Genomic DNA, 95,801 nt, shown 5'->3' on the forward strand with positions numbered 1-95,801 from the left:
AGCATCGCCGCCTCGCCCTCACGGTCGCCCGCAAGGCTGGGCAGGATGGGCTTGCGCCATGGAGCCATGACGGCGCAGCGCTGCGCGACGACCAGCGTGTTGTCGATCGCTTCCGGAAGATCGGCGAAGAGCTGCTTCATCACCTCGGCAGGCTTCAGCCAAGCCTCGGGCGAGCTTTTGGGGCGGTCGTCCATTTCGACATAGGTCGAATTGGCGATGCACAGCATGGCGTCATGCGCATCGCGGAACCCGCTATCGGCGAAGCAGCAGGGGTTGGTCGCGACCAGGGGCAGATCGCGGTCATAGGCCAGATCGATCAGATCCTGCTCGGCGGCGATCTCCGTGGGATCGTCGCGTCGGGCGAGCTCGATATAGAGCCGGTCGCCGAACATCGCCTGAAGCCGGTCGCAATAGGCCTTTGCCCGGTCGGGCTGCCCCTCGGCGAACAGGCGGGCGATGCCCCCCTCGCCGCCCGCCGTCAGCGCGATCAGGCCGGTGCTGAATTTACCCAGCGTGTCGAAACCGACATGCGCGGCCAGTTCGATCGGCCGCTCCAGATGCGCCGCCGAGACGAGTGCGCAGAGATTGTCATAGCCGGTCATGTCCTGCGCATAGAGCGCGATCCAGTCGACCACTGGCGTCACGCTATCGGGCATGTCGGGCCGCGCGACGCCCAGCATCGTGCCGATGATCGGCTGTACGCCGGCCTTCTTCGCGGCGTCCGAAAAGGCCATCGCGGCATAAAGGCCGTTGCGATCGGTCAGGCCGGCGGCGGGAAAAGCGTTCGCCTTGGCCTGCGCCGCGATCGCCTTGGGATCGATCGCGCCGTCCAGCATCGTGAAGGAGGAAAAGATGCGAAGCGGCACATATCCGGAATGCATACCCCCCCCTACCCGACGCCGCGTGATTCGACCAGCACGGAACCGGGAGGAAGGCGAACCGTTACGGTGACAGAAGGATTAATCCAGATTGGAGGATTAATCCAGATTGGGACGAGAGACGATGACCGACACCGACCGTTCCTTTGCGACCTCGCTCCGCCCCGGGGCGGGATGGGGCTGGATTCTGGCCTATGGCGTGCTGTCGGCACTGCTCGGCTTCGCGGCCTTCCTGTTCCCGGTGCCAGCGACCCTGGCGGCGACCCTGGTGATCGGCGCGTTCTTCATCGCCTCGGGAATCGTATCTATCGGTGCCGGAATTTTCGGCAAAGGGCATGAGGGGCGCGGCTATGCCATCGGCTTCGGATTGGTGTCGTTGATCATCGGCCTGATCATGGCCTTTGAGCCGGCAACGGGAGCGATCTCGATCACCTTGCTGGTCGCGGTGTGGCTGGGCCTGCGCGGCGGATTGGAAATCGGCTTGGGCGCGCGGATGCGGCGGCGGCGCGGGTGGATGATCGCCATGGGGGTGCTGAACATCATTCTGGCGTTGTTCGTGCTCGCCACCCTGCCCTGGAGCGCGATGACGTTGCCCGGTTATATTCTGGGTCTTAGCTTCCTGTTCGGTGGGATCACCGCCATCGCGTCCGCGCTGGATCACAAGAAGGGAACGAGCGCGTTCGCCCTTTGACGAGATGGGAGCCGAAGCCTAGTATCGCTCAGGCTCCGATTTCGGCGTTTTCGGCGTTTAAAGGACGGAATAGGGCAGCTTGTGAGCGCGCCCTTACGACACTCGCTCGGGCTGAACGGAGGCAGTCTTACAGAACGGCCTCGATATCCTTTGACAAATCTTCGGGTTTGGTTGTCGGGGCATAGCGGCCCACAACCTCACCATCGCGGTTGACCAGGAACTTCGTGAAGTTCCACTTGATCCTCTTCGTCCCCAACAGCCCAGGCGCCTCCGCCTTCAGCCACTGGAACAGCGGATCGGCCCCGTCACCATTGACTTCCACCTTGGCGAGCACGGGGAAGGTCACGTCATAGGTCGTCGAACAGAAATTCGCGATCTCGGTCGCATCGCCCGGCTCCTGCCCACCAAACTGGTTGCAGGGAAATCCCAGCACCGTCAGCCCCTGCGCCTCATAACGACGATGCAGCGCCTCCAGCCCTTCATATTGTGGGGTGAAGCCGCATTGGGACGCCGTGTTGACGATCAAGAGCACGCGGCCGGCATAGGCGGACATGTCGACGGCCCGGCCATCCGCCGCCGTGACGGTGAATTTGCCGATGTCGCTCATTCGTGCTTCCCCAGCAGATAATCTAGATTGGCGCGGACGCCCGGCCATTCGCGGTCGATGATCGAATAGACGACACTATCCCGGATGCGGCCATCGGCCATCACCTGGTGGCCGCGCAATACGCCATCCTTCTTCGCGCCCAATCGCTCGATCGCGGCCTGGCTGCGCTTGTTGAGCGAGTCGGTGCGGATCTGGATCGCCTGGACTTCCATGACCTCGAACGCATGCGCCAGCAGCATCCGCTTCGCCTCGGTATTCGCGCCCGTACGCTGGACCCGGGTGGCGTAGAAGGTGCCGCCAATCTCCAGCCGCCGATGCTGCGGCGCCATCCGCATATAGCGGGTCGTGCCGACCACCTCGCCATCCGGCGTTTCGACCGTGAAGAGCAGCGCCCGGCCAACGTCACGCTCCTTCAGCGCCGCCGCCAGCCAGCGTTCAGGTGTCTTCATCATCGAGACATTGGCGTAGAAGATGTTCCAAAGCCCACCCTCGCGCGCCGCCTCGACCAGCGCGGGCAGATCATCCTCGACAAAAGGGCGCAATGTCACGTGACGGCCTTTCAGTGTCGGCGTCTCTGCCCAGACATTCATTGCAACCGCCCCTCATGCAAGCGGACCACCCGGTCCATCTTCAGCGCCAGCCGTTCGTTATGCGTCGCGATCAGCGCTGCCGAGCCCTCACCGCGCACCAGCCGCAGGAACTCGGCCAACACCACTTCGGACGTATGCTCGTCGAGATTACCGGTCGGCTCGTCCGCCAGCACCAGCGGCGGCTGGTTCGCAAGCGCACGCGCCACGGCGACACGCTGCTGCTCGCCGCCCGACAATTGGCTGGGCCGATGGGTCAGGCGATGGCCAAGGCCCAGCGCGGTCAGCAAGCCCTTGGCGCGCGTATCAGCGGCGACAGGCAACTTGCCCTGTACCAGTTGCGGCAACACGACATTCTCGATCGCGGTGAAATCGGGCAGCAAATGGTGGAACTGATAGACGAAGCCCAGATAATCGCGCCGCGCGACCGTGCGGCCATGCGAGTCGAGCTTCGACACTTCCTCGCCGGCGATGCGGATCGATCCCGAAAAACCGCCTTCGAGCAGCCCGACGGCCTGCAACAGCGTCGACTTGCCCGATCCCGAGGGGCCGAGCAGCGCGACGATCTCACCCGGCGCGATGGCCAGATCGACGCCGCGCAGCACTTCGATCGTCTGGCCGCCTTGGGTGAAGCTGCGCGAGAGGCCGACCGTCTCCAGGACCGGCTCGGCGGCGCGGGGCGCGATGGCGGTCCCCATGCGGATGATCGGGTCATTCATAGCGCAACACCTGAACCGGGTCCGTGCTCGCCGCCTTCCAGGCGGGGTAGAGCGTGGCAAGGAAGGAGAAGACCAGCGCCATCGCCGCGATCACCACGATCTCGATCGGATCGGGCTTGGAGGGCAACTCGGTCAGATAGCGGATCGAGGGGTCCCACAAATTCTGACCCGTGACGAACTGGACGAAATTCACCACCGCTTGGCGATAGAAGAGGAAGACCGCGCCCAGTACCAGCCCGGCGACGGTACCGAGCGCGCCGATCGTCGTGCCGACCGTCATGAAGATGCGCATCAAGCCACCCCGCGTCGCGCCCATGGTGCGCAGGATGGCGATATCACGCGTCTTGGCACGGACCAGCATGATCAGCGAGGACAGGATGTTGAACACCGCGACCAGGATGATGATCGACAACACGGTGAACATCGCCACCCGCTCGACCGCCAGCGCCTCGAACAATTGCGCGTTCATCGTCCGCCAGTCGGCGATGACCGCGCGCCCGCCCAGCTTGTCGGCGAGCGGCGCCAATATCTGGCCCACCCGGTCGGCATCGGTGGTTTGTACTTCGACCATACCGACCGTGTCGCCCATCAGCAGCAAGGTCTGCGCATCCTCGATCGGCATGATCACATAGGCTTTGTCGTAATCATACACGCCGATCTCGAAGATCGCGCCAACCGTATAGCTGACGATACGCGGCACCGTGCCGAAAGGCGTCGTCTGCCCCTGCGGACTGATCAACGAAATCTCCGAGCCGACCTGTGCGCCCAGCGCCTCCGCCAGGCGACTGCCGATCGCGATCCGGTTGCTGCCGGGGGTCACGCTCATCAGATTGCCCATGATGACCTTGGACCGGATCGCCGAGTTGCCGCGAATGTCGCCGACGCGCATGCCGCGCACCAGCACCGCCTCGACCCGGCCATTATAGGTCGCCATCAGCGGCTGCTCGATCATCGGTACCGCGCTAGTCACACCGGGCGTCGCCTTGGCCTCGCGCACGATATCACGCCAGTCGGGCAGACGGCCGCCCGTGCCCTGCACCACCGCATGACCGTTGAGACCGACGATCTTGTCGAACAGCTCGGCGCGAAAGCCGTTCATCACGCTCATGACGATGACGAGCGCGGCGACACCCAGCATGACCGCCACCAGACTGATCGATGCGACGAGGAAGATGAACGCCTCCCCCTTGCCCGGCAGCAGATAGCGCCGGGCGATCATCCGTTCATAGCGAGACAGGATCATGCAAGTCCGATCGATCCATGGGAAAACCTAAAGCGAATGCGGCTGTAGGGGCGGCTCCCCATGCTGGCAATGCCACCGCTGGCGACCGGGCAGAAACCGGTCAGCACGGACATTGTTGCGTGCCGGACACACTTCCACCTCAATCGTAGCGCGGATGCCGCAAGGGTATGGCAAAAGCCGTGAGGCTCACGTACCACAATCTCACTGAGACACAGGCAGCAACGGCCGTGGTTCGGGGATTGCTCCAACGCTCACCCAAAGAGGTTGATGCGGGAGTGGGAAAAGGGGGCTGACGAGCGATCGTCACGCAGGCGCCCGGATCGGAAACGGTCCGGGCGTTTGTCATTCGGGCATCGGCTCTCACTCACCATCCGACGAAAAGCCGCCGAGACCGGCGAGGGAACGGGGAGCTTCCAGACTGCCGTTCCCAGGTGCCGGCCCGGCGCCCGTACGGGATCTTCGCTATAACAGATCAAGATGAACCGAATCTGGACGGATTATGAGATTCGCGGATCGGAGGTTCTCTTGGTGAAGCGCTGCTGCTTCAACGCCGGGTCCGTCCGGCGGCACCCCCATCTCCAATGAAGGTGCCGCTCAGCTCTGCCCATAGTCGGGTCGCCGATTGCTCCGATCAGAACGATTTGGAAATCGTGAACCCATATGTCCGGGGATCACCTGGCTGCCCGACGATCAGGCCCGTCGAACCCGACTGGGTCGCCAGCAGCTCGTAGTAATTATGGTCGAACAGATTGCGGACCCAGGCAAAGGCGTTCCAGCTCCCCGGCGCCTTGAACCCCGCACGGACGTTGGACAAGCTGTACCCGTTGATATCGGTATAGGCCGAGCGTGACGGGTTGGACGAGAATTTGGACCGATAGCTGCCATCATAGCCGAGGTAGAACTGCCCCTCGGTCCCCGCCACCGTCGCGGGCAGGTCATATTCCGCGCCATAGGAGAACGCCCAGCGCGAGACGCCGGGCAGCCACTGCCCCGAGATATCGCAATAGGGCAGCGAATTGCCCGGCGTGCCCGCCGGTGCCGGCGTCCCGACGATCTGGCCATTCACCACGGGCAGCGCAGTGCCACCCGACAGTTCAGGCGGGCACGGCGCGTTGGTGAAACGGGTATAGCGCGCGTCGGTAAAGGCACCATTGGCGTAGACATTGAATCGACTGGTCGGGCGGAAGGCCGAATCGATCTCGATCCCGCGCGTTCGCACCCGGCCGGCATTCGCCAGATAGCCACGCAGGACATTGACCTGCAGATTGTTCACCGTCGCCTGATAATCCGCGATCTCGGTCCAGAAACCGGCGATGTTCACCGTCGCGCGGCGATCGGCAAATTGGGTCTTCAGCCCCAGTTCGAAGTGATTGACCTTTTCGGGCCGCACGGTCTGCGTCGCCAGGATCGGATTGGCGTTCCGGTCGAGCGGCAGGCCCGACAGGTTGATCCCCCCGGACTTATAGCTGCGCGCATAGGTCGCATAATAATGGACGTTGGGATTGAACGTATAGGCGACGGTCAGATCGCCGGACAGATTCCAGTTGGTGAAGGACGGGGCGTAGCTTTGCGGCGACAGCACGCCGCGCTGGTCGCTCGTCAGGTTGCCCGAACCGGCGCCATTGGTGACGGTCGACACATAGGAGCCGTCCTTGCGATCATAGTTGAGCCGCAGGCCGGGTGCGATCGACAGTTGCTCGGTCGGGTGCCAGGTCAGCTTGCCGAACAGCGCCGCCGAGGTGTTGGTGAAGCCGATCGTGTTCCGCGCGGTTAGCCCGTTGAGCGTCGCGGGATTGCGCCCCGCCGCGCTGGTCGGGTTGAGCAGGAAGGCGCTCGCCGCCGGCCCCTGAACTTGGAGCCCCTGGGTGTCGATCGACTGCCAGAAGTAAAAGGCGCCCAGCACATAATCGAGCATCCGCTTGCCGTTGGACGCGATCCGGATCTCCTGCGTCACTTGGCTCTGCTGCGAGGGGTTGGCGGAGACGGTGGTGATGGGCAGACCGATGAAATCGCGGTCGTTGGATGGGTCCCAATGCCAGAAGCGCCACGCCGACACGCTCGTCAGCGTCGCATCGCCGATATCCCAATTGGCGAGGAGCGACAGGCCACCCAATTCCTGCTTGGCGCGCAGATCGGTATCGACATCGGTCAACCGGTCGAAGGCGTTGGTCGAGGGGACGCTATAGCCCTGCGCGGCGGCCAGCGCGGCATATTGCCGGTTGAGCGGCCGCTGCGTCGCGCCGACGCGGGCATAATATTGGACGCAGCAATTGGGGTTCTGCCGCGCATAATCGCCCGACAGGGTCAGGTCGAGCGTCGGGGTCGCGTGCCATAGAAATTGGCTGCGCAGCGACAGATTGTCCTGGCTGTTCTGCCATTCCTGCTGCCGGGTGTTGTAGACGGTGCCGCGCCGCGTGGTGATCGAGGTCGACAGCCGCACCGCGACCTTATCGTCGACCAGCGGGCCCGACACCGACGCCTTGCCCTGGAAGAAATCGTAATTACCAGCGCTCAGCTCGACGCGCCCCTCGGGCGTGAAGCTGGGCGGGCGAGTGATGATGTTGATCGCGCCAGCCGTGGTGTTCTTGCCATAGAGCGTGCCCTGCGGCCCGCGCAGCACCTCGATCCGCTCGGTATCGGTGAAGTCGAACGTCGCCGAGGCGATGCGGCTGTAATAGACCTGATCGACATAGATGCCGACGCCCTGTTCGATCCCGTCATTGGTAAGGCCGAACGGAGCGCCCAAGCCACGGATATTGGCCGCCGAATTGCGCGGGTTGGTCGAATAGAATTGCAGCGTCGGCTGTATCTGCGTCAGCCGGTTGACATTGTACGTCCCCGTCTCGGCCAGCGCGGTGCCGCCGATCACCGATATGGCGATGGGCACCGTCTGGATGGTCTCGGCCCGACGGCGGGCGGTAACGACCACATCCCCCCCACCCTGCTGCGCGGTGCCCAACCGCCCTTCGTCGCGACGGGCTTGGGTGGTCGGAGCCTGGGGGCTCGCGTCTTGCGGGTCGGCGGCGGCTGGCGCGCCGCTTTGCGCGGCCAGGATCAAGGCCAGGGTCAAGGACATGGAAGCTCCCCTTTTGATTTCACCTCCTATTCACACATCGTTTTAGTAGGCGTTCAAGCCGTCGGTGCCTTGGGGCCAGCGAAGATTTGCTTTTCGATCCGAAACGGCCCTTGAATGCATCTCATTACGAACCATATCGGTTCGCGTGTGGTGCCGATAGCGGGCCGCACGGATGGGTCGAGACCCCCGTGCCGGGGCGCACCGGCCGATCCCGTTTCAATTCGCTTCTGATGGAGGTTTTGACATGCGTATCGATCTGACCCCGTATCGCCGTTCGACCATCGGCTTCGACCGGCTATTCGATCTGCTGGAGGCCAATTCGCGTGGCGCTTCAGCGGAGAATTACCCCCCCTTCAACCTCGAGCGTCTGGCGGACGACCGTTACCGCATCACCCTGGCGGTGGCCGGCTTTGCCCGCGACGAGATCGAGATCACCGCGCAGCAGAATATGCTGCTCGTCACCGGCAAGAAGGATGACAAGGCGAATTCGCCCAACTTCCTGCATGTCGGGATCGCCAATCGCTCGTTCGAACGGCGCTTCGAACTGGCGGACTTCGTGTTCGTCGAGGATGCGCGCCTGAACGACGGTCTGCTCGTCATCGACCTCGTCCGCGAGGTGCCCGAAGCGATGAAGCCCAAGACGATCGCGATCAAGACGGGCCAGCCGCTCGCGGCAGTGGAACATCACGCCGATCAGGCCGACGAGGCCAAGGCGGCCTAATCCACTCGGCGTCTTTCACTCCCTGAAGACGTCGCGGGGCGTCCGGACCGACGGGTCCGGGCGCCTTATGTTTGTGTCTGGACGAGTCCGGACCACCGTTCAGGCTGAGCGTAGTCGAAGCCCATGCCTTGCCACCCCCAGGTGGACAGGCTTTCCCTTGGCCTTGACCTTCCACTTCGCTCAGGCTGAACGGAGGATAGGATTGCCCCAAAGGAAAACCCCGCCTCCATCTGGGAGGCGGGGTTCCAAAATCATACCAACCGGCTCTGCTTCACCGCCGCTTCGACGAAGCTGGCGAAAAGCGGATGCGGGTCGAAGGGCTTGGACTTGAGTTCCGGGTGGAACTGCACGCCGACGAACCAGGGATGGTCGGGCCGCTCGACGATCTCGGGCAGCGTGCCGTCGGGCGACATGCCGCTAAAAACCAGGCCGCCCTTCTCCAGCGCTTCCTTGTAGGCGGTGTTCACCTCATAGCGGTGACGATGCCGCTCGGAGATGTCTTCGCCGCCATAGATGGAGGCGACGACGCTGTTGCCCGCCAGCTTGGCCTGATAGGCGCCCAGCCGCATCGTGCCGCCCAGGTCGCCGCTCGCCTCGCGCTTCTCCAGGCCGTCACGGCCCATCCATTCGGTGATCAGGCCGACCACCGGCTCGGAGGTCGGGCCGAACTCGGTCGACGACGCATCAGCGATCCCGGCGAGATCGCGCGCGCCCTCGACGCACGCCATCTGCATGCCGAAGCAGATGCCGAAATAGGGAACGCGACGTTCGCGCGCGAAGCGCACCGCCGCGATCTTGCCCTGCGCGCCGCGCTCGCCGAACGCGCCGGGGACGAGGATGGCGTGGCACGGCTCGAGCTGCTGCGCGATCTCACTCTCGTCGCCCTCGAACAGCTCGGCGTCGATCCAGCGGATATGGACCTTCACCTTGTTGGCGATGCCGCCATGGACCAGCGCTTCGTTGAGCGACTTGTACGCGTCCTGCAGACCGACATATTTGCCGACCACGCCGATCGTCACTTCGCCTTCCGGATTGGTCAGGCGGTCGACGATCTCGGTCCAGCGCGACAGGTTGGGCGCGCCTTCCGGCTCGATACCGAACGCGCGGAGTACTTCCGAATCGAGACCCTCGGCATGGTACTGGAGCGGCACCGCATAGATGCTCGACGCGTCGAGTGCTGGGATGACGGCGGACGGCGGCACGTTGCAGAACAGCGCGATCTTGGCGCGGTCGGACGCGGGCAGCGGATGCTCGCAGCGGCAGACCAGCACATCGGGCGACACGCCGAGTGCCGCGATCTCGCGCACCGAATGCTGGGTCGGCTTGGTCTTCAGTTCGCCCGCCGCCGCGATATAGGGCACCAGCGTGACGTGGATGCTGATCGACTGGCCACGGCCCAGCTCGTTCTTGAGCTGGCGGATCGCCTCGATGAAGGGGAGCGATTCGATATCGCCCACGGTGCCGCCGATCTCGCACAGGACGAAATCGAGATCCTCGCCATTCTCATCGACCGTATCGGCCCGCGCGAACGCTTTGATCGCGTCGGTGACGTGCGGGATCACCTGGACAGTCGCGCCCAGATAGTCGCCGCGCCGCTCGCGCTCGATGATCGTTTTGTAGATGCGGCCCGAGGTGACATTGTCCGACTGGCGCGAGGCCACGCCGGTGAAGCGTTCATAGTGACCCAGGTCGAGATCGGTCTCGGCCCCGTCGTCGGTCACATAGACCTCGCCATGCTGATACGGGCTCATCGTGCCCGGGTCGACGTTAAGATAGGGGTCGAACTTGCGGATGCGCACGCGGTAACCGCGCGCCTGCAAAAGAGCCGCAAGAGAGGCCGCCATGAGGCCTTTGCCGAGCGACGAGACCACGCCGCCGGTGATGAAGATATACCGCGCCATGGGAAGAATCGCCTAGCTTGGATGGGGTGGAAACGACAACAGCAAAGATGCGCGCCGCCGGAAATTGTCGGCGGCACGTTGGCCTATGCTGCGATGGAAACGAGACTTAGCGGGCGAGCGGAACCGCCGAATTGTCCGCCGGCTGGGTCGCGGGGGCCGCGCCGGTGGGAACCGGTGCCGGGGCCGGCTGGGTGATCGGCGCCTGAGTCGCGGGCGTGCGGGCCAGCGAGGTGTCGATCGTCGGCGCGCTGCGCGTCGCGGCGAGGACCGCGAGCAGGATCGAGAAGCCGACAAAGGCGGTCGCCAGGACCGCCGTCGCGCGGCTCAGGAAATCCGCGGCACCCCGCGCCGACATCAGGCCCGACGGGCTGCCGCCCATGCCCAGACCGCCGCCCTCCGACCGCTGCATGAGGATCACCGTGACGAGCGTCGCAGCGATGATGGCGTGGATGACGAGCAGGAAAGCGAACATGAGGCGCGTATGATCCCGATGAAAGGGTGTGCGAAAGCGCGCACATAGGCGAGGCAACGCTTGCGATCAACCATGCGCGGGGTCCCAGCGCATTCACGAGCCACCAAATGGTTCCGCCGCGCGCCGATTTTAAGATGTTACGGATGGCGGAACATGAGTGGAAACCACCGCGAACAAGGGGCGTTATGACATCGAAACAACGTCCGGCAAAGGCCGGCACAGCCATTGGAATCGCTATCGTGTCCCACCCACACGAACCGCAGTCGCTGTTGGCCTGGATGAGCGCCTTGGTCGATTATGTCCGTTCCGGTGAACCTGATCTGACCAATCGACAGATGGCCTTGCTACTCGTCGTCTATCTCCGTCCCGGCCCCCATACGGTGCGCGGTTTGGCGCGCGCCTTGAACGTCTCGAAACCTGTCGTTACCCGCGCCTTGAATAGACTGGGAACGCTGGGCTATCTGCGCCGCCAACGCGATGATAGCGACAAGCGGAACATCTTTGTCGCCAGGACACCTGAAGGGGCGGACTTTCTTGAAGAATTCGGACATTTCATCGGCGCTGGCGACGCCCCCACCCTCCAACGGGCCAGCGCGTAAGAGCTTTTCCCTGCAGGGGCGCACGGTCAGCCTCGACCCGCGCACCCATGCGGTGCGGCCCGACCTGGCCGATGTGCGGCTCGCCGAATATGTATTCGCGCCGCATTATGCGGCTCCCCTCTCCTATCGCACCAACGCCCCGGCTACCCTGCGCGAGGGGCGGCGCGCGGACTCGGCGGTGCTGGCCGAACTGAAGGCTGGCGAAGCCTTTGAGGTGCTGGAGCTGGCGGGTGGCCATGCCTGGGGCATCGCGCCGCTGCTCGGGCTGGTCGGCTATTGCGATGCGACGCTGCTGGAGCCGGTGCAATGACCAAGACGGTATTCATCGATGGCGGCGCCGGCACCACGGGCCTGGAGATCGCCGACCGGCTGGCTGGCCGGCCCGACCTGTCGATCCTCACCCTGCCCGATGATCGCCGCAAGGACGCCGGGGCGCGGCGCGAGGCGATCAACGACGCCGACTTCGTCATTCTCTGCCTGCCCGACGATGCGGCGCGCGAAGCGGTGTCGCTGATCGCCAACGACCGTACCCGCGTCGTCGATGCCTCGACCGCGCACCGCACGGCCGAAGACTGGGTCTATGGTCTCGCCGAGCTGGAGCCCGATCAAGCCGAGCGGATCGCGGCGGCGCGTTTCGTGTCCAATCCCGGCTGTTACCCCACCGGCTTTCTCGCGCTCGTCCGTCCGCTGGTGCGCGCAGGGATTATCCCCGCCGACTGGCCGGTCTCGGTCAACGCCGCCTCGGGCTATTCGGGCGGGGGCAAGGCGATGATCGCCGAATATGAAAGTGCGACCAACCGCGCCTTCCGCCCTTACGGCCTGACGCTCGCGCACAAGCACGCACCGGAGATGCAGCGCCATTCCGGCCTGACCCACGCGCCGATCTTCGCGCCAGCCGTGGTCGACACCTATCGCGGCATGGTCGTAGAGGTGCCCCTGCCCCTCCACGCGCTGCCCGGCACGCCGTCGCTCGACAACGTCGTTCAGGTGCTAGCGGAGGCCTATGCCGACAGTCGCATCGTGCGCTTCGCCCCGGATGACGTAGCGGCGGTGAATATCGAGGAAAATGCCGGAACCGACCGGATGACCTTGCGCGTGTGCGGCAATGCGGCCACGGGTCAGGCTCGACTGATCGCCACGCTCGACAATCTGGGCAAGGGTGCCGGTGGTGCGGCGGTCCAGAATTTGAACATCATGGCCGGGCTCGATCCGACCGCCGGCCTCGTCCTCTAAGGAGACGTCATGACGCGCAATCCCGTAGGCAAGCTGCTGCTGTTCGGCGCGACCGGCGACCTGTCGCAGCGGATGCTGCTGCCGTCGCTGTTCAATCTTCACTCGGACGGATTGCTGCCCGACGGGCTGACCATCACCGGTACCGCGCGATCGGATCATGACGATGCCAGCTTCCGCGAGTTCGCCTCGCACGCGCTCGACACCTTCCTGCCCGAGGACCGCAAGGATGCGGACAAGATCGAGAGCTTCCTGAGCCGCCTGCAATATCAGTCGCTCGATGCCTCGAAGACCGACGGCTTTCCGGCCCTGGCGGAGAAGGTCGGCGACGTCTCGAACGGCCTCGCCATCTATCTGTCGACCGCGCCCAGCCTCTTCGAGTCCACCATCAAGGGCCTCGAATCGGTTGGTCTGGCGGGCGAGACGGTGCGGATCGGCCTGGAAAAGCCGCTCGGCTACGATCTCGCTTCGTCCAAGGAGATCAACGACGCGGTCGCGTTCGGCTTTCCCGAGGAGCGGACCTTCCGCATCGACCATTATCTGGGCAAGGAAACCGTCCAGAACATCCTGGCGCTACGCTTCGGCAATTTCTTCTTCGAGCCGATCTGGAATGCCCACGGCATCGACAATGTGCAGATCACCATCGCCGAAACCGTCGGGCTGGAGGATCGCGCGGGCTATTATGAAGGCGCCGGCGCGCTGCGCGACATGGTGCAGAACCATATCCTGCAACTGCTCGCGCTGATCGCGATGGAACCGCCCGCCCGTTATGACGGCACCGCGATCCGCGACGAAAAGGCCAAGGTCTTCCGCTCGCTGCGCCAGATGACGCCGGAGGAGGTGCCGCACAACACCGTCACCGGCCAATATGTGGACGGCGCGGTCGGCGGCAAGATCGTTGGCTCCTATGCCGACGAACTGGGCAAACCGTCCAAGACCGAGACCTTCGTCGCGATCAAGGCGCATGTCGACAATTGGCGCTGGCAGGGCGTGCCCTTCTACCTGCGCACCGGCAAGCGCATGGCGACCCGCCGCTCGGAAATTGCGATCCAGTTCAAGCCGGTGCCGCACTCGATGTTCGCGGGCCGCGGCGGTATCCTTCAGCCCAACACGCTGGTCATCCGCCTGCAGCCGGAAGAATATATCCAGCTATTGGTGATGGCCAAGGAACCGGGCCTCGACCGCGAAGGCCTGCGCCTGCGCGAGGTGCCGCTGAACCTGTCGCTCGATGCCGAGTTCGCCGGGACCCGCCGCCGCATCGCCTATGAACGGCTGCTGCTTGACCTGATCGAAGGCGACCAGACGCTGTTCGTCCGCCGCGACGAGGTGGAGGCCCAATGGGCCTGGATCGACGCGATCCGCGCCGGTTGGGACGCCAACGACGTCAAGCCCAAACATTATCCCAGCGGCAGTTGGGGTCCGTCCGCCGCGATCGCGCTGACCGAGCGTGACGGCGTGACCTGGCAGGACGACTGACACACCCCATTTCTGATCGAAGTTGGGACGACTTTGGCGCTTGCGTGGCTTGCCCGATCGGCGGGACACGCTTCGCGCCCGCAATATCAGGACAGGATGACATGACCGACGAAATCGAATGGTGGGATTATGAAGACACCACCGAAATGGCGAACGCGCTGGCCGGCGACATCCAGTTCATCATCGAAAGCGCGATCGAGGCGCGCGGCGCGGCGGTGATCGCGCTGTCAGGCGGCAAGACGCCGGTTCCGGTCTATGAGAAACTGGCCCAGGCCAAGCTCGACTGGAAGCGTGTGACCATCGTCCCCGCCGATGAGCGCATCGTGCCGCTGGGCGATCCGCTATCCAACGTCACCATGATCGGTAAGACCTTCCTGCCCAAGGGTGCGCGGGTGATGCCGATCGTGCCGCAGGCGACCCCGGATTATAAGGCTGCCGGTCGTTCGGCCGATGCGCTGATGCAGGAGCTTCACTGGCCGCTCGACCTGGTGCTGCTGGGCATGGGCGCGGACGGGCATACCGCTTCGATCTTCCCCGGCCCCGATTATGACGAGGCGCTCAACGGGCCGAAGGAACGTCGCGCGCTGGGCCTGATGCCCGATCCCCTGCCCCCCGAAGCGCCGGTCGCACGCGTAACGCTCAGCCGCGCCGGGATCGTCTCGGCCCGTGCGATCATGATCGCCATTTCGGGGCCCAAGAAGAAGAAAGTGCTGGAAGACGCCATCAAGGAAGGCGCATCGTCGCCCTATCCGATCGGTCGAGTCCTGGCCGAGGTGGAACTGCCGATCGATATCCACTGGAGCGAGCAATGAGCCTGAACGCCGCCGTCTCCGCCGTCACCGACCGGGTCATCGAACGCTCGAAGCCAGGGCGCCAGGCCTATCTCGACCTGATCGCGCACGAGGCCGAGACGGCGGTGCGCCGCCCCAATCTGGGCTGCGCCAACCTCGCCCATGCCTATGCCGGGACCGAGGAAGACCGCGACGCCATGAAGGCCGATCGCGGCATGAATATCGGCATTGTGTCGGCCTATAACGACATGCTGTCGGCGCACGCGGTCTACTACCGCTATCCCGAACTCATGAAGGTCTGGGCGCGCGAAGTGGGCGCAACCGCGCAGGTGGCGGGTGGCGTACCCGCCATGTGCGACGGCGTGACGCAGGGCTATGCGGGCATGGAGCTGTCGCTGTTCAGCCGCGACACCATCGCGCTGTCCACCGCTGTCGCCCTGTCCCACGGCACCTTTGAAGGCGCGGCGCTGCTCGGCATCTGCGACAAGATCGTGCCCGGCCTGCTGATGGGTGCGCTGCGCTTCGGCCATCTGCCGATGATCTTAGTCCCCGGCGGCCCGATGCCGACGGGCCTGCCCAACAAGCAGAAGGCCGCCGTCCGCGAAGCCTATGCCGAGGGCAAGGCGGGGCGCGGCGAACTGCTCGACGCCGAGATCGCCGCCTATCATTCCAAGGGCACCTGCACTTTCTACGGCACCGCCAACACCAATCAGATGATGATGGAGGTGATGGGTCTGCACATGCCGGGCGCCGCCTTCGTCAATCCGGGCACGAAACTGCGCCAGGAACTCAGCCGCGCCGCCGTGCACCGTCTGGCCAAGATCGGGCAGCAGGGCGAGGATTACCGGCCATTGGGCCGATGCGTCGATGAAAAGGCGATCGTCAACGCGGCGGTCGGCCTGCTGGCGACCGGCGGCTCGACCAACCATCTGATCCACCTGCCCGCCATCGCGCGGGCGGCGGGGATCATCATCGACTGGGAGGATATGGACCGCCTCTCGGCCGCCGTGCCGCTGATCGCGCGGGTCTATCCCAACGGGTCGGCGGACGTGAACGGATTCGAGGCGGCAGGCGGCATGCCCTATGTCATCCGCGAACTGCTCTCGGCAGGGCTGCTCCACCGCGACATCCTGACGGTGGCGGGCAAGGACCTGTCCGATTATGGCCAGACGGCCGTGATCGCGGACGACAAGCTCTCTTGGACCCCGGTCGGCGACAGCGGCGACGAGACGATCCTGCGGCCTGCCTCTGCACCCTTCTCGCCCGATGGCGGCATGCGCATCCTGTCGGGCAATCTGGGTCGCGCCTGTATCAAGGTGTCGGCGGTCGAACGCGAGCGTTGGATCATCGAGGCACCCGCCCGCGTCTTCTCCGATCAGTCGGAAGTGCAAGCCGCGTTCAAGGCGGGCGAGCTGGAGCGCGACGTCGTCGTCGTGGTCCGCTTCCAAGGGCCCAAGGCCAATGGCATGCCCGAGTTGCACAAGCTGACCCCGCCGCTGGGCGTGCTCCAGAACCGGGGCTTCAAGGTCGCGCTTGTCACCGATGGCCGCATGTCGGGCGCCAGCGGCAAGGTCCCTTGCGCCATCCACCTCAGCCCCGAGGCGATCGGCGGCGGCGCGATCGGCCTGATCCGCGATGGCGACATCGTCCGCCTCGACGCGGTCGCGGGCACGCTGAACGCGCTGGTCGACCCAGCCGAATGGGCCACCCGCAAACAGGCGGAAACGCCCGCACCGGTCCAGGGCATGGGCCGCGAGCTGTTCGCGCTGTTCCGCCAGGCCGCCGACGAGGCTGAGAGGGGCGCATCGCCCATCCTCGCCGGCGCGGGCCTGTAAGAGACAAGGGGGAGAGGATCATGGAAATCGTTGCCGTCGACATCGGGGGCACCCATGCGCGCTTCGCGATCGCCGAGGTCGAGAATGGCCGCGTCGTCAAGCTGGGCGAGCCGTGCACGCAGAAGACCGCCGAGCATGCCTCGCTCCAGACCGCGTGGCAGGCGTTCGAGGCGCATGTCGGCCGCCCCCTGCCCAAGGCCGCCTCGCTCGCCATCGCCTCGCCGATCACCGGCGACGTGATCCGCATGACCAACAACCCTTGGGTCATCCGCCCCTCGCTGATCCCCGAGCGGCTGGGCGCGGACGTCTATACGGTCATCAACGATTTCGGCGCGGTCGGCCATGCGGTCGCGCAGGTGCCGCAGGAGGACTTCCTACACATCTGCGGCCCCGAGGAGCCGATGCCCGAGCACGGCGTCGTCACCGTCTGCGGCCCCGGCACGGGCCTGGGCGTCGCGCAGGTGCTCATGACGCCCAACCGCTATCACGTCATCGAGACCGAGGGCGGGCATATGGACTATGCCCCCCTCGACGGGATCGAGGACGCGATTCTCAAGCGCCTGCGCCGCACCTATACCCGCGTGTCGTGCGAGCGGATCTGCTCGGGACCGGGCATCGTCGCGATCTATGAGACGCTGGCGTCGCTGGAAGGTCGCGCGGTGCCCAGCCGCGACGACCGCGAGATCTGGACCGAAGCGCTGGAGGGCACCGATTCGATCGCGCTCGCCGCGCTTGACCGTTTCTGCCTCGCGCTCGGGGCCGTCGCGGGCGACTTTGCGCTGGCGCAGGGCGCGAAGACCGTCGTGATCGCCGGTGGCCTGGGCTTCCGGATCAAGGACAAGCTGTTACGATCGGGCTTCGACCAGCGCTTCGTCGCTAAGGGACGGTTCCAGTCGCTGATGGCCCGCATCCCCGTCAAGCTCATCACCCATCCCCAGCCCGGCCTGTTCGGCGCAGCCGCGGCCTTTGCCCAGGAGCATACATGACCGACATCGCCACCATCATGCGCACCAGCGCGGTCATCCCCGTGCTGGTCATTGACGACGCCGCCACCGCCAAGCCGCTGGCCGAGGCGCTGGTCGCAGGGGGCCTGAAGGTGCTGGAGGTGACGCTGCGCACCCCCGCCGCGCTGGAAGCCATGGCCGAGATGAAGAAGGTGCCCGGCGCGATCGTCGGTGCCGGCACCGTCGTCAACGAGCAGCAACTGCGCGACGTGGCCGATGCGGGCGCGGAATTCATCGTCTCGCCGGGCCTGACCGATCGTCTGGGTGCCGCGGTGATCGACAGCGGCATCCCCTATCTGCCGGGCATCGCCAATGCGGGCGACATCATGCGCGGGCTTGACCTGGGCCTGACCCATTTCAAATTCTTCCCGGCGGAGACCAGCGGCGGGCTGAAGGCGCTGAAGGCGCTCGCCGCCCCCTTCTATCAGGCCCGCTTCTGCCCCACCGGCGGCATCACCGAGGCGAGCGCGCCGGACTGGCTCGCCTTCGACCGTGTGCTCTGCGTCGGTGGTAGCTGGGTGACCGGCGGATCGATGGCCGATGTCGAGGCCAAGGCGCGCGCCGCCTCGGTCCTGCGCACGCCCGTGGCCCGCTGAGGCGGACGGCAGCAAAACTCATTTCGGCGACGGCCAGCCTATTACTGCGATAGGCTGGCCGTCATCAATTCTGCTCCCCCAGCAGCGCCGATGCGCCGGGCGGAGGAACGCCTTGTCCGGTCAGCTCGACCAGTGCCGCGTCCAGCCAGAGCGCGACGTTTGACGCGCCCAGTTCGTCCGCCAGCAGCAACGCTTTCAGGGTCAGGTCACGCAGAGATTGAAATTGCTCCCTCGTCACCAACCCTGATTAAGCGAGGTCCATGGCGAAACCTAGCCCTGTACGGCAACCGCCAAGGCGGAACGAGTGTCTCGCGCCCAATCGAGAATCCGCCACCAACTGGCGTCGCTCAAGGCGAGAAAGCTCCGACGCCGATCGGAAGGATCGCAAATCCGGGTCACCAGGCCATCGTCCACCAGCCGATTGATCCAACGCAAGCCGGTCGTCGGCGCCGCTCGCGTTGCAGCGGAGGCGCTGGTCACGGACAGTCGCTTGCCCTTGGCTTCGGTGACGAACATGTCGATCATCAGATCCCAGGCGGGGTCGCTGAGCAAGCCGGCGGGAAATTGAGACCGACGGGCATCCTGAGCCTTCAGATACGCCTCGAGCCATGCGATCAGTTGATGACCTTCCCGGATCTCCGATCGAGCGCGATCCCGAGCACCATCGCCCCCAGGCACGGAATCGCCCATACCGTACTGAGCGCATAATAGATTTTCGGCACGAACTGGGGAACGAACGCGACGGCGCAGTGACTGATCGTCGTCAGCATCTGCGCGCTGGCCATCCAGATCGGCCAATAGGACCGACTGAGCAGCATCAACACCATAAGCGCGCCCAGCAAGGCCACATCGATCGCCACCGCCACCGGATGGACGGTCACGTAGGAGGGACGAAGCAGGTCGTCCACCATGGTCAGAACGACCGCCAACACTATGAATCCCGCGGCCCATCGGCCATCCCTTCCGCCAAAAAGGCCCGCATAGATCAGGCTGAAAATCGTCAGGATGAGAAAGGTGACCTGCACCATAAGCTATCGATCACCTTCTCATTCCATCATCGCGCCCGATCAGGCGACGATGCGCAGGGGCTGCTTTTCCTGGGCATAATCCAGCGGATTATTGGGGCCGGGACAACCAAAGCCGGTTTCGGCGATATTGCTGCGCCGCTGAATGCCCGTCATCATCGCGGTCGCGTCGGTCATGCCGCCCCGCGCCGCCACGAGGTCGCCCTGGCTCTTGTGGAAGACCGACAGGATGCGCTGGCTTTCCTTGGCCGTCACGCCGCTGTCCGAGACCGCATTCAGGAAGGAAATGGTCAGCGTCGCTGCGCTTCGAAGGGCATCGTCCATCTGGCGGAAGGTGGACTGAGTATCGCGAGCAACGGCAGCGGCATCGTTCGGATCGATCGTAATCATGGGGCCTCCACAATGGGGCCTCAGCGTAGAACGCGCAAAGCCCCGATGAATATGAGCGTCAGACTGGCCACGACGACCACCATCAGACAGGCGGCGCGCAGCATTTCGCGGATACGGTCGGCATAGGTCAGGTCATTCAGAACACCGCCGACCGGCGGCGGCCTGAGCAATCCAGCGATCGTCAGGCCGAACCGCCGAGGCCCGTTTTTGCGATCGGGATCAGATTTGGGAAGGTGTTCCGATCCAGATACGAATTGTTCGGATAGCGCTGAAGGGTCGGAAATCGACCCAGCACCTGGGTCTTTCGGGGCCATGTCGGCATCTACCCTCACTTGAGGGGTAGGCCGATCAACGCTTTCAAACTGAACAAGAATTCTGGCTGCCTCACGACGATCGCTCGTGCCGAGCTGGACCATCGCCAACCGGATATAAGTGTCGATCGACGCGGGCGCCAAATGGACGATCGGCGCGATTTCCTTGGTCCGCAGCCCTTGATGGACGAGGCGCAAGCAAGCCTTTTGCCGCTCACTCAATCCCAAGATCTTGTCCAATGGCACTCCCTCACTTGCGCTTGCAATATCATTGTTTGAGCAAGGTTAAACGACCTGACGCGGATTTATCTACTTGGGTCGATCAACACGGAGAAGCAGTATCCGATTCGCTGCTTCAGCCGCCATCATGGCATGGGGAGCTAGAACCATGTTCGCCAGATTCGCCACCCTTCCGCTGGCCACCCTTGCCGCCAGCCCCACGACGCCGCCCGCCCCGCTGACCCGCCCGATCGTCACCAATCGGACGGCGGAATGGCTTGCGGCACGTCCGTCGGCTCGGGTGTTCGGCAACGCCGATCTGGTGGGCTTTGGCGGCCTGAACGTCGCGCTGATCAACACGGACCGTGGCCTCATCCTGATCGATGGCGCTCTACCCCAGGGGGCGCCCGCGATCCTGGCCAATGTCATGAAACTCGGTTTCCGGCCGCATGACATCAAATATATCCTGAACACCGAGCCACATTTCGACCATGCCGGCGGCATCGCCGCGCTGGCCCGCGACACCGGTGCGACGGTCATCGCCAGCGCGCGGGGGGCAGAGGGATCGCGTACCGGGCGGCTGGCGGCGGACGATCCGCAGCGTGGCTATGACAGACGTTTTCCCGCCGTGGGCGCGGTCCGGGTGATCCGCGACGGTGAGCAGCTAGCGCTGGGCAACACGATCGTCACCGCCCGGGCGCCCCCCGGACATACGATGGGCAGCATGAGCTGGAGCTGGCGTGCCTGTGAGAGTACGTGGCGCAAAGCGGTCGTCTTCGCCGCCAGTCTCAACCCGGTATCGACCGACGATTATCGCTTCTCCGCTGCCTCGAACAAGGCGGTCATCGCGGCCTTTGCTCGGGGCCAGGCGGCGATGCGCGAGCTGCCCCGCGACATCCTGATCACCGCCCATGCCGATCAGGACGGTGCGACCGGTCGCTTCCTGACGGCACCTGGCGCCTGCCGCCCCTATGCCTTGTCATCGCAGCGGAAGCTCGCCCAGCGCCTAAACAGCGAGCCGCGCTAAAGCTCACATCTCTCCGCGTTGGCGGCGGATCGCATACCATTTCTGCACATTGGCGTTATGCTCGGCCAGCGTGTCGGCAAAGACATGGCCGCCCGATCCGTCCGCCACGAAATACAGCGCCTTGCTGTCTGCGGGGTTCAACACCGCATCGATCGAGGCACGCCCGGGATTGGCGATCGGCCCGACCGGCAGGCCAGGGCTGGCATAGGTGTTATAGCCGTTCTTGGCATGAAGTTCGGACCGCAGGATACGCCGGCCGAGCGGGCGCCCCTTGGTGATGGGATAGATGACGGTCGGATCGGCCTGAAGCGGCATGCCAATGCGCAGCCGGTTGCCATAGACCGCCGCGACCGTCCGCCGCTCGGATGGCTTGCCAGTCTCCTTCTCGACGATCGAGGCGAGGATGATCGCCTCTTGGGGCGACTTGACCGCTATGCCGGGCTTGCGGTTCGCCCAGGCCTTGGCGAGGTAATCCGTCATCGCCTTCTGCATCCGCGCCACCACCGAGGCGCGGGTGTCGCCCTTCTGATAGGCATAGCTGTCGGGCAGGATCGAGCCTTCCTTGGGAACCGCCACGTCGCCGGTCAGCCCGTCCGCACGCATCAGCGCATCATGGACCAGCACCGAGGGATATCCTTCCGGCACCGGCACCAGCCGCTGGCGGACCTTGCCTTCCTGCAACAGCGCCAGCACATCGGACGCGCTGGCCTTTTCGGGAATCGCATATTCGCCTGCCTTGATTGCCCCGCCGTCGCCGAACAACCGGGCATAAAGACGGAAGCGGCTCGCCGAGCGAATCGCGCCCGCCTTTTCGAGCTCATTGGCCGCTCGGGCGAGACTGGCGCCTTCGGGCACGACCACCGCCAGCGGCTTCTGCGCCGGACCGCTACCGGCCCAGTCATGCGCGACCCAGGCGAATACGGCGATGCCGATCAGCCCCAGCAGCAACCCGATACAGCCGACCTTGCGCATATCTCACCCGGTTTGGTGGGGCGATGCCCCGGACATAGAACAACCCCGGCCCCGATCCGGGTCCGGCTGCGATCAGGCCGATGGCGCGGCTTGATCCAGATTGCAACCGGACCCGGTCGTAGCCGGGGTTGAATTTAATACCACGCGCCGTTCGCACTGAGCGAAGTCGAAGTGCGCGCCTTGAACCCACCCCGCATGCCGTGGCCTTCGACTTCGCACAGGCTGAACGGGGATTTAGGGTGGTACGAAAGCTCAGATCGCCTTCATTACCAGCGAAGCATTGGTGCCGCCGAAGCCGAACGAGTTGTTCAGCACCGCCTTCACTTCACGCTTCTTTGCCGTGTGCGGAACGAGGTCGACACCCTCGGTCCCCTCGTCCGGATTGTCGAGGTTCAGCGTCGGCGGCACGATCTGGTCGCGTAGCGCCAGGATGCAGAAGATGCTCTCCACCGCACCGGCGCCGCCCAGCAGATGGCCGATCGCCGACTTGGTGCTCGACATCGACGCACCCGACAGGTCGTCGCCGAACACGCGCTTGGCCGCGGCCAACTCGATCGTGTCGGCCATGGTCGAGGTGCCATGCGCGTTGATATAGTCGATATCCGACGGCTCCATGCCCGCCTTGCGCAGCGCCATGCGCATCGCATTCTCCGCGCCCTTGCCCTCGGGATGCGGCGCGGTGACGTGATAGGCATCGCCCGACAGGCCATAGCCGACGACCTCGGCATAGATCTTCGCGCCGCGCGCCTTGGCGTGCTCATATTCCTCGAGCACGATGACGCCCGCGCCCTCGCCCATCACGAAGCCGTCGCGGCCCTTGTCATAGGGGCGGCTCGCCTCGGTCGGACGGTCGTTCATGCTCATGTTGAGCGCGCGCGCCTGGGCGAAGCCGGCGACGCCCAGCGGGTTGATGGTGCTTTCCGCACCACCGGCCAGCATGATGTCGGCATCGTCGTCGCGGATCATCCGCGCGGCGTCGCCGATCGAGTGCGCGCCGGTCGAACAGGCGGTGACGACCGCATGGTTCGGCCCCATCAGGCCATATTTGATGCTGACCTGACCCGAGATCAGGTTGATCAGGCGGCCGTGGACGAAGTGCGGGCTGACCCGGCCGGGACCGCGCTCATGCAGGTTGACCGATTCGATCTCGATACCCGGCAGGCCGCCGATGCCCGAGCCGATCGACACGCCGGCGCGCAGCTTCGTCGCCTCGTCCATCTCAGTGAGACCGGCGTCTTCCAGTGCCTGACCGGCGGCGTCGATGCCATAGACGATGAAGGGATCGACCTGACGCTGGACCTTGTGGTCGACGCGCTTATCGGGATCGAAGCCATATTCATGGTCCTTGGGCTTCACCTCGCACGCGATGGTGCATTTCTGCCCCGTGGTATCGAACCGCGTGATCGGACCGGCGCCGGACTTGCCAGCGATCAGGTTGGCCCAGGCGGTTTCCACGTCCGCGCCCAGAGGCGTGACAAGACCCAATCCGGTTACGACGACGCGCCGCATATTCCACTCCATTCCACAACGAAAACGGCTCCCCGCCCGCTATGTCGGGGTCGGGGAGCCGTTTGAAACCTGGCCTTGTCGGCCCGTTCGGCCCGCATGATCCGCGGGCCGAGTGGCCCCGGACTTAGGCCTTGTTCTCGTCGATATACGTGATCGCGTCCTTGACGGTCGTGATCTTCTCGGCGGCATCGTCCGGGATTTCGACACCGAACTCTTCCTCGAACGCCATGACGAGCTCGACAATGTCGAGGCTGTCGGCACCGAGGTCGTCGATGAAGCTCGCGTCCTCGGTCACCTTATCGGCTTCGACGCCGAGATGCTCGACGACGATCTTCTTCACGCGGTCGGCGGTCTCGCTCATGGTAATCCCTTCTCGTATCTAATCGGGGGTTGGTAATTCCTGAACGCACGTAGAACGCGCGTCCTTTTCTGGCAAGCCCGTCCAGCGACGGAGTTGGACCAGGATACGCTCATTCGTGGCGATTATGCCCCTCAGAGCATCGCCATGCCGCCATTGACGTGCAGCGTCTGGCCGGTGACGTAGCCCGCTTCCTTCGACGCCAGATACACGACGGCGGCGCCGATGTCCTCGCCCTTGCCCAGATCGCCCGCCGGAATCTTGCCGAGCAGCGCGGCCTTTTGCGCGTCGGGCAGCACATCGGTCATCGCCGAACGCATGAAGCCGGGGGCGACGCAGTTCACGGTGACGTTACGGCTGGCCAATTCCTGCGCCACCGCCTTCGACATGCCGACGATGCCCGCCTTGGACGCGGCATAGTTCGCCTGCCCCGGGTTGCCCGTCGCGCCGACGATGGAGGTGATCGAGATGATCCGGCCGAAACGCGCCTTCATCATCGGCTTGGCGGCCGCGCGGATCAGGCGGAAGGTCGCCTCCAGATTCACGCTGATGACCTGATTCCACTCCTCGTCCTTCATCCGCATGGTCAGATTGTCGCGGGTGACGCCGGCGTTGTTGACCAGGATGTCGAGCTTGCCGCCCAGCGCTTCCACCGCCTGCGGGATCAACGCATCGACGGCGGCAGGGTCGGACAGGTTGCACGGCACCGCGACATGATCACCGCCCAGCTCGGCACGAAACGCCTCCAGCTTGTCGATATTGGAGCCTGAGAGCGCGAGCTTGGCCCCCTGCGCCGCCAGCGCCTTCGCCACCGCCGAACCGAGGCCACCGGACGCACCGGTCACGAGGGCGGTCATTCCTGTCAGGTCGAACATATGCAATTCCTTCTTATGCCGGGTCGCGCACCGGGCGCGTAATTCAGAGCTTGGCGAGAAGCCCCTCGATATCGTCCATCGTCACGACGCTGACCGCATCGGCGTCGGGCGCGATGCGCTTGACCATGGGGCCTAGCACCTTGCCACCAAACTCGACGAACTGGGCCACGCCTGCATCCTGCATGGCCAGCACCGATTCGCGCCAGCGGACCATGCCCGTCACCTGCGCCACCAGCAGCGCGCGGATCGCGCCCGGATCGGCAACGGCAGCCGCTTCGACATTGGCATAGACCGGCACCAGCGGCGCGCGGATCGTCGCTTCGGCCAGCGCGGCATCCATCGCGTCGGCGGCGGGCTGCATCAGCGGGCAGTGGAAGGGCGCCGACACCGGCAGCAGGACGGCGCGCTTGGCGCCCAGATCCTTGGCGAGCGTCACCGCCTTCTCGATCGCCGCGCGGTGGCCGGAAATCACGACCTGGCTCGGATCATTGTCGTTGGCGACCGTGCAGACCAGTTCCTCGCCACCCTCGGCCAGGATCGAATCGACCGCCGCGCCCGCGATGGTCTTCGCCTTCTCCAGGTCCGCGCCGAGCAGGGCGGCCATCGCCCCCTCGCCCACCGGCACCGCCGCCTGCATCGCCCGGCCGCGCAGCTTCAGCAGGCGCGCCGTCGTCGCCAGATCGAGCGCATCGGCGGCACACAGCGCCGTATATTCACCCAGCGAATGCCCCGCGACGAAATCGGCCTTCTCCGACAGGCGGACGCCGCCTTCCTTCTCCAGCACCCGCAGCGTCGCGATGGCGTTCGCCATGATCGCCGGTTGCGCATTCTCGGTCAGGGTCAGTTCGTCGGCGGGTCCCTCAACCATCAGGCGATAGAGATGCTGACCCAGCGCCTCGTCGACCTCCTGGAACACCTCGCGAGCAACGGGGCTCGCTTCGGCCAGCGCCTTGCCCATGCCGACGGCCTGGCTGCCCTGGCCCGGAAAGATGAATGCACGCATATGTCTTATCTGCCATCAAAGCGTTAAGTGGATGGCCCGCGCGGTAGAAAGGTCGCCCGCCGCTGGCAAGTCCGCCCCCTTCCCCGCTTGCCTTTTGCGGCCAAATCGCTATGAGCCAGCGCACCATTGGGCGGGAAGCACCTGCTTCACCCGCCCTCATGCCATTTTGGCGTGACGGTATTGAAGTATGGAAGACAGCCGGAGGGGCGTGCCACATGGGGTGGGCGTCAGCGATCGGCCAACATAAGGTAAGCTGCATGGCTCTTTACGAGCACGTGTTCCTTGCGCGCCAGGATCTGGCACAGGCGCAGGTGGACGCGCTGGCGGAAGCCGCCACGAAGATCGTCGAGGACAATCAGGGCAAGGTCGTGAAGACCGAGACCTGGGGCCTGCGTTCGCTGGCGTACAAGATCGCCAAGAACCGCAAGGCGCATTACGTCATGCTCGAAATCGACGCCCCCGCCGGTGTCGTCGCCGAGCTGGAGCGCCAGACCCAGATCAACGAAGACGTGATCCGCTACATGACCGTCAAGGTGGACGGCCATGAAGAAGGTCCCTCGGTGATGATGCGCAAGCAGGAGCGCGACCGCGAGCGTCGTGCCGATCGTGGCGAACGCCCCGACCGCGCTGACCGCCCCCGTCGTGATCGTGAAGAGGAAGCCGCATAATGGCCCGCCCGTTTTTCCGTCGCCGCAAGAGCTGCCCCTTCTCCGCGAAGGACGCGCCCCGGATCGACTATAAGGACGTCCGTCTGCTCCAGGGCTTCGTGTCCGAGCGCGGCAAGATCGTGCCTTCGCGCATCACCAGCGTGTCGGCCAAGAAGCAGCGTGAGCTCGCCCAGGCGATCAAGCGCGCCCGCCACCTGGGCCTCCTGCCCTACGTCGTGAAGTAAGGAGTCCTAGAGATGGACGTTATTCTGCTTGAGCGCGTCGAAAAGCTCGGCGCCATCGGCGACGTGGTCACGGTGAAGGACGGCTTCGCCCGTAACTTCCTGCTGCCGCGCAAGAAGGCGCTGCGCGCCAACGAAGCCAACAAGAAGGTGTTCGAGGCCAACCGCGCCCGCATCGAAGCCGAGAACGCGAACCGTCGCGCCGAGGCCGAGGTCGAATCGAAGACTTTCGACAACACCACCGTCACCCTGATCCGTCAGGCGTCGAACGTCGGCCAGCTCTATGGCTCGGTCGCGGTGCGTGACCTGGTCGAGGCGCTGGTCGCCGACGGCCACAAGGTCAACAAGAGCCAGATCGTGCTCGACCGTCCGATCAAGGCGATCGGCCTGTACGACGTGCGCGTCGCGCTTCACCCGGAAGTGGCCGTGACCGTCAAGGTCAACGTCGCCCGCTCGCCGGAAGAAGCCGAAATGCAGGCGCAGGGCGTCGACGTCATGGCCTCGATGTTCGAGCGTGACGAAGCCGGATTCACCGAGGATTACGATCCCAACGCAGAGCCCGGCGCCACTGCCGAGGTTCAGCCGGAGCAGGAAGAAGCGCAGGGCTGATCCCCGACGCTTTACCTTGTCCGCCGATAAAAGAAGGGCCGCCCGGCATGCCGGGCGGCCCTTTTTGCGTCTTGGGAGACGGCAACATGGTGCGCGACCGACGGCCGCGCGAATGGGCTATGGGCAGGCCACGCAGGCTCCAACAACAGCGGCCAGCGGAATGAGCGCGAAGACGATGGCCATAAGGTGCTTCATGATCTCGACTGCCTACCTATCCAATAGCCTATTAATACACGGCCAAGTGCAAAAGTTTCGTTACGGTGAACGCTGAAACGTGAAATTTCTCGACTCATCGCTCTATGATATCGGTTCAACGCGTGTTCAAGCGCCGAACTAGCCTAAATCAAGCAGAATTTGCCCTGATCGGTGACTTTTTAGCGTTTCATCGGGAGGGCTTGCTGTCCATGGGTCGGCGGAACCGTTCGTGAGGTATTGAAGGCTACGAAAACGCCGACTGCGGCCAGAAATCCCAGACAGGCCTGGAATACCGCCTTGAAGATTTGAAAGCCCCGTTCGCCCGCCTTCACCCGTTCCCAGTGCCGTTTCAACGGCACCCGACCTGCGCTTTCGATCACCGCCGTCGCTTCACGCAGCACCGCTCGATCGATCCGCCGCGCGGCGAGCATCGCTCCGATCCGGTCGAGCGCGGCCAGCACCTCGCGCCATTCCTCACCGCCCGGCCGCTCCCGCAGCGCGATCCGCGTACGTGCCGCATGGAACTCTGCCAGCCACCGCCCGCGCTCTTCGGCCTCCAGCGTTGCGCAAAAGCCCTGCGCCGCCGCAATCGCGGCCGCTAGATCGGCGCGCTGGCCATCGATCCAGGACTGACGAAATTCGCTGATCTTGTTTTCCTTCGTCGCGATCAGCGTGACTGCGGTGATGATCGCGGTGACAAGACCAAGAATGAGGGTGACGATAGGAGCCTGCTGCATGATCGCCTTTCCGCTCGGTTGAAGGGGGGCAGCCTAGCGACTTCACAGCGGGGCGCGAAATGGGAATGGACCAACCCCACCCGCTCGCCCTTCACTTCCGCCCGAACAGCTTCTCGATATCGCCGTGCTGCAATTTCACCCAGGTCGGGCGACCATGGTTGCACTGGCCCGAGTGCGGCGTGACCTCCATTTCGCGGAGCAGTGCATTCATCTCGGCGACTGACAGGATGCGACCCGCGCGGACCGAGCCGTGGCAAGCCATTGTCGCGGCAACATGATCCAGCCGTTCGCGCAAGGATAGTGCCTGATCGAACGCGGCCAGCTCATCGGCCAGATCGCTCACCAGCCCCTTGGGATCGCTCTGCCCCAGCAGCGCAGGCGTGGAACGGACCAGCATCGCGGTCGGGCCGAAGCGTTCGAGGTCGAGGCCGAATTCCGCGAGTTCCTCTGCACGTGCTTCCAGCCGGTCACAGGCGGGTTCATCCAGTTCGACGACTTCGGGGATCAGCATCGCCTGCGACGCGACCCGTCCTCCAGTCAGCGCGGCGCGCATCCGCTCCAGCACCAGCCGCTCATGCGCGGCATGCTGATCGACCAGAACCAAGCCGTCCTCGGCCTCTGCGACGATATAGGTCTTGGCAACCTGCCCGCGCGCCACGCCCATCGGAAATTGGCGGACCTCGGGCGGCGGCGCATGGGCGGCCTCGGCGCGCGCCAGCGGCGGGGGCGCCATGAAGCCTGGACGGGGCGCGAAGAGCGACTGCCGCTCCATGACCCGCGTCTCGGGCGCGGCGGGGCCCCAGCCATCCCTGGGCAGAGGCGCTGCGGGGGCCGGCGGGAACGCCCCGGCCTCACCCACGGCTTCGGTCTGCCACATCGCCAAGGCCGAGTCCGGCGGCCGCTGGACACTGCGATGCCCGGCTTCATCCAGCGCGCGGCGCAGGCCCGAGACGATCATGCCACGAATCAGCGCAGGGTCACGAAAGCGCACCTCGGTCTTGGCGGGGTGGACATTCACATCGACCTCGGACGGCGGCATGTCGAGGAAGAGCGCCACGACCGCATGACGATCGCGTGGCAACATCTCGGCATAAGCCCCTCGAATTGCACCCATAAGCAATCGGTCGCGTACCGGGCGGCCGTTGACGAACAGATATTGATGGTCGGCGATTCCCCGGTTGAAGGTCGGCAATCCCGCGACGCCGCCCAGGCTGACCATGTCCCGCACCCAGTCAATCGCCACCGAATTCTCAGCAAGCGCCCGGTCGGTCAGTCCGGCGACTCGCCCCGGTCGCTCCTCGCCCCCCGGCACCGTCAGGACACGCCGGCCATCATGCTCCAGCGTGAAGGCGATGTCAGGCCGTGCCATGGCCAGGCGGCGGACCATATCCAGGCAGGCGGCATATTCGGACCGTGGCGAGCGCAAGAATTTGCGCCGCGCAGGAACGCGCGCGAACAGGTCCTCCACCACGATGCGGGTCCCCGGCGGCACGGCGGCGGGGCCGTCGCGCAGCACCTCGCCATTGTCGACGACGCGGCTCCAGCCGTCGCTCCCTGCCGGGCGGCTCTCGATCGTCACCCGCGCCACGCTGGCGATCGACGGCAGGGCTTCGCCGCGAAAACCGAGGGTTAGGACGGCTTCGATCGCTTCGTCGGGCAGCTTGGAGGTACAATGCCGCTCCAGCGCCAGCGCCATATCGTCGGCCGACATGCCGCATCCGTCATCGGCCACCTCGATCCGACCGATCCCACCCTGGACAAGGACGATGGCGATCCGGGTGGCGCCGGCGTCGATCGAATTTTCGACCAGTTCCTTCAACGCACTGGCGGGCCTTTCGACCACTTCACCGGCTGCGATACGATTGACGAGATGCGGAGGCAGACGCCGTATTGACATGCGGCAAACCCTAGCCCAAGCGACGGCATCCCGCGACCCCGCAAATGACGGTGCAGGCGCCTGTGACGGCTCTTGGCGGCGGTTCGGGATATGAGTCACGCCCACCCGGTCCACAGACGGAACGAAAGCCTCGATGCCCCTGCCCCGCTTCCTGAAATTCATGTCGCAAGACATGGCGATCGACCTCGGCACCGCCAACACGGTGGTCTATGTCCGCGGACGCGGCATCGTGCTGAACGAGCCGTCCGTCGTCGCGGTCGAAACGATCAACGGCATCAAGAAGGTGAAGGCGGTCGGCGACGACGCCAAGCTGATGATGGGCAAGACGCCCGGCAATATCGAGGCCATCCGCCCGCTCCGCGACGGCGTGATCGCCGACATCGACGTCGCGGAGCAGATGATCAAGCATTTCATTCTGAAGGTGCATGGCCCGCGCAAGTTCGCGCGCTGGCCCGAGATCGTGATCTGCGTGCCGTCGGGTTCGACCAAGGTCGAGCGCCGCGCGATCCGCGACGCCGCGTCGAACGCCGGGGCCAGCCAGGTCTTCCTGATCGAGGAGCCGATGGCCGCCGCGATCGGTGCCGACATGCCCGTCACCGAGCCGATCGGCTCGATGGTTGTCGATATCGGCGGCGGCACGACCGAAGTCGCGGTGCTGTCGCTCCGAGGCCTTGCCTATACGACCTCGGTCCGCGTCGGCGGTGACAAGATGGACGAGTCGATCGTCTCCTATGTCCGCCGCAACCACAATCTGCTGATCGGCGAAGCCACTGCCGAGCGGATCAAGCAGGAAGTCGGCATCGCGCGTCCGCCGGCCGACGGCATCGGCGTGACGATCCAGATCAAGGGTCGCGACCTGGTCAACGGGGTCCCCAAGGAAATCTCGATCAACCAGGGCCAAATTGCCGAAGCGCTGTCCGAACCGGTGGCGACCATCGTTGAGGGCGTCCGTGTCGCGCTCGAGAACACCGCCCCCGAACTGGCGGCCGATATCGTCGACCAGGGCATCGTCCTGACCGGCGGCGGCGCGTTGCTCGAAGGGCTGGACGAGGTGCTGCGCGACGAGACCGGCTTGCCGGTGACGGTCGCGGAGGACCCGCTGACCTGCGTCGCGCTGGGCACCGGCCGCGCGCTGGAAGACCCGATGTACCGCGGCGTCCTGCTGAACGGCTAACCTCCAGCATAAGGGGACCGGCGCATGGCGCCCGCCCGCGACCGTCGCACCGGTTTCTCGCGACGGCGGCAATATGGAGCTTTCCTGGCCTATGTGCTCGCGGTGGCGGGTGCGGTGGTGGGGGCGGTGCTGCTTGTCGCATCAACCTTCAACCCGCCCGCCTTTGGCGCGCTGCGCATGACGCTGGGCAGCGCGACCGCGCCGATCTCGGGCGCGTTCGTCGCGGTCGGCGATGCGGTCAACGACATCCCCGCGACGATCGGCCATTATTTCTTCGTCCATGCCGAGAATGACCGACTGCGCCAGGAACTGGAACAGTCGCGCAAGCTGCTCCAGACGGCGCGCACCATCGCCTATGACAATCGTCGCCTGCGCCGTTTGCTGGCGGTGCGCGACCGGACGCCGGACACCGTCGCGGTCGCTCGGCTGGTCAGTTCGACCGGATCGAGCGGCCGCCGCTTCGCGCTGCTCAACGCCGGTCGTTGGCAGGGCGTCACCCCCGGCATGGCGGTGCGGGGGCCCGAGGGACTGGTCGGCCGCGTGACCGAGGCGGGGCCGGCGGCGGCGCGTGTCCTGTTGCTGACCGATCCGGAAAGCATCGTCCCCGTGCGTCGTACCCGCGACGGTATGCCGGCCATTGCGGTCGGGCGCGGCGACGGCACGCTCGATGTGCGCTCGGTCGCCACCAATGTCCGGCTGGCCAAGGGCGAGTTGTTCGTGACCTCCGGCACCGGCGGCCTTTACGCGCCCAATATTCCTGTCGCCCGCATCGAGACCGCCGGTGGCGACGTCGCCGTCGCGCGGCCGTTCAGCCATCCCGACACGCTCGATTTCGCGATCGTTCAGCGCGCCTTCATGCCGATGCCGCCACCAGCGCCGGCACCTCGGCCGTGACCCTCGACCATTATAACCCCTTCGACCCCGGACTGCCCCCGTCACGCGCCCGCGCGCTGCCCTGGCTGACCGTGATGGCCGGTTCGCTCGTCGCCATCGTGCCGGTGGTGGCGATTGTGCCGTTACAACCGCCGACGGGTTTGCTGATGCTGCTCGCCTGGCGTCTGGTCGCGCGCTTCGCCTTGCGCCTCTGGGCCGCCGCGCCGCTGGGCCTGTTCGACGATCTGCTGTCGGGGCAGCCGCTAGGTTCGGCCATGCTGCTCTGGTCGCTGACCTCGCTCGCCATCGACCTGTTCGAGCATCGGCTGGTCTTTCGCGATTTCTGGCAGGATTGGCTGATCGCCAGCGGCGCCATCGCCTTTTGCCTGATTGCTGGCCGCTTCATCGCGGTGCCGGTGGGCGCGCAGGTCGATGCGCCGCTGATCATCCAGATCGTGATCACCATCCTGCTTTTCCCGATGGCGACCCGCTTGGTCGCGTGGATCGATCGCAAACGCGGGCGAAATGAGGTAGGGGCCTAACATGGATCGCCCCGGGCGGATCATGACCGAGGCCGCGCAGGCCTATAGCTTCTCACGGCGCGCCTTCGTGCTGAGCGCGGCGCAGGGAGCCGTCGGCCTGATGCTGGCCGGCCGCATGGCCTGGCTGTCGATCGCGCAGAACGAGAAGTACAATCTTCTTTCCGAAAGCAACCGGGTCAACACGACGATGATCCCGCCGCGTCGCGGCTGGCTGATCGATCGGCACGGGCTTCCCATCGCCAACAATCGCACCGATTTCCGCGTCGACATCATCCCCGACCGGCTGGAGGACAAGGACCGAGTGCTCGGCCTGCTCCGCCAGATCCTGAAGCTCGATGACGAGGCGATGGAGCGCATCCGGCTCGACCTCGAACATGCCGCCGGGTTCCAGCCGGTGCAGGTCGCCGAGCGGCTGGACTGGGACCGGTTCGCCGCGATCAGCGTGCGGCTGCCCGAATTGCCGGGCGTGCAGCCGACGCGCGGCTTTGCGCGCTTCTATCCCGCTGGACCGGCAGTCGCGCATCTAACCGGCTATGTCGGTACGCCCACCGCCGAGCAGTTCAAGGAAACCCACGACCAGCTGCTCGTCACCCCCGGCTTCAAGCTGGGCAAGGACGGGCTGGAAAAGATGCTAGAGCCGCAATTGCGCGGCAAGCCCGGCGCCAAGCGTGTCGAAGTGACGGCGCGCGGCAAGGTCGTGGCCGAACTCGCCACTCGTCCGGATACCCCGGGCCACAATATCCGCCTGACCATCGATGCGGGGCTACAGGAATATGCCGCGCGCCGGCTCGGCACCAATTCGGGATCGGCGGTGGTGCTCGACTGCCGCACCGGTGAGACGCTCGCGATGGTGTCGATGCCCGCCTATGATCCGAACAGCTTCTCGGACGGGATCAGCCACTTGGAGTGGGCGATGCTGTCGGAAAACGACCATGTGCCCTTGATGAACAAGGTGACGCAGGGGCTGTATCCGCCGGGCTCCACCGTCAAGCCGATGAACGGCTTGGCCCTGCTCGAAGCGGGCGTGGGCGCGGACGACCGGGTGCTCTGCACCGGCGCGATGCGGGTCGGCACCGGCGTCTTCCACTGCCACAAGCGGGGCGGTCACGGCGCGCTCAACCTGAAGGGCGCGATCGAGCAGAGCTGCGACATCTATTTCTACGAGATGATCCGGCGCATGGGCTATGACCAGATCGCGCCGGTCGCGCGGATGCTGGGGCTGGGCCAGAAATTCGACATGCCGCTCAATACGCAACGTTACGGCACAGTGCCCGATTCCGCCTGGAAGCTGAAGAAATATAAGACAAAATGGACCGTGGCCGATGGCTTGAACGCCTCGATCGGTCAAGGCTATGTGCTGGCCAATCCGCTCCAACTGGCGGTGATGGCGGCGCGGATCGCCTCGGGCCGACATTTGCAGCCCAGCCTGCTCGCACATCAGGTTCATCTCGACTCGCCTGCCCTGCCGGTCGCGTCCGAGCATCTGGCGGTGGTGCGCGATGCCATGTTCGGCGTGGTCAATCAGGGGGGCACCGGGGGCGCCGCGCGGATGCTGGTGCCGGGCGTGTCGCTCGCCGCCAAGACCGGCACCGCCCAGGTGCGCCGCATCACCATGGCCGAGCGACGGATAGGCGTTCTGAAGAACGGCCAATTGCCCTTCAAGCTGCGCGACCACGCCCTGCTGGTATGCTTCGCACCGGCGGACAATCCGCGTTATGCCGCCGCGGTGGTGCTGGAGCATAATGGCCACACCGTGCGCAACCTCGACGCGCCACTGATCGGCCGCGACATCATGACCTATCTGTTCGACCGCGACCGTGCGCTGGCCTCGCTGGCGGAAGGTGAGCCGACCTGGGGCGGCGACATCATGACGCGGATGCGGGCGGAAGAAGCCGCCTATCGCGCCGCCCAGTCTCCCAAGCCCGCCTCGGTAGCGACCAAGACCGATGCCGGCGCCGCCACCGACGCACCCGCCGTCGAAGCCGCGACGAACGTCGCCGACGCACAGGCCGAGGCGATGGCGACCAGCCCGAACGAACCCCGCGCCGACACGGCGGAGCCCAATCCATGAGCGGGCCGCGGATCATCCCCGAACCCATTGCCCAACTGCCTTGGCGGGTCATTCTGCTGGTCATGGCGATCGGTTGTTTCGGACTGGTCGTCCTCTATTCGGCCGCCGGCGGTTCGCTGACCCCTTGGGCCAAGCCGCAAGGAGTGCGCTTCTTCGTGCTGCTCGCCGGGTCGCTCGTGCTGTCGCGCCTGCCGCTCGATCTATGGCGGCGGATCGCGATACCGGGCTATCTGATCCTGGTGGTCGCGCTGGTGCTGGTGGAATTGCTCGGCGCGGTGCGCGGGGGCAGCCAGCGATGGCTGGACGTCGGGTTTATCCGGCTCCAGCCGTCCGAACTGATGAAGCTGTTCATCGTCCTGGGGGCCGCGCGCTTCTATGAATTGATGCCACCAGCAGAGACAAGGCGCTTCTCCGGCATATGGCCCGTCGCGGCGATGATCGCCGTGCCCGCCGCGCTGGTGATGAAACAGCCCGATCTGGGAACCGCGCTGATGATCTGTGCGGGCGGCGCGACCGTGATGTTCCTGGCCGGGGTGCCGCTTCGCCTGTTCATCGGCGGAGCGATGGCGCTGGCGGTGCTGGCCCCGCTCGCGGTCAATTTCGTGCTTCACGATTATCAGCGCAACCGCGTTCTGATCTTCCTGGATCCCGAAAGCGATCCGCTCGGCACCGGCTATCATATCAGCCAGTCCAAGATCGCGATCGGATCGGGGGGCATCTTCGGCAAGGGGTTCCTGAACGGCACCCAGAGCCATCTCGATTATCTGCCAGAGGGCCATACCGACTTCGTCTTCGCCACCATGGCGGAGGAATGGGGGCTGGTCGGCGGATGCTTCCTGATCCTCGCCTTCCTGCTGGTCATCCGCTGGGGCCTCAACGTCGCGCAGGCGGCGCCCAATCGCTTCGCCCGGCTGACCGCCGCCGGCCTGTCCACGACCATCTTCATCTACGTCATGGTCAATCTGATGATGGTGATGGGCTTGGCCCCCGTGGTCGGCATTCCGCTGCCGCTGGTCAGCTATGGCGGTTCGTCGCAGATGACCGTGCTGCTATGCCTGGGCATCCTGATGGCGATCGACCGGGAAAATCGTCGCTCCACCCGCTGGTGAAGGAAAAAAGCGGCTTTTCCCCGAAAAAGCATTTGCAAAGCGGGAAGCCAATGCTAAAGGCGCGCCTCCCGATCGCGAAGCGGGTCGCAAGACCCACGCTTCCATCGTGGCAAATGGACGCATAGCTCAGTTGGTAGAGCAGCTGACTCTTAATCAGCGGGTCCTTGGTTCGAGCCCAAGTGCGTCCACCAGTTTCTCCAACGGCTCCGCGAACAATCGCGGGGCCGTTGTGCATTGAGGCCCTCGGGCCCCCTCCAGCGGGATAGATGATTGATGGCAGGCTATAAGGTTCCCGGTTTCTCCGATCGTGCAGCGGCCTCGCGCGAGGCCAAGGCAGCGGCGCTCGAGCGTCTGCGCAACAAGGCCGCGCCCGACCCGGCGGTCGTCGCCGCTCGCGCCGCAGCCCGCGAAGCCAAGGCGGCGGCCGAAGCCGAACGCCGCGCCGCGCACAAGGCGGCGATCGAGCAGGAAAAGGCCGCTCGCGAAGAAGCCCGCGCCAAGGCACAGGCCGAGGCCGAAACCGCCGCAGAGGCTGCCGCTGCCGCCGCACGCCCGCCCGTCGTCCCGACCGCCGCTGAACTGAAGGCGGCGCGCGACGCGCGCTATGCCGCGCGCAAGGCCCGCCAGGGCAAATGACCCCGCGCGAGCTGCTGGGCGTCGCCGAGGTGCCCGGCGGCGAACCGCTGCGACTGTTTCGTCGTGGCGGCGATTTCATGATCGTGCTCGACCGCAACGAGCTGATGAGCACGCGGATGAGCGGCTCGGAAGTCGCACTGGGCACCATGACCTGCGACCGCCTCAGCGACCGCCCTGCCCCGCATCTGCTGATCGGCGGCTATGGCATGGGCTTCACGCTGCGGGCCGTGCTGGCGCGTCTGGGCCCCAGGGCGCAGGTGACGGTGGCGGAACTGGTGCCGGGTATCATCGAATGGGCGCGTGGCCCGATGGCCGCGCTGACCGACGGATGCCTGGACGATCCCCGCGTGACGCTCGCCATGGGGGATGTCGGCAATGCGATCTATGCCGGGCGCGGGCAATATGATGCGATCCTACTCGACGTCGACAATGGCCCGGACGGGCTGACCCGTCCGGCCAATGACGGGCTTTACTCGGCGCGTGGCCTTGATGAGGCGCGTCTCGCACTGCGTCCGGGTGGCGTTCTGGCCATCTGGTCCGCCGCGCCCGATCCCGTCTTCACCAGGCGGCTTGGCCGCGCCGGCTTCGCGGTCGATGAGGTCAAGGTACGGGCGCGCGAGAACGGCAAGGGCGCGACACACACCATCTGGTTCGCCACGGCGCGCTGACATCTCTGCGACGGTAGTCCAGCTACCCTCCCCGCTCACCTGCGGTGAGTGGGTACCTTTCCTTTCCCATCAGGGGAGAGGAGGCGCGAACCGCCGGAAGGGTGAGGGTGTTGATGAGACGTTCTATGTCTCAATTCTCGCGCTTTGCCCCGTCCAGTTCCTTCTGCAAGCGATCCTTCTCCGTCGCATCACGCTGTTTTTCCGCCTTGGTCCGACCGAAGCGTGCCCGGTTCTCGCTGGCCTGTTGCTCGGCGGCCTGCCGGGCCCGCGCCTTGCGGGCTTGGCGGAAATTGACGACGTCGCCCATCAGCGCCGCCGCAATCGCCGGAACAGACCCTTGCGAGCACTGAGCGCCTCGAACATCTCGTCGGGCCCTTCGGGATCGAGCACCTCGTTATCGGCCAGCCATTCCTCGACACTCGACAGGTCCGGCACCTCATAGGGGCGCAGCGTGCGTCCCTCGGTGCCGCGCAATGTTTCCACCGTGGCGATCAGCGATCCGGTCCGCGCGAAAGTCTCGGACACCGTCGCCGGTGCCACTCCTAGATGCTCGGCGAGCAAATCATCCCGAATGGCGGTGATCCGCTGCGCCGCAGCGCTGCCCGCCTCGACCGCCAGCGCAAGGTCGCATTCGGTATCGAGCCGCATCGACCGATTGTTGAGATTGGACGACCCCAGCCGGAACACGCGGTCGTCCGCAATCAGGATCTTGGCATGGCAGTAGATCGCCTCGCCATCCGCCGTGAACGGATGATAGAGCCGCAGCCGGCCATGACGGTCGCGCCGTCGCAAAGCCTCCACCAGCCGCGCGCGCGCCGTGTCCATCGCGATCGGCTCCAGCCAGCCTTGCGCGGTCAGCGGATTGACGATGACGAACTCCGGTCCGTCCTCCTCATCCAGCCGCCGCGCAATCGCCTCCGCCACGCGGCGTGAGGCGAAATACTGGCTCTCGATATAGACGTGCCGCTCGGCCCGCGCGATCTGCGCCAGGAACAGCGCTTCATTCTCATGGACGGGCGCCTGGTCTTCCATCTCGGGCATGGTGCGCGCGATCGCGACGGGCTGGTCGGTGAAGTCCGCCTCCAACCCCTCCGGCCAGCAGCTCGCGCCCGGCACCGCCGGGGCCATATGCTTGCCCCCCGCCGCATGCCAGCGCTGGCGGAACAGCTCGCCCAGCGCATGGGTGACCGGCCCCTCGACCGCGCTGATCGCATCGTGCCAGGGTTTGTAGGGCTGCCCCCCAGGCCGCTTGCGGCCGGGGTCTTTGTCGAGATGCGCGCGCGTGTCCCAGCGATCGCCGGTCATGTCGATGCCGCCGCAAAAGGCGAGTTGGTCGTCGATGATGACGATCTTCTGGTGATGCGAGGCCGCGACCGGATGATGGCCGTCCAGCTTGGTATGGATGCGCTTGTGCGCCATCCACTTCATCACGGTGAAGAAGGTGCGACCGCGGAACATCGATTTGATCGCACCCGTATCCCAACGGAGCAGGAAAATTTCGAGATCAGACTGCCGCTGGACCAGCGAGTAGATGAAATCGCCCAGCGACTCGTTGGGTGCCTCGTCATGGTCGAGCACGATCCGCGCGTCGAAATCCCAACCGATCAGCAGGATCTGCCGCCGCGCGTTCAGCATCGCGCGGCGCGCCATCCGGAAATAATTCTCCGCGTCGACGATCACCGCCATCCTGTCGGCCTGTTCGATCCGCCAGCATTCCTGTCCGACCCGCAATGCAATCTCCCCGGTTGCCGATGGTTTCAATGCCCGCGCTGTCACCCGCTGGCAAATGCCGAAACACCAAAGCCGGCGAAACGGCGCCACCGCACACCGGAAAATCGACAGCGCGCCCGATCTCGGCCCTGCCCCGCTCCGTCCGCATGGCATCTTGCATGTCCGGCGCGGAAGGCCGATCTCCCGCGCGCATCATCGCCAGACTATCGGAAAGGACGCGCATGACCGCCCAGCAATTTGACGTGAAGAACGGCCTGTACATCGCCGGGGAATGGCTGGGTCCGGAAGGGCGCGACACCCAGGCCGTACTGAACCCCGCAACCGGCCAGCCGCTGGGCGACCTGCCGCTGGCGACCACCGCAGACATGGACCGCGCATTGGAGGCTGCCGCGCGCGGCTTCGATCAGTGGCGCAAGACCGCACCGCAGGAGCGGGCAGCCGTCCTCCACCGCACCGCCGCGCTGGTCCGCGAACGCGCCGAGGAGCTTGCCCGCCTCGCCACCCTGGAGGAGGGCAAGCCGATCGTCGAGGCGCGCGGTGAAGTCGCCGCCACCGCCGCGCTGCTCGATTTCCATGCGGGCGAAGCGGTGCGGACCTATGGCCGCGTCCTACCCCGCCCGACCGGGACCCGCTCGCTGGTGCTGCACCAGCCGGTTGGTCCGGTGGCGGCCTTCTGTGCCTGGAACTTCCCTGTGATGAACCCCGTCCGCAAGCTTTCGCCCGCGATCGCAGCGGGTTGCTCGGTGATCCTCAAGCCCAGCGAAGAAACGCCGGCCAGCGCTATCGCGATCATGCGCTGTTTCCAGGATGCCGGCCTGCCCGGTGATGTCGCACAGCTCGTTTTCGGCGTGCCCGATGCCGTGTCGCGCCACCTGCTCGCCTCGCCGGTCACGCGCAAGCTCAGCTTCACCGGCTCGGTGCCGGTCGGCAAGCATCTGCTCAAGCTCGCTGCCGACACGGTAATGAAGTCGACCATGGAGCTGGGCGGTCATGGCCCGGTGCTGGTGTTCGACGATTGCGACCTCGACAAGACGCTCGACCTGCTCGTCACCCACAAGTTCCGCAATGCCGGCCAGGTCTGCGTCGCGCCCACTCGCTTCCATGTGCAGGAGGGCATTTACGAGCGCTTCGCCAAGGGCTTTGCCGAGCGCGCCGCCGCGCTGAAGATCGGTGACGGCCTGTCGTCGGAGACGCAGATGGGCCCCATGGCCAATCCTCGCCGTCCCGAGGCGATCGGCGCGATGATCGAGGATGCGGTGAAGAACGGCGCGCGGATGCTGACCGGCGGCGAGGCCAAGGGCGGCGAAGGCTTCTTCTTCTCGCCCACCGTCCTTGCCGATGTCTCGCTGGAGGCGCAGGCGATGAACGACGAGCCCTTCGGCCCGATCGCGCTCATTCGCCCCTTCGCCACCACCGAGGATGCGATTGCGGAAGCCAACCGCCTGCCCTTCGGCCTGGGGGCCTATTGCTTCACCGAAAATGGCCGCCGCCAGAACCAGTTGGGCGACGAGATCGAGGCCGGCATGGTCGCGATCAACACCGTCCGCCTGAGCTGGGGCGATGCGCCGTTCGGCGGGGTCAAGGAAAGCGGCTATGGCTCGGAGGATGGCCCCGAGGGCATCGCCAACCATATGATCACCAAGGCGGTTCACATCGCCTGACGGGCGTCCCGCCTTCCTAATGAAGGCCGCTATCGGAGAGGGGGGTCACCATGGGCGGCGGCACCCCTTTTCGTCATCTCGTTGCCCGATAGGCCACCCGTGCCGCCTCCACCTCCGACTGATGGGCATCGGCCCAGCGGATCAGCCCGCGCATCGGCTCCAGAAACGACCGCCCCAATTCGGTCAGCCGATATTCGACGCGCGGCGGCACCTCCGGATAGACGGTACGCTCGACAAAGCCATCCTCCTCCAACCGTCGCAGCGTGCGCGACAGCATCTGCTTCGACACATCCCCGATCCGGCGCAGCAGCGTGTTGAAGCGCAGAGTCTCGGGCTCCAGCGCGGCCAGCACCAACAGGCTCCACTGATCGCCGATCCGGTCGAGTACGTCGCGGATCGGACAGCCGCCCTCGCCCGTCAGCATGGGTCGCGGGGCGGTCACATCGGTGTGACCCGGTCCCTCGAAAATGACGTCTTGTGAGGTCGCATGGCACGGCATAGCTCAACGGTCTACAAAATGGACCGCATGGTCAAGACGAAAGAAAAGCCATGAAGATCACGTTGATTGGAGCCTCGGGCAATGTCGGCTCGCGCATCCTGAAGGAATTGTCGGATCGCGGGCACGCGATCACCGCCATCGCCCGTCAGCCCGAACGCATTGCCGCCCAGCCGGGTGCGACGGCGGTGACCGGCGATGCGGCCAAGCCGGATGCTCTGGCCGAAACGCTGCGGGGCCATGACGCGGTCGTCAGCGCCCTGCCCTTCGCCCCGACCGATGCGCAAAGCCTGATCGACACCGTCCGCGCGTCGGGCGTGCGGCGCTTTCTGGTCGTCGGCGGCGCCGGCAGCCTGGAGGTCGCGCCCGGCCAGCGACTGATCGACCAGCCGGGCTTTCCGGACGAATATAAGCCCGAAGCCAGCGCCGCCGTCACCTTCCTCGATCTGCTTCGCCAGGCCGACGATCTGGAATGGACTTTCCTCTCCCCCTCGGCGCTGTTCGTACCGGGCGAGCGAACGGGCGTGTTCCGGCTGGGCACCGATACGCTCCTGTCCAACGAACAGGGCAGCAGCATCTCTTATGAGGACTATGCGATCGCCCTGGCCGACGAGATCGAACAGCCGCGCCATATCCGCCAGCGCTTCACCGTCGGTTATTGAGCCACGGATCGGCCGGGATCGGAGCGTCGATCCCGGCCGCAAGAAAAATGTCAAAAACCCTCTTGGCAGGTCGGACATGCTCGGCTAACAGCGCGCCACCAGCCGGGGACACCGCTCCCCGCCATGTCGAAATCGACATCGGACGCATAGCTCAGTTGGTAGAGCAGCTGACTCTTAATCAGCGGGTCCTTGGTTCGAGCCCAAGTGCGTCCACCATTACTCCCCCTATTCCAGATCAACGATCCTCCGGAAAGGGGCGATACCAATCGTGTTCGGTCGGCAGGTCGGGTCCCGGAGCGAACCGTCGTATCAGCGCGAGATTGAGCCGTTTGACCCGATCGTAATGGGGGCTGCAATTGCCGCGCCCCGACGTCACCCGCTCCCCCCTGAGCCGCTCGAATGCGACCGGCGCCCCATCGGCGCACCCCTCATCGGCACCGGGCCAGCCATCGGTCAGCTGATCCATCACCTCCGCATATCGGCGATAATTCCATGCCGGAACCGTGAAGGCTCGGCGTTGAGTGACTGCGTCAGGCGTTCGGGTGCCGAATATATAAAGTACGCCCTCTGCCCGCTTCGCTCCCTGCGTAAATGAGAGGGTAAAGGCATAATCGCTTTGGCTAAAACTGGGTGTGACGACGAAACGAAAGCCATTCCCGTGCAAGCCCGTGATCGGGGGCAACCGCCTGAGATAATCCAGCATATCATCATTCGGCAGGCGAGCGTCTGGCTTGACTGGCCCCTCCTGCGTCTTGGACAGCGCCAACCACGTTCGGGAACGATGAGCCTCCTCCCACTGAAGCCAGCAAGCGGTGCCAATGATGACCAGAATTTGGATAGCCACCAGCGCCGTGGTTCCATAGCCGATGCGATGCAGCCATTTCAGGCGGGTCGGGTAGCGACAATGCTGAGACGCATCCTGCTCCGGTACGGTGCTCATCTTCGCTCCCCGACCGCCATCGCGCTCGATCAGTTTGATCGCCGGTCCAAAGCCCCTGCCCCCTGTCCCGAAGGCGGCACCGGCGGGGTCGATGACTTCGCATCGCTCACTGCTTCGTCATACCAGCGCGCCAGATCCGCTTTCATGCTCCGCAATGCATCGGGGTTCAGATAGGTCATGTGCCCCGCCGGATAATAGGTGAACTGCAAATTGGCCTGCTGCGCCGGCTCCAGCATCATATGGCCCAGATCGTTCTCGGTCCCGAAGAACGGCGTCGCCATGTCGTAATAGCCGTTCATCGACAGCACCTTCAGATACGGGTTGGCCCGCATCGCAGCGCCAAGGTCGATCGCGGTGTTGGGATTGTTCTGGGAGCCGTCGGGCGCCTTGTGCTTCCAATTCCAGGTCCATCCCGCCGCATCCCGCGCCGACAAGCGATAGGGTAGTTCGGTCTTATAACCGAGCGTGGACTGCAGGTAATCTTGGAAGGATGCGATATAAGCCCCTGAAATCGCGTCCGAAGAGGCATCCGTCTCGGGCCGCTCGCCGGCCGCGTCGGTGTCGATGCCCAGATAGCGCGAGTCGAACCGGCCCACCGTCCGCGCCTGCCCGCGCAACAGTTCCTTTTGGAAACGCGGCAGGTCGATGCGCAAGTTCGCGCGCTTGATGAACTCGGGCGACAAGCCGATCAACCGGCTCATCTGCTCGGCGATCTGGTCGCGCTCCTGCGGCGAGATGGACTGGCCCTTGGCGAGCGCCGACATATAGGGCCCCACCGCAAAGGCACGCGCCTGTGCCACTACGGTCGCCACATCGGCCGGACGGTCGGTCAGACGATTGTGATACCAGGCGGTCGCCGCATAGCTGGGCAGGTAATTCAGATAGACCTGATCGAGCCCCGGCTGGCGATAACCGTAATTCATGATCGAGCTGAGCAGCACCACGCCGTTCAGCGCCATGCCCCGCTCCTGCAACTGATAGGCCAGCGCGCCCGAACGCAGCGTGCCATAGCTTTCGCCGAGCAGGAATTTGGGGCTCATCCAGCGGCCATATTTGGTGACGTAACGCTGGATCGCGCCGGCAAAGACATCGACATCCTCGTCCACGCCATAGAACTGCGCGGGCTTCATATCACCCAGCGGCCGCGAATAGCCCGAGCCGATCGCGTCGAGGAAGACGAGGTCGGTCTTGTCGAGCAGCGAGTCCGGATTGGGCCCGACATCATAGGGCGCGGGGCGGACGAATTCGGGGCTGGTGGTACGAATGCGGATCGGCGCGAACGACCCCATGCGCAGCCAGAAGGAAGGAGAGCCCGGCCCGCCATTGTACAGGAACGTCACCGGCCGCTTGGTCCCCGGCTTCACACCGTCCAGCGTATAGGCGGTGTAGAACATCGAGGCGGTCGGCTTCCCCTCGATATCGCGCACGGTCAGCGTGCCGGCAGAGGCGATGTAAGGATAGTTGCGGCCGCCAATCGTCACGCTGTCGCGGTGGCGGACCTCGGCCTCCTCGATCGGGGCGCGGGCCCAGGCGGCTTCAGCTTCCGCCTTGGCCGCCTCGGCATGTGATCCGCCCTTCTTCTCCCCCTCCTCCTGCGCGGCAAGCGGCGCGGTCAGGGCGGTGGCGGCGAAAAGGAGGACCAGAGTGTTGCGGATCACGGAGCGCTCGCATGTGAATGACGGGAGCGTCATCGTTCCGCGTTTTCGACGGCAAGGCAAGCGCTTCGCTTGCCCTCACCCCTCCACCACTTGGCAAGGCCGGACGGTGGAGGGGCAGAACCGACGCAGGATCAGCGCGCCAGCCAAGCCTCGACCGCGGGCTTCAGCCGGTCGGCCACCGCCTTGCGCACCGCGATTTGCGAGATGGAGCGTTTGGCCCCGCCGCGCGAGCCCTCGGGCAGGTTGGCGGCGGCCCAGCTTTCGATCTTGCCCGGCATGGCCGGATCGTTCGAGCCCGCGCCCAACCCGACAATGAAGGTCGCGCGGTTGCTTTCCTCCAGGAAGCTGTCGACCAGCGACTTGTTGGCCACCGCCCAGTCGAACGCCATGTCCGAATGCGCGCCCGCGATGGAGCGGAGCAGCGCCGCGCGCTGCGGCGGGGTGAAGGTGTCGCTCTTCAGAAGGTTGAGTGCCCGGCGCGCCGCGCTCTCATCCTCGGCCGAGCCCAGCAGCGAGACATAGCGGTTCTTGACCACCGGATTGCGCTCGGCCTTGGCGAGGTCGAGCAGCTTGTCCCACTCGGCGGGCGTCGCGCGGGTGGCATAGGTCGCCAGGATCGGCTGGCGGATCGCGCCCGGAATGGCGTTGGGATTCTTGGCGAGGGCCGCCACATAGCCGCGGGCCCGCGCCGCGACCATCGCATCGCCGCTGGTACCCAGCCGCCCGATCAGCGTCTCGCGCAGATTGGAGACGAGCGCGCTGTCATCGGGCTTGGGCTCGAACCCGATCCGCGCCAGCACCGGCGACAGGATGGCGGCGACCTTCGCGCGCAACGGCTTTTCAAGCGGCGTACCTTCGTAAAGGCCGTCGAGCCGTGCCAGTTCGCCCGCCACCGTTTGCCATTCCAGCGGATCGGCCTCGGGCTGGACCTTCGCCATCAGGTCGAACCAGCGGCTGAGATTCTGATAGCCGCCCGCCGCCAGCGCATAATCGTCGCCCAGCGTGCCCAGGCGGTCCTCGAGCGACAGCTTGGCATAATCGCGCACGATCGCGGCATGGCCGGCATCGTCATACATGACGCGCGTATAGGACCCCTTGCCCCGGTTCAGCACCAGTGCCCCGCACCCGCCGACGCTGACCGGCGTCGGGGCCGCGCCGGTGACGACCGCACTGGTTTCACCACCGCCGATCGTCGCGACGCGGATCGGCACATGCCAGGTCTGCGGCGCCTTGGACGCCTCATCCAGGCCGAAACGGCCCTGGCTGAGCATTGCGACCGTCTTGCCGCCCTCGCAACGGCTGCCCGCCATGGTGATCAGCGGCACGCCGCCCTGCAGCGTGAAGTCGTTGGCGATTGTCACGACATTGGTGCCCGACGCCTTGGACAGCTCCGCCCAAAGCTGGTTGGTGACGGTATTCTGATACTTATACTTGGCCATATAGGCGCGGATGCCCTTGCGGAACGTGTCCGCGCCCAGCGTGGACTCGAGCATCCCGATCACCGCCTGGCCCTTCAGATAGGTGATGCTGTCGAACGCCTCACCGATCTGGTCGACGGTCTCGACCTTGCGAATGATCGGATGGGTGGCGCTGGTCGCGTCGATCCCCATCGCCGACTCGCGTTCGCCCGCGACGCTGGCGGCGGCCGCCTCCCAGCTCGGATTCAGGTCGTTGGAAGCCTTGCCCTCCATCCACGACGCGAAGCCCTCGTTCAGCCAGAGGTCGTCCCACCAGCGCGGCGTGACGAGGTCGCCGAACCATTGGTGCGCCATTTCATGCGCGACGACCGTATGGATACGCTGGCGATTGCTCTCGCTCATCACCTTAGGATCGAAGAGCAGCTCGTTCTCGAAATAGAAGATCGCGCCCCAATTCTCCATCGCGCCGAAGAACTGGCTGGAGCCCGGCCCGGCGATCATATCCATCTTGGGCAGCGGATAGGGCGTGCCGAAATAATCATTGTAATAGCTCAGCAGCTTGGTTGCGGCGCCCAGCGAATAATCGCCCTGGTCGACTACGCCCTTGCGGCTGACCACGCCGATCTGGACGCCGTTCGCATCCACCGTCTTCCGATCCAGATTCCCTGAGCCGAAATAGAGCAGATAGCTCGACATCACTGGCGTCTCGTCGAAGCGATAGAGCTGGCTGCCGTCTGCCTGGGGCGTGATCGAGGCGGCGGGCATGTTGCTGATCGCGCGCTGCCCCTTGGGCGCGGTGGCGGTCAGGCGAAACTTGGCCTTGAAGGCGGGCTCGTCCCACATCGGCGCGAAGCGGCGCGCGTCGGGCGCCTCGAACTGGGTCGCCAGCATCCGGTCGGGCGTGCCGTCGGCGTTGGTATAGTCGATCGCGAACAGGCCATTGGCCGAGCGGTTGATCGTGCCGGTCCACGCAAACCCCACCTTGTGCCGGCCGACCGTCGCGGCCTGCGGCAGGGTGAGCGTCAATGTCTGCGCCGCCTTGTCGAGCGCGAAGGGGACCGACTTGCCGTCGAACGTCGCACGGGTGATGGTCAGGTCGGCAGCGTTCAGCACGATCGTGGCGGTCGCCTGACGCACGTCGATCTCTACCGTCTCCTCGCCGGAGAAGGTCAGCGCCTTGGCGTCGGGGCGAATGGTGATGTCATAGAGGACCGGCGCCACCGTCTGCGGCAATTGGCCTGCCGCCAGCGCAGGCGTGGACACGGTCAAGGCAAGGAGGACCGAAAGGGCGGACTTCATCGGGATCAAGGCCTTTCATTCTGGAATGGCCAAGCTCTACGCCCTCCCCCGCTCAAAGCAAATGTCACTCATGTCATAATATCCCATCGCATCGACCGGAGGCAGGCTGGACACACTTTCCGTTTACGTTATCGTAAAGCCATGAGCCTGCCCGCTGCCTTGAGTCGCCTCGCGCTGCCCGTGATCGGGTCGCCGCTGTTCATCATTTCCAATCCCGATCTGGTGATCGCACAGTGCAAGGCGGGGATCGTCGGCTCCTTCCCCGCGCTCAACGCCCGACCCGCCAGCCTGCTCGACGAATGGTTGCATCGGATCACCGAGGAACTGGCGGCGCATGACCGCGCGCACCCCGATCACCCGGCCGCGCCCTTTGCCGTCAACCAGATCGTCCACCGCTCCAACGACCGGCTGGAGGACGATCTGGCGACCTGCGCCAAGTGGAAGGTGCCGATCGTCATTACTTCGCTGGGCGCGCGCGAGGACGTCAATGCGGGGGTCCATGGCTGGGGCGGCATCACGCTGCATGACGTGATCGACGACCGTTTCGCGCGCAAGGCGGTGGAAAAGGGTGCCGATGGCCTGATCGCAGTGGCGACGGGCGCGGGCGGTCATGCCGGGCGCCTCTCGCCCTTCGCGCTGGTGCAGGAAATCCGGCAATGGTTCGACGGACCGCTGGCGCTGGCCGGCGCGATCGCCACGGGGGATGCGATCCTGGCGGCCCAGGCCATGGGCGCCGACTTCGCCTATATCGGCTCGCCCTTCATCGCGACGGTCGAGGCCAATGCAGCGCAGGCCTATAAGCAAGGCGTCGTCGACGGCCGGGCGAGCGATATCGTCTATTCCAGCCTGTTCACCGGCGTACATGGCAATTATCTGCGCGCCTCGATCATCGCGGCCGGGCTAGACCCCGATCATCTGCCCGAGGGTGATGTCTCAAAGATGGATTTCGGTGGCGGACAGGCCGCCAAGGCGTGGCGTGACATCTGGGGTGCGGGTCAAGGGATCGGCGCGGTGGAGGCCATCGAGCCTGCCGCCGACCGGATCGCCACCCTTGCCCGTCAATATGCCGCCGCCCGCCAAAGGCTGGCACTGACAGCCTGATCCGGCGGCGGCGGACTCAGAAGGCGCCGCCGAGACGGGCCTGGAGCATCTGTACCGGGCTGACCTCCGCCACGGGCTCATCGGCCATCTGATCCAGCCGTTCGACCCGGCGGTGAAGGTCGAGGCTCGCCTGCGTCAGCGCAGCGGCGCGCGGCGGCAGCGCGGCGACCGCTGCCTCGTCCGACTCGGGCGAACGGCCCAGCCTGCGGACGGGATCGCGTGATTCGGACCATGGCAGTTCCCCCGCATCCACCGCGCGTTGGGTGAGTATCCAGGCGATGACATGCATCAGGCGGGTGGTGACCTTCAGCGACTCGCAGGAAAAGCCGATCCTCGCCACCGGTTCGAGCGCGTCACGATCCTGCCGGCCGATCCCGTCGAAATAGCCGCGCGCGGTTTCCGCCAGGGTCATCACCTCGGCATAAAGGCCATCGATCAGCTTGCGTTGGAAAGGACCATGATCGGACGAATGCAGCATAGCTGCTTCGCTCGCACGATGCGGAACTAGGCGACAATAGCCTGGATCAGCCGCCTGTCCCGATACGAAGCGGTCAGGCGATGATGTCGGGAATCAGGCGATCTTCCAGTTCGGCAAGCTCGTCGCGCAACCGCAATTTGCGCTTCTTCAGCCGCGCGATCTGCAACTGATCAGGAACCGTGGACTGGAGAAGTGCGGCGATCGCATCGTCGAGATCGCGATGCTCGACACGCAACATGTCGATCCGTGCGCGTGCCAGCGTGACGTCCATCCTGCCCCTCCCTGTCGAGCTCGCACCCCCTCTAGCAAGCCCCGCGTGATCGCGCGAGAGGGGCTTGGACACGGCAAGAAGGGCGGCCGAGAGGCCATTTGCATGTCATCCCGAGAAATGGCTCGGCCGGTCGATTTCGACGAAAATCAAGGGCGACAATCTGCCCGATTGATGATTTACTCCATTCCCCTAGCAATGGACAGGAGGTTGAAGCCCTATGCATACGGCGCATCAAACGGCCCTGGAAACCAAGCATGCGACGCTTGATCGGCAGATCCACGCCGAATCACAGCGCCCAATGCCCGACCCGGCGATCCTTGCCGATCTCAAGAAGCAGAAATTGCGACTGAAGGAAGAGATCCAGAATATCTAGAGGAACGCCTCTTCGGCAATCGATGGCGCCCCGTGCTTCATGAGGGGGCCTAGGGCGGCCGGACCACAACCCCATGCGCGGACCGACCGCCGCCAGATCGATCCATAACCGGCCGCGCGGGCACATGCCCGCTGCGGCCTTTTTATTGAGGTCGCGTGCGGAGGGTGATCTCTGCCCAACGGCAACCCTGCTGCTCGACCGCTATATTGTCCGATTTGAGGGCGACCGCGAAATCCGGGTTCGGTCCCGACATAAGGCGCACGAGCGCGGAGCGACTTATCGGCGAAGTTTAGCAAAAATGCCGACGAGGCTGCGATACCGCCCCTCGGAAAAGGGCCTTAGCGGTGAAAGGATCGCGTGTGCGGGGTCGTCGGCGCCTTCGCATATTCGGGCGTGGTCGTTCCGCCGCCAACCGGCTTGCGGACGAGCTTGGGATCGATCGGCCGATCGAAGGCCACGCCTACGCGACCTTGGGTACACCAGGCGACCCGGCCCGATACCGGACCGATGCCGCGCAGATCGAACATGATGGCGGTCCCGATCTCGACGGGGATCGCCAGTTCGGCCATCAGCCCACCCTCGGAGATATTTCGCACGCGCACGTCGCGAGAGGTTGGGTCGCCGGCCAGGGTCACGGCCGCCATCAGCAACAGGCTGTCGCGTCGCTGCGCCCGGTTGCCCTGCTGCTGCTCTGCCTCGTTCGGCCCGGTGTCGGGCTCGCGCCTCATCGCATCCATATCGAAATCCGTGCGGCCCCGTTCTTCCTCACGCGATCATGCGTTACGCGCGATAGGGTTGCCATTCCATTAATATCCCGGAGCTCGCAAGGCCAAACGACGCACCGGGAGAAACGGGCCACCCCGCCCCCGATCGGCGGCGGAGCGATAGCCCGTTCCCCATGGCTCAATCGTCTCGCGACACCTTCTCGTTCCGTTCGTGCCGCTCCTGCGCTTCGACCGTCATCGTCGCGATGGGGCGTGCCTCCAGGCGGCCCAGGCTGATCGGCTCTCCAGTGACTTCGCAATAGCCATATTCGCCTTCGTCGAGGCGGCGGAGCGCGGCATCGATCTTGGCGATCAGCTTGCGCTGGCGATCGCGGGTGCGCAGTTCGATCGACCAGTCGGTTTCGCTCGAAGCGCGATCGGTCAGATCGGGTTCGCGCAACGAATCAATCTGCAATTGCGACAGGGTTCCCTGCGCCTCCCGCTGGATCGAGTCCTTCCAGTTTAGCAATTTGCGCCGGAAATAAGCCTGCTGCTGCAGGCTCATGAACGGCTCGTCCGCGCTGGGACGGTAATTTTCATCTAGATCATTGGCCACATCCGGGCCCGTGGAATCCGTCATGCGATCAAACACCGTCGCCATACCACTCTCCCAAAGGGCCCGTCGGCGCGACACTTTGCACCGCGTCCTCGGAGCCGCCCCCTGATGGTCCAGAGCGCCTATAGTCGGTGCCACCACTTGCCGCAAGCGACCGGCATTTCGTCGTACTAATCATTTTGATAATAAAGTTGCGAAGTGAACGGGATATGGACGAACTGTCGGTCGGCAAACGATTTTCCACACCCGAATCTCGAAAAAGGCGGATGACCCGCCGGTGGAGGCATCTGGCACACGCCATATGCCCGTCACCCGGCCCGGATGGGATGCCGTACCCGAATCCCATTACTGAACGCAGCGGCGAATATCGCGCTTGGCCCTTAAATCTTTTTTGGTCAGTGTGATGACAGGGGAATGACTGAAAGAGCCTTGGACGCGCCGGAAGGCCGCGCCATTCGGCTGCACGTATGAGGAAGTGACAATGTCCGTGCGAATGGCCCTGGCGAAGCTGACCGCCTGTGCAGCGGGAGGCGCCGTGATCGGCGGTGGGGCCGTGCACATGGTCGAGAGCCCCAAGCGTCCGGCCGTGGTCAAGCAGACCAAGCCCGGCCGAAAGATCGTCCATCGCCGGGTTCCGGCCAAGCCCGTGCGTCGGGTCGTGACGCGCCGGACGGTCACCACCTCGACGCCCCCACCAACCGTCGTCACCGTGACGACGCAGTCCCCGCCCATCCCCGTGCCGCTGCCCGCCGCTGCACCGCCGGTCGTCAGCGGCGGTGGTTATGTTCCGGCCGTGATCGGCGGTTGGGGTGGCGGCTGGGGCGGTGGCTTTGGCGGAGGTTTCGGGGGCGGCTTCGGCGGCGGTTTCGGCTTTGGCGGCGGATCGAACGGCAATGTCGTCGTCTCCTCGACCAGCAGCGGCGGGTCGAGCTCAACCTCATCGGCATCGGGCGGATCGGGTGGTTCGTCGACCTCCACCGGAGGTTCGTCCACATCCACCGGCGGATCATCGACCTCGACCGGCGGTGTCAGCAGCACCTCGTCTTCGGGCAATGTGTCGTCGACCAGTTCGTCGTCGGGCGATGTCAGTACCTCGACCTCGAGCGCGTCATCGACCTCGTCCGCCTCGTCGAGCGGCTATGGGTCGAGCAGCGATGGCTGGTCGTCCAATGGTTCGTCGGCCAGTTCGGCCTCGAGCGCGTCGAGCGCATCCTCCGCCAGCAGTGCCTCGTCTTCGGGCAATTCGACCGGTGGTCCGCCGACCCCGGTGCCCGCGCCACCGATGGTGTTGTTGTTCGGCGGCGCGGCGGCGGCGCTGGTGATCCGGCGGCGGCTCGCCAAGGCGCGCTGACGCGCCGCCCATCGGAAGGGCCGCGTTACGCCTTTTGCAGCGCGGCCTCGATCTCGGGCACCGGATGCCCGGTCAGGTCCTTGGCCAGTTCGCCGACCAGACGATCGGTGACTTCCTTGTGATAATGTTTGCGCAGCTCGCCCAGCATCTTGGGCGGCGCGACGACGATCAGCGATTCGAACTCATTCGCCATCGCACGGCGCTTCAGCATCTCGGCGGTCTCGGCGGCGAAGCGGTCCTCTTCCTGTTGGTGATAGTCGGCCTCGCCCATCGATCCGCGTGACGGGGCGAACTGGGCGCCCTGCCCGCCGCCGCCCGCCTGATTCGATCCGCCGCGCGCGATCGCCGGCGCGCCTGCGCCACTCTGTGTCGAGGACGCGCTCCCGGCCCTGTCGGTCTTTTGATCGCGATCGGCGGGATTGGGGTGCTCGACGGCATGTTCGACGGTCAGATTGGGATATTGGGCATCCCCTTCGTTGCGGAAGAACAGGCTCTTGCGGCCATCGACGACCAGCACGAAGCTGTTATGCGGCACCTGCATCGCGTATCTCCTTGTCTGTGCAAGGGGATAACGCGATGGCTTCGCCACGGGTTGCGTGACGGCGGAGCGGAGGCCATAGCCTCGCCCCCATGCACGACATTCGCCTGATCCGGGACGACCCCGCCGCCTTCGACGCCGCCCTCGCCAAGCGGGGTGCCGAGCCCCAGGCCGAGACGCTGATCGCGATCGACGAACGCCGCCGCGCGATCATCGCCGAGGCGCAAGCGGCGCAGACCCGCCGCAACGAATTGTCCAAGCAGATCGGCCAGGCCAAGGCCGCCCGTGACGAGGCCCGCGCCCAGGCGCTGATGGAGGAAGTCGCCGGGCTGAAGGCGCGCCTGCCCGAACTGGAGGAGCAGGAGCGCAGCGTCGAGGCCGAGTTGAACACCGCGCTTGCCGCCCTCCCCAACCTGCCCGCCGCCGATGTGCCGGAAGGCGCGGACGAGGATGACAATGCGCTGGTGCATCAGAAGGGCGAGCCGACAAGCTTCGCCTTCGAGGCACGCGAGCATGACGTGATCGCGCCGGCGCTAGGCATGGATTTCGACACCGGCGTCGCCTTGTCGGGTGCGCGCTTCACACTGCTGCGCGGGGCGATGGCGCGGCTGTCGCGGGCGCTCGGCCAGTTCATGCTCGACCGCATGACCGAGCAGCACGGCTTCGAGCTGGTCCAGCCCCCCCTGCTGGTGCGCGACGAAGCCGCATTCGGCACCGGCCAGTTGCCCAAATTCGCCGAGGATCTGTTCCGGACCACCGATGGTCGCTGGCTGATCCCGACGGCCGAGGTGTCGCTGACCAATATCGTGCGTGAGGCGATATTGAGCGAGCAGGAACTGCCGCTGCGCTTCACCGCGCTGACGCCCTGTTTCCGCTCGGAAGCGGGCGCGGCGGGTCGCGATACACGCGGTCTCATTCGCCAGCATCAGTTCGACAAGGTCGAGATGGTGTCGATCACCACCCCCGAGCAATCGGATGCCGAGCATGAGCGGATGACCGCCGCCGCCGAAGGCGTGCTGGAGGCACTCGGTCTCCCCTATCGCCGGATGCTGCTCTGCACCGGCGATATGGGTTTCTCGGCAGCGCGCACCTTTGACCTGGAGGTCTGGCTGCCAGGCCAGGCGCGCTATCGCGAGATTTCGTCCTGCTCGACCTGCACCGATTTCCAGGCGCGGCGGATGATGGCGCGCTATCGCCCGACCGAGGGCAAGGGCACGCGCTTCGTCCACACCCTCAACGGCTCGGGGCTGGCGGTCGGTCGTACCCTCGTCGCCGTCATCGAGAATTATCAGCAGGCCGATGGCTCGGTCGTCGTGCCGGAAGCCTTGCGCCCCTATCTGGGCGGACAGGCGGTGCTGGAGCCGCGCTGATGCGCATCCTGCTGACCAATGACGATGGCTATCATGCGCCGGGCTTGGCGGCACTGGAGCGGATCGCAGCCACCTTGTCGGACGATGTCTGGATCGTCGCGCCGGCCGAGGACCAGTCGGGGACCAGCCGCTCGCTGACGTTGACCCGGCCGCTAAGGCTGCGCCAGTTCGGCGAACGGCGCTTTGCGGTCAACGGGACACCCACCGATTCGGTGCTGATGGCGCTGGGGGAGGTGATGGCCGGTACCAAGCCCGACCTGATCCTGTCGGGCGTCAATCGCGGCGCCAATCTGGGCGAGGACGTGTTCTATTCCGGGACGGTGTCGGCGGCGATGGAGGGCGCGCTGGCGAGCATCCGCTCGATCGCGCTCAGCCAGCGTTATGCGGCCCAAGGCCTTGGCGACGGCGTGCCTTTCGCCACCGCCGAAGCCTGGGGCGAGCGGGTGTTGCGACCGCTGCTCGATCTGGACTTCGGTCCGCGTACGCTGGTCAACATCAACTTCCCGCCCGTCGAGCCCGAGGCGGTGAAGGGCATTCGCATCGCGCGCCAGGGGCTGCGCGATTATGGTCGCGCGACGTTCGATCGGCGCAGCGATCCGCGGGGATATGACTATTACTGGCTGGCGCTCGGCCGCCTGCCGCACCAGCCCGGCCATGACACCGATCTGGACGCGATTGCCGAGGATTGCATCGCCGTCACCCCCCTGCATCTCGATCTTACGCATGACGCATCTCTTGCTATGCTCGACGCGGCCTATCGCTGAATGAACCGGGGGGAACGGGGCGTGGAACGGAAGCTGGGGATCATCGGCATCGGGATGCTGGTCACGGGATGCATCCCGAATATGGAGCCACCCGCCAGCTCCACAGTGCCCGCCGCCCCGCCGATCGTCCAATCGCCGCCCGTGCGGGCCACCCGCTTTACGCCGCGTCCCGTCACGCCGCGCCCTGCGCCAGTGCCGACGCCCACCACGACCAGTGCCGGGCGACCGCCTATTCGCCGCTCCGTGCCGGCCACCGCCAGCCGATCGATTCCGCGCCCCCAATTGGCTCCCCCCTCCATCGAGGCTACCGCACAGAAGCCGGTAACCTCCCTGCCCGCGCCGCGCCCCTCCTGGGAAATCCGCCCGGTCACGCCCGACGCGCGCGAGATTGCGGGATCGACCTATATCGTCCGTCCCGGCGACACGTTGCGCGGTATCGCCGATCGAACCGGTGCCGGCGCCGACGCGATCGCGCGGGCCAATGCCTTGCCCCCGCCCTATGTCGTTCGCGTCGGGCAAAAGCTGATCATTCCCGGCGGCCGCTTCCACCTGGTCCGCTCCGGAGAAACCGGCATCGCGATCGCGCGCGCTTACGGCGTGCCCTGGTCGCAGATCGTCGACGCCAATGCATTGACCGAACCCTATGTGCTGCGCGCGGGCCAGCGTATCCTGATCCCGGGCGGGACGGTCGGCGCCCCCGCGAGCACCGCCGCCGAGCGCGCCGCCGCCTTCACGCTCAATATCGACGACATCCTGACCGGCGGCGAGCCGGCGCTGGCGAACAACCAGGCCCCCGCCAAGCCCAGCACCACGCCGTCGCGTGTTCTGCCCCCCACCGCCGTGGTCGCCGCCCCGGCCCGGCTCAATTCGGGCTTTGTCTGGCCAGTCGAGGGCCGCGTCGTGAAGCGCTTCGGCGCCGGCTCCAGCGGCGAGCGCAACGACGGCATCAAGATCGCCGTGCCGATCGGCACGCCCATAAAGGCCACCGCCGACGGCGTCGTCGCCTATGTCGGCGACGGTATCGCGGCGCTGGGCGGCTTGGTGATCGTCAAGCATGGCGACCGCTGGACCAGCGTCTATGGCCATGCCTCCAAGCTACTCGTCCAGCGCGGCCAGGCGGTCAAGCGCGGCCAGACGCTCGCTTTGTCAGGACAGAGCGGCTTTGCCGACCGGCCGGAGGTGCATTTCGAACTCCGCCGGGGCCGCACCCCGGTCGATCCGCTGACGCAATTGCCACGCCGCTGACATCTTCCCGTTAAGGAACGCGACAGCGCCTTGCCGGTTAAATGCCGGCATGGGGCCGTTGCCCCGAGGAGTCGGCGTATGAAAAAGATTCTTCACCTCTTTGCGGTACTTGGCCTGTCGGTGGCCGGTGTGGCCGCCACCGCGACCCTGCCCGCCTCGGACGCGCAGGCTCAGTCCTGGCGCGACGGACCGCGCTATGATCGGGATCGCGACCGCCGTGACTGGCGCGAGGATCGCGGCGACCGGCGGGGTGACCGCCGGGATTGGCGAAATGATCGTCGCGACTGGCGCGGCGAACGTCGCGGTTGGCAGGATGATCGCGGCTGGCGCGGTGACCGCTGGCAGGCCCGGCGTGAGGCGCGGGTCGCCCGCGAATATGATCGGGCGCGCCGTACGCCGGGCTATGTCGATCCCCGCTCACAGGGCGATTATACCAACTATACCGGTCGGGGCTCGGGCTATCGTCCCTGCACCTATGTCGAGCGGAACGGGCGCACCGTCTGCCGCTAACGGCGTAACGAAGGAGCGCGGGTGGGATCTCACCCGCGCTCGCTTTGTATCGGCGGAGGGTGACGAACGGGGAACGGCGGTGTAACGGACCGCTATCATGACGTATCAGTCCGACCTGCTCCGCACCCTGAACGACCGGGGTTACGTCCACCAGATGACCGACGCCGCCGCGCTCGACCGGCTGGCTTCGACGCAGGTGGTGCCCGGCTATATCGGCTTCGACCCGACCGCGCCGTCGCTGCATGTCGGTAGCCTGGTGCAGATCATGCTCCTGCGCCGGATGCAGCAGACCGGGCATAAGCCGATCGTGCTGATGGGCGGCGGCACCGGCAAGATCGGCGATCCCAGCTTCAAGGACGAGGCGCGCAAGCTTCTGGCCGAGGACGGGATCAAGGCCAATGTCGCCTCGATCCAGCGTATCTTCGAACGTTTCCTGACCTTTGGCGATGGCCCCACTGATGCGGTGATGGTCGACAATGCCGACTGGCTCGACAAGCTCGAATATATCCCCTTCCTGCGCGAGGTGGGACAGCATTTCTCGGTTAACCGAATGCTGTCGTTCGATTCGGTAAAGCTGCGGCTCGACCGTGAGCAGTCGCTCAGCTTCCTCGAATTCAACTATATGATCCTTCAGGCCTATGACTTCCGCGAACTGGCACAGCGTCATGGCTGTCGCCTGCAGATGGGCGGATCGGACCAGTGGGGCAATATCGTCAACGGCATCGAACTGGCCCGCCGCATGGACGGGACCGAGGTGTTCGGCGTCACTACGCCGCTGATCACCACGGCGGATGGCGGCAAGATGGGCAAGACCATGGCCGGCGCGGTGTGGCTGCATGAGGACCAGTTGCCGCATTTCGATTACTGGCAATTCTGGCGCAACACCGACGACCGCGACGTGGGCCGCTTCCTGCGACTGTTCACCGACCTGCCGCTCGACGAGATCGAACGTCTCGAAAAGCTGGAAGGCGCGGAGATCAACGAGGCCAAGAAGATCCTGGCGAACGAGGCCACCGCCATGTGCCGTGGCCGTGCCGCCGCCGAGGAAGCCGCCGAAACCGCCCGTCGCACTTTCGAGGAAGGCGCAGCCGGCGCCGCCCTGCCCAGCTTTGCGGTGGCAGGCGGCTCAATCACCATCGTCGACGCGCTGATCGGGCTGGGCTTTGCCAAGTCCAAGGGCGAGGCCCGCCGCCTGATCGCAGGAGGCGGCGCGCGCATCGATGGTGAGAAGATCGCCGATGAGAATGCGGTCATCGCCGTCGGCGGACAGCCGGTGAAGCTGTCCTCGGGCAAGAAGCATCACGGCCTGCTGGTCGCGGGCTAAGCCGCGATAGCCTGGGCCGGTCGTCGCGGATCAGCGCGACCGGTCCAGCGATATATCAGCGCCGGTCGGTGACGGCCAATTGCCGAGCGACGGCGAAAGTCTGGACGACGAACAGCAGGATCAAGCCGACGCCGATCCCTCCGATCAAAATGTCGAACCCCGACACATTGCCGATCAAATCCTTGGTCGGATCGTCGAACATCATCGCGACCGTCAGCAGCATCAGAAACAACCGAAGCTCGGTCGGCCCGGCCGCCATATAGGACAGCCGCAACTCGCCGATCACCCGCGCGGCGAGGAAGGCGTGCATCGACATCAGGAAATAGCCGGCCAGCGCGATCAGCGCGACGTTCATGCCGACAAAGGGCGACAGGCCGATGCCCAGCACGATCATCAGATTGGCCAGTCCGTCACAGCTATGATCGAGGAAATAGCCGTAGGATGGCCGCTCGATCTTGCGATAGCGGGCCAGGCTGCCGTCCAGCGAGTCGCCGAACCACTGCACCGCATAGCCGGCCAGCGCGAGCGCCAGCCAGCCCGCGCCAAAATTGCTGCAGACATAGCCGATAAAAACCAGGGCCGCCCCGGCCATGCCGATGGCCGTCAGTCGATCGGGGGTCATTGCGGGGGGCATCTTGCCGCACAGCCAAGTCAGGATCCGACGCTCGGTGGTAGCGAGCCAATTCTGCTGAATGCGGTCAAGCGGCTGCGGCGTGTGTAACCGTTGTTCCATAGGCTATTATGCGGCAGCGCCCGCCTTTGCGCAACCGGTTGAAATATCTTGGCTCTGCCATTGGTCGCTTCGTCCGGCCGATTGGCGGCGCTTGGCCGCATCATTTGGGTGGACGCCCTTGGTGTCTTATCCTGCGCCGGGATAGGGCGCGTCCGCATCGCGATCCGGCACCGCGCCGCGCCGCTGAATCACCCATCCCGCCAGCCGATGACCGGCCGACGCCGCGTCCTCCGGCGCCTCGCCCGCCATCCGCGCGAGCAGATACGCCGCGTTGAATGCATCCCCCGCCCCGCTGGTGTCCACGGGTACCAGCGATGTGACGGGCGCAACCACTGCGCCGCCGGTGAGCCGACATCCGGCCGCCCCCATCTTCACCACGACCTCCTGCGCTCCTGCCGCACGCCAATGCGCCTCCACGGCGTCAGCGTCCGACTCCCCACTCAGCATCGCCTCATCCTCCGCCGTGGGCAGGCCGATCGTCGCACAGCCGATCGCGGCATCACGCCAACGAACCGCCTCTGCGCGATCCGCCCACAAGGCGGGCCGATAATTACCGTCGAACGCCACGGTACGCCCCGCCGTCCGAAGCCGGCGCGCAACGTCGATCAACACGTGTCGCCCCTCATCCGGCAGAACGGCAAGGCTGATCAGCGAGAAATAGAACAGGTCGGCCGCCATCGCTCTGGGAAACAACATCGCGGCATCGGGCAATGCAAAGAAGCGCCGCGCCGCACTGTCGCTACGCCAATAGGAAAAGCTGCGCTCGCCCGACGCATCGGTACGGATGGCATAGAGGCCGGGCATCCGGCTGGGATCGCGCAGCACCATCGATACGTCCAGGCCATCGCTCGCCCAGGCACTCAGCAAATCCTCGCTAAAGGCATCCGTCCCCAATGCCGTCGCATAAGCGACATCCGCTCCCGAGCGGACCATATGGAGCGCGGTATTGAGCGTATCCCCGCCATAGCCAAGCCGCCAGCCGGCCGCGCCGATATCCGCACCACCGGACAGTTCCAACATGCCTTCACCGATGATGACCGCCCGCATCCTATATCCTCTTTTGTCGAGTTCTTTTCCGACGTCTTAGCGACCTACTGGACGTCGCCGGTTCCGGACAGCAAAAAGCCTTCGAAAGCGGGCGACTTTCAGAGGCCAGTATAGGGTCGCGGGCCAGCTATCTTAGCCGGGCCAAAATCGGTCAGGACGCGCAGGCGGAGCAGCCAGCCAGTATCGACAGCGACATACCTTGAAGGTGGATTTCGCCGCTCGATAACACGCTGAAGCGTTCGATCAGGCCGCCCCGTCCGAGGCAATACTGCTTAGCAGATGATTTCATACACTTCTTGATTGCCGGCGGTTTCGTCCCAGTGACGAAACCGCCTATGCCTCAGACCTCAACCGACAGCGGGGAATTCCGGTCTTGACGGTGCCCTATTCCGCTGCTTCCTTTTTCGAATACCCAGGCGCGCGGCTTTAGGCGGCGCGACCGAAATCCGCATCCTCGCTGTCCGGACCGCCGCTAGCGAGGTCCAATGCATAACCCCGCGCAGGCCCCTGCTGATCGACAATTCCGTTCGGCTTGACAGCGGGCTTGGCCTTCCTGGCGGTCGGCGTCGACACGCGGGCCGCTACACCCCGGTGGCCTTTGAGGCGGCTGAACGACCTCTACAATGCCGGTTATAAGCGATAAGGGACGTCCTGCTGACGACCGCCGCAGTCATTCGCGGCGCCGAGCTTTTCCAGCGTCCGCCCTTCGTTCATTTCGCTCTTCGCAGCGTCCAGGGCGTGGATCACATTGCGCTTTATCGATGTGAGGACTGAAATTTCGTCAAATAGCCAAGTTACAATTTTCGAAACCGGATCGCCTGCCCACCGCCACGCGCCAGACGGAGCGACAGGGCTTCTCCGGCCGATATCTCTTGCCGTCGGATCGCCAGCTTTTCCGGGGCGGTACGCCAGTCAGCATCGGCGCCGTCGGCATAGATGGTCGCCTCGTACCGCGTGCCCTTGTCGAGAAAATCGAGTGGAACGGTCAGCGTGCGAGCACTGTCGTTGGTGATCGCGCCCAGATACCAGTCGGAGCTTTTCCGGTCGCGCCGCGCTACGACCGCATATTCGCCGATCGCCCCTTGCAGCGTACGGCTTTCCTCCCAATCAGTCGGCACGTCGCGGATGAAACGAAACGCGTCGGCATGTTCGTCATAATGCTCGGGCAGATCGACCGCCATCTGCACCGGGCTGTAGAGCACCACATAGAGCGCCAGTTGGTTGGCCAGCGTCGAGGGGACGCGGTTGTTCGGCCGGGTCGCGCGATAGTCGAAATGGACGACGCCGGGCGTATAGTCGAACGGCCCAGACAAGAGCCGGGTGAAGGGCAAGATCGTAGTGTGGTCAGGGGCGTTGCCGCCGTCCGGGCTGCCGCCATTATATTCCTGTCCCCGCGCGCCTTCGCGGCTCAGCAGATTGGGCCAGGTGCGGCGCAGGCCGGTGTCCTTGACGGGCTCATGCGGGAAGATGGCGATATGGTGCCGCGCCGCCGCCTCCACGACCTTTTGCAGGCTCTCGACCGCATATTGGCCATCGGGCCATTCGGTCTCGTCCAGACGCGTCCCGACATAGCCCAATTTGATCGCCCGCACGCCGTAGCGGTCATAATAGTCGAGCGCGGGTTCGAGTTGGCGCAGATAATCCCGCACCTGCCCGCCGGTTTCGTGATGGCCGATCAGGTCCACCCCCTTGGCACGCGCATGAGCCGACACCTCGGCCATATCGAAGGCGGGTTGCGCGCGGTCGAACAGGAAGCGCGAATGGCCGTTCTTCCACCATTCGGGCACGTCCCAGCCGATATTCCATCCCTCGACCAGTACGCCCTTGATCCCGTGCGCCGCCGCCCAGTCGATATAGGATTTGGCCTGGGCGGTGGTCGCGCCCAGCTTCGGCCCCGGCTCCCAGGTCAGCAGGCCGGTATGCATCGCCCAGAAGATGCCGATATATTTCTCCGGCTTCACCCAGGACACGTCGCCCAGCCGGTTGGGCTCGTTGAGGTTGAGGACGATGGTCGAGTCCGCCAGATGCGCCGCATCCGGGGCCACCATCACCACCCGCCACGGCGTCACCGCCCCGCCATGCGTCCGCGCCCGGTCGCCATTGGGCCAGGGCGAGAGATCCGCCTTGAGCGTGCGGCTATTCTCCTCGGGCATACGCAGGTTCATCGAGGGGAAATCGACCAGCGCGGCTTCGTGCACCGCCATCGCGACGCCGTCGCCCTCCAGCGTCAATGGGGTTTGCGCGGTCTGGATCGCCGACAGCGCCGACCGGCTATATTCATACTCGCTATATTTCTCGCGATAGGCCGGGATCGACCAGGCGCGGTAGTTCTGCGCGAAGTGAAACTCGGTCCGTTCGTCGGTCACGACCAGAGACTGTGCCGCCAAGCCCGGCAGCGTATAGCGAAAGCCGAACCCGTCATCGAAGACGCGGAACTCGACGCCCAGCCTGCGCCCGTCCGGCGCGGCTAGCGTCGCGACGAGCCCGCGATAATGCTCGCGCATCTGCCGCCGCTCACCCCAGGGCTGGGTCCAGGGGCGGTCGAGCGCGGTCGGGCGGCTGTCGATCAGCGTCAGCCCCTGGTCGATGGCTGCGGCATCCTTGAACCGGAAGCCGAGCCGCGAGCGGTCGAGGATGGGCTTGCCGTCATAGCGGGCGCGGTACACCGCTTCGCCCTGGTCCACCGCCAGGTCCACCGTGATCCGGCCGTCGGGCGAGGTCACGGTCCGCCACGCCTGCCCCAGCGCCGGGGTCGCCGCGACCAGCGCCGCAAGCCCGACAATCATGCCCAGCACCTTCGTCATCAGAAGCTGTAGGTCAGGCTGGCGCGGACGCGGCGGCCGAAGATCGGGCGCCCCTGGAACGCGGTTTCCTGCACGCCGATGATCGAGCCGGCGCGCGGATTGCCCTCGGTCAGACCGACCTCGTTGAACAGGTTCGTCGCGACGACCTGCGCCTGGAGCGCATCCGTGACCTTCCAGTTCGCGCCCAGCCGCACCTCGGTATAATGCGGCAGGACGATGGTGTTCGCCACGTCGACATAGCGTTTGCCGGTATAGGCGGCCTCTCCGAACAGGTTCACCCGGTCGCCCAGCAGATGCAGGGTCGGGCGGATCGAGAATTGCACCTGCGGCTGGCGGACGATCTGGTTTCCGCTGAAGTCGAACGGCCCGCTCGCATCCTGTCCGGCGAAGCTGGTATAGGCGATATGCTGGTAATTTCCGCTCGCCGCGAGTTCGAAGAAATCGACCGGGCGCAGCGACAGTTCCACCTCGACGCCTTTCGACTCCGCCGCAGCCGTCTGGTTGATCGTCTGCGCCTGTCCATTGGGGCCTGCGACGATCGTCTGGAAGGCGATGTTGGGGAATTTATTGTAGAACAACGTGACGAAGGCCGAGAAGGGTCGCGTCGAATATTTCACGCCGCCCTCGACCAGGTCGATACGGTTCTCCACCGGCACGCCGCCGAACCACTGGACGAACTCCGGCGTCACGCGGAAGCTGCGGCTATAGCGGGCAAAGGCGGCGACCTGCTTGCTGAACTCGTAATTGGCGCCCGCCGAAAAGGCCCATTGCCCGGTCTTGAAGCGATAGGGTGTGTTCGCACCGGTGAAGACCAGCACATTGTCGTCGGCGATCGTCGTCGCGTCGCCTAGATTGGCGCCGGTCGTCTGCGCGATCGTGCCCTTCTTCGACACATGATGATAGCGCGCGCCCAGGTCGATGCGCAGCGCATTCGTCACCTGCCACGCATCGGTCAGGTAGAGCGCGTTGATCGTCACATTATCCTGAAAACGCTGCAAATTGCTGTGCAGGTTGAGCAGGCCGTTCTTGGTCAGCGCGACCGTCTGCTGCCCGGCCGCGTTCAGCCCGATCACGTCGAAATAGCGCGGGCGGTTGATCGCCTCGACAAGAATGTCGTTCCAGTTCCAGTTCTGCGTCTGGTTGAAATGGCTGAAATAATAGCCGCCGGTCAGGGTGTGGCGGCCCAGGCCCGTGTCGAACCTCTTCGTGACGCTCAGGTCGTTGATGACATTCTCGACATCGACGACCGTGTTGAAGATGCTCTGGGTCAGCGCGAGCTGATTGCCCAGCGCGGAGGCGGCGACCGTCTGGCCGTTGCTGGCATCGCGATAGACCGCCGACACGGTATCGGGCCGCGCCGCGCGCAACCGGGTCAGCGCATTGGCCAGAAAGCCCTGGCTGGTCGCGATACCGGAGCTGAACAGCCCGTTGAAGTCCACCATGCCGGTCGTATAGCGCGCGCGGTCATTGACCTCCCAACCGTCACCGAGCGGCTTGTTGAAGATCGCGGTGAAGGTATCGGTGTCGGTGTGAATACCCTGGGTCAGGTCGACCCGCTTGTTGAAGGCGCCGCTCCCGTCAGGCACGGTCAGCCGCGCAAAGGCGGTGTTGACCAGCGTCCCGTTGCCCGCATCCAGCCCCTGCAGCCCCTGGCTGGGGCTGGCGAGCGGGATGGCGGTGTAGAAGATGTTCTTGTCGTCCAGCTTGCGATAGCTGACGAACAGCGACCCGCTATCGGCGAAGTCATATTGCAGGCCGACGCGAAACTGCCCGCCCTGATTGCCGGTGAAGCCTGGATTGCGAAGCCCGTTATCCTCGCGGTAGAAACCGCCGATCGCGAAGGATAGCCGATCGTTCAGCGGCCCCGAGACATTGGCGTCGAGCCGATAATGGTCCCAGTCGCCGACTTCGCCCTTCACCATGCCTTGCAGCGTGCGGGTCGGCCGCTTGGTCAGCACGTTGACGACCCCGCCGGGCGCGTTGGACGCGGTGATCGAGGCCGAGCCGCCACGGACGATCTGAAGCGAGTCGACCGTACCGTCCACGCGGAAGAACTCATCGGCATTGGTGAAGGCCCCTGCCCCCTCTTCCCAAACCGGCAGCCCGTCTTCCAGCAGCGGGAGATAGCGGTAATTGTCCGCTGGAAGGCCACGCGAATAGACATTGTTGCCGACCTCGCCGCCCGAGCTTTCGACATAGATGCCGGGCGTCGAGGCGATCAGATCGGCGATGCCCAGCGGTGCCTTCTGCGCGATCGCCTGCGGGTCGATGGTGGTGATGGCGTAGGACGTCTCGAACTTGCGGGTGCCGGTGCGGGTGCCCGTGACGATGATTTCATTCAGGCCCAGGTCGTTGTCCTGCGCCGTGTCAGTCGCGGCAGGCGCCTCGGCCACGGGAGGCGATGCGGCAGACGAAGCCGACTGAGCCAGTGCCGGCACCAGCGGCACCGCCCACGCAACCGAAGCCATCAACGCCAAGCGACATGCACGCATGAAAATCCCCTCCGAAAACGCCTCTGCTGGGCGGTTCAATGATGGAGGAAGGGTGATCCGATCCGCAAAATTATGCAACGATTATTAGCAATCGATTGCAATTTACATGACTTTGCTTTCCTTAAGCGATCACATACCTTCTTTTATCGGGACTTAATGCCAGCCCACGTCATTATTTTGCACGATATTAGCATCATCAGCGCCCGCAGGATTCGCGAATCACCAGGTTGGTCGGCAACCGCTCCGACCGCGCGCGATGACCGTCGATGATGCGCAACAGCTTGGACACCAGCAGATTGCCGGCCTTGATGACATCCTGCCGAATGGTGGTGAGCCCGGGAGTCGACAGCGCCGCCGCATCGATATCGTCATAGCCGATCACGGCGACATCCTCCGGCACGCGCAGCCCCCGCTGGCGGAGTGTCTGGATCGCCCCCAGCGCCACCAAGTCGGACGCCGCGACGATCGCATCGAAGGCGATGCCACGCTCCAGCAGATTGTCGACCGCCTCGCCTCCCTCGAACCGTCCGGCGGCCGGGGTCTGGATCATGGCGGGATCGAATGCCAAATCATGGGCGGCCAGCGCCGCGCGATACCCGTCCAGCCGGATCGCGATCTGTGAAAAGGGCGTGCGCGCGGCAACGATGGGCGGCATCGCCCCGATAAAGGCGATGCGTCGCCGCCCCTTGCGCAGCAAATGGGCGGTGGCCTGAAAGCCGCCCTCGTAATTGTCGCTGCCGATCGAGCAATAGCTTTGCCCCGCCACTTCGACACCCCAAGCGACCAATGGCTTGCCCATGGCCGCATAGCGATTGAGCGTCTCATGGAATTGCGACTGGCCGAGAAAGATCGTGCCCGCATAGGCGCTCTGGTCCAGGAACTGCGCCAGCGTCGCGTCGTCATAGGGCGTCTGCCACACGACCGACACGTCGCGCCGCCGCTCGCGCAGCGCAGTCCCGACACCGCCGATCAGCGCCAGTTCGAATGGATTGGCAAGCTGGCTGCCATGCGCGGTCGCGACAGGTACGACGAGGCAGATCTGTTCGGATAGCGACGGAGCCGCGCGGCGCACCCGCTGCGGCACATGGACATAGCCGAGCCGGTCGGCGGTGCTCAGCACCCGCTCACGTGTCTCCTCGCTGATCGCGCTATGCCCGGTCAGCACGCGCGATACGGTGGCGACCGAAACCCCGGTTTCCGCTGCGATCCCGCCCAGCGTCGGCCCGCCGCGCTTCACCCGTGCCATGACTGAATCCATATTTGCATTTTCTTGCACTACGTCAGTGCAACGCCCTCGTCCATGCCGGACAGACACAAGCTCAAGACGGCGCCCGTCGCCATCAACGCACCCGCCAACGGCAGGACAGGCCAGGCGCTCCCGCCCAGCCCATGCGCGATGACCCAGCCCATGCCCAGCCCCGCGACCAGTTGCGGCACGACGATGAAGATGTTCATGACGCCGATGAACATACCCGCAGTCGCGCTGGATACCGTCCGCCCGGCCAAGACGAAGGGCGCGCTCAGGATGGATGAATAGGCGATGCCGATCAGCACCGCACAGCCGATTAGCCCGACAGGATGCGCGATCAGGGCCAAGCCGCTCAGCCCGAATGCGCCCATCGCCAATGCCGCCGCATGGACGCGCGTAACGCCAAAACGGCGGAACAAGCCCGGCAGCAGAAAAGCGAACAGCCCCGCAACGCCATTATAGGTGCCGAACAACACTCCGACGAAATCGGCTCCCCGCGCATAGGCCCCATCGAACGGCGACATCGCGCCATAGAGCCGGGCTGCGATCACCGGCGTCGCATAAACCCAGAGGAGATACAGGCCGAACCAGCTCAGGAACTGGATGGCAGCCACCGGACGCAGCGCCCGCCACAATGTGACCACCTCATCCCAGCGAAGGGGCGCATCGCCGCTTGCCCTGCCCTGCACCTCTGGCAAACGAGGTTCGCGCACGCGTGCCACGGTCCAGCCGACCGACATCGCCACCGCGATCGCCGCCGCCAGGAACGCGACCCTGATAGAGGGTGCGGTCTGCCCCGGCTGCGCGACGTTCGACCAGCCTCCCCAGGCCAGCAGGATCGGCGCGCAGGCCCCCGCCAAGGCGCCGAGCCCGATAAAGACGGTCTGCATGGCATAGCCGCTCGCCTGGTCCGCCGGCGGCAAGGTATCCGCGACCAGCGCACGATAGGGCGCATGGAGCGCATTCATCGCCGCCTCCAGCACCCAGACCGCCGCCACCGCCGCGATTAACGTTGCCGCCAGAGGCAAGACCGCCAGCGCCGCGATCACCATCAGGGCGGACACCAGGATATAGGGCCGCCGCCGTCCTAACCGGCTGTCATGCCGATCGCTGAGCACCCCCACCACGGGCTGCACCAGCAGCCCCGTCACCGGTCCTGCCAGCCAAAGGATCGCGAGCTGATCGACAGAGGCCCCCAGCCCTTGAAACACTCGGCTCAAGCTGGCACTTTGGATACCGAAAGCGATCTGAAGCCCGAAATAGCCGACGCTGAGATCAAACCCCTTGATACGCATCGGCCTCCCCACTGTTCAGTCCCCCACGGGCCCAATAGCGTCGACCTGAACATAGCCGACATGGCTCTGTTCGAAAGATAATCGGCAATGACCGCAGGCGATTCTCGACCTGCTCCCGGGGCTTCCCGAAAGCAGTCGGTCATTCGGAGTCAGCAACGACGCATGGTTGCTCTCTCGGCAGGAGGGCGTCAAAACAATTGGGCTATTCTGGGCATTCATGGCTTGATGCCCCGCTCCGCAACGATGATGGACCATTCGTGACCACCAAAATCTATCTGTCCGCCGATCGCCTGCTGGAGGATTCGTTCCGTCTGGCCAATCTGGTCTTCGATTCCGGCTTTCGCCCGACCCATATCGTCGGCATCTGGCGCGGCGGCGCGCCGGTCGGCATCGCGGTTCAGGAACTGCTCGAATATCGCGGGCTGCAGAGCGATCATATCGCGATCCGCACCGCCTCCTATACCGGCATCGACCAGCAGGAACCGCAGGTCCGCATTTACGGCCTGGGCCATCTGGTGGACGTCCTCAATCCTGAGGACCGCCTGCTCCTGATCGACGATGTCTTCGATTCCGGGCGTTCGATCCGCGCCTTGCTGAAGGAATTGAAGCAGCGATGCCGAAACAATATCCCGGACGAAGTGAAGGTCGCGACCGTCTATTACAAACCGTCGCGCAACGTGACCGACCTCAAGCCGGACTTCTTCGTCCACGAAACCAATGACTGGCTCATCTTCCCGCACGAGATCAATGGCCTGACCGAGGATGAAATCCGGGCGCACAAGCATGGTGCCGATATCATCCTGCGCTGATGATCGACGCACGGCCCGGACGCAGGTGCTATATTTGCTCCGGGACCGCCCACCGAGGCTTGAGGCAAAGGGTCAGGCCCCGGAAACACTTGGCCCAGCAGATGAACGCGGCAAAAGGAGCGCCATCACAGCTCTGTTTCAAAGCGTGGCAGTTGTCGACGCCCCTACGAACCAGCCCCCCATTCTATCCATGCCGCCTAGCAGTCCGTCAGAATCTCCCGGTTGGCGTCTGCGATCAGGCGCGCCATACGCTCGGCATCCTTGGCGACTTGGTCGTCGTCCAGTTCGCGGCGCAACCACCGCAGTTCGTGAAGCTTGCCGTTGTCGTCCAGTTCACCACATCCGACCCGCTTGCCATAGTCCAGCAACGCACAATTCGCACCGGGAACATGCCTCCGAACGATCTGCTGCACCTGATCGATAACGTACTCGCCGGAACCTGCGATCTTCGCCATATTGTCCTCCCGTTGAGCGTCCTGGTAACATTCGCATCTCTGCGCGCGAAGTCGTTCCTTCAATTCGACCATATTCGGACGCACACAGCTTATTTCGACATTTCTCATAGCCGTCGGCGGCCGCCATCCGGCACAGATCGAACGTCCGTCTCGAACCCGAGTGCGACCATGGACGCCACGGTGAGGCGACAGGTGATCCGCCTTAGGTCCGACATGTCCGTGCCGGTCTTTTCGGCACCCGCGTTAAGGCGGCTCAATTGCCTTCGGCGTCGACCATGAATACCACCGGCTTGCCGCGGGACATCGGATCCCAGCCGGCCGACACGGCGGAGCGCACGCATCGCGTGATCGTCGCGTCGTCGAGTTGGAGCCGACCGCGCGGCAGTCCTTTCAACAGCCGCTTGGGCGCCGGGAATTCGACGAGCGCTTCGCGCTTGGCATCCTGCTGAAGGAGCGAAATCGTCATGCCCTTCCACCCCTCGTCATCCGACTGATGAGGTTCGCTGTGAAGGTGCCAATCATAGGCCACTCCATCGACAGTGACGGTTCCGGCGTGCATGTGCGATTTCGACATATGCGGGGCTCTAGCACGACAAATCCGCAGAAGCACAAATCAGGCAGGCGCTTTTCCCGGCGCCGGCAGCGACCAGCCGGTCAAGGCAGCAATCCCCAGCGCCCGCACATCTTCCGGCACGATGAAGGCATCGCCGACCGCTTCGAGGAGCAGGTCTACGACATGTCGCCGGTGGGCGAGCAGCGGCAGTGGAAGCAACTCAAGATGAATCCTTGGGGCGAAACACCGACGCTCGAACTGGCGGAGGGCAGCTGCATCTCGGAGACCGCTGCGGTCGTGCGCTATCTTGACTAGGCATTTGCCGGGCGCCGGATCATGGGCGAGACGGCCGAGGAGTAAGGGCTGGACGCCATGTGGGAGAACCGCATCTGGGTGCATATCCTATACCGCATCACAACGGTGTTTCATGTCTTGCACCAGGGGCTCGGTCCTAAGCTCGAATTGACTTCGAACCCGGCCTGGGGCGAGCATTGCCGCAAGGAAGCGCTGGCGCATAGCGCGCTGATCGGCCGGCATCTGGCCGATGGTCGCGGCTGGCTATTCGGCCCTGCGGAGCCTACTTTCTCGAACATCACGCTGGCGACCACGATCGCCTCTTTCAAGTTCGAGGTGAACGCGATGCCGCTCGACGAACGCTACGAACGTATCGATGCGTTCTGGCGACGGTGGCAGCGCCGCCCGACCTTCCTCGCCGCCTATACCGACCGCAGCAGCGGCGTGCCGGAACTGGATAACCGCTCGTAGCAACCGGATGACCCGGATGCGGTTCGTATGCGTTTCAAAAATACCCTGTGCAGGAGAGAATGAAGTGCTGTTTCACACGATGGTTGGATCGAACGACATTGAACGATCAAAGCGCTTCTATGACACGGTGCTTGGCACCCTGGGCGTGGGAGAAGCGACGCTAAACATTGCCGACAGCGGCCATACCCGGCTCATCTACAATAATGGCAACGGGACCAACTTCATCGTCAGCCAGCCGATCAACGACGAACCGGCGACCGTGGCGAACGGCAGCACCGTCGCCTTTGCGTGCAACTCGCCGGAGCAGGTGAAGCAGTTCCACGATATCGCGGTCGCCAATGGCGGCACCTCGATCGAAGCCCCGCCCGGCCCGCGTCACACGGCGTCGATGGGCACCATCGAACTGGCCTATGTCCGCGATCCCGACGGCAACAAGCTCTGCGGGATTCATTTCCCCAAATAATCGGGATTATCCCATATTCACTCAGATACGCTGCGCGTCTTTACCACGGACGGGCAGCGTATCCGATTTCAAATGGGGCGCGGGACACAGTCGTGTATTGGGCGATCCGCAAGCGCTTCTCCAGATCGCCGGACCGCTTCGGATCACTCGATAGGGGTGCGCCATACCTACAACACGGCGATCACGACGATGGCCGTCAGCACGCCGTACATCGCCCGGGCGGCGTTGACGGCTGGGACCAGCGCGGCCTTTTCCGCCAGTGGGCGCACCTTCTCCACGGCGAAATCGTCCAGTGGCTGGCCGCGCTGTTCGGGAAAGGCGTCCCTGGGAATGCCGATGCGCAGCGCCGTATCCAGATCGCCCGCCTGGACGCGGTTGGCGATATCGCGCCCCTCGGTTCGCAGCGCGGCTGAAGATCATCGTGTCGACCAATGCAAGGCCGTCATTCTGCTTGCACCTCATGATATCGTGGCGATCAAATCGCGACTGTAACGCTCCTGACCATACGCATGATGCGCCAAAAAGTGTGCAGCGCTGAAGGAGCATATCGCCAGCCTCAAGATCATCCGCGATCAGTCGCGCCTCGACGCCGACCAGGCGCAGGCGATGCTGGAGAGCACAGACGAGCGGACGATCACGCCGGAGAGGTCTGGCGCCTGTCACGGGCCGCATGAGCAGATGCGCGTCGACCGGGGCGGCTATCGACGGGATCACCTGCGCGCGCTCGCCTAGCGTGTCGAAGCCGGCAACGACGGGGTCCGCATCATGGGATCGAAGAGCAACCTGCCCAGAACGCTGGTTGCTGCAGAACGAGGAAATCGGCGGCGATCGGCGTGCCCAGCGCAAACGCACAATCCGCTACGACAAGGACAGATACCGCGACCGCCACCTGATCGAGAACACCTTCTGCCGTCTCAAAGACTTCCGCCGCGTCGCCATCCGCTATGACAAACTCTTCGCCACCTTCCTGTCAGGCGTTGCGATCGCAACCGCACTCGCCCTCTGGCTCCAATTGAGTCTTAGCCCTAAGCCCTGCTCCGAAACGAACGGCCAGTGAGACGGCGGGGGCATTCCCATTGCGATCGAGTTTTGAGACATCATTCGTTTGACCGATTTGCTTTTTGCACGGTGCGTGCTTACCTGTTTCGCAATACCGGAGTGCCCTGACAGTGATCCTGTAACGAAGCCATCTTGGCTGATCGCATCGCGCGGTCCCGTTTTGAGTCTGCGTCCAAACGGCGCAGTCATAGCTTCGTTTTATGTCAGCTCGCTCGTTCCAATGCGTGCCAGTCTTGCACGGGTGACTGCGTCGGAACGAGCAATTCTACAGGCATCATTATGTCATTTTTAGATCGGTCCCCGGAAAGCATTGTCGCGCATAATCAGGTCGCTTGGGACAATCTTGCCGCGCAGGATTGCGAATGGTCTCGCCCGGTGTCTCCGCAAGCTATCGCGGCAGCCCGTCAAGGAGATTGGTCGGTGCGGTTGATACCGGACGATATACCCGACCATTGGCTGGGGCAGGTGGCAGACCACGACATCCTTTGCCTTGCGTCCGCTGGTGGTCAACAAGCCCCCATCCTCGCTGCGGCGGGCGCGACCGTCACCGTCCTCGATGCCTCGGAAGGGCAGTTGGAGCAGGACCGGTTGGTGGCAGCACGGGACGGCTTGGCCTTGTCTACGATCCAGGGAGACATGCGCGACCTGTCCATATTCCCGGACGAGTCTTTCGATATCATCTTCCATCCCATTTCCAACCTCTACGTGCCGGATGTCCGGCCTGTCTGGACGGAATGTTACCGTACCCTTCGTAAGGGTGGACGGCTGCTGGCGAGCTTCTACAACCCGGTCGTCTTTGTGGGCGATCGTGATCCCAAATGGCGAGAGCAGGGGCTCATTCGCCCCATACACACCATGCCCTATGCCGATACCGAGGACATGGAGGCCAACGAACTAGAGGCGAAAGTCGCACGCGGCGAAGCACTGGTCTTCGGCCATAGCCTGACCGATCAGATTGGTGGCCAGACCGAGGCGGGTTTCAGGATCGCAGGATTTAGGGAGGCTCGTGCGCCGGTGCCGCGCTTCGTCATCGACCAGTATCTGCCGACGTTCATTGCGACGTTGGCGTTGAAGGCGCTTTGATCTGCGCCTCCCCTATCGGGATGGCCACGAGCGTCCCGATAGGGAACGGCCAAGAAGGCGGCTGGGACATTCCCGTTGGGATGGTGAAGCGCGAAGTCCCCTCTTCAGCGATGGTGCCAGGTTCGGCTGATCAACCTCTACCAATTAGAGATTACGGAACCGGTAGATTCTGCCGTCAGGCGCGTAGGCGAAGCTTACATGACGTGCGCGGCCGTTGCGGCTTATTCTGTAGCGCCGGACGTGGCCGCCAGGTTCGGCATGATGTCCGACGAGACGAAATTCGATGCCCGTCGCGTCCGCTCCAATTTTGAACGGCACCACGACGCCAGCGGCTCGCCCCTCCATTAAGGCGGAGATTTCGGGTGTGAACAGGTCCGGGTCCAGTGGCCGGTCGCCACGTGTCAGCAGCGCCAGCGCCTGCGCCGTGACCTCCGGCGCGTCGTCCTGGGCCGGAGCCAGCCCCAATGGTGTGGATCCCGGAGCAACAAACTCCGCCAGCATCAGGCAGGCCTCTTCAATGAACCGACCTGCTGGTCCGCTCTCAATGTTGACCATGACGGTAACCGCAGTCCGGGTGGACGGCGCGCGCCAGGCGAAGGTCAGAAAGCCTGTCACACTACCGGAATGGTACTGGACCGCGCGGCCATTGATCTCATCGGTGAACCAGCCCGCGCCATAGGCTGCGCTGCGACCTGAGGACATAAGCGCCGGACGCACCAAACTCGCAACCGTCGCTGGCGATGGGACCGGGCCAACCTGAAGTGCGTGTTCCCATCGCGCCGCATCGCGCGCCGACATCAATACGCCGCCGTCTGCTGATTGCGAGTAGTCGGAACTCATGCCAACGGCGTGCCGCGTGACATTATCTTCCAGCACGTAAGGCTCCGCGCGTCCGGCGATCACGGCGCTCGCGTCGTCCACCCGGGAATCGATCAGGCCGACACGCCTGAGCAGTCGCTCGGTCACGAGGTCGCGATAGGATTTCCCGGTGACATCGGCCAGCAGATAGCCGAGCAGCACATAACCGGTGTTGGAATAGGCCCAGGCACGGCCCGGTTGGAAGTCGAGCGGGACGCCAGCTACACCAGTGAGAAAAGCCTCGCGCGTGATTGGGCGATCGGCCTCGAACCCGGGCAACCCTTCATAGTCCGGCACCCCCCCAGTGTGGCTCAACAAGGCGCTGATGGGAATCGCAGCAAAAGCGTCCGGAAGGCCTCGCGCATAGCGCCCGACCGGACCATTCAGATCGATCGTCCCGGCTTCGGCCAACTCGAAGACCAGAGCAGCCGTAATTTGTTTGCCCACTGATCCAAGGTGGAAAAGCGTCTTCTCATTTGCGGGAACATCGAACGGTAGAGAGGCCGTGCCCAGACCTTCGGTCATCATCGTGACGCCATTATGCACCACCGCTATCCCCGCAGCGGGAATCCGCCTGTCGCGCATCATCTCCCGAACGCGATCAAGCGCTGCGGGCGGTAATCCGCTTCCTTGCGATGCCATTGCGAAGCCTGGAGCGGCCAGTATCCCGGCGCCAATGGCCATCACGGATCGACGGTTCCAGCCATTCATGCTCTCAGCCACCCTAAATCCTTATTCTTGCGAAAGACGCTGGGTTGGATGTGATCCGCTTGCTAGTACCGCCCAAGGTATCGGGAGCCATGTGTATTGCAACATCGGTTCCGCCCTCATCTATGCTAGCGTATTAGCAACAAGCTTTCCGGTGTTGATAAAAGTTTTTTTGAATTGCCTTGGCTATGTTTTACCCCGTACGTGTAGACCGCCATGACGATTGGCGTATCGGGCTTGGACCTGGCGACAGCAATGTTTTCAGGCCATGTCGCAACCACTGCGTCCGGTTTTATTGCCGATACGACGAAGGCAGGAACAACTAATACGAGGCAGTCAAACCTATCCGACGTACCGTCATAGGCATTCCCATAAACGAACGGCCAGCGAGGCGGCCGGAGCATTCCCATTGGGATCGAGAAACGAGCACGGGTCGCTACTGCATGATTAGGCCGCCATCGACGGCGTATTGGCTACCCGTGACATAGGACGCATCGTCCGACAGGAGGAACAGCGCAACGGCTGCGGCTTCGTCGGGTGTGCCGGGGCGGCCAAGCGGGACCTGTCCGACGACGAAATCCTCGAAACCACGCTTTGCGTCATCCGGCAGGAAGTGGCGAAAATTTGTGTCGATTGGTCCCGGCACGATGACGTTCACACGGATGCTTCGCGGTGCCAGCGCCGTTGCCCAAGACCGCGCCATCGCAACCAATGCCCCCTTGGTGGCAGCGTACAGACCTGTCGTGGCCGCCCCCTCATAGGTGGAGGACGATGAGGTAACGACGACCGATGCCCCACTCTTCAGGTGGTCGGACAGCGCGGCCAGTTGCAACATCGGTCCGCGCACGTTGACGGACATCATGCGGTCGAAGACGTCGGCGTCGACCTCCTCGGGCGCACCAAGCGCGGCATAGCCGGCGTTGAGCCATAGTCCGTCCAGCCCGCCTGCATCGTTCGCCGCTTCGACCAGCATGGCGACGCTTGAAGGATCAGCAGCATCATTGGCCAAGACCTGGCCGCGATCGCCGAAAGCGCGCCGTGATCTATCGATACGATCCGGATTGAGCCCCGTGACGATGACGCTCCCGCCTTCCAGGATGATGCGCTTCGCCCCGGCTAGCCCCATGCCGCTCGTTCCCCCCGTGATCAGGACGCGTTTGTTGTCGAACCTTGCCATTGAGCGATGTTAGCAGATGACGCCGCTCCTTGCATCGGGTCTCAGGGCAAACGAACGGCCAGCGAGACGGCGCAGGCGTTCCCATTGGGATCGATAAATGGGACAGTCGGCATAATTGGATTTCATGCCGTGGCTGTCGCGATCCATGTTGCCGATCCCAGATGCACCAAGCCATCCCGTTCACGCGCTGCGAGCGCAGAGCGCACGATTGGCTCTGTAACTGGCAACAGGTTCGGGTTTTCCCGTAGAGCCTTTCCGCGAGCGCCAACCCTTGTCACAACTTTCAAAGTCGAAGCGGTGTCGCCCGCGGTTATTGGCACATCGTGCGCCTCGATGACAATACCGAGGCGCCGCTCGCCAGGACCATGATAGCAATCCGCGGCTTCGTCGTAGCGGAGCCGTTCTTTGGGAAAGCGACCATCACCGATGGCCGCACCGTGCTGCGGGCGGGCGGGCGAAATAGGGAGTGATGCCAGTCCGTTCGCACGCGGCGATGTCCTCGCCAAGCAATACCCCATGTCGGCAAACACATCGATCCGGTCGACGCCGAAGAGGCCCTCTGCGGTGCTGGCCGTTTCAGCCAGAAAGCCAAGATCGCTGCCCGCTTTGGCGACGTGTTGTTCGACGATCAGCTTGTGCTTCGCATCGACCGCGACCTGGGCGTTCTAGCCGACGCCGAGCTTGGGATGGGCCGCCATCGCATGCCCGTCGGGATCGGTGACCTCGATGCGGCCGTCCTCGATGGTCTGGACGAGCTGTTCCCATGCCCCAAGGGCCACGTGCCGCTGGAAATACGCTAGGCGAAGCGGTAGACGCCGCCGGCTTCAGCCGCGACGAAGCGTTCCGGTGCAACGCTCGCAGCACGCAGTGCCGTTGCTAGTTCCTCAACAGGCTCTTCGCGTGCCTCATCGGTCAGCTGGAACGTGCCCCAATGAATACCCAGCGCTCGCCCCGCCCCCACGTCGTTGACGATCTTCACCGCCTCGGCCGGGTCGACATGCTGCGCGGCCATGAACCACCTCGGCGCATAGGCACCGATCGGAATGAGGGCGACGTCAGGTGATCCCAGGCGTTCGCGAACCTCGCCGAAGATGTGTCCGTCGCCATAGCCCGTGTCGCCGACAAACCAGATCGCGCCCGCCGGCGTGTCCAGATAATGCCCGCTCCACAGCGTCATGCGCGTGTCGCTCGGCCAGCGGTTCGACCAGTGGTTGGCCGGAGTCAGCGTCGTGGCGATGCCGCCCAGGTCGAGCCGGTCCCACCAGTCGCCACTCACACAACGCGCCGCCGGCACCGCCGCCCGGACGACCGCGTCGTTACCGAGCGGCATCGCCATCAGTGGATCGTGTGCGGCGTGAAGGCGCCGCAGCGTGTAGACATCGAGATGGTCGTAATGGGCGTGGCTCAACAGCACGACATCGATCGGCGGTAGATCTTCGAACGCGATCCCCGGCGCGGTCACCCGCTTCGGCCCGACGCGGCGGAACGGACTGGCACGCTCCGACCAGACCGGGTCGGTGAGGATGTTCACCCCTGCCGCCTGGATCAGCAGCGACGCATGGCCGACCATCGTCACGCACAGGCCATCGACGCGCGCTTCTGGCTTAGCGGGCGTGACGGGCACCGAAGCCGGCCATTTGGCAGCAGCACCGGCTAGCTTCCAGCGCAGAATAGCGTGCAAGCCTCGATCGGTACTGGGCTGCCCCGGATTGAAGAAACGGGTACCGTCGAAATGATCACTCGGCGGCCCGTCATAATAGCGGTTGCGGGTCATGGTCAGGCGACGCTCATCAGCTGTGACGGATAGGCCGTCAGCAAGCTGAGCGCGTCCTCAACCGGTGCGGCCAGCCAGCGTTCCTGATCTTCTGCGAGCAGGATGACCGGCATCGCCTTGGGGTGCTTCGGCGCCACCAGCGGATTGGGCTCGGTCGTACAGAAAGCATAGACCTGGTCATGATCCTGATCGACCTTCCACAAGCCGGCAAAGCACGGTACCACCTGATCCTCGACGGTGAACCACCAGTTGGTGTCGCCTGGCGCCTTCCGATCGGCAGCTACCTTGGGTTCGGAAAAGTGGGTGAAGGGCACCAGGCAATGGTGCTCGGCCTTCATCAACCACGGCTTCCACATGTAGCTCTGCATGTTCCGAGCGTTGGTCCACCAGTTGTAGAGGAAGGGCAATTCCCCGTCGCGCGCTGGTCGCGTGCGCGGTTTGCGCGTCGGGAAGCCCCAGCGCATCGTGCTTAGCAGCCGCTGGTCATCTTCCAGCCGGACGACGTATCCGGGTTTGCCAGGCGCCGTGTAATCCTTTTCGACCTCCAGTATGTTGCCCGCCTTGTCGACCGCAGCAAGCGCGTCAAAATAGCTGCTAGGATCGACCTCGCTGTTGTAAAGATTACACATTCGCCTGTTCGATCACGACCGGTAGCGCGAGACAAGCTTCTTCCACGTGGCGACGTCGGGATAGGGCAGAGCGGCACCGGTCGGCGGTCCCGGCCGATCACCACATGGGGGCGCAGGGTGTGTCCTTCCGGTTGGCATGCCGAGCAGCATAGCCGCTGCCCGACCGACCCCAGCCTGCCGTCCCATCTTCGCTGGCAAAACTTCCACCAGCGCGCAACGGCGTCGAGGACGCGCACGTGACCGCATTTCGAGCAGGTAAGGTGCAACGTCTGCTCGTGAAGAGCACACTCCTCCAGCGTGCGCAGACGCCACTCGATATGATCGTGATCGGCGGCTGACGTCGAGCGCGCCGCGCGCCTCGACCCGCCGCACCATCGCCAACATCGGTGGGCATGATGACGGACAATGCCAACTTGCCGAGCACCGGAAAGGCGCCACGCTCGAGGCGGTGGCCATGCCATTTGCGCGCCGCCTCCTCGAAGGTCATCTATGCCCTTGGCTTGCGCCTGGGTCCTCCCTCGCCAAGCATCGCTTTGGCCTTGGCGCGGCGCAACCTCGCCTCGGCCAGCGAGACGGCCGGATGGCGCCAAAACTCAGCATCGCCGGGGCGCAAATGAACCACCCTGAGCCCGCGGGACTCCCGGCCAAGCCGCTAAAAAAAGGCATAAAAAATCCGCCTCGGGAGATCCTGAGACGGTTTGGTTGTTGTTGAGTTGGTTGCGGGGGCAGGATGGTTTTGCACCCACGCCAGCACCTATCCATATAATTTATTTGCCTATTTCTTTCACGTTACCGGCTGACACCCCCATCTGGGTCTGAAGGCGCCGAGGCGGTAAAAATCTGCGACAAATGATCCAAGCAGCGGCAGCTCGACTATGAGGCATCAAGTCGCATTGGAACCGAATGCATCGATGTTTTCATTGGGGTGCAATTGCGGACGAGTACGTCACTCCCAGCGAGATTTAACGAACCGGGCTATCTCGGTCGCCAAGTCGTCATCCTCCGGGGTGTTCCCTTGAAATCCTCCGTGCGGCATCGCTTCAAAGACATGCAGTTCGGCATCCACATCCGCCCGGCGCAGTGCACGGTGCATCCGTACAGCGTTGGACAGGAAGAGGTCTCGCGTGCCGGATTGGAGGAAGGCCGGCGGCAGGCCTTTTAAGTCTCCGAACAATGGCGAGAGGTAAGGATGCGACAGGTCTGCCCCACCGGCATACAGCGCGTTGTTCCGCATCAATGATCCGGGCAGCACGACATCCACAATCTGATTGACCTGGAAACTGTCGCCGGACTCGGTCAGATCGACCTCTGGTGACAGGAGAACCATGCCGGCGGGCATGGGCAGCCCTTCGTCCTTCGCGCGCAGGAGCATCGCGACGGCGAGGTTGCCGCCCGCCGATCGCCCGCCCACGACGATGCGCGACGGTGCGTGCCGTTCCAGCACGTAGCGATACGTCGCCATCGCGTCATCCAATGCCGCCGGATAAGGATGCTCGGGCGGCATCCTGTAATCGACGCCGTAGCTGAGCGCCCCAAGCTGATCCGCCTGCATCCGCGCCTGCACGCGACACGCCTCGCCGCCACCAAACACGAACGCCCCGCCATGGAAATCCACATAGGCACAATTCGGTGCCGAGATGGCTTCGGGCGTCGCGACGTGAATCGTGGACTTGCCGATACGAACCGTTTCGGCGCTGGCACGCAACGTGCCCGCCAGCCCTCTCACCGCCGCCGCATAATGCCCGTCCGCTGCCTCCTTGATCTTCATCCAGCCTGCATGATCGTCCGCCGGTGGCATCGAGTAGAGCGCGTTGATCGGGACGCCATCGTCATTCACCAGTCGTTCGAGACTGGCGCGAGCGTCCTGGCTTATCGATGAGGGAAACGGTATCAAACGGCCCTGGACCATAATGCCGCTCTTCTGGTCGGTCATGTCGTTGCACTCCTCATGACGCGCGCCGGATCGCAGCTGCGCCGCAACCAATGCTGACGGGGCCCAAGCATTGCGTCAAAGCGCCCCCTCCCCCCTTCCCGCGACGGACCTTGGGCGGGTTGGCCTTGCGCCGCCGGGGGGACAACGTCGTTCGAAGCGATAGCTCCTCAGGCCCGGCCGCTCAGGTATCTTCCTCATAATCGGTCGAACGCGTTACGCTTTCCCAGCGATCCATCTCGTCGATCACCACGTCGAGCTTGTCTCGCGCACGTCGCAGCGCGTCGCTCCCAAGCAGCAGATGCAGCGGCGGATTGTGCGTGTCGACCAGTTCGAGGATCGCCGCAGCCGCCTTGTCCGGATCGCCGATCTGGCGCCCGGCCATCGCGTCAAGCCGTGCGATTCCGGTCCCGACGCTTTCGGCATATTGCTCGCTGCCCTGACTGCGGCGGATCGAATGACCGCTGAGAAAGTCGGTACGAAAGGCACCGGGTGCGATGGCCGTGGCCTTGAGACCAAAAGGCGCGATTTCGTGGGCCAGGCTCTGCGTCAGCCCTTCGAGCGCGGATTTGGTCGCGGAATAGAGGCCGGACGATCCCGCCGGCGCACGGCCTGCGATCGAGGTGATGTTCAGGATGTGACCGCTGCCCTGCCGCCGCATGGCCGGAAGCGCGGCGCGGATGATGGCAAAGGGTGCAAAGACGTTGACTGCAAACAGCCGTTGAAACTCGGCGTCCGTCGCTTCCTCGATCGCCCCGAGCAGGCCATACCCAGCGTTGTTGACCAGCACGTCGATGTGGCCAACCTTGTCGAAGGCCGCACTTACAGCCGGTGCGATCGCCGCCGCATCGGTGAGATCGACGGTCAGGACATGCAGCGTACCATGACCCACTTCCAGGTCCGGCGCAGCCTCGCGCACCGTGCCGACGACGGTGTCGCCCCGAGCGAGCGCCGCCTGCGCGAGCGCCTTGCCGAGGCCGCGGAAAATACCCGTGATGAACCATGTCTTCATAGCTGTTCTCCTTCGCCGCCAGATGTAGCGCTTCACATCAAGCGGATAATCGACCATTTTCTACCCAGGCTTATAAGGCCAGCTTCACAATGCTGAGATGCACCCCATGATCCATCCTAGCGAGTTCGGTGCCTTGCGCGCCTTTGCAGCCGTAGCCGAGCAACGGAGTTTCAGCCGGGCGGCCGAGCAGTTGGGGGTATCGTCCTCGGCGCTGAGCCAGCTGATCCGCGGCCTGGAGGAGCGGCTGGGCATCCGGCTGCTCCATCGCACCACCCGCAGCGTGTCGTTGACCGAGGCTGGCGCCGCGCTGCTCGGTGATATCGCACCCGCGATCGACAGCCTGACGGGCGCCCTGGAGCAGGCGCGTACTACCGCGAAGCTGCCGGCCGGTACAGTCCGCCTGCACTGCTTCCATGCTGCCGCAGACAGGTTCGTGGTGCCGATCCTGCCGAGGCTGGCGCGCGCCTTCCCCGATATCACGCTCGATCTCACCATTGATGACACGGTCGTCGACATCGTCGGCAGCGGCTATGATGCCGCGATCCGTATCGGCGAGGTGATCGAGCGCGACATGGTCGCGCTTCGGCTAGGCGAGGATATTCGCCAGTTGGCGGTCGCCGCGCCCGCATATCTGGCCGAGCACGGCGTTCCACAAACGCCGAAGGACCTGCTCCAGCATCGGTGCATCCGCTGGCGCTGGCCGGGGCAGCCCGGCCCCTATGCGTGGGAGTTCTTCGAGAACGGCCACTGGTTCTCCGTGGCGGTCGAAGGGCCGTTGATCACCAGCAGCCGCGCCGTGATGGTGGACGCGGCGCTTGCTGGCATCGGAATCGCTTTCCTCAAGGAAGAGTCCGTCGTCGACGCTTTCGACCGGGGGGCACTCGTTGCGTTGCTGGCGGACTGGTCGGTTCCCTTTCCCGGTTACTATTTGTGTTACCCCCAGCAGCGGCAGATGGCACCGGCCCTGCGAGCGGTGATCGATATGATCAGATCGGGTGACAATGACGCAAGGCCGGCACATGCGAACGAACGGGTATCGGCGGAGGGCGACGCGACCTCCTAGCCAGCCGCATCGCAGTGCGCGTCGAAATCGCGCGCCAGTTCGGCCAAGCTGATGGCGTCGAGGCGTGCCACCAGCAGCGTCTCGGCATCACGGAGCGCATCATCCAGCGCTGTATTGACCGCCTTTTCGACCGCGCAGTCGGCGTGGGCGTTCTCATGGCCGATGGCGAACAGGCGGGGTCCGCCAACCGCACGGTGCACATCCAGCAAACACACGCTTTGCAAAGGCTGCGCGATTTCCCAGCCGCCGCCATGGCCCTTTTCCGGCCCCACATACCCTACATCCCGCAGGCCCGCCATCGTGCGCCGTACCACGACCGGGTTGGTACCTAGCATGCGGGCAATCGCCTCGGAGGTCATCGGTCGCTCATGCCGTGCCATGTGGAGCAGCACATGGAGCATTTGCGCAAGACGGCTGCAGTTGCGCACGATATAATCCTTCACGGCGCCATCGAGATTGGCAAGGGCTCAGCATCACGATACCTATAATGTTACGTGATTCGTGGAGCGTCGATTATGCCTGCCTATGAAAACCCAGATCATTGGGACACAGCCGCCTAGCATTACGAGAAGACGGCCCATCCATTCACCTCCCTTTATGCCGAGGCAGCACTCGCGAAGGCCGCATTGACATTGGAAAGCCACGTGCTGGATGTGGCGGCCGGAACTGGCGCACTGACGCTGGCAGCGGCGCGTACCGGCGCGCACGTGCTCGCGACCGACTTCTCCCCCGGCATGGTGGCGCGGATCGCAGCGGCGAACCTACCCAATGTTGAAGCGAGCGTCATGGATGGACAGGCCCTGGACTTGGCAGACGGCTGTTTCGATGCAGTCTTCTCGATCTTCGGTGTCATCATGTTTCCCGACTGGCGCAAAGGCCTGTCGGAAATGGGGCGGGTAACGCGACCGGGCGGCCTCGGCGTGGTTACAACTTGGCAGGATGGCGGGGCGGCGACCTTTCTCCTGCTCGGCCAGATCCGTCGCAAGCTGTTTCCCGGGCGCGACGGCATGACCATGCCAAATGCGGTCAAGGCGCTGAGCGACCCGAGCGATTTCGCCCGCGAACTCATCACGGCGGGATATCAGGACCCCCAGATCGAGCATGTCACGCACGACTATTTGCTCGATGTCGGCGCGCTCGCCGAACCCGATACCTTGTTCGGCATGTCCCCCGACTGGATCAGTTTGACCGACACCGAGAGGGCCGCCGTCGTTGCTGAGGTGCGAGACATGGCTGGTGATCGGATGATCCTGCCCATCCCTTCAACCGCTCTTATTGGGGTAGCCAGGCGCTGACCATCACTATGTCGCACGATAGTCACCGCAATTGAAGAACGGCATATCCGCGTGGATGGAGTACACAGTTCTACGCCTCCACGCCGTTATCAAAGTCCCAAATTTGAAAGGCGTGCCCAAGGAGGGCATAGGGAGCGCCGCGGCTCAAAACTCTTTTCCACCAACGATTTAGAGCCGCCTGTTGGCATCAACCAAACTGAGGTCGTTTTTGTGTTCAGGATATTACTCCGCTCCATGGCTCTTCCCGCTTGTGTGCTCGCGCTCTCTGCGTGCGGGAGCAAGGGAGAGGGAAATTCAAGCGCGGTGACATCGGCTGCCGACCAGAACGAAACGCAGAAATACAATGCCTATGTCGAAGCGGCCAATACGGCGCGCACGCCCTTTGCCGACATCGTGGCCACTTATCAGCGCTCCATCAAACCGGTTTTCGACAGCGGCAAGGACCTGGCAAAACTGTTCTTTCCGTCGGACCCGGGCATCGACCGGATCAAGGAACAGTTGGACAAGGCTTTGGCCATGAAGCCCGCCATGCCGGAACTCGACGGGGCGGCGCGGACCTATAGCGAAGCGCTCGCCAAGATTGCGCCGCTCTACCGCGACATGGCGAACTATATTGAGGCCAAGACCTATGTGAGCGACAACGGCGCCCATGGCCGCGAGCTCCAGCCGGCGCTGCTTACCGCCTTGAACAATGTTGCATCGGCCCAGGCTACCTATGCAAAAGCCATCGACGCCACGGACCGCGCGCGCATCAAGGCCGCGTTCGAGGCAACGAAGAAGGATACCCTGGACTATTATCGCAAGGGCACGGTCTATTATCTCAAGGAAAGCATGGATCATGCCTCCGGGGTGCTCGATGGCAAGGGATTGGGCGACCAGAAGGCGGCATTCAAAGCGTCCCTGGACCAGTTCAACACCATGGCCGTCCAGTTCGACAACAAGGTCCGCGAGAAGGACAAGACGGCATGCGCGAGCTTTATGCTGCACGCCAATGCGTATCTTGCAGCCGGGCGCGATATCATTCAGCGCACCGAGGACGGCACCTATGCCAAGGATCGCAAGAATGGCGCCTCGTTCCAGATGATGAAGCCGAAGGCGGTAGAGGACGCCGAAACGCTGCTCCAGACCTACAACAGCGTCATCAACGACCTCAATGTCAGCCAGTGCTGACATCTGAGAGGGTTTTGTGAATTAACTGGCATCCCATTCCTCGATTTCGTAGGAATGGGATGCTGAGGCGAACGGCACCAAAAACGGCCGGACTTTTGTACAAATGACCCAGAACCGGTCATTCAAGGTCGTCCTCCGCGCTCCCAGCTTCCGCCATTCGTTCATTACGGAAGCAGCAGGCGTGCGGCGGTTGCTCCAAGGTGGACGAAGCGCATGGAATGGTGGAAAGCGGACGTTTCCCGCTTACTATCTGGCGAGCTTATGGCGGGCTGCTGCGCGGAGGATTGTGCGGCCCAGTAGCGCGAATAGAAGACCAACGCCCGCGAAGAAAGCGAGCAATAGGCCAATTTTCATATCAGACGAAGGCTCGCCGGTATTCCTGTCGTAGATAGGGACATCGAAGCCATAGTGCGCAACGCCCACAACTAATGAGAAAATAACGAATATGGACCGATCAGGATCATTGCCTGCGGAATGCGACGTGCGGTATAGAGACGGCTCATCGAGGTACCATGTCGCCATAGGCGAACGTCCGCAACTGGGCGAGAGCTGTCGCCCCCCCTTCGCCGCGATGACCCAATTGCAGACATCTACGATCCATTCCCCGCTTCCGAACTTTTGCCATTCGTTCATGTCGACCTTCCAGCATCGTCATCGCATAGCGCGATGATCGGAAGGTCGCGGCTGCTATCGGTGCGGCACGAGCTGGTTTGATGGTGCCAGCCGACCTCAAGCCGGCTGGAGCACTTCGTCAAATCTGCGCCAAGCCACCGTCGGTAAACAGCTCGCTGCCCGTCATGAAGCTGCTGTCCGATGATGCCAGGAAGGCAGCAGCAGCCGCGACTTCTGACGGCTCGCCGACATGTCCGATCGGCGTCGTCGCCCCCATCTCGATCATGGCATCACGGCCAACGACCTCGGCGGCAAGCTCGGTTAAAGTCGGACCCGGCGACAGGACGTTGACCCGGATACCCGTGCCCCGCAGATCCTGCGCCCAGCTGCGCGCCAGGTTGCGGACCGCCGCCTTGGAGGCGCTGTAGACGCTGAATGCCGGCGTCCCCATGACGCCTGTGGTCGAGCCGGTGAGGAGGATCGACCCGCCGGCCTCCATCAGCTTTAGGCCTTTTTGAACCGTGAAGATCGTGCCCTTCACATTGACGTCGAACGTCGCGTCGACATGGTCGGGCGTAATCTCGGACAAGGGCGCCAATGCCCCCGTGCCTGCATTGGCGAACAAGATGTCGAGTTTGCCGTGCTCCTGCTTCACTGTGTCGTACAGCCGGTCGAGATCTCCAGCATCGGTGACCGATCCCGCAACCGCCCGCGTATTGCCGCCGAGCGCCGCCACCGCAGCTTCCAGCTTTTCCGCCCTGCGTCCGAAGAGGTACACGACCGCCCCTTCGCTGATGAACCGCTTCGCTGACGCCAGGCCAATCCCCGTGCCACCCCCGGTAATAACAGCGATCTTCCCGTCCAGTCTGTTCATAAGTGCCTCCATTCACTGGTTGCACGCAGTTGGCAGGCAGCCTACCTACAGACAAGTATGCACCTTTTGGTAAGTGCCTATAATGTCTGAAATGCTACTCGCCGACGATCCCGTCATCGCGCCCATCGCGCCTGCCTTCACCTGCGGGCTCGACGCTACGCTCAAGGTCATCTCGGGAAAGTGGAAGCCACTGATCCTGTACTTTTTGCTGCGCGGGCCCACCCGCTATGGGGAATTGAAGCGCGCCATCCGCGACGTCAGTGACAAGGTGCTGATCCAGCAACTCAAGGAACTCGAAGCGGACGGCGTCCTGCGCCGGAACGACTACAAGGAAGTGCCGCCGCGGGTCGACTACACGCTGACCGAACTCGGCCAGAGTCTCGCCCGCGCGCTCGAGCCGTTATGCCAGTGGGGCACCGACAATATGGTCGTAATGCAGAAGCTATTGGCTGAGCGTGACGGATGGGGGCGTGGGCGCAATTGAACGGCAGACCATTGGGCCTGACTCGACAAGCATCGCACGCATCGCTTCTGGATCAGCCTGGCCCGAAGTCGGCCGTTCGCGTCCCTCTTTCCGCTTCCATGAGCTGGCCAATCGTTCGTCTCTGTGTACCGAGCGCTCCGGGATCAGTCAGCCAGACCGCTCACGCCCTCAATGCTCCGATCAGCGCATCGCGCGCCAAGGCAACGCGGGGGTGGCGCAAGGAGGATTTGGCCCAGACAAGGTAGTATGCGTTGGTCGGCACGCGGATAGGCGCTGCAATTTCGACAAGGGTGCAGGCCGTACGTTCGGCCCTGGTGAGATAGCCGGGTAGAACCGTCCAGCCCAATCCCGCGCATAGGCCAGAGCGCAGGACGCGCAGATCCGGTGCGGTCAGGGCCGGAAGCCGCGCTACCTCGATCTGGTTCGCCTCCAGCCAGTTGCGCACCAATGGCCGGTCGAGGTCATAGGCAATATAAGGCACCGTATTAAGCGCCTCACTGAGCGGCATGTGCGACATTTGCTCGGCTACGGCGGGCGCGGCCACGGCTCGCAGGTCTTCCGAGCCGATCTCCTGATAGGCAAGCCGTGCGTCCTCCGGCCGAGATGCGGTGATGCCGAGGTGCACCTTGTCATCAAGCAGCATGGCATAAAGGGCTTCGCGCCCACCGATATGCAGGCGCAGATCAAGCCCGGCGTCGAGCAGTGGCCCGAGCCTTGGCGTGATCATTTCGCCTAGAAGGTCCGATGGCGCCGCGATGTGGACCGTCCCGGAAATGCGAACCGACCGCGCGCGTGCCGATGCCAATGCGGCTTCGGCCCGGTCGAGGCTGCTGCCAATCGAGGCGGCGAAATCATCCGCGATTGCCGTGGGACGGACGCCGCGCGAATGGCGGTCGAAAAGCGGATGGCCGAGTTGCGCCTCAAGCGAGGCGATGTGCTGGGACGCCGCCGGCTGCGTGATGCCGAGTGCACGCGCCGCATCGCTCAGCGACCGACGGCGATAGACTTCGATGAATGTGCGCATCTGTGGAAGGGACATTGTGTTTCCATAAATTGATTTATGGATGGTGGCCATTCCCCTTGGGTTTCATGATGAGCGCTCACGCCTATTTGAACGAGCATCGACGCGACAGACGGATAACTGAGGCTGCATTCTGACAGGCGTTGGTGCGAGCCATCGCTGCAACGGCATCGTCACTCGTCCCCGATCCGGCACGCAAAGGAGCCAAACCGATGACACGCATTCTCATGATCGCCACGTCAGCCGATCGCATGACGCCCGGCACCGAGCCGACCGGCGTCTGGCTCGAGGAACTGACCACGCCTTACTATGCCTTCCGCGATGGAGGCGCCGACGTGACCCTGGCCTCGATCAAGGGCGGCGCGATCCCGGTCGACCAGCGCAGCGTCAACGCCGATGGCGAGAATGATGCGTCGGTCGAACGCTATCTGAAGGACGAAGCGTTGAAGGCCGAAGTGGCAGATACGCTCGCTTTCACCAGCATCGACGCGTCAGTTTACGACGCGGTGTTCCTGCCCGGCGGGCACGGCACGATGTTCGACTATCCCGGCAGCGAGGAGCTCGCGCGACTGGTCGAGCGGTTCGACCGCGAAGGCAAGATCGTGGCCGCGGTCTGCCACGGCCCCGCCGGGCTTGTTTCCGCGAAGAAGCCCGATGGCACGCCGTTCGTGGCGGGGCGCCGGGTTGCCGCCTTCACCGACAGCGAGGAACGCGCCGTGGGCCTCGATCAGGCCGTGCCGTTCCTGCTCGAAACCCGCATGAAGGAGTTGGGCGCCCATCATGAGGGCGGCCCCGATTTCCAGCCCTTCGCTCTGCGCGATGGCAATCTGGTGACCGGACAGAACCCCGCTTCGGCCACACGCACGGCGGAGCTGGTCATGGAAGCCCTCACGGCAAAGGCCGCCTGATCATGCGCTATCTCCACACGATGCTGCGGGTTGCCGATCCGGAGGCGACTATTCGTTTCTTCGAACTGCTGGGCCTCAGGGAAACCCGGCGGATCGAAAACGAGCAGGGGCGATTCACCCTGATCTTCCTGGCGGCCGACGAGGATCATTGCGGCGAAGGCAAGCCGGGCCAGGCTGAGGTCGAATTGACCTATAACTGGCCGCCCGAGGATGGCAGCCCGGCCGAGACCTACACCGGTGGCCGCAACTTCGGCCACCTCGCCTACCGCGTCGAGGACATCTGCGAGACCTGCGCCCGGCTGCAGGCCGACGGGGTGACGATCAATCGCCCGCCGCGTGATGGACATATGGCGTTCGTCCGTTCGCCCGACGGCATATCGATCGAACTACTCCAGCAGGGCGAACACAAGGCGCCTGCCGAACCATGGGCCTCGATGCCCAACGTAGGAGAATGGTAATGGCCAAGCTTTTCGACCCCCTGGACGTGGGCGGGATGTCGCTCCGCAACCGTATCGTGATCGCGCCCATGTGCCAGTATTCGGCCGAAGACGGTGCGATGACCGACTGGCACCTGATCCATCTTGGCCAGCTCGCCATGTCGGGCGCGGGCGCTCTTACGATCGAGGCGACGGCGGTCACGCCCGAGGGGCGCATCACCTATGGCGATGTCGGATTGTGGGATGATGCCACCGAAACGGCGATGCAGCGCGTCGTCGATGGCGTGCGCCGTTGGTCCAACATGCCGCTGATGATCCAGATGGCCCATGCCGGACGCAAGGCGAGTACGGCAAAGCCCTGGCACGGTGGGGCGCAGATCGCACCCGATGCCGAACATGGTTGGCAGACCCTTGCCCCGAGCGCCCTGCCGTTCGAACCCGACGAGCATCCACCACTCGCGCTCGATCGCGATAGCCTTACGCGTATCCGCGATGCCTTCGCCGATGCGGCACGGCGCGCAGCCCGGATCGGTCTGGACTCGATCCAGATTCACGCCGCGCATGGCTATCTCCTGCACGAATTCCTCTCGCCCCTCTCCAACACACGCGAAGATGAATATGGCGGTGATCTTGCCAACCGGATGCGCTTCCCGCTCGAAGTGTTCGACGCCGTGCGCGCCGCCTTCCCGGCCGACAAGCCGGTGACGGTTCGCGTCTCGGGCACGGACTGGGTCGAAGGCGGCTGGACGGTGGACGAGACCGCGATCTTTGCTTCAGAACTCGAGACGCGCGGATGTGCCGCGATCCACGTGTCCAGCGGGGGGCTCGACCCTCGCCAAAAAATCCCGGTTGGTCCCTCCTACCAAGTGCCGCTCGCGAAGGTGGTGAAGCAGGCCGTGTCGATGCCGGTCATAGCGGTCGGTCTCATCACCGACCCACATCAGGCCGAGTCCATCCTTCAAGACGGCGATGCGGACGCGATCGCGATCGCACGCGGCGTGCTTTGGGACCCGCGTTGGCCTTGGCATGCGGCTGCGGCTCTCGGCGCATCGGTGGATGCACCACCGCAACATCTGCGGTCCGAACCGCATGAGGCCGGGCGCATCCTCAAGGAAATGGGCCCAACCAAGTCTACACCACGCGGCTGATCGTTCGTATCCAAGGCTCCCTCGCTCCGATTGGGTTCGTCTCACGCATGGACGGATGCGGAGTGAGGGAGCGCGCTTGACCCTGCGGGGATAGGCCGCGCTCCGCTATATCGACGGACCGCTAAGTGACGAGGATCGCCTCTACCGGCTCAAGTGCAGTATTGTCGGTGCGAACGCTCACCAGCAGGCCACTGAGGCGGCCAGACCCATGTGTGGACGGCCCTCCGTTGGCAAGCTCGAACAATTGCTTCGCGTTGCTGGTTGGTGCGGTTATGTGTCCGACCTGTTTATGCGGCGATGGTGCCGCTGGCCGTAATGCCATTCGCGCGTCTCGGGTCCCGATCACTTTCACGCGCTTGATGCGCTTGGGTCATTGTGGGTTTTCCCGATCCGGCGGTTCAACCGGCTTGTTGCATTAGCTCCTCTTCGCCCTTTCCAACCTCGTCAGGCGCGGTCGCCCGCGCCGTATCTATTACGCGGCCTGCGGCTCGCAATAGCGTTCGCCGCTGGACATCATCGCCCAGATCATGCGTGCGTTCTTGGTGGCGAGCGCAACCGCCGCGACCTTGGCCTTGCGGCGGGCAAGCAGCTGAACAAGCCACGGCCGCTTGGCACCGTTACGTTCGGCAAAGCGCACGACCGCCATGGCGCCGACGATCAGCATCTGGCGCAAGTACTGATGCCCGGCCTTGGTGATGCCGCCGAGCCGCTCCTAGCCGCCGCTGGAGTTCTGCCGCGGCACCAAGCCGATCCACGCGGCGAGGTTGCGGCCTGAGCGAAAGATCGCAGGATCGGGAACGGTGGCGACGATGGCACTGGCGAGCAGCGGCCCCACGCCGGGTATCTCCATCAGCCGACGGCCAAGCTCGGTCTCGCGTGCGCTCGCCAGGATGCGGCGGTCGTTCTCCAGGATCTGCTCCTTCACGATGCGCAGCTGAGCCGCCAGCATCTCCAGGCAAAACCGCGCATCGGAGGGCACCGCTCGTCGGTCGGGTCGGCGATGACGTCGAGGAGCTGCTCGATGCCGTTCCTGCCGATCGGCGTGGCGATCCCGAACTCGGCCAGGTGCGCCCGCATCGCGTTCGACAACTGCGTCCGTTGGCGATTCAGGATCAGGCGAACACGATGCAGCATCATCGCGCCCTGCTGCTCGGGCGACTTGATGCTGACAAAGCGCATCGTCGGGCGGGTCACCGCCTCGCAGATCGCCTCCGCATCGGCCGCGTCGTTCTTGCCCCGCTTGACATACGGCTTCACGTACTGCGCCGGCATCAGCTTCACGTCATGCCCGAGCAAAACCAGCTCGCGTGCCCAGTAGTGCGAGGTCGCACACGCCTCGATACCGACCAGACATGGCGGTAGCTTGGCGAAGAACTTCAGCATGCGATCACGGGTCAGCCGCTGGCGGATCACCGCCACGCCCCCCGCATCGACGCCATGCACCTGGAACACGTTCTTCGCGAGATCTAGACCTATCGTGGTGACGCTGCCCATCGCAATTCTCCTTCCGGCTCTACGCAGATCATTCTGCGGGAGGGTTGGAGAGCCGTCCACGTCATCACTTGCGGACGTTCGCGGCCGCTTCCCGGCTCCTCAATACCGGACATTGCTTCAGGTGAGTAAGCGTGGCCGGCAGACCGCCTTGTTATGGGGCGCGGCTCTTCTGATAGGCGAGTTTGCCGGCGTGGCGGCGAATGGCAATGGCGGCGACGGCGCGGCGGGTGAAGCGTTCGTCGATGTCGTGGGCGTTATAAGGGCCGCCATACCATTCGCGCAGGTGGTCGTGTTCTTCGTGGTTGGGGTCGGCCATGGCATCGAGAAACATCTCGAACCCGGGCAAGCCGCCGACGTCCCCGGGCGGGCAGCGCCGGGCGCCATCGACGAAGCGCGGATACTTGACGTCGGGTTCGCCGGGGCCGACATCCTCGAGCGTGATAGTGTGCCGCCAGTCGTCGCCCATATCGTAGGTGTAGACGAACTCCCGCACGCCCCGGTTGATGAGGGCCGCAAGCTTTATGTTCTTCGCAGCGGTCATGCCGCTCTCCGGCCACATCGGGTCGGGGATGCCGTAGCGCCGGTCGCCAGCTTCGAAATGCCACAGATGGCAATCCTCCCAGCCCATCGCGGCCTGGACGATGTCGTGGAGCATCTTGAGGCTGGCGGAGACCGACACGTCGACCCGGCGCCAAATGGTACGCTCGATGTCGTCGAGGACGTTGTGCAGGCGGGCAGCTCACCCGCTCGAGACGCTTGGCATGGAGCACCAGGCCCTGGCCGTCCCACCACTGCAGCTTGACCAGATCGCCACGCCTGCCCCGGAAGGCATACACCGCACCGCCAAAGGGATCCTGGCGCAGCCTCTGCTGCACTAGCGCGGCAAGCCCATCGAAGCCCTTGCGCATGTCCGTGACACCGGCCGCCAGATATACCCGGACGCCGGTCGGCGGCCCGATCAAGCGAACCCGGCCGGGCCGACCACCTCCACCACACCCGGTCCGAGCGGCTCCGGCTGCGGCACCATGGGCACGCCTGCCATCTCGACCGGCACGAACGCCGCGCCGGGCAACGGCAATGCCTCGCTCGCAACCCGTCGCGCAGCAGCGTGCGTCGCCAGCGGTACACCAGCGACGTGCACACCCGGTGTCGCCGCGCCACGTCCAACACGCTCGCGCCCGGCATCATCGCCTCCGACACGATCCGTGCCTTGTCATCGTCGCTGAACCATCGCCGCGGCTCAGTCCCAACCATCTCGATAATTCGCGTTGCCATGATGTCGCACCGGTGCCTGCCACAGTGCCGCACCTGTGGCTTGCGCATCACCTAGCCTGCAAGGCGGGGAAGACCGGACGCTTACGGCTCTCTTGACTATGCTGTATCGCTAGCCTGCCCCGGCGAAGGCTGGGGGACCGCCTCTGTCGTGCGGGCGCTCCCGTGTAGAACCTGTCCCATAGTGCATCCTTCCAGGCTTGCGCCGATGATGCACCATCAAATGCCGGGATCAAACACCTAGGTGTCACCCTAGTTAGAAGAATCAAACAAAAAATCACCACTTCCAAATATTTGCCTTGACGTCTTTTCCCACCTTTCAAGCACCTGCCGTATCGCAGCTGCATCTGCGGCTTCAACCGCCGGAGCAATCTCAGCCAATTTTTTTAACGCGGATTTGTGAAGTTCCTGCTTCTTTTAGTCTTCAAGATAATGAAAGGCTTCTTCAAAACGCCCTTCTCTAAGGTAACATAAATACCTTACCCATATAGGGTAGAAGCCGCCAATATTCTGATTTTTCAAATAGCCAATTAGCTCAGCTGGAGAAGCGATTGTAGCGATTTCCGCCCGGTACTCAGAGACCGCCCGATTACATTCGCTTGCTGCATTGTCACTGGCGGAGCAATGAACAATCCTACGGCCCAGCGCCCACGTGATAAATGTTAGCTCATCAAATACAGGCAGAACGAACGACGATATGTAGATATCAGATGGGGATCCCTCAACTAGCAAACCCGATACCACGTCATCACCGCGAAATCCCAGCCACCCTCCTTTGCCGAGAGAAATAAATCCTCGCTTCCTAAGGATGCTGCCGACTTGCCGGCGCTTTTTAGCGGCGCCCAAAATTTCTGCGGAATTAAGTTTTATCTGTTTCAATGAGCCAGACATGGTCCGCTTACATCCCTTGCTCAAAAATTTCGCAAATACGCGTCTTCGGTGGCAAGTTGTTAAAGTAGTTAGACAGCTGAGGCTCTCCCAAACGGGCATTCCCAGTTTTAAGTTCGACAACAAAGTCAGGACTGTTCAGCGAGCCGCTCACAGCGGCAGGTCTGACCGATCCGAGGTCAAGCCAACCGGCAACTGCGCCATCACGATATGACACGTTCACGTGCGATGAAATACCAAAAAGAGGAAAAGTCTTAACCTCGCGCGAGAAAGCCGTGTGGATAAAAATACCTCGCAACCACGCAGGGATGAAACTGTTTACTGGATTCTGAGCAATCGCGCTCGCTGCAGCAACTTGGTAGGCCGCAAAGCCGGGAACTCCGTCACATGTGTGGCGCTTACGCTGGTTGTTCCTCGGCGCTGGCATACCTCGTCCTGGGATGTAGCCTGGGCCTCCACCAGGCGTTAGGCCTGGGTTTGAGGGGAAGTCGGGGATGTATGTGCATTGCGTCACATAGTGACCACCACTAACAACAATATCGCCGTTCGTTCTGTTATGCGTGGGGAAACCACCGGTCAGTCGCTCTTGGCAAAACTGATAAAGCCCCGTCGGATCGGTCAGATTAACGGGGTTTCCCCCGACATAATTGTAGAGGTTCAAGCCTGCTCGATACCCGATTGGGTCGGGTTGCATGAAACGTCCTAGCGTCAGTGAATATATGCGGGCCTTATAATACGCCATGCCAAGCTCAGGGAGCCAAGCCTGCCCGGTATATTGAAAGCGCTGGGTATAGCTGCCGCCAGGGATGCCATATTCATCATAGGCCATGATCTGGCAGGCATTACCGGCATCGTCAGCGGTGGAAACAACTGAACCCCGTTCGTCCGCATACAGCCAGCTGCGGCCCTGCGGGCCATAGCTGACGATCGGATCGTCGTTACTAGTGGTAGGAACATGACGCCGCGTGATGTTGCCGCCCGCATCATACTCGGCAACTATCTGGTCACCTGCGTAGCCGAACCTAGTGATGCCGCCGCCATTGACGGCGGTGTAGGTCAGACGGCCGAGTGCGTCATAGGCAAGTTGAGCGCCGCTGTTCGAACCTGTCAGATGGCCGAGCATATCGTATGAATAGCTGATCCCACCATTGGCATCCGATATGAGATTTCCGCGACCATCATAGCCCAGTGCGCCGGTGCCCACTTGCGTATACTGATTGAGGGCGTTGCTCGTGTAGGCGCGATCCGCTGCGACCTGGGCGGTCCAGGCGTAGCTGTCGTTCGAACGCGTCTGGATCGTCGTGCGGGAAAGCTGGTCGAAGGTCGAATTGTACGTGACATCGGCCATCGTGCCCGCAAGGTCATGGCTCAGGCTCGCCAGACGCGAAAGGCCATCATAGCCGTAACTGCTTGATGTGCCATTGCCGCGAGAGAGCGTGGTGCGACGCCCGAGGGCATCATAGCCATATTCCCCCAACACTGTCGCACCGTTCTCACGGACGCGCTGCAACAGCCCGTCGGGACGGTATTCATAGGAGGCGAAGAAGCCATCGCTCCAGGTAACCCGCGTACGATTGCCCGCAGCATCGTACAGGTACGATGTGGCACGGGGTCCGATCCCACCCGGATTACTGGTTTCCGACATCATGCGACCGAGGGCATCGTACGCCATCGCAGTCGTATTGCTCCATGGGGCCTGACCGTTGCCGTTCGATGCCGAGGTGACGCGACCCAGCAGGTCATAGCCCAGTGATATGTTGCTGTTTGATCCGCCAGCGGGAAGGCTGATGGTGGTGATTTGCCCCAGCAAGTCCTGCCCATAGGAAATCGAGGGGGCGTCGCGCTGGCGCAGCGAGGTCACATCGCCGTAGCCGTTGCGATTGATATATTCATAGCTCTGGTCGGCGTAGGTCGTCCGGAGCAGCCGGTCATAGCCGTCATATTGATAGCTGGTCGTGTTGGATTTGGCGTCGGTGACGCTCGTAATCTGACCATTACCGCTATAAGCATAGCTTGCCATGACGACGCCATTCAGCTTCTCGGTGGTGAGTCGCCCGTCGCTACCGTAGCTCCGTTCCCGAACGTCGTCCGAACTGGCACCGCCGTTCAGGACCGCACAGGCATCGCCCGACGCACCGCCGCTTCGCGCTGCGGTGCAACGCAGCCGGTCGTCATTGTCGTAGGTATAGTCAGTCAGCTGCGAAACAGAGCCCTG

The 95,801-nt window shown here is 64.2% G+C and carries 98 protein-coding genes, 2 tRNA genes and 4 pseudogenes (1 of these 104 running past the window's edge); 49 read left to right on the forward strand and 55 right to left on the reverse strand.

Annotated elements, in window-relative coordinates; all coding sequences use genetic code 11:
• Nucleotides 1-881, reverse strand: the 5' end (the start) of a protein-coding gene (gene dnaE / locus SP6_RS06170; RefSeq protein WP_037567464.1) for a DNA polymerase III subunit alpha. Its footprint begins 2,608 nt before the window's first position; the window shows 881 of its 3,489 coding nt (coding positions 1-881); it begins with the start codon at nt 879-881; its stop codon lies beyond the left edge, outside the window.
• Nucleotides 882-1,002: 121 nt separating this feature from the next.
• Between dnaE and SP6_RS06175 the strand changes: the two genes are divergently transcribed.
• A complete protein-coding gene (locus SP6_RS06175) occupies nt 1,003-1,569 on the forward strand; it encodes an HdeD family acid-resistance protein (RefSeq protein WP_007403452.1) in 567 nt (188 codons plus the stop codon).
• Between the two features lie 127 nt (nt 1,570-1,696).
• On the opposite strand, the gene SP6_RS06180 is transcribed toward SP6_RS06175, so the two are convergent.
• The 5 genes from SP6_RS06180 to SP6_RS06200 form a co-directional block, all read right to left on the reverse strand.
• Nucleotides 1,697-2,176: a glutathione peroxidase gene (locus SP6_RS06180; protein WP_007403358.1), complete on the reverse strand. Its 480-nt coding sequence runs from the start codon at nt 2,174-2,176 to the stop codon at nt 1,697-1,699.
• Nucleotides 2,173-2,766, reverse strand: coding sequence for a GNAT family N-acetyltransferase (locus SP6_RS06185; protein ID WP_007403347.1), 594 nt, complete (start codon nt 2,764-2,766; stop codon nt 2,173-2,175). Before SP6_RS06185 ends, SP6_RS06180 begins: the two co-directional genes overlap by 4 nt.
• A complete protein-coding gene (locus tag SP6_RS06190; RefSeq protein ID WP_042468710.1) occupies nt 2,763-3,461 on the reverse strand; it encodes an ABC transporter ATP-binding protein in 699 nt (232 codons plus the stop codon). The genes SP6_RS06185 and SP6_RS06190 overlap by 4 nt, the downstream gene beginning before the upstream one ends.
• Before the next feature lie 13 nt (nt 3,462-3,474).
• Entirely contained in the window at nt 3,475-4,725 is a 1,251-nt protein-coding gene (locus SP6_RS06195) for a lipoprotein-releasing ABC transporter permease subunit (RefSeq protein ID WP_007403338.1), read from the reverse strand.
• A 631-nt stretch (nt 4,726-5,356) separates the two neighbouring features.
• Nucleotides 5,357-7,801 carry a TonB-dependent receptor gene (locus tag SP6_RS06200; RefSeq protein ID WP_007403336.1) on the reverse strand — a complete coding sequence of 815 codons (2,445 nt, stop codon included), beginning with the start codon at nt 7,799-7,801 and terminating at the stop codon, nt 5,357-5,359.
• 244 nt (nt 7,802-8,045) lie between these two features.
• Here SP6_RS06200 and SP6_RS06205 point away from each other — a divergent pair, with 244 nt between their 5' ends.
• Nucleotides 8,046-8,522 (forward strand): Hsp20 family protein, encoded by a 477-nt coding sequence (locus SP6_RS06205; RefSeq protein WP_007403323.1) that lies wholly within the window; start codon nt 8,046-8,048, stop codon nt 8,520-8,522.
• 251 nt (nt 8,523-8,773) lie between these two features.
• Here SP6_RS06205 and pyrG read toward each other — a convergent pair whose 3' ends face one another.
• The gene (gene pyrG / locus SP6_RS06210; protein WP_007403348.1) at nt 8,774-10,423 is read right to left on the reverse strand and encodes a CTP synthase; all 1,650 of its coding nucleotides are present in this window, start codon (nt 10,421-10,423) and stop codon (nt 8,774-8,776) included.
• 106 nt (nt 10,424-10,529) lie between these two features.
• Nucleotides 10,530-10,895 carry a preprotein translocase subunit SecG gene (gene secG / locus SP6_RS06215; protein ID WP_007403639.1) on the reverse strand — a complete coding sequence of 122 codons (366 nt, stop codon included), beginning with the start codon at nt 10,893-10,895 and terminating at the stop codon, nt 10,530-10,532.
• A 278-nt stretch (nt 10,896-11,173) separates the two neighbouring features.
• On the opposite strand from secG, the gene SP6_RS06220 reads away from it, so the two are divergent.
• From SP6_RS06220 to eda, 8 genes are all read left to right on the forward strand, one after another.
• Entirely contained in the window at nt 11,174-11,494 is a 321-nt protein-coding gene (locus tag SP6_RS06220; protein ID WP_007403552.1) for a MarR family transcriptional regulator, read from the forward strand.
• A complete protein-coding gene (locus tag SP6_RS06225; RefSeq protein ID WP_227876618.1) occupies nt 11,430-11,804 on the forward strand; it encodes an SH3 domain-containing protein in 375 nt (124 codons plus the stop codon). Before SP6_RS06220 ends, SP6_RS06225 begins: the two co-directional genes overlap by 65 nt.
• Nucleotides 11,801-12,727 (forward strand): N-acetyl-gamma-glutamyl-phosphate reductase, encoded by a 927-nt coding sequence (gene argC / locus SP6_RS06230; RefSeq protein WP_007403638.1) that lies wholly within the window; start codon nt 11,801-11,803, stop codon nt 12,725-12,727. The genes SP6_RS06225 and argC overlap by 4 nt, the downstream gene beginning before the upstream one ends.
• A 9-nt stretch (nt 12,728-12,736) precedes the next feature.
• Nucleotides 12,737-14,200, forward strand: coding sequence for a glucose-6-phosphate dehydrogenase (gene zwf / locus SP6_RS06235; RefSeq protein WP_007403296.1), 1,464 nt, complete (start codon nt 12,737-12,739; stop codon nt 14,198-14,200).
• 101 nt (nt 14,201-14,301) lie between these two features.
• On the forward strand, nt 14,302-15,012 hold the full coding sequence (gene pgl, locus SP6_RS06240) for a 6-phosphogluconolactonase (protein ID WP_037567461.1): 711 nt from the start codon (nt 14,302-14,304) through the stop codon (nt 15,010-15,012).
• Nucleotides 15,009-16,826 carry a phosphogluconate dehydratase gene (gene edd, locus SP6_RS06245; RefSeq protein WP_007403412.1) on the forward strand — a complete coding sequence of 606 codons (1,818 nt, stop codon included), beginning with the start codon at nt 15,009-15,011 and terminating at the stop codon, nt 16,824-16,826. Before pgl ends, edd begins: the two co-directional genes overlap by 4 nt.
• Before the next feature lie 20 nt (nt 16,827-16,846).
• Nucleotides 16,847-17,812 (forward strand): glucokinase, encoded by a 966-nt coding sequence (glk, locus tag SP6_RS06250; protein WP_007403307.1) that lies wholly within the window; start codon nt 16,847-16,849, stop codon nt 17,810-17,812.
• Nucleotides 17,809-18,426, forward strand: coding sequence for a bifunctional 4-hydroxy-2-oxoglutarate aldolase/2-dehydro-3-deoxy-phosphogluconate aldolase (gene eda / locus SP6_RS06255; protein ID WP_007403477.1), 618 nt, complete (start codon nt 17,809-17,811; stop codon nt 18,424-18,426). The genes glk and eda overlap by 4 nt, the downstream gene beginning before the upstream one ends.
• 64 nt (nt 18,427-18,490) lie before the next feature.
• Here the strand turns inward: eda and SP6_RS20815 are convergent, their stop codons facing one another.
• The 5 genes from SP6_RS20815 to SP6_RS20275 all read right to left on the reverse strand — a co-directional run bounded on the left by SP6_RS20815 (nt 18,491) and on the right by SP6_RS20275 (nt 20,392).
• A complete protein-coding gene (locus tag SP6_RS20815) occupies nt 18,491-18,664 on the reverse strand; it encodes a hypothetical protein (protein WP_007403427.1) in 174 nt (57 codons plus the stop codon).
• Nucleotides 18,665-18,696: 32 nt separating this feature from the next.
• Nucleotides 18,697-18,951: a helix-turn-helix domain-containing protein gene (locus SP6_RS06260; RefSeq protein ID WP_126053325.1), complete on the reverse strand. Its 255-nt coding sequence runs from the start codon at nt 18,949-18,951 to the stop codon at nt 18,697-18,699.
• 89 nt (nt 18,952-19,040) lie between these two features.
• Nucleotides 19,041-19,454 (reverse strand): hypothetical protein, encoded by a 414-nt coding sequence (locus SP6_RS06265; protein WP_007403498.1) that lies wholly within the window; start codon nt 19,452-19,454, stop codon nt 19,041-19,043.
• 39 nt (nt 19,455-19,493) lie between these two features.
• On the reverse strand, nt 19,494-19,841 hold the full coding sequence (locus SP6_RS06270) for a hypothetical protein (RefSeq protein ID WP_007403319.1): 348 nt from the start codon (nt 19,839-19,841) through the stop codon (nt 19,494-19,496).
• A 20-nt stretch (nt 19,842-19,861) separates the two neighbouring features.
• Nucleotides 19,862-20,392 carry a helix-turn-helix domain-containing protein gene (locus tag SP6_RS20275; RefSeq protein ID WP_158005299.1) on the reverse strand — a complete coding sequence of 177 codons (531 nt, stop codon included), beginning with the start codon at nt 20,390-20,392 and terminating at the stop codon, nt 19,862-19,864.
• A gap of 148 nt (nt 20,393-20,540) precedes the next feature.
• Between SP6_RS20275 and SP6_RS06275 the strand changes: the two genes are divergently transcribed.
• Entirely contained in the window at nt 20,541-21,398 is an 858-nt protein-coding gene (locus SP6_RS06275) for an MBL fold metallo-hydrolase (RefSeq protein WP_007403367.1), read from the forward strand.
• Nucleotides 21,399-21,401: 3 nt separating this feature from the next.
• Here the strand turns inward: SP6_RS06275 and mltG are convergent, their stop codons facing one another.
• The 5 genes from mltG to fabD all read right to left on the reverse strand — a co-directional run bounded on the left by mltG (nt 21,402) and on the right by fabD (nt 26,115).
• Nucleotides 21,402-22,370: an endolytic transglycosylase MltG gene (mltG, locus tag SP6_RS06280; RefSeq protein ID WP_007403523.1), complete on the reverse strand. Its 969-nt coding sequence runs from the start codon at nt 22,368-22,370 to the stop codon at nt 21,402-21,404.
• Between the two features lie 252 nt (nt 22,371-22,622).
• Nucleotides 22,623-23,879, reverse strand: a complete 1,257-nt coding sequence (gene fabF / locus SP6_RS06285) for a beta-ketoacyl-ACP synthase II (RefSeq protein WP_007403258.1) — start codon at nt 23,877-23,879, stop codon at nt 22,623-22,625.
• A 124-nt stretch (nt 23,880-24,003) separates the two neighbouring features.
• Nucleotides 24,004-24,240 (reverse strand): acyl carrier protein, encoded by a 237-nt coding sequence (locus SP6_RS06290; RefSeq protein WP_007403554.1) that lies wholly within the window; start codon nt 24,238-24,240, stop codon nt 24,004-24,006.
• Between the two features lie 131 nt (nt 24,241-24,371).
• Entirely contained in the window at nt 24,372-25,112 is a 741-nt protein-coding gene (fabG, locus tag SP6_RS06295; RefSeq protein ID WP_007403586.1) for a 3-oxoacyl-[acyl-carrier-protein] reductase, read from the reverse strand.
• Nucleotides 25,113-25,155: 43 nt separating this feature from the next.
• Nucleotides 25,156-26,115 (reverse strand): ACP S-malonyltransferase, encoded by a 960-nt coding sequence (fabD, locus tag SP6_RS06300; RefSeq protein ID WP_007403472.1) that lies wholly within the window; start codon nt 26,113-26,115, stop codon nt 25,156-25,158.
• Nucleotides 26,116-26,372: 257 nt separating this feature from the next.
• Here fabD and rpsF point away from each other — a divergent pair, with 257 nt between their 5' ends.
• From rpsF to rplI, 3 genes are read left to right on the forward strand one after another with little or no spacing between them, the layout of a single operon-like run.
• Nucleotides 26,373-26,783, forward strand: a complete 411-nt coding sequence (gene rpsF, locus SP6_RS06305; RefSeq protein ID WP_037567458.1) for a 30S ribosomal protein S6 — start codon at nt 26,373-26,375, stop codon at nt 26,781-26,783.
• Nucleotides 26,783-27,007, forward strand: coding sequence for a 30S ribosomal protein S18 (gene rpsR, locus SP6_RS06310; protein WP_007403456.1), 225 nt, complete (start codon nt 26,783-26,785; stop codon nt 27,005-27,007). Before rpsF ends, rpsR begins: the two co-directional genes overlap by 1 nt.
• Before the next feature lie 12 nt (nt 27,008-27,019).
• Nucleotides 27,020-27,613, forward strand: coding sequence for a 50S ribosomal protein L9 (gene rplI, locus SP6_RS06315; protein WP_007403461.1), 594 nt, complete (start codon nt 27,020-27,022; stop codon nt 27,611-27,613).
• A gap of 374 nt (nt 27,614-27,987) precedes the next feature.
• Here rplI and SP6_RS06320 read toward each other — a convergent pair whose 3' ends face one another.
• Nucleotides 27,988-28,545, reverse strand: a complete 558-nt coding sequence (locus SP6_RS06320) for a hypothetical protein (protein WP_007403382.1) — start codon at nt 28,543-28,545, stop codon at nt 27,988-27,990.
• A 91-nt stretch (nt 28,546-28,636) separates the two neighbouring features.
• Entirely contained in the window at nt 28,637-30,442 is a 1,806-nt protein-coding gene (gene mutL / locus SP6_RS06325) for a DNA mismatch repair endonuclease MutL (protein ID WP_037567455.1), read from the reverse strand.
• Between the two features lie 133 nt (nt 30,443-30,575).
• Between mutL and SP6_RS06330 the strand changes: the two genes are divergently transcribed.
• The 8 genes from SP6_RS06330 (at nt 30,576) to SP6_RS06365 (ending at nt 37,515) form a co-directional block, all read left to right on the forward strand.
• Nucleotides 30,576-31,616: a rod shape-determining protein gene (locus tag SP6_RS06330; RefSeq protein ID WP_007403442.1), complete on the forward strand. Its 1,041-nt coding sequence runs from the start codon at nt 30,576-30,578 to the stop codon at nt 31,614-31,616.
• Nucleotides 31,617-31,640: 24 nt separating this feature from the next.
• Nucleotides 31,641-32,510 (forward strand): rod shape-determining protein MreC, encoded by an 870-nt coding sequence (locus SP6_RS06335; RefSeq protein ID WP_007403462.1) that lies wholly within the window; start codon nt 31,641-31,643, stop codon nt 32,508-32,510.
• Nucleotides 32,507-33,031, forward strand: a complete 525-nt coding sequence (locus SP6_RS06340) for a rod shape-determining protein MreD (protein WP_007403288.1) — start codon at nt 32,507-32,509, stop codon at nt 33,029-33,031. Before SP6_RS06335 ends, SP6_RS06340 begins: the two co-directional genes overlap by 4 nt.
• Before the next feature lies 1 nt (nt 33,032).
• On the forward strand, nt 33,033-35,102 hold the full coding sequence (gene mrdA, locus SP6_RS06345; RefSeq protein ID WP_007403497.1) for a penicillin-binding protein 2: 2,070 nt from the start codon (nt 33,033-33,035) through the stop codon (nt 35,100-35,102).
• Complete coding sequence (rodA, locus tag SP6_RS06350; RefSeq protein ID WP_007403423.1) at nt 35,099-36,211, forward strand: rod shape-determining protein RodA; 1,113 nt, start codon at nt 35,099-35,101, stop codon at nt 36,209-36,211. Before mrdA ends, rodA begins: the two co-directional genes overlap by 4 nt.
• A 115-nt stretch (nt 36,212-36,326) precedes the next feature.
• A tRNA-Lys gene (locus tag SP6_RS06355) sits at nt 36,327-36,402 on the forward strand.
• An 82-nt stretch (nt 36,403-36,484) separates the two neighbouring features.
• On the forward strand, nt 36,485-36,847 hold the full coding sequence (locus SP6_RS06360; protein ID WP_037567448.1) for a DUF6481 family protein: 363 nt from the start codon (nt 36,485-36,487) through the stop codon (nt 36,845-36,847).
• Nucleotides 36,844-37,515, forward strand: coding sequence for a spermidine synthase (locus SP6_RS06365; protein ID WP_007403545.1), 672 nt, complete (start codon nt 36,844-36,846; stop codon nt 37,513-37,515). The genes SP6_RS06360 and SP6_RS06365 overlap by 4 nt, the downstream gene beginning before the upstream one ends.
• 130 nt (nt 37,516-37,645) lie before the next feature.
• Here the strand turns inward: SP6_RS06365 and SP6_RS20280 are convergent, their stop codons facing one another.
• Together SP6_RS20280 and SP6_RS06370 are read right to left on the reverse strand one after the other, a co-directional pair.
• Complete coding sequence (locus SP6_RS20280; protein WP_007403375.1) at nt 37,646-37,822, reverse strand: DUF4169 family protein; 177 nt, start codon at nt 37,820-37,822, stop codon at nt 37,646-37,648.
• Nucleotides 37,822-39,201 (reverse strand): phospholipase D-like domain-containing protein, encoded by a 1,380-nt coding sequence (locus tag SP6_RS06370; RefSeq protein ID WP_042468714.1) that lies wholly within the window; start codon nt 39,199-39,201, stop codon nt 37,822-37,824. Before SP6_RS06370 ends, SP6_RS20280 begins: the two co-directional genes overlap by 1 nt.
• Nucleotides 39,202-39,467: 266 nt before the next feature.
• On the opposite strand from SP6_RS06370, the gene SP6_RS06375 reads away from it, so the two are divergent.
• Nucleotides 39,468-40,907, forward strand: a complete 1,440-nt coding sequence (locus SP6_RS06375; protein ID WP_037567446.1) for an NAD-dependent succinate-semialdehyde dehydrogenase — start codon at nt 39,468-39,470, stop codon at nt 40,905-40,907.
• 73 nt (nt 40,908-40,980) lie between these two features.
• Here the strand turns inward: SP6_RS06375 and SP6_RS06380 are convergent, their stop codons facing one another.
• Nucleotides 40,981-41,349: a winged helix-turn-helix transcriptional regulator gene (locus SP6_RS06380; protein WP_227876617.1), complete on the reverse strand. Its 369-nt coding sequence runs from the start codon at nt 41,347-41,349 to the stop codon at nt 40,981-40,983.
• A gap of 107 nt (nt 41,350-41,456) precedes the next feature.
• Here SP6_RS06380 and SP6_RS06385 point away from each other — a divergent pair, with 107 nt between their 5' ends.
• Together SP6_RS06385 and SP6_RS06390 are read left to right on the forward strand one after the other, a co-directional pair.
• Nucleotides 41,457-42,065: an NAD(P)-dependent oxidoreductase gene (locus SP6_RS06385; protein ID WP_007403294.1), complete on the forward strand. Its 609-nt coding sequence runs from the start codon at nt 41,457-41,459 to the stop codon at nt 42,063-42,065.
• Between the two features lie 140 nt (nt 42,066-42,205).
• Nucleotides 42,206-42,281: transfer RNA gene (locus SP6_RS06390), tRNA-Lys, on the forward strand.
• Between the two features lie 19 nt (nt 42,282-42,300).
• Here SP6_RS06390 and SP6_RS20010 read toward each other — a convergent pair.
• From SP6_RS20010 to SP6_RS06405, 3 genes are all read right to left on the reverse strand, one after another.
• Nucleotides 42,301-43,005 (reverse strand): hypothetical protein, encoded by a 705-nt coding sequence (locus tag SP6_RS20010; protein ID WP_007403381.1) that lies wholly within the window; start codon nt 43,003-43,005, stop codon nt 42,301-42,303.
• 29 nt (nt 43,006-43,034) lie between these two features.
• Nucleotides 43,035-44,663: a S10 family peptidase gene (locus tag SP6_RS06400; protein WP_042468672.1), complete on the reverse strand. Its 1,629-nt coding sequence runs from the start codon at nt 44,661-44,663 to the stop codon at nt 43,035-43,037.
• A 131-nt stretch (nt 44,664-44,794) separates the two neighbouring features.
• The gene (locus SP6_RS06405) at nt 44,795-47,380 is read right to left on the reverse strand and encodes a M1 family metallopeptidase (RefSeq protein WP_037567443.1); all 2,586 of its coding nucleotides are present in this window, start codon (nt 47,378-47,380) and stop codon (nt 44,795-44,797) included.
• A 141-nt stretch (nt 47,381-47,521) separates the two neighbouring features.
• On the opposite strand from SP6_RS06405, the gene SP6_RS06410 reads away from it, so the two are divergent.
• Complete coding sequence (locus SP6_RS06410) at nt 47,522-48,481, forward strand: NAD(P)H-dependent flavin oxidoreductase (protein WP_037567441.1); 960 nt, start codon at nt 47,522-47,524, stop codon at nt 48,479-48,481.
• Nucleotides 48,482-48,497: 16 nt separating this feature from the next.
• On the opposite strand, the gene SP6_RS06415 is transcribed toward SP6_RS06410, so the two are convergent.
• The gene (locus SP6_RS06415) at nt 48,498-48,959 is read right to left on the reverse strand and encodes a DUF1465 family protein (protein ID WP_007403515.1); all 462 of its coding nucleotides are present in this window, start codon (nt 48,957-48,959) and stop codon (nt 48,498-48,500) included.
• Nucleotides 48,960-49,032: 73 nt separating this feature from the next.
• Nucleotides 49,033-49,230, reverse strand: a complete 198-nt coding sequence (locus tag SP6_RS06420) for a YdcH family protein (protein WP_007403260.1) — start codon at nt 49,228-49,230, stop codon at nt 49,033-49,035.
• Nucleotides 49,231-49,447: 217 nt separating this feature from the next.
• Between SP6_RS06420 and SP6_RS20285 the strand changes: the two genes are divergently transcribed.
• Entirely contained in the window at nt 49,448-49,603 is a 156-nt protein-coding gene (locus SP6_RS20285) for a YdcH family protein (protein WP_007403222.1), read from the forward strand.
• Nucleotides 49,604-49,941: 338 nt separating this feature from the next.
• Here SP6_RS20285 and SP6_RS06425 read toward each other — a convergent pair whose 3' ends face one another.
• Together SP6_RS06425 and dksA are read right to left on the reverse strand one after the other, a co-directional pair.
• The gene (locus SP6_RS06425) at nt 49,942-50,340 is read right to left on the reverse strand and encodes a PilZ domain-containing protein (RefSeq protein ID WP_007403334.1); all 399 of its coding nucleotides are present in this window, start codon (nt 50,338-50,340) and stop codon (nt 49,942-49,944) included.
• Nucleotides 50,341-50,506: 166 nt separating this feature from the next.
• Nucleotides 50,507-50,968, reverse strand: a complete 462-nt coding sequence (dksA, locus tag SP6_RS06430; RefSeq protein ID WP_037567440.1) for an RNA polymerase-binding protein DksA — start codon at nt 50,966-50,968, stop codon at nt 50,507-50,509.
• 436 nt (nt 50,969-51,404) lie between these two features.
• On the opposite strand from dksA, the gene SP6_RS21335 reads away from it, so the two are divergent.
• Nucleotides 51,405-52,274: a hypothetical protein gene (locus tag SP6_RS21335; protein ID WP_037567439.1), complete on the forward strand. Its 870-nt coding sequence runs from the start codon at nt 51,405-51,407 to the stop codon at nt 52,272-52,274.
• 25 nt (nt 52,275-52,299) lie between these two features.
• On the opposite strand, the gene SP6_RS06440 is transcribed toward SP6_RS21335, so the two are convergent.
• Nucleotides 52,300-52,815, reverse strand: coding sequence for a host attachment family protein (locus SP6_RS06440; RefSeq protein ID WP_007403368.1), 516 nt, complete (start codon nt 52,813-52,815; stop codon nt 52,300-52,302).
• Between the two features lie 89 nt (nt 52,816-52,904).
• Between SP6_RS06440 and serS the strand changes: the two genes are divergently transcribed.
• The 5 genes from serS to tyrS all read left to right on the forward strand — a co-directional run bounded on the left by serS (nt 52,905) and on the right by tyrS (nt 58,025).
• Nucleotides 52,905-54,182 carry a serine--tRNA ligase gene (gene serS / locus SP6_RS06445; protein ID WP_007403263.1) on the forward strand — a complete coding sequence of 426 codons (1,278 nt, stop codon included), beginning with the start codon at nt 52,905-52,907 and terminating at the stop codon, nt 54,180-54,182.
• Nucleotides 54,182-54,946 (forward strand): 5'/3'-nucleotidase SurE, encoded by a 765-nt coding sequence (gene surE, locus SP6_RS06450; protein WP_007403286.1) that lies wholly within the window; start codon nt 54,182-54,184, stop codon nt 54,944-54,946. Before serS ends, surE begins: the two co-directional genes overlap by 1 nt.
• Before the next feature lie 81 nt (nt 54,947-55,027).
• Nucleotides 55,028-56,191, forward strand: a complete 1,164-nt coding sequence (locus SP6_RS06455) for a M23 family metallopeptidase (RefSeq protein ID WP_082052440.1) — start codon at nt 55,028-55,030, stop codon at nt 56,189-56,191.
• Nucleotides 56,192-56,269: 78 nt separating this feature from the next.
• Nucleotides 56,270-56,701 (forward strand): hypothetical protein, encoded by a 432-nt coding sequence (locus tag SP6_RS06460; protein ID WP_007403446.1) that lies wholly within the window; start codon nt 56,270-56,272, stop codon nt 56,699-56,701.
• Nucleotides 56,702-56,798: 97 nt separating this feature from the next.
• Entirely contained in the window at nt 56,799-58,025 is a 1,227-nt protein-coding gene (gene tyrS / locus SP6_RS06465) for a tyrosine--tRNA ligase (RefSeq protein WP_007403279.1), read from the forward strand.
• Between the two features lie 55 nt (nt 58,026-58,080).
• Here tyrS and SP6_RS06470 read toward each other — a convergent pair whose 3' ends face one another.
• From SP6_RS06470 to SP6_RS06495, 6 genes are all read right to left on the reverse strand, one after another.
• Nucleotides 58,081-58,647, reverse strand: a complete 567-nt coding sequence (locus SP6_RS06470) for a CDP-alcohol phosphatidyltransferase family protein (protein ID WP_007403400.1) — start codon at nt 58,645-58,647, stop codon at nt 58,081-58,083.
• Between the two features lie 237 nt (nt 58,648-58,884).
• On the reverse strand, nt 58,885-59,805 hold the full coding sequence (locus SP6_RS06475) for a sugar kinase (RefSeq protein WP_007403637.1): 921 nt from the start codon (nt 59,803-59,805) through the stop codon (nt 58,885-58,887).
• A 794-nt stretch (nt 59,806-60,599) separates the two neighbouring features.
• Nucleotides 60,600-62,609, reverse strand: a complete 2,010-nt coding sequence (locus SP6_RS06480) for a glycoside hydrolase family 97 protein (protein WP_007403265.1) — start codon at nt 62,607-62,609, stop codon at nt 60,600-60,602.
• Nucleotides 62,609-65,101, reverse strand: coding sequence for a TonB-dependent siderophore receptor (locus SP6_RS06485; protein WP_082052435.1), 2,493 nt, complete (start codon nt 65,099-65,101; stop codon nt 62,609-62,611). The genes SP6_RS06480 and SP6_RS06485 overlap by 1 nt, the downstream gene beginning before the upstream one ends.
• 196 nt (nt 65,102-65,297) lie before the next feature.
• A complete protein-coding gene (locus SP6_RS06490) occupies nt 65,298-66,347 on the reverse strand; it encodes a LacI family DNA-binding transcriptional regulator (protein ID WP_007403579.1) in 1,050 nt (349 codons plus the stop codon).
• Between the two features lie 29 nt (nt 66,348-66,376).
• A complete protein-coding gene (locus SP6_RS06495; RefSeq protein ID WP_007403237.1) occupies nt 66,377-67,645 on the reverse strand; it encodes an MFS transporter in 1,269 nt (422 codons plus the stop codon).
• A gap of 257 nt (nt 67,646-67,902) precedes the next feature.
• On the opposite strand from SP6_RS06495, the gene SP6_RS06500 reads away from it, so the two are divergent.
• Nucleotides 67,903-68,454, forward strand: a complete 552-nt coding sequence (locus tag SP6_RS06500; protein WP_007403430.1) for a phosphoribosyltransferase — start codon at nt 67,903-67,905, stop codon at nt 68,452-68,454.
• A 197-nt stretch (nt 68,455-68,651) separates the two neighbouring features.
• Here the strand turns inward: SP6_RS06500 and SP6_RS06505 are convergent, their stop codons facing one another.
• Both SP6_RS06505 and SP6_RS06510 read right to left on the reverse strand, forming a co-directional pair.
• Nucleotides 68,652-68,909, reverse strand: coding sequence for a hypothetical protein (locus tag SP6_RS06505; RefSeq protein WP_007403282.1), 258 nt, complete (start codon nt 68,907-68,909; stop codon nt 68,652-68,654).
• A 253-nt stretch (nt 68,910-69,162) separates the two neighbouring features.
• Nucleotides 69,163-69,483: a hypothetical protein gene (locus SP6_RS06510; RefSeq protein WP_007403429.1), complete on the reverse strand. Its 321-nt coding sequence runs from the start codon at nt 69,481-69,483 to the stop codon at nt 69,163-69,165.
• Between SP6_RS06510 and SP6_RS21355 the strand changes: the two genes are divergently transcribed.
• The 7 genes and pseudogenes from SP6_RS21355 (at nt 69,415) to SP6_RS06530 (ending at nt 72,832) form a co-directional block, all read left to right on the forward strand.
• A complete protein-coding gene (locus SP6_RS21355; protein ID WP_197913084.1) occupies nt 69,415-69,777 on the forward strand; it encodes a thioredoxin domain-containing protein in 363 nt (120 codons plus the stop codon). The genes SP6_RS06510 and SP6_RS21355 overlap by 69 nt on opposite strands.
• Nucleotides 69,778-69,834: 57 nt before the next feature.
• The gene (locus tag SP6_RS21360) at nt 69,835-70,227 is read left to right on the forward strand and encodes a glutathione S-transferase family protein (RefSeq protein ID WP_007403420.1); all 393 of its coding nucleotides are present in this window, start codon (nt 69,835-69,837) and stop codon (nt 70,225-70,227) included.
• A gap of 64 nt (nt 70,228-70,291) precedes the next feature.
• On the forward strand, nt 70,292-70,690 hold the full coding sequence (locus SP6_RS06520) for a VOC family protein (RefSeq protein WP_037567432.1): 399 nt from the start codon (nt 70,292-70,294) through the stop codon (nt 70,688-70,690).
• Between the two features lie 92 nt (nt 70,691-70,782).
• The gene (locus SP6_RS20825) at nt 70,783-71,103 is read left to right on the forward strand and encodes a hypothetical protein (protein ID WP_007403519.1); all 321 of its coding nucleotides are present in this window, start codon (nt 70,783-70,785) and stop codon (nt 71,101-71,103) included.
• Nucleotides 71,104-71,296: 193 nt separating this feature from the next.
• Nucleotides 71,297-71,422 (forward strand): hypothetical protein, encoded by a 126-nt coding sequence (locus SP6_RS21615; protein WP_007403384.1) that lies wholly within the window; start codon nt 71,297-71,299, stop codon nt 71,420-71,422.
• A gap of 109 nt (nt 71,423-71,531) precedes the next feature.
• Nucleotides 71,532-71,747 (forward strand): annotated as a pseudogene (locus SP6_RS06525) (hypothetical protein); the annotation flags it as partial.
• A 134-nt stretch (nt 71,748-71,881) separates the two neighbouring features.
• Nucleotides 71,882-72,832 carry a class I SAM-dependent methyltransferase gene (locus SP6_RS06530; RefSeq protein WP_197939097.1) on the forward strand — a complete coding sequence of 317 codons (951 nt, stop codon included), beginning with the start codon at nt 71,882-71,884 and terminating at the stop codon, nt 72,830-72,832.
• Nucleotides 72,833-72,976: 144 nt separating this feature from the next.
• Here the strand turns inward: SP6_RS06530 and SP6_RS06535 are convergent, their stop codons facing one another.
• Both SP6_RS06535 and SP6_RS06540 read right to left on the reverse strand, forming a co-directional pair.
• Entirely contained in the window at nt 72,977-74,413 is a 1,437-nt protein-coding gene (locus tag SP6_RS06535) for a serine hydrolase domain-containing protein (protein WP_126053413.1), read from the reverse strand.
• Nucleotides 74,414-74,834: 421 nt separating this feature from the next.
• Nucleotides 74,835-75,575 carry an SDR family oxidoreductase gene (locus tag SP6_RS06540; RefSeq protein WP_007403544.1) on the reverse strand — a complete coding sequence of 247 codons (741 nt, stop codon included), beginning with the start codon at nt 75,573-75,575 and terminating at the stop codon, nt 74,835-74,837.
• A gap of 617 nt (nt 75,576-76,192) precedes the next feature.
• Here SP6_RS06540 and SP6_RS20830 point away from each other — a divergent pair.
• On the forward strand, nt 76,193-76,375 hold the full coding sequence (locus tag SP6_RS20830) for a hypothetical protein (protein ID WP_045078121.1): 183 nt from the start codon (nt 76,193-76,195) through the stop codon (nt 76,373-76,375).
• On the opposite strand, the gene SP6_RS06550 is transcribed toward SP6_RS20830, so the two are convergent.
• The 4 genes from SP6_RS06550 to SP6_RS06565 all read right to left on the reverse strand — a co-directional run bounded on the left by SP6_RS06550 (nt 76,372) and on the right by SP6_RS06565 (nt 80,920).
• Nucleotides 76,372-77,349, reverse strand: coding sequence for an MBL fold metallo-hydrolase (locus SP6_RS06550; RefSeq protein WP_007403225.1), 978 nt, complete (start codon nt 77,347-77,349; stop codon nt 76,372-76,374). The two genes, SP6_RS20830 and SP6_RS06550, sit on opposite strands and share 4 nt — an antisense overlap.
• 2 nt (nt 77,350-77,351) lie before the next feature.
• Nucleotides 77,352-77,978, reverse strand: coding sequence for an SOS response-associated peptidase family protein (locus SP6_RS06555; RefSeq protein ID WP_007403418.1), 627 nt, complete (start codon nt 77,976-77,978; stop codon nt 77,352-77,354).
• A 946-nt stretch (nt 77,979-78,924) separates the two neighbouring features.
• Entirely contained in the window at nt 78,925-79,911 is a 987-nt protein-coding gene (locus SP6_RS06560; protein ID WP_007403496.1) for an alpha/beta hydrolase, read from the reverse strand.
• Between the two features lie 181 nt (nt 79,912-80,092).
• Complete coding sequence (locus tag SP6_RS06565; protein ID WP_007403377.1) at nt 80,093-80,920, reverse strand: oxidoreductase; 828 nt, start codon at nt 80,918-80,920, stop codon at nt 80,093-80,095.
• Nucleotides 80,921-81,026: 106 nt separating this feature from the next.
• Here SP6_RS06565 and SP6_RS06570 point away from each other — a divergent pair, with 106 nt between their 5' ends.
• Nucleotides 81,027-81,983 carry a LysR family transcriptional regulator gene (locus SP6_RS06570; protein ID WP_007403259.1) on the forward strand — a complete coding sequence of 319 codons (957 nt, stop codon included), beginning with the start codon at nt 81,027-81,029 and terminating at the stop codon, nt 81,981-81,983.
• On the opposite strand, the gene SP6_RS06575 is transcribed toward SP6_RS06570, so the two are convergent.
• Nucleotides 81,980-82,411, reverse strand: a complete 432-nt coding sequence (locus SP6_RS06575; protein ID WP_007403385.1) for an Rrf2 family transcriptional regulator — start codon at nt 82,409-82,411, stop codon at nt 81,980-81,982. The two genes, SP6_RS06570 and SP6_RS06575, sit on opposite strands and share 4 nt — an antisense overlap.
• A 198-nt stretch (nt 82,412-82,609) precedes the next feature.
• Here SP6_RS06575 and SP6_RS06580 point away from each other — a divergent pair, with 198 nt between their 5' ends.
• Entirely contained in the window at nt 82,610-83,278 is a 669-nt protein-coding gene (locus SP6_RS06580) for a class I SAM-dependent methyltransferase (RefSeq protein WP_227876615.1), read from the forward strand.
• Nucleotides 83,279-83,581: 303 nt separating this feature from the next.
• Nucleotides 83,582-84,448: a YiiG family protein gene (locus SP6_RS06585; RefSeq protein ID WP_082052437.1), complete on the forward strand. Its 867-nt coding sequence runs from the start codon at nt 83,582-83,584 to the stop codon at nt 84,446-84,448.
• A gap of 751 nt (nt 84,449-85,199) precedes the next feature.
• Here SP6_RS06585 and SP6_RS06590 read toward each other — a convergent pair.
• Complete coding sequence (locus tag SP6_RS06590) at nt 85,200-85,934, reverse strand: SDR family NAD(P)-dependent oxidoreductase (protein WP_007403516.1); 735 nt, start codon at nt 85,932-85,934, stop codon at nt 85,200-85,202.
• 91 nt (nt 85,935-86,025) lie between these two features.
• On the opposite strand from SP6_RS06590, the gene SP6_RS06595 reads away from it, so the two are divergent.
• Nucleotides 86,026-86,418 (forward strand): winged helix-turn-helix transcriptional regulator, encoded by a 393-nt coding sequence (locus SP6_RS06595; RefSeq protein ID WP_007403253.1) that lies wholly within the window; start codon nt 86,026-86,028, stop codon nt 86,416-86,418.
• Nucleotides 86,419-86,578: 160 nt separating this feature from the next.
• Here SP6_RS06595 and SP6_RS06600 read toward each other — a convergent pair whose 3' ends face one another.
• On the reverse strand, nt 86,579-87,493 hold the full coding sequence (locus SP6_RS06600) for a LysR family transcriptional regulator (protein WP_227876613.1): 915 nt from the start codon (nt 87,491-87,493) through the stop codon (nt 86,579-86,581).
• A gap of 158 nt (nt 87,494-87,651) precedes the next feature.
• Here SP6_RS06600 and SP6_RS06605 point away from each other — a divergent pair, with 158 nt between their 5' ends.
• From SP6_RS06605 to SP6_RS06615, 3 genes are read left to right on the forward strand one after another with little or no spacing between them, the layout of a single operon-like run.
• Nucleotides 87,652-88,347, forward strand: coding sequence for a type 1 glutamine amidotransferase domain-containing protein (locus SP6_RS06605; RefSeq protein ID WP_037567417.1), 696 nt, complete (start codon nt 87,652-87,654; stop codon nt 88,345-88,347).
• A gap of 2 nt (nt 88,348-88,349) precedes the next feature.
• Nucleotides 88,350-88,805, forward strand: a complete 456-nt coding sequence (locus tag SP6_RS06610) for a VOC family protein (protein WP_007403250.1) — start codon at nt 88,350-88,352, stop codon at nt 88,803-88,805.
• Nucleotides 88,805-89,932, forward strand: a complete 1,128-nt coding sequence (locus tag SP6_RS06615; RefSeq protein WP_007403315.1) for an NADH:flavin oxidoreductase/NADH oxidase — start codon at nt 88,805-88,807, stop codon at nt 89,930-89,932. The genes SP6_RS06610 and SP6_RS06615 overlap by 1 nt, the downstream gene beginning before the upstream one ends.
• A gap of 472 nt (nt 89,933-90,404) precedes the next feature.
• On the opposite strand, the pseudogene SP6_RS06620 reads toward SP6_RS06615, so the two are convergent.
• The 7 genes and pseudogenes from SP6_RS06620 to SP6_RS20015 form a co-directional block, all read right to left on the reverse strand.
• Nucleotides 90,405-91,426 (reverse strand): annotated as a pseudogene (locus tag SP6_RS06620) (IS110 family RNA-guided transposase).
• A gap of 151 nt (nt 91,427-91,577) precedes the next feature.
• A complete protein-coding gene (locus SP6_RS21455; protein ID WP_037567407.1) occupies nt 91,578-92,156 on the reverse strand; it encodes a plasmid pRiA4b ORF-3 family protein in 579 nt (192 codons plus the stop codon).
• Between the two features lie 22 nt (nt 92,157-92,178).
• A pseudogene (tnpB, locus tag SP6_RS21750) lies at nt 92,179-92,388 on the reverse strand (IS66 family insertion sequence element accessory protein TnpB); the annotation flags it as partial.
• Nucleotides 92,385-92,567 carry a hypothetical protein gene (locus SP6_RS21220; protein ID WP_126053703.1) on the reverse strand — a complete coding sequence of 61 codons (183 nt, stop codon included), beginning with the start codon at nt 92,565-92,567 and terminating at the stop codon, nt 92,385-92,387. The pseudogene tnpB and the gene SP6_RS21220, both read right to left, overlap by 4 nt.
• Nucleotides 92,564-92,749, reverse strand: a pseudogene (locus tag SP6_RS21675) (transposase); the annotation flags it as partial. The pseudogene SP6_RS21675 and the gene SP6_RS21220, both read right to left, overlap by 4 nt.
• 366 nt (nt 92,750-93,115) lie before the next feature.
• Nucleotides 93,116-93,589, reverse strand: a complete 474-nt coding sequence (locus tag SP6_RS20840; protein WP_126053702.1) for a hypothetical protein — start codon at nt 93,587-93,589, stop codon at nt 93,116-93,118.
• A 7-nt stretch (nt 93,590-93,596) separates the two neighbouring features.
• A partial coding sequence (locus tag SP6_RS20015) for an RHS repeat-associated core domain-containing protein (protein ID WP_167541257.1) occupies nt 93,597-95,801 on the reverse strand: 2,205 nt, incomplete at its 5' end.

Origin of the sequence: Sphingomonas paucimobilis NBRC 13935, assembly GCF_000739895.2 — a bacterium.
GTDB classification, from domain to species: domain Bacteria; phylum Pseudomonadota; class Alphaproteobacteria; order Sphingomonadales; family Sphingomonadaceae; genus Sphingomonas; species Sphingomonas paucimobilis.

Coding starts and splice junctions, on each gene's coding strand:
- mutL (WP_037567455.1), bottom strand. CDS start 30,442: ATGTCAATACGGCGTCTGCCTCCGCATCTCGTCAATCGTATCGCAGCC.
- SP6_RS06595 (WP_007403253.1), top strand. CDS start 86,026: ATGCTACTCGCCGACGATCCCGTCATCGCGCCCATCGCGCCTGCCTTC.
- SP6_RS06540 (WP_007403544.1), bottom strand. CDS start 75,575: ATGGCAAGGTTCGACAACAAACGCGTCCTGATCACGGGGGGAACGAGC.
- SP6_RS06610 (WP_007403250.1), top strand. CDS start 88,350: ATGCGCTATCTCCACACGATGCTGCGGGTTGCCGATCCGGAGGCGACT.
- SP6_RS06200 (WP_007403336.1), bottom strand. CDS start 7,801: ATGTCCTTGACCCTGGCCTTGATCCTGGCCGCGCAAAGCGGCGCGCCA.
- SP6_RS06480 (WP_007403265.1), bottom strand. CDS start 62,609: ATGACGAAGGTGCTGGGCATGATTGTCGGGCTTGCGGCGCTGGTCGCG.
- SP6_RS06360 (WP_037567448.1), top strand. CDS start 36,485: ATGGCAGGCTATAAGGTTCCCGGTTTCTCCGATCGTGCAGCGGCCTCG.
- SP6_RS06475 (WP_007403637.1), bottom strand. CDS start 59,805: ATGCGGGCGGTCATCATCGGTGAAGGCATGTTGGAACTGTCCGGTGGT.
- SP6_RS06330 (WP_007403442.1), top strand. CDS start 30,576: ATGCCCCTGCCCCGCTTCCTGAAATTCATGTCGCAAGACATGGCGATC.
- SP6_RS20285 (WP_007403222.1), top strand. CDS start 49,448: ATGCATACGGCGCATCAAACGGCCCTGGAAACCAAGCATGCGACGCTT.
- rpsF (WP_037567458.1), top strand. CDS start 26,373: ATGGCTCTTTACGAGCACGTGTTCCTTGCGCGCCAGGATCTGGCACAG.
- SP6_RS21335 (WP_037567439.1), top strand. CDS start 51,405: ATGTCCGTGCGAATGGCCCTGGCGAAGCTGACCGCCTGTGCAGCGGGA.
- eda (WP_007403477.1), top strand. CDS start 17,809: ATGACCGACATCGCCACCATCATGCGCACCAGCGCGGTCATCCCCGTG.
- SP6_RS06260 (WP_126053325.1), bottom strand. CDS start 18,951: ATGATCGACATGTTCGTCACCGAAGCCAAGGGCAAGCGACTGTCCGTG.
- SP6_RS20010 (WP_007403381.1), bottom strand. CDS start 43,005: ATGAGCACCGTACCGGAGCAGGATGCGTCTCAGCATTGTCGCTACCCG.
- SP6_RS06455 (WP_082052440.1), top strand. CDS start 55,028: ATGGAGCCACCCGCCAGCTCCACAGTGCCCGCCGCCCCGCCGATCGTC.
- secG (WP_007403639.1), bottom strand. CDS start 10,895: ATGTTCGCTTTCCTGCTCGTCATCCACGCCATCATCGCTGCGACGCTC.
- tyrS (WP_007403279.1), top strand. CDS start 56,799: ATGACGTATCAGTCCGACCTGCTCCGCACCCTGAACGACCGGGGTTAC.
- SP6_RS06195 (WP_007403338.1), bottom strand. CDS start 4,725: ATGATCCTGTCTCGCTATGAACGGATGATCGCCCGGCGCTATCTGCTG.
- SP6_RS06370 (WP_042468714.1), bottom strand. CDS start 39,201: ATGGCGGTGATCGTCGACGCGGAGAATTATTTCCGGATGGCGCGCCGC.
- SP6_RS20840 (WP_126053702.1), bottom strand. CDS start 93,589: ATGTCTGGCTCATTGAAACAGATAAAACTTAATTCCGCAGAAATTTTG.
- SP6_RS06615 (WP_007403315.1), top strand. CDS start 88,805: ATGGCCAAGCTTTTCGACCCCCTGGACGTGGGCGGGATGTCGCTCCGC.
- SP6_RS06490 (WP_007403579.1), bottom strand. CDS start 66,347: ATGGCACGGGTGAAGCGCGGCGGGCCGACGCTGGGCGGGATCGCAGCG.
- rpsR (WP_007403456.1), top strand. CDS start 26,783: ATGGCCCGCCCGTTTTTCCGTCGCCGCAAGAGCTGCCCCTTCTCCGCG.
- rplI (WP_007403461.1), top strand. CDS start 27,020: ATGGACGTTATTCTGCTTGAGCGCGTCGAAAAGCTCGGCGCCATCGGC.
- pyrG (WP_007403348.1), bottom strand. CDS start 10,423: ATGGCGCGGTATATCTTCATCACCGGCGGCGTGGTCTCGTCGCTCGGC.
- argC (WP_007403638.1), top strand. CDS start 11,801: ATGACCAAGACGGTATTCATCGATGGCGGCGCCGGCACCACGGGCCTG.
- fabF (WP_007403258.1), bottom strand. CDS start 23,879: ATGCGGCGCGTCGTCGTAACCGGATTGGGTCTTGTCACGCCTCTGGGC.
- SP6_RS21615 (WP_007403384.1), top strand. CDS start 71,297: ATGCTGGAGAGCACAGACGAGCGGACGATCACGCCGGAGAGGTCTGGC.
- SP6_RS06410 (WP_037567441.1), top strand. CDS start 47,522: ATGAGCCTGCCCGCTGCCTTGAGTCGCCTCGCGCTGCCCGTGATCGGG.
- SP6_RS06320 (WP_007403382.1), bottom strand. CDS start 28,545: ATGCAGCAGGCTCCTATCGTCACCCTCATTCTTGGTCTTGTCACCGCG.
- SP6_RS06470 (WP_007403400.1), bottom strand. CDS start 58,647: ATGACCCCCGATCGACTGACGGCCATCGGCATGGCCGGGGCGGCCCTG.
- SP6_RS06180 (WP_007403358.1), bottom strand. CDS start 2,176: ATGAGCGACATCGGCAAATTCACCGTCACGGCGGCGGATGGCCGGGCC.
- SP6_RS20280 (WP_007403375.1), bottom strand. CDS start 37,822: ATGGGCGACGTCGTCAATTTCCGCCAAGCCCGCAAGGCGCGGGCCCGG.
- mltG (WP_007403523.1), bottom strand. CDS start 22,370: ATGCGCAAGGTCGGCTGTATCGGGTTGCTGCTGGGGCTGATCGGCATC.
- surE (WP_007403286.1), top strand. CDS start 54,182: ATGCGCATCCTGCTGACCAATGACGATGGCTATCATGCGCCGGGCTTG.
- SP6_RS06560 (WP_007403496.1), bottom strand. CDS start 79,911: ATGACCGACCAGAAGAGCGGCATTATGGTCCAGGGCCGTTTGATACCG.
- SP6_RS06265 (WP_007403498.1), bottom strand. CDS start 19,454: ATGGTGCAGGTCACCTTTCTCATCCTGACGATTTTCAGCCTGATCTAT.
- SP6_RS06510 (WP_007403429.1), bottom strand. CDS start 69,483: ATGTCGAAATCGCACATGCACGCCGGAACCGTCACTGTCGATGGAGTG.
- pgl (WP_037567461.1), top strand. CDS start 14,302: ATGACCGACGAAATCGAATGGTGGGATTATGAAGACACCACCGAAATG.
- fabG (WP_007403586.1), bottom strand. CDS start 25,112: ATGTTCGACCTGACAGGAATGACCGCCCTCGTGACCGGTGCGTCCGGT.
- SP6_RS06385 (WP_007403294.1), top strand. CDS start 41,457: ATGAAGATCACGTTGATTGGAGCCTCGGGCAATGTCGGCTCGCGCATC.
- SP6_RS06270 (WP_007403319.1), bottom strand. CDS start 19,841: ATGATTACGATCGATCCGAACGATGCCGCTGCCGTTGCTCGCGATACT.
- SP6_RS06440 (WP_007403368.1), bottom strand. CDS start 52,815: ATGCAGGTGCCGCATAACAGCTTCGTGCTGGTCGTCGATGGCCGCAAG.
- glk (WP_007403307.1), top strand. CDS start 16,847: ATGGAAATCGTTGCCGTCGACATCGGGGGCACCCATGCGCGCTTCGCG.
- SP6_RS06190 (WP_042468710.1), bottom strand. CDS start 3,461: ATGGGGACCGCCATCGCGCCCCGCGCCGCCGAGCCGGTCCTGGAGACG.
- SP6_RS06185 (WP_007403347.1), bottom strand. CDS start 2,766: ATGAATGTCTGGGCAGAGACGCCGACACTGAAAGGCCGTCACGTGACA.
- SP6_RS06175 (WP_007403452.1), top strand. CDS start 1,003: ATGACCGACACCGACCGTTCCTTTGCGACCTCGCTCCGCCCCGGGGCG.
- SP6_RS21360 (WP_007403420.1), top strand. CDS start 69,835: ATGTGGGAGAACCGCATCTGGGTGCATATCCTATACCGCATCACAACG.
- SP6_RS06420 (WP_007403260.1), bottom strand. CDS start 49,230: ATGGACGTCACGCTGGCACGCGCACGGATCGACATGTTGCGTGTCGAG.
- SP6_RS06220 (WP_007403552.1), top strand. CDS start 11,174: ATGAGCGCCTTGGTCGATTATGTCCGTTCCGGTGAACCTGATCTGACC.
- SP6_RS06565 (WP_007403377.1), bottom strand. CDS start 80,920: ATGAAGACATGGTTCATCACGGGTATTTTCCGCGGCCTCGGCAAGGCG.
- SP6_RS06600 (WP_227876613.1), bottom strand. CDS start 87,493: ATGGCCACCATCCATAAATCAATTTATGGAAACACAATGTCCCTTCCA.
- SP6_RS06485 (WP_082052435.1), bottom strand. CDS start 65,101: ATGCGTGCATGTCGCTTGGCGTTGATGGCTTCGGTTGCGTGGGCGGTG.
- serS (WP_007403263.1), top strand. CDS start 52,905: ATGCACGACATTCGCCTGATCCGGGACGACCCCGCCGCCTTCGACGCC.
- SP6_RS06415 (WP_007403515.1), bottom strand. CDS start 48,959: ATGCTGCATTCGTCCGATCATGGTCCTTTCCAACGCAAGCTGATCGAT.
- SP6_RS06290 (WP_007403554.1), bottom strand. CDS start 24,240: ATGAGCGAGACCGCCGACCGCGTGAAGAAGATCGTCGTCGAGCATCTC.
- SP6_RS06365 (WP_007403545.1), top strand. CDS start 36,844: ATGACCCCGCGCGAGCTGCTGGGCGTCGCCGAGGTGCCCGGCGGCGAA.
- SP6_RS06405 (WP_037567443.1), bottom strand. CDS start 47,380: ATGAAGTCCGCCCTTTCGGTCCTCCTTGCCTTGACCGTGTCCACGCCT.
- zwf (WP_007403296.1), top strand. CDS start 12,737: ATGACGCGCAATCCCGTAGGCAAGCTGCTGCTGTTCGGCGCGACCGGC.
- SP6_RS06335 (WP_007403462.1), top strand. CDS start 31,641: ATGGCGCCCGCCCGCGACCGTCGCACCGGTTTCTCGCGACGGCGGCAA.
- SP6_RS06495 (WP_007403237.1), bottom strand. CDS start 67,645: ATGCGTATCAAGGGGTTTGATCTCAGCGTCGGCTATTTCGGGCTTCAG.
- SP6_RS06590 (WP_007403516.1), bottom strand. CDS start 85,934: ATGAACAGACTGGACGGGAAGATCGCTGTTATTACCGGGGGTGGCACG.
- dksA (WP_037567440.1), bottom strand. CDS start 50,968: ATGGCGACGGTGTTTGATCGCATGACGGATTCCACGGGCCCGGATGTG.
- edd (WP_007403412.1), top strand. CDS start 15,009: ATGAGCCTGAACGCCGCCGTCTCCGCCGTCACCGACCGGGTCATCGAA.
- SP6_RS06570 (WP_007403259.1), top strand. CDS start 81,027: ATGATCCATCCTAGCGAGTTCGGTGCCTTGCGCGCCTTTGCAGCCGTA.
- rodA (WP_007403423.1), top strand. CDS start 35,099: ATGAGCGGGCCGCGGATCATCCCCGAACCCATTGCCCAACTGCCTTGG.
- SP6_RS06205 (WP_007403323.1), top strand. CDS start 8,046: ATGCGTATCGATCTGACCCCGTATCGCCGTTCGACCATCGGCTTCGAC.
- SP6_RS06555 (WP_007403418.1), bottom strand. CDS start 77,978: ATGTGTAATCTTTACAACAGCGAGGTCGATCCTAGCAGCTATTTTGAC.
- SP6_RS06425 (WP_007403334.1), bottom strand. CDS start 50,340: ATGGATGCGATGAGGCGCGAGCCCGACACCGGGCCGAACGAGGCAGAG.
- fabD (WP_007403472.1), bottom strand. CDS start 26,115: ATGCGTGCATTCATCTTTCCGGGCCAGGGCAGCCAGGCCGTCGGCATG.
- SP6_RS06275 (WP_007403367.1), top strand. CDS start 20,541: ATGTTCGCCAGATTCGCCACCCTTCCGCTGGCCACCCTTGCCGCCAGC.
- SP6_RS06375 (WP_037567446.1), top strand. CDS start 39,468: ATGACCGCCCAGCAATTTGACGTGAAGAACGGCCTGTACATCGCCGGG.
- mrdA (WP_007403497.1), top strand. CDS start 33,033: ATGGATCGCCCCGGGCGGATCATGACCGAGGCCGCGCAGGCCTATAGC.
- SP6_RS06460 (WP_007403446.1), top strand. CDS start 56,270: ATGAAAAAGATTCTTCACCTCTTTGCGGTACTTGGCCTGTCGGTGGCC.
- SP6_RS06550 (WP_007403225.1), bottom strand. CDS start 77,349: ATGACCCGCAACCGCTATTATGACGGGCCGCCGAGTGATCATTTCGAC.
- SP6_RS06605 (WP_037567417.1), top strand. CDS start 87,652: ATGACACGCATTCTCATGATCGCCACGTCAGCCGATCGCATGACGCCC.
- SP6_RS06505 (WP_007403282.1), bottom strand. CDS start 68,909: ATGGCGAAGATCGCAGGTTCCGGCGAGTACGTTATCGATCAGGTGCAG.